We start from the raw sequence: 111,845 nt of genomic DNA on the forward strand, positions 1-111,845 counted from the left end.
AACGGCGCCCGTTGCCGGGGCCGTCCACCGACTCAGCCTTGATCCAGCGTGGCGCCGCCATCGACGCGCAGGTCGTGCAGCGTGATGTGGCTGGCCTGATCCGACAGCAGGAAGCGCACGGCGTCCGCGATTTCGTCGGGCGTGGCGATCTTGCCCAGGGGGATGCCCAGCCGCCACTGCGATGCATTGCCCTGGATGACGGTTTCACGCGAGCTGCCCAGCGCCCACATGGCTTGCTGCATGGCGGTGTCGGTCGAGCCGGGCGAGACGATGTTCACGCGGATGCCGTGCGGGGCCAGTTCCAGCCCCAGACAGCGGCTGAACTGCGTGACGGCGGCCTTCGAGGCGGCATAGGCGGCCATGCCGGCGCGCGGCGTGCTGGCGGCGTTCGAGCTGACGGTGACGATGGCGCCCGCGTGGCGTGCCCGCAGGCGGCGCGCCACGGCGCGACAGACGTGAAACACCCCGGTGGCGTTGACCGCAAAGCAGTGCGCCCACTGGGCATCGTCCAGATCGACGACTTCGCCCATTTCGAGCACGCCGGCCACGCTGGCCAGGCCGTCCAGCGGCCCCAGCACGGCTTCCGCCTGGGCGACGACGTGTTCCACCTGGGCGGCGTCGCGTACGTCCAGGGCGGCTGTCCAGAGCCGGCCTGCCAGCGGTGGCAGGTTGGCCTGGGTGCGGGCTGTCGGCGTGTGTGCGGCCTCGTGCGGTTCGGGCTGGATGCCCGGTGTTCCGGGTGTTGCCTGGGCCTCGGAGACGTGCGCAATCGACAGGTGCCGCAGACCTTCGGCGTTCAGGTCAACGGCGGAGACGCGCGCGCCGTGGGCCAGCAGTTGCCGCGCGACCGCCGCGCCGATGCCACTGGCAGCGCCTGTCACCAGGATGTGGCGGCCTTGAAAGTCGGCTGGCTGAGGCTGGGTCATCGGGGCGTGCGCGCCGACGGGGGAGGATGCGACGGAGGATGCCGTCATGGGGGATGGTGTGGCGGGGGTGTTCATGCGTGGATTTCCTGTGCCGCGGCCTGCTGACCGCTGTGTTCCAGCGCGGCGAGCGTTTCGGCGGTGGTCAGACTCATGCCGCAGCGCTGCGCCACGTGGCGGATGGCCATCTGGTGATCCGCCAGACTGAAGTCGGCGCAGGCGTCGATGAGCAGAAAAGGCTGCACGTCCTGCATGAAGGCGTCCAGCGCCGTGCTCAGGCAGCCGATGTGCGCGTAGACCCCGGTGATGAGCAGCTGGTCGCGCCCCAGGCCCGCCAGGCGGGCGCGCAGGTCGCTGCGCTGAAAGGCGCTGTAGCGCCATTTGGTCAGCACGGTGTCGTGCGGCCGGGGGCTGAGCGCCGCCACGATGCCCGCCTGCGCTTGCTGCCCGGGTGCGGTCAGGCCCGGCCCCCAGAAGTCGTTGAGCAGCGCGCGGTCGGCGGCGGGCTGCACGGGCGGCTGGGCGGTGTAGAACACCGGGATGCCCAGGGCGTCGCAGCGGGCGCGCAGGCGGGTGATGGCCGTGATCAGCGCGGGGATGGGGGCCTGGGCCACGTCGTACTTGCCCAGGAAGTAGTCCTGCATGTCGTGGATCAGCAGTGCGGCGCGGCGGGCGTCGGGCGCCCAGTGCGCGCGATTGTCGACCGGCGCGTCCGGCATGGTGTAGGTGGGCAGCGAGGGAATGCTCATGCGGCGGCCTCCAGGCCAAGGGCGTCGAGGATGGTGCGCAGCTTGTTGCCGGTTTCGGTGCGTTCCAGCGCGGGCACCGAGCCGGGCACGATGCCCGCGCCGGCGTACAGCGTCAGGCGGCGCGCGTGGGTGTGGGCGCAGCGGATGGCAACCGACCAGACGCCGTCGCCGTGGGCGTCGCACCAGCCGACGGCACCGGCGAAGTAGCCGCGTTCGAAGGGTTCGATGTCGGCGATGGCCTGTCGGGCCTGTGCGGTGGGCAGCCCGCAGACGGCGGGCGTGGGGTGCAGGGCGATGGCGAGATCCAGGGCCGTAAGGCTGGCGTCGGCCAGTTCGCCGTGGATGGGGGTGCCCAGGTGCCAGAGCCGGGCGGTGGACGTGAGGCTGGGTCGCGCGGGGATGTCCAGCGTGCGGCACAAAGGCCGCAGCACGGTCTCGATGGCCTCGACCACGACGGCGTGCTCGCGCAGATCTTTGGGTGAGTCGAGCAGGGCTTGCGCCTGGTGGGCGTCGCGCTCGGCCTCGGGGTGGCGCGCCGCCGTGCCCGCCAGGGGATGGATGTAAATCCGGCGGCCCCGGCGCTGCACCAGCAACTCGGGGCTGGCGCCGATGAAGTAGGCGCCGCCGTCGGTCCCCAGCGGCATGGCGTAGGTGTAGCCGTGAGGGTTGCCGCGCCACAGCCGGGCGAGCACGCCGGGCAGGTCGATGGGCTCGGCCAAATCCAGCCGCAGCGTGCGTGCCAGTACCAGCTTGCGCAGGCCCGGTTCGTGCGCCAGGCGCGCCAGGGCGGCGCGCACGCCTTCTTCGTAGCGGGCGCCCGAGGGCAGCTCGTGGCGCCGCAGCACCGCGGTCGGGCGCGGGGCCGTGGCGGGCGCCGCGGCATTGGGCGTGTGCAGCAGGGTTTCGGGGATCAGCAGCTGCGCCGGGTGCGCCGGGTCGTAGGGCAGCAACCCCAGCAGCCGGGGGGCCGCCTGCTGGCGGGCGGCCTCGGCCAGCAGACGCGCCGCCTGTGCGCCGACATCGCCCTGCGCTTCGGCGCGCAGCAGGCAGCCGCGCCCGTGCAGCACCTCGTCGGCAGTGGCAAACAGCGTGTCGCCGGGGCGGAAGTCAGCGTTTGCGCCGGGGGCGGCGCAAGCCGTGGTGCGAGTCAGCATGTCCATTTCAGCGGCGGGCCTCGATGCGTACCAGGCGATCCGCGCGCGGGTCGTCCTTGCTCTTTTTGACCAGCGCCCAGGCCGTGCCTTGCGCATCGAGGGCGATGTGGTTGGGCGCCGAACCGGTGGCGATCTGTGCCTGGACGACGCCCGCGTCGTCCAGCACCGTGACCGTGCCCGCCATCCGGTTGGCCACGTAGACCAGGCGGTGCAGGGGGTCGAAGGCCACGTTCAAGGCGCCCGCGCCTGTGGCGATATGTTGCAGCACTTGGCCGTTGCGGCTGTCCAGCACCGTGACGTCGCCCGACTTCTGTGCCGTCACGTAGAGGCGCTGCGCCTGGCTGTCGACCGCCAGCCCCGAGGCTCCCTGTGCACCGGGGACGTTGTAGCGGGTGACCTGGCGGCCCGTCATCGTGTCGATGCCGAAGACTTCCGCCGTGTTCAGGCTGACGGTATAGAGCCGCTGGTGGGCCGCGTCCAGCGCCAGGCTCATGGGCTTGGGCGCCTCGCCCGCGCCGCTGAGCGTGATGCCGGGCAGGGGTTGCAGCGTGTCGGTGTCAAAGACGTGGATCACGTTGCTGGCGGGCGACGACACGTAGGCGCGGCTGTGCGCGGCGTCGATCAGCACGTCGCGGGCATGTGGCGTGGCATCGTCGGGAAACTGCTTGACCAGGCTCAGGTCGTCCTGCCGGTAGACCGCGATCGAGCCGCTGCGGGTGTTGCTCGTCCAGACTTGCCCATGGGTGTCGTCCACGGCGATGCCGTAGGCGGCTTGCACCTGCCCGTCCTGGCGGCTGGCCTGCGGCGCGGGCGTGACCAGGGTTTCGATGCGCAGACGGGATGGGTCAAACTTCACGAGCTTCGATTCACGCACGGGTGGGCGGCCCACGGCGCTGGCGACGTACAGGCGCTGGCTGCGGGCGCTGTAAGCGCCTTGGTAGACGCCTGGCACGAGGTCGATGGCTTGTGCCTGGAAGGCCCATTGCGGGGCGACGGTGGCCGTGGCCGCAGTGTCGGCGGGCGCGCCGGCCTGGGTGGCGCAGCCTGCCGCCAGGCCCAGCAGCGCGCAGGCGAGGGCGGTCTTCAGGACGCGGTTCAGCGGGGTGCGTTGGGCAAAGTGCGGGGTCATGCGGTTTCCTTGTTCAATGGAAAAGCGAAAGAGGGGGCGTGCGGCGCCGGGTCGCGGGCGCACAGGTCGGCGTCCAGCCAGGGCGCCATGCGGCGGACGGCATCCGCGCCGGGCAGCGCTGCGTGCGTCGTGGCAATGGCATGGGTGTGCAGGTCGCCGACGTGCGGCAGCCAGGCCTGGGGGCGCAAGCCCGAGTCGCCGTGATCCAGCGCCGCCTGGACGTGCAGCACGGCGCCGTCGTAGGCGCTGTGCCGGTGGCTGCGCACGAGGCGGTTGGTGTGGTTGACCGTCTCGAAGATGGCTTCCAGCTGGGCGTCGGACAGCTCGCCCAACGGATGGCCCGCGGCGCGCAGAAAGGCGACCACGCCGGCGCGGTTCAACTGTTCGGATGGCAGCGCCTGCGGGTCGGCGCCGGCGATGTGCAGCAGGGCCTTGTACAGGTCGTCCGGGCCGGGGGCGGGATGGTCATGCCAGACTTCGCAGGGGTAGGCGTCCAGCAGGATGACGCTGCCGACGCGCTGGCCCCGCTGCCGCAGCCGGGTGGCCACGACCTGTGCCAGGATGCCGCCCACCGACCAGCCCAGCAGGTGATAGGGCCCCTGGGCCTGCAGGGATTCGATCCGCTCGACGTAGCCCTGGGCCATCTCGGCGAGGCTGGCGGCGGGCGGACGGCCTTGGGGTGAGAGCGTGGCTGCCTGAAGGCCATAGACCGTGCGAGGTGTCGCCAGGGCATGGGCCAGGGAGCGATAGCACCAGGACAGGCCGCCCGCCGGGTGGATGCAGAACAGGGCCGGGCGTCCGGGCGCTTCGCGCAGCGTGATCACGTCGCCAAAGCCGTCGTGGGCCGTGCTGGCCGGGTGCGCGTCCAGGTGATCCAGGTGAGCGGCCAGGCGCGCCACCGTCGGGTGCTGGAAGATGGTGCCCAGCGCGATGTCGTGCGCGCCGCGCAGCTGCAAGGCCAGGCGCGCGGCCAGCAGCGAGTGGCCGCCCAGGGCGAAGAAATCATCCTCGGCGCACGGGGTCTCGGGCAGGCCCAGCACCTGACGGAAGGCCTGGGCGACGCGTGCTTCGTTGGCGCCGCGCGGCGGGCGGCCCTGGGTCTGGGGGGTGTGGGCCGGGGCGGGCAGCGCCTTGCGGTCGAGCTTGCCGTTGGCGGTCACGGGCAGGTGCGGCAGGAACACCCAGGCCGTGGGCACCATGTAGTCGGGCAGCCGCGCCGCCAGGTCGGCGGCCAGGGCCGCGCGTTCGGGGGCCGTGCCTGGTTCGGCCACGACGTAGGCGGCCAGCAGCGCGTGGCCGGGCAGGTCTTCGCGCACCAGCACGACGGCCTGGGCGACGTCTGGCCGGGCCATGAGCACGGCCTCGATCTCGCCCAGTTCGAGGCGCTGGCCGCGCAGCTTCACCTGGTGGTCGATGCGTCCCAGATAGACGATGGCGCCGTCGTCGCGGCGTGTGGCGAGATCGCCCGTGGCGTACAGGCGCGGGCCGGGCAGCCCCGCAGGGGCCGGGATGAAGCGTTCGGCGGTCAGGTCGGGGCGGCCCAGATAGCCCGTGGCCAGCTGCCGCCCGCCCAAGTAGAGCTGGCCCGGCGTGCCGGGCGGCACGGGCCGCAGCAGGGTGTCGAGCACGTGCAGCTGGGTGTTCCACACCGGCCAGCCGATGGGGATGGGCTGGCTGTCGTCGCTGGCGCTGGCGGCCCACCAGGAGACATCGACGGCGGCTTCGGTGGGGCCGTACAGATTGTGCAGTTCGGCCTCGATGGTCTCGTGGAAGCGATCGCGCAGGGCGGCGGGCAGGGCCTCGCCGCTGCAGAACACCAGCCGTGGGCACAGGCCTCGCGCGTCGGGGTCTTCCAGCAGGGCCGCCAGCATGGACGGCACGAAGTGCAGCACGGTGACGGTGTGTGCGCGGATCAGGCGGCACAGCCAGGCCGGGTCGCGGTGCGCGTCGGGTGGGGCCACCAGCAAGCGTGCGCCGCTTAAAAAGGGCAAGAACAGTTCCCAGACGGAGACGTCGAAGGTGGCCGGGGTCTTTTGCAAAATGCGGTCGTCCGGGCCGATGGCGTAGTGCACCTGCATCCATTCGAGCCGGTTGACGATCGCCGCGTGCGGCACGATCACCCCCTTGGGGGCGCCCGTTGAGCCCGAGGTGTAGATGACGTAGGCCGGGTCGTCCGGCCCTGCCGCCGGGGCGGTGTCCGTCTCCGTCCCGGCGACGGGGCGTTCGAGGTCGTCGGGCGCCAGCGGCCGGGTGCTCAGCCCGTCGCAGAGGGCGGCGGGGCCCAGCAAGATGCCCGCCTGGGCATCGTCCAGAATCTGTCGCAGGCGGGCGGCTGGTTGTCCGGGGTCGAGCGGCAGGTAGGCGGCGCCACTGCGCAGGATGGCCAGCAGACACAGCACGCGCCGGGCCGAGCGTGGCAGGGCCACGGCCACGCGCGTACCGGGCCGCGCGCCCAGGGCGCGCAGGTGGCGGGCGGCGTTGGCCGTCCAGGCGTCGATCTCGGCGTACGTCCAGGCGTGCGCATCGGCAGCGGCGTCTTGCAGGCCCGGGTGCCGCGGCTGGGCCCGCAGCCGGGCGTGGATGCGCGACCACAGGGTGCCAGGGGGCAGCGGATGATCGCTGCGGTTGGGGGCGAGCGCCCAGCGTTCGTGCTCGTCGGGAGTGAGGGTGGCGACATCGGCCAGCCGCGCGGCGCCCAGGGCGGTGCCCAGGAAATGCGCCAGGCGTCGCAGGTGCGCCCGTATTTGTGCTTCGGTGTACAGGCGCGGGTTGGCTTCGATTTCGAGACGCAGCCCGCCACCGTCGGGCGCGGCGCGAAAGCTGAAGGTGAGGTCTTCGACCGGCCCGGTGCACAGCACCGCCTGTGCGGCGTCCAGGCCCGCTGCGGCGTAGGGGGCGTCAAAGGGCAGCACGTTCAAAATCGGGCCGTGCAGGCGCGGCAGCCCGCCGGGCAGCGTCAGGTCGCGGCGCAGCTGCTCGGCCCGATAGCGGCTGTGGCGCCGCAGGCCACGCAGGCCGCGGGCAGCCTGCGTCAACAGATCGGGCAGCGGGGCGGTTTCGTCCAGCGCGCACACCCAGGGCACGACGTTCATGACGGTGGCGACGGTGCGCGCGCTGCGGCTGCCCAGGCGGCCCATGGCGGGCACCCCGACCACGCAGGCCGTCGGCCCCAGGTGGCGCGCCACGTAGGCCGCGCCCAGTGTCGTGAGAATGTCGGGCCAGCTGACCTCGGTGGCGGCTTCCAGCGCCTGCAGGGCGGTGACGAGCGCGGGAGCGGCCGCCTGCTCGTGGCGCAGGCAGCGCGGTGCGCTCAGCGCGCTGCCGGTCGCCAGGCTGGCGGCGGGGACGTGTGCGGCGCAGTGCTCGCGCCAGAAGGCCTGCGCCCGCAGACGGGCCTCGCTGCCGCGCCAGGCCTGGTCTTCGTCCCAGACCGGCGCGAGCGGAGTGAGTGCGTTGTCCGGTGCGCCATCCGCCTGGCCGCCGGAAGCAGCGTACAGGCGGATGGCGCGGCCCTCGATGAGGGCCATGGCATAGCCGTCGGCGGCCAGGTGATGGACGCGCTGATACCAGAGGGCGAGGGCCGGGCCGCAGAGAAACAGCACCTGGCGGCAGAGCGGGTCGCGCAGCGGATCGACGGGGCGTTCGAGGTCGGCCCGGATCCAGGCCCAGGCCTGGTCGTGGGCTGGTTCAGGAGGCAGGTGGCGCAGGTCGCGCACATCCAGGCGTGGCTGGCGTGCGGGGTCGAGGCATTGCCGCGGGCCTTCGGGGCCCGTGGCAAAGCGCAGCGCCAGCGCCTGGGCTTCAGCCAGGGCCTGGTTGACGGCCTGCTCGAAGCGCGGCACGTCCAGCGGCGTGCGCACCGTGGTGCAGTGCGCCGGATTGAAGATGGGATTGCCCGGATCCAGCTGCTGGGCGTACCAGAGCCCTTCCTGTGCCTCGGTGAGCGGCACCCAGGCGGGGGCTGGCGACGCGGCGTTGGACGGCCGTGCGCCATCGGGGGAGGCCGGTGCCGTGGCGTTCATGGGTGGCTGGCTGGGGTCGGCGTGGCGGTGCGCGACACCAGCGCCCACCACTGCGCCAGCGTGGCTTCGAGCGCGAGGTCGGCGAATTCGACCTGGGCACCGGCTTCGCGCCAGAGCGAGGCGAGCTTCATGAGCCGCATCGAATCGAGGCCGAGATTCATCAGGTTGTCGTCGTCGAGAATGTCGGCGGGGGATTCATGCAGCAGGCGGGCGACGTCGGCGCGCATGCTTTCGAGGGTCAGGGTGGTCATGAGGTGGCGGTTGAGTCGTTGGCGGCGGTAGTGCCGGCGGCGCTGGCTTCCTGGGCCAGCAGTTGGGCCCGCAATTGGGCGCGCAGGGCCTTGCGGCTGATTTTCAGGGCGGCTGTGGCGGCGAATTGCGTGACGAAGACGATCTGGTCGGGCACTTTGAAGTCGGCGATGCCGCGCCCGCGTATCCACTTTTTGAGGTCGGCGGCACGCGGCTTGTCGCCCTTGGGGATGATGAAGGCGCAGCTGCGTTCGCCCAGGTATTCGTCGGGCACGGAGACGACGGCGGCATCGAAGACCTGGGGGTGCGAGAGCAGGTGGTCTTCGATTTCCTCGGCGGAGATTTTTTCGCCTGCCCGGTTGATGTGGTCGCCCGCGCGGCCCTGCACTTCGAGATAGCCCTCGGGCGTCATGCGCACGATGTCGCCCGTGCGGTAGTAGCCGTCTTCGGTGAACGAGCGGGCGTTGGCTGAGGGGTTGTCGTGGTAGGCGCGGATGGTGTAGGGGCCGCGGGTGAGCAGGTGCCCCGCCTGGCCGGGGGCCACCGGCTGGCCCGCGTCGTCCAGGATGAGGATTTCGTCGTCCGGGCTGATGGGGCAGCCCTGGGTGTGGATGATGCGTTCTTCGGGGTCGTCGAGCCGGGTGTAGTTGACCAGCCCTTCGGCCATGCCGAAGACCTGCTGCAGCGTGGCGCCCAGCACCGGGCGTACCCGGCGGGCGATCTCGGCCGACAGCTTGGCGCCGCCCACCTGGATCGTGCGCAGGCTGCTGAGATCGTGCGCGCTGCGCGGCGCCAGGTCGAGCCATTGCAGCAGCAGCGGCGGCACCAGGCTGGTGACGGTGACGTGTTCGCGCTCGATCAGCGCGAAGGCTGATTCCGGGTCGGGCGAGGGGCTGAGCACGACGCGCCCGCCCGCATACAGCGTGCCCAGAAAACCGGGCGAGCTCATGGGGAAGTTGTGCGCGATGGGCAGCGCGCCCAGAAAGACGGTGTCGGGCCCCAGGCCGCAGATGCGCGCCGATTCGCGCAGGGTGTAGATGTAGTCGTCGTGCGTGCGCGGGATGAGCTTGGACAGCCCCGTGCTGCCGCCCGAGATTTGCAGGAAAGCCACCTGCGAACCCTGCGAGACGCTGGAGGGCAGGGCGCTGCCGTCGATGGCGTAGAGCGCGTCCAGCGGTGTGAACGGCTCGGCGTCGCCGCTGATCCAGACGTGTTCGACGGAGGGGCAGCGGGCCTGCAGTTCGGTGGCGAGCGCGCGGTAATCGAAGCCGGCGTGCGTGGCGGCGGCGACGTAGGCCCGGGCGCCCGAGCCCTTGGCGAAGTGCTCGATCTCGGTGATGCGGTGGGCGGGCAAGGCGTAGACGGGGATCAGCCCCGCGCGAAACAGGCCCATGACCGTGCCGATGAAGTCGGGGATGTTGGGCAGGTGTACCACCACGCGATCGCCGCGCTGCAGGCCGGCCTGGGCGAAGCCCGCCGCCAGCGAGGAAGCCCGGCGGTCGAGTTCGGCGTACGTCCAGCGCTGTTGGCCGCCGACCACGGCCAGTCGGTCGGGGTGGGCGGTGGCGCGCTCGCGCAGCCAGGCGCCGAAGGTTTCGTTGCGCCAATGGCCGACGGCCCGGTAGCGTTTGGCGAATTCATCCGGCCAGTGCTGGGTCGGGAGCGGTGTGCTTGAGGTCACTTTGCACATGATAATGAGAATGAGAACGGTCTTAAGTATAGAAAATGTGCCGGACGTTGGTCTAGTGCCTCGTGGTTTTCGCCTGCGGGCCGACGCGCCTGGTTTCGCGGCGGTTCAGCGCGGCCCGTCCAGCCAGGCGTCCAGCGAGCACCGGGTCAGGCACCAGCTGGCCGTGGGCGTGGGCAGGCACAGCGCCGCGCAGTGGGCTGCCGAGTCCCAGAGCAGCCGGACGTGCCACCCGGCCACCTGGGTGGGGGCCAGCACGGCCTGCCAGCCTGGCCCTGGCGCGAAGCGCAGCTGCCCGGGTTCGAGCAGCAGGCCCAGCCCGCAGGCCTTGAGCGTGGCTTCGCGGCGCACCCACTCGGCACAGAATGCCTGTTCGCCGCTGACGTTGCTTTCTGCGCTGCCTTCTGGCTGATGGCGGTTCGGCGTGCCCGTGGCGTAGCGCCACAGCGCTGCGTTGACCGTGTCGGGACACCGCTCAACATCCACGCCCATGGGGTACGGGCCGACGGCCACCAGCACCTGGTCACCGCTGTGGGCGACATTGAAATGCCAGGCGGGATCCGCGCCCGACGTGGCGGCCAGTTGCGGCTTGCCGTGCGGGCCCGCCATCAGCGGCACCCGGGCGGGCGACAGGTTCAATCGCTGCGCCAGCAGACGGCGCGCCAGGGCGCGTCCCAGCAGGCTGCGCAACTGGTCGTGTGGCTGGCGCAAGCGGGTGATCCACCGCCACTCCGCGTCCGGCAGATCACACCGCAGGTGTTGTGCCTGCCGTGCGTCGGGCAAGCCGTGCAGCGCGACGACCCGCGTCAGAGATCCGTCGGCGGGGGCCGGGCTCATGAGCCTGGCTGCAGATCGACCAGATACGTGCCTTGCAGCGGCACCGCCAGGAATTGTGTGTTGATGGCGCGCAGCATCGCGGCGGGGTCGATGTCGGCGAAGCGCTGCGGGTGTATCCAGTGGGCCAGGGCTTCGATGAAGACGACGTGCAGCGGCGAATCGTTGAAGGCGTGCCAGATGCCGTGGCTGTTGCCCGTGCGCACGGCGGGCAGGGCTTCGAGGTGGTTGGCCTGGATGACCCGCTGCAGGCTGGCGCGTGCCTGCGCTTCGCCGACGCCCGCCCCGATGGCCAGGCCGGTGGACGCGCTCGACCCGGTGCCCGTCGCCACGTAGACCTGCGGCGCGCGGGCATTGATGTATTCAAAATTGAGCTTGCCGGTGGCGCTCTTCAGCGCGTCGGCACCGATGTTGTGCCCGCCCGCGTAGCGGATCATCTCATTGAAGGTGCCTACGCCCGGCGAATTGCAGCAGTCGGTGGTGCCCGCATGGGCATGCACGAAGACGGGCGGGCGCTGCGCCTCGGGCAGGTCGGCCAGCCGCTGCGCTACGGCCTGCATGTGCTGCTCGTAGAAGCGGATGAAGGCCTCGGTCTGGGCGACGTGGCCGATGGCCGTGCCCAGGGCGCGCAGGCTGGGCACCGTGTTTTCCAGCGGACGCATGAAGAAGTCGATGACGATGACCGGCACCTGGGCGGCTTCCAGGCGGCGGATGATGGGCGAGTCTTCAGCGCGCTGCCCCTGCGCCAGGCCGGCGAACGAGGCCGTCATCACTACCAAGTCGGGGCGCAGCGCCAGCGCGCTTTCCACCGAGAAGGAGTCTGCCGTGTGGCGGCCCACCACCGGCACCTTGGCCAGGCTGGGAAAGCGCTTCAGAGCGGCCTGGTAATCGGGGGCGAACGAGGTCTTGAATTCGTCCGACCAGCCCGCCAGAATGGCCGCCGGGTCGGGCGTGAGCAGCGACAGCACCTGGAAGTGCCGCGCCTGCGCCAGCACCACGCGGTGCGCGGGGCCTGGCAGGGTGACGGTGCGCCCCAGCACGTCCGTCACCTGGATGGGTGCGGCGCTGGCCGGGCCCGCCAGCAAGGCGGTGCAGGCAAGCAGCAGGGCCGCCAGCAGCCCGTGCGCGCGGCGCCACAGGCTTGGTTTGCAGCGCGGGCCAGGGTTGGATGGCGTCGTGGGCTGGCGCGCGTCGGTGCCGGGCAATGGGGCCAAACTGCGTCGTGAGGCCGGACGGCGTCGTGGGGCTGAAGGGTGAGCCTGGGTCGAAATCATGGTGAGGCCTTGCAAGGGATGGGGCGGTCAGACGGCCGGGGTGCACAGGCCGTCGATCAAGACGTGGCGCAGCCCGCGCGAGCAGGTTTCCACGCGCGCATTCACTTGATACACCTGCGCCAGTGACTGCGTGGTGATGACGGTCTCCGGGCTGCCGTGACCCACCAGCTCACCTGCGCGGATCAGCAGCGTGTCGTCGCTGTGCTGCAGAGCCATGTTCAGGTCGTGCAGCACGATCATGGTGGTCAGTCCCTGGGCCTGGGTTTCGTGGCGCAGCAAGTCCATCACGTGGCATTGGTAGTTCAAATCCAGCGCCGAGAGCGGTTCGTCCAGCAGCAACAGGCGCGGGGTGCGGATGAGCGCCTGGGCCAGGCCCACCAACTGCTTTTGCCCACCCGACAGCTCGTCCAGATAGCGCATCGACAGCTGTTCGATGCCCAGCCGGGATAAAACGTCGAGAATGCGCTCTGGGCTGACGGCCTGGGCTTGGGGACTGAGGTCGGAGGCGCGTGCGGCGACCAGCACGGATTCGAACACCCGCAGGTGCACCGAGGCGGGCAGCGATTGCGGCAGGTAGACCACCTGCTGGGCGCGGCGCTCGAACGATTGGCGGGTCAGATCTTGCCCGTCCAGCACGACCTGGCCGCCGCATTTCAGCAGCCCGGCAATGGCCTTGAGCAGGGTGGACTTGCCGCTGCCGTTGGGCCCCAGCAGCGAGACCACCCGGCCCGGGGCCAGCGGGCCGGCGTTCAGCCGGTGGATGATGGGGCGGCGGCCATAGGCCACGGAAAGATCCTGGATCTGCAGCATGGTCAGCGTGTGTCTGAAGTCATTTCACCTGCCGACGCAGGACGACGGACAAGAAGAAGGGCACGCCCACGAGCGAGGTGACGATACCTACGGGCACGATGATGCCCGGCACGATGTTCTTGGACGCGATCGAGGCGAGCGACAGGATGGTGCCGCCCACCAGGGCGCTGCCCGGCAGGTAGAAGCGGTGGTCTTCGCCAAACAGGCGCCGGGCGATGTGCGGGGCGATCAGGCCGACGAAGCCGATGATGCCCACGAACGACACGGCCAGCGCGGCCAGGATGCTGATGCGCACCAGCGCCGTGAGGCGCAGGCGCGGCACGTCGATGCCGAAGCTGGCCGCGCGGTCTTCGCCCAGGCGCAGGGCGGTGAGCTTCCAGGTGTCGCGCAGCGACAGCGGCAGCAGCACGACGATGGCCAGCAGCAGGATGCCCAGCTTGGGCCAGGACGAGCGCGCCAGGCTGCCCATCGTCCAGAAGACCAGGCCTTGCAGGGCCTCGGCGCTGGCGACGAACTGCACCAGCGACACGGCGGCGTTGAATGAGAACACCAGCGCGATGCCGAACAGGATCAGCCCCGAGGTGCTCATGGCGCCCCAGCGGGCGACCAGGTCGAGCATCAGGGCCGATACCAGCGCAAAGACAAAGGCGTTGGCGGCCACCATCCAGGATTGCGGCACGCCCGGCAGCGAGAGCCCCAGCACGATGGCCAACGAAGCGCCGAAGGCCGCCGCCGAGGATATCCCCAGGGTGAAGGGGCTGGCCAGCGGGTTGTTCAAAATGGTTTGCATCTCGCCGCCCGCCAGGCCCAGCGCCAGGCCCACCGACACCGCCATCAGGGCATAGGGCAGGCGGATGTCCCAGACGATGACGCGTGTGGTGGGGTCTGCGAGCGAGGGCTGGAACAGCGCGTGGCTGAGTTCGGCCCAACCCAGACCCGAGGGCCCCAGCATGAAGTCCGCCAGGATCGAGGTCAGGATGACGCATCCCAGCAAGCCCACCAGCAGCCAGCGGCGGCGCAGCAGCTGCTGGTAGTGCTGCAAGGGTGCGGGGGCGGCGGTTTGGGTGATGTCCATGAATGAGAAACGTTTACAATTCCGCCAGTATAGAGGATCGAGAGCTGCTGCGTCATGACGGCATTTTCCACCGAATTCACGCTTTCCCGGACGGATGGCCGCCCGTGCGTCGTGCGGCTGGCCGTGCCCGTCGGCCCCGTGCCGCCGGGGGGCTGGCCGGTGGCTTATGTGCTCGACCAAAGCCAGTTCGACACGATGTGCCTGACCGCAGGCCCGCACGGCTTGCCGGGCCTGCTGGTGGGCCTGGCGCCGCAGGTGCCCGCGCAGCGTGTCTGGGACTACGTGCCCTTGCGCTGGCCCGGGGCGGCGAGCCCGCCCGAGGAGGCGGCACTGGCGCCCGCCGCCCGCCCGCCCGGCTATGTGGCGCCGGGCCAGCCGCCCGCTGGCCTGTGTGCTGGCGCGGCCTGCTGGCTGCGGGTGCTCGATCGTGTCCGCGCCCGGCTGGCGGCCGATTTTCCTTTGCACCCGGCGCGCCAGGTGCTGGCGGGCCATTCGCTGGGGGCGCTGTTCGCGCTGTACGTGTTGCTGCATCGCCCTGGCACATTTGACGGTTATGTCCTGTCCAGCCCGTCGGTCTGGTGGGGCGGCGGCTATGCCCGCCGCCTGGTGCGCCGCCGCCTGGCCTGGCTGGTGCGCCAGGGCCTGCCGTCCCTGGGTCTGGCCCTGTCGGTGGGCGAGTTCGAGCAAAGCCTGAGCCCCGAAGAGGCCGATCTGGATCCCGAGGCGCGCGCGCAACAGCTGCTCAAGCGCCAGCGCCGTGCCATGGTGGACGGGGTGGGCGCATTGGCGGCGGACTTGGCCGTCGCCCCCGGCCTGCGGCTGCGTCACACAGTATTGCCGGGCCATGTCCACCGCACCGCGCCGCAGGATGCGCTGCTGCCGGGGTGGCGCTGGCTGCTGGCGGGTGATGCTGCGAGGTGATGCTGCGAGGCGCGTGGCCTGGTGGTGTTGCGTTGTGAAGCAGAATTGCGAATTAAGGTTGCGAATGAGAACAATTGTTATTTATATTCTTGTGAATCTTGATAGTTCTCATTCTCCAACCTCAATCCGCAACCGAAGGACGCTTCATGCCGCTTTCCAACCGACCCGCCCCGGCGCTGCCCACGCTGGGGCTTTGCCTTGCTCTAGGGGTGCTGGCTCCGGCCACCCAGGCGCAGTCCACCGATTCGACGGGTGCGGACGTCACCCAGCTGGATCGCGTGGTCGTCAAGGCCGAGCAAGAGCTCAAGCAGACCCCGGGCGCGTCCACCATCACCGCCGCCGACATCCAGAAGTCGCCGCCCGCCAATGACGTGTCGGAAATCATCCGCACCATGCCGGGGGTGAACCTCACCGGTAATTCGTCCAGCGGCCAGCGCGGCAACAACCGCCAGATCGACATCCGCGGCATGGGCCCGGAAAACACCCTGATCCTGATCGACGGCAAACCGGTGTCTTCGCGCGGGTCGGTGCGCTTTGGCTGGCGCGGCGAGCGCGACACACGCGGCGATACCAACTGGGTGCCACCCGAACAGATCGAACGCATCGAAGTGCTGCGCGGCCCGGCGGCGGCGCGCTACGGCAACGGCGCCGCCGGCGGCGTGGTGAACATCATCACCAAACCCGCCTCGGACAAGCTCACCGGCTCGGTGTCGGTGTATGCCAACGCCCCCGAGCACAGCGACGAGGGCTCGACCGCCCGCACCACCTTCAGCCTGGCTGGCCCACTGTCTGACAGCCTGGATTTTCGCCTCACCGGCAGCGCCGCCAATTTCCAGGGGGATGCGTACGACATCAATGAGGGGCATCAAACTCTCAGAAAAGGGGGCAATGAAGGCACTTTCCCTGCCGGTCGCGAGGGTTTCAAGAACCGCGACATTAACGGCGTATTGAGCTGGAAACCCGCCGCTGGTCATAAGATTGATTTCGAGGCCAGCTATGGTCGTGAAGGCAACATCTATGTTGGCGATACACAGAATACTAATACCGATAAGAAAACGGGCTATGTAAAGAGTTCTCTTGGTGGGGAAACAAACCGTATCTATCGACAGGCCTATTCCATCTCTCACAATGGTGACTGGAATGCGGATACCCATACCCTTAGCTACTTGCAGTACGAACAGACACGCAACACCCGTCTTCTAGAAGGCTTGGCTGGTGGTACGGAAGGGTTGTTTGCGGGGCAGGAGTTTGGTGATATCAATCTGCGCACGCTGACGGCTCACACCGAACTGAATCGCCGCCTGAATTGGGGCGGCATCGACCAGATGGGTACGTTTGGGCTGGAGTGGGTGCGTCAGGATCTGGAAGACTATGCCTCTGACCTGTCGAAGCGAAATTTGTCGGGTGTGCCTGCTTTCCCGATGGTTTATCAGCCTAAGGCGCATGCGAACATCTATTCAGTGTTCGCAGAGGACAACTTGTATGTCGGCGATCGGTGGACGGTGACACCAGGCCTGCGTTTTGACCATCATAGCCTCCAAGGTAACAATTGGAGCCCTTCGCTGAATCTGTCCTATCTAGTCAACGAACAATGGACGGTCAAGGCTGGTATCGCCCGGGCCTACAAGGCACCTAATCTTTACCAAAGTAATTCCGGCTATGTGCTCTATAGCGCAGGCAATGGCTGCTGGGGCAACCCGCCGGGAGGCCCTGATGGCTGCTTCCTGATGGGCAACTCCGATTTGAAGGCAGAGACCAGCATCAACAAGGAATTGGGGGTTGAATTTCGCAGCCCTGATGGCTTGGGTGCCAGCTTGACCTATTTTCACAATGATTATCGCGATAAGATCGAGGCGGGGCGTACGCCTGTAGGCTCTTTCATGGGGATCAGCGGTAATCCGCCTGCGTTGCATACGCAAAATATTTTCCAATGGGAAAACATCCCCCGTGCCGTCGTACAGGGCATCGAGGGCAACCTGACTTGGCCCTTCGCTCAAGACTGGCTGTGGTCGACCAACTTCACCTATATGATCGAGTCGAAGAACAAGGAGACCGGCGAACATCTGTCCACCATCCCCGAGTACACGATCAACAGCGCGCTGGATTGGTCTGTGACGTCGGCTTGGTCACTGCGCGCCAAGGCGACGGTCTATGGCGAACAGGAAGGGCCGAAGTATGACTACTACGGCCAGCCCTTGACGGGCAGCGCCACGGACAAAGTTCCGCCTTATGCCTTGTTCGGCCTGAGCACACAGTACAAGGTCAACAAGCATCTGCGTGTGACGGCGGGCGTCGATAACGTATTCGACAAGCGCATCTTCCGCCGGGGCAATGCGATTGGCGTCAATATCGGTACTGGTAATGATATCTACGGCGCGGGCGCCTACACCTACAACCAGCCCGGCCGCCTCTTCTTCATGGAAGTGACCAGCTCGTTCTGATTGATCTGTCGCTGTGAAAAGTTCGTCCCATGTCCCCTTTTCCCAAGAGGCATGGGACTTTTACCATGGGGCGTATCACGTGCGTGTCCAAGACGATCGTGGTCTTGCCAGGCACCCTGAATGTAATTACAATTTACATGAGTGCAGCGTCCTGTGGAAATCGAATATGATCCTGCCAAAAATATTCGGAACATCGCTGACCGCGGCTTGTCGTTCGAGCGTGTGCGAGACCTGGACTGGAATAAGACGCTGGTCATCCAGGATAGGTGCAAGGACTATGCGGAGCCGCGCTTCCAGGCGCTGGGGCCGATACAAGGGCGCCTGCATGTGGTGATTTTTACGGTCAGGGGCGTGGCATTGCGTGTCATCAGTTTGCGTAAAGCCAATGTGCGTGAGGTGGCTCAATATGAAAAAACCGGATCCCGAATTATCCGATGCCGACAACCCGGAATGGAGTGATGCGGATTTCGCGCGGGCGCGGCCTGCCGCCGAAGTGCTGCCGGTCGCCTTGCACGAGAAATTGGGCATACGCCGTCGAGGCCCGCAAAAGGCGCCCGTCAAAAAGCTGATCACGATCCGCTTGTCGCCTGAGGTCGTTGACGGCTTTCGAGCGTCGGGGCCGGGTTGGCAAGCGCGGGTGGATGCCGTGCTGAAGACTTGGCTGAAGACGCATCGCGCCTAGGTCGTTTTCCTTGGCCGTCCCCGAGGTGCCGGGCTGACGCGCCGCGACGCCAGGCGCCCCAGGTGCGATAGAAAAATCTTTTCCCCCAGGGCCCACTGACCGAGCAGGGCCGCTTCGATCTGCCGCCCTTGTGATTCGGGCAGGCCGTCGGTCAGGCGCTTGCGCCAGGCGGCCTGGCGCGCAAACGGCGTGTCGCCTTCGCGCCAGTAGTCGGGATGGTCGCGCAGCATGCCCGATGCCGCGTCGTGCCCGGACGGCGTCAGGCCCGTGTGTTCGTTGGCCGACGACCAGGGCCACTGGGTCGCCAGCGATACCTGGCCCGTAGCGACGGCCAGCGACTCGACCCAGATCATGGCGGGCAGCACCCAGCGGCCCGGTTCCAGCAGGGCATTGTGATAGCGGCCCGCGTACACCCGGGCGCGCAGCAGCCCTGAGCCCATGCGCCGCCCCAGGGCCTGCATCAGGCGGGGCAGGGCCTGGTCATCGCCGGGTGTGACCAGCAGGGTGATGCGGTCGGGCAAAACGGCCCAGGCGTGAACCGATACGGGCGCGCGCGCCGCTTCGGCCAGCCAGCCGGCGATCGTGTCCAGCGCTTCCGCGGGCGCGGGCGCGTCGGCGGGCGCCAGGGGCCGGGCAAGCCGGGCTTGCACCAGTTGTGGAACGCGGGGAGCATACAGGCGAGACAGACGGGCCATGGGGGTATCTTGCAGCCGCCTTGAGGCGGCACAGGCGTCAAGAACCTGAAATTATAGAGAACGAATAAAATTCAAACGATCGTTTGAATTTTGGCTGCAAATCAGCGACAATCAGAAGATCGGCTTTCGGTAAGGGATCGGAGGATGCCCGGAACCAGAGGATGCCTGGAGTACCCGGCTTCCGGGGCCGACACAGCAAGCCCCCATCCGGGATCTGCCATCATTGTGAGAGGACACCATATCATGCAAACCAGTCAGTCCGCCCCCCTGTTCATCCGCCGCGTGGCGGTGTGCGGCGCCGGGGTCATGGGCGCGCAGATTGCCGCCCATTGTGTCAACGCCGGCGTGCCGGTGGTACTGTTCGACTTGGCCAAAGACGACGGCAAGGGCGGCAAGAACGCCATCGTGCAGCGCGCCATCGCGCAGCTGAAGAAACTGAACCCCGCGCCGCTGGGCGTGACCAAGCTGGCCGAACTCATCACCCCGGCCAACTACGACGAAGACCTGCACCTGCTGGCCGATTGCGACGTGGTCATCGAAGCCATCGCCGAACGGCTGGACTGGAAGCGCGACCTCTATCACAAGCTGGCTCCGGCCCTGAACCCGCACGCCATTGTGGCCAGCAATACCTCGGGCCTGTCGATCACGTCCTTGTCCGAGGCCCTGCCCGAAACCCTGCGCCACCGCTTCTGCGGTGTGCACTTCTTCAACCCGCCGCGCTACATGCCGCTGGTGGAACTCATCCCCACCGCCGCCACCGAACCGGCCCTGCTCGATCACCTCGAAACCTTCCTGGTCTCGCAGCTGGGCAAGGGCGTCGTGCGCGCCAAAGACACCCCCAATTTCATCGGCAACCGCATCGGCGTGTTTGGCATTCTGTCGGTGTTCCACCATACGCAGGCTTTCGATCTGCCCTACGAACTGGTGGATGATCTCACCGGCACGCGCCTGGGCCGGGCCAAGTCGGGCACGTTTCGCACGGCCGACGTCGTGGGCCTGGACACCCTGGCGCACGTCATCAACACCATGCAGGAACAGCTGCCGGGCGACCCCTTCCACGCGCACTTCACCATCCCGCCCGTGCTGGCGGCCCTGATCGAAAAAGGCGCCCTGGGGCAAAAGACCAAGGCCGGCTTCTTCAAGAAGGAAGGCAAGAAGATTCTGCGCCTCGACCCCAAGGCGGGCGAGTACGTGCCCTCCGGCGAGAAGGCCGACGATGAAGTCAAGGACATCCTCAAAGAGCGCGATCCCGCCGCCCGCCTGCAGGCCTTGCACGATTCCGACCACCCGCAAGCCCAGTTTGTCTGGGCGGTGCTGCGCGATACCTTCCACTACAGCGCGGTGCACCTGGGTGAGATCGCCGACAGCGCCCGTGAACTGGATCAGGCCATGAAGTGGGGCTTTGGCCACAGCTTCGGGCCGTTTGAAATCTGGCAGGCCGCCGGCTGGCAGCGGGTGGCGGGCTGGATCAACGAAGACATTGCCGCGGGCAAGACGCTGTCGTCCGCGCCGTTACCCGCCTGGGTCACCAGCGGCCCGGTGTGGGACAAACAGGCGGTGCACACGCCCGAAGGCTCGTTCAGCCCGGCGCAAAACGCCTATGTGCCGCGCAGTACGCTGGCCGTCTATCAGCGCCAGATCGGCGCGCCGCGCCTGGTGGGCGAAGGCCCGGCCATCCAGCCCAAGGTCGTGTTCGAGAACGACGCCGTGCTGTGCTGGACGCTGCCCGCGCCGCACCCGCAGGATGTGCTCATCACGTCTTTCAAGACCAAGATGCACACACTCAGCCCGGACGTGGTGCGCGGTGTCTTGCACGCCGTCGATCTGGCCGAACAAGGTTACAAGGCCATGGTCATCGGCCAGCTCGAAGACCCGTTCTCGGCCGGGGCCGACCTCAAGGCCATGCTGCCCGCCTTCATGACGGGTGGCGTCAAGGCCGTCGAGCCCATCCAGAAAGAAATGCAGGACATGGTGCTGCGCCTGCGCTATGCCCAGGTGCCGGTGGTGGCCGCCGTGGCGGGCCTTGCGCTGGGCGGTGGCTGCGAGCTGTCGGTGCATTGCGCCCGTCGCGTCGCCCATCTCGAAACCTACATCGGCCTGGTCGAAGTAGGCATCGGCCTGGTGCCGGGTGCGGGCGGCATGACCTACAGCGCGCGCCGCGCCGCGGAAATCCAGGCGCAGTCGGCGCCGGACGCTCCGCTGCTGGCCTACGTGAAGAATTTCGTGCTGTCCGTGGCCACGGCCCGCGTGTCCAAGTCGGCGCTCGAAGCGCGTGAAATCGGCTACCTGCGCGATTCCGACCCCATCGTCATGAACCGTCACGAACTGCTGTACGTGGCCGTGCGCGAGGCCGCCAACCTGGCCGAGCAGGGCTACCGTCCACCGCTGGCGGCGCGTTTCCCGGTGGCCGGGCGCGACGCCATCGCCACCCTGCGCGCGCAGCTGGTGAACATGCTCGTGGGCGGCTACATCAGCGAGTACGACTTCCACATCGGCCTGGAAGTGGCCACGGCCATCTGCGGCGGGGACGTCGATCCCAACAGTCTGGTGGATGAAGCCTGGATGCTCAAGCTCGAGCGCCAGGCCTTCCTGAGCCTGCTCGCCAATCCCAAGACTCAAGAGCGTATTGCCGGGCTGCTGCAAACCGGCAAGCCCGTGCGCAATTAAGGAGACATTCGATGACTGCTCTGCAACAAGCTTATATCGTCGCGGCGACCCGCACGCCCATTGGCAAGGCCCCGCGCGGCATGTATTCCCACACCCGGCCCGACGACCTGCTGGCCAAGGCCATTCGTGGCGTGCTGGCCCAGGCGCCCACGCTCGACCCGGCGGCCATTGAAGACGCCATCGTCGGTTGCGCCATCCCCGAAGGCCCGCAGGGGCTGAACGTGGCACGCATCGGCGCGCTGCTGGCGGGGTTGCCGCAGTCCGTGGCCGGGGTCACGGTCAATCGCTTCTGCGCCTCGGGCCTTACTGCCGTGGCCATGGCCGCCGACCGCATTCGCGTGGGCGAGGCCGACGTCATGCTGGCCTGCGGCACCGAGTCCATGAGCCTGGTGCCCACCATGGGCATCAACACCTCGTTCAGCCCCGACGTGTACCTGAACGACGAAAACATCGGCATTGCCTACGGCATGGGGTCTACCGCCGAACAGGTGGCCAATCGCTGGGATATCTCCCGCGAAGACCAGGACGCCTTTGCCCTGCGCTCGCACCAGCGTGCGCTGGCCGCCCAGAAGTCGGGCGAATTCACCGACGAGATGCTGCCGGTGGAGATCGTGCGCCGCGTGCCTGACCTCGCCACGGGCGAAGTGCGCGAAACCCGTCATACCGTCGCCCTGGACGAAGGCCCGCGCGCCGATACCAGCCTGGAAGTGCTGTCGCGTCTGCGCCCCGTGTTCGCCGCCAAGGGCAGTGTGACGGCGGGCAACAGCTCGCAGACTTCGGACGGGGCGGGCGCCCTGCTGGTGGTGTCCGAGCGCGCCCTGAAAGCGCACAACCTCACGCCGCTGGCGCGCTTTGTGTCCTTTGCCGTGCGCGGCGTGCCGCCCGACATCATGGGGATCGGCCCGAAAGAGGCGATTCCGGCCGTGCTGAAGAAGGCGGGCCTGACGCTTGATCAGATGGGCTGGATCGAGCTGAACGAAGCCTTTGCCGCGCAGTCGCTGGCCGTCATCCGCGACCTGGGGCTGAACGAAGAGGTGGTCAACCCCATGGGCGGCGCCATTGCCCTGGGCCACCCCCTGGGGGCCACGGGCGCCATCCGCTCGGCCACCACTATCCACGCCATGCGCCGCCACAATCTGCAGTACGGCATGGTGACCATGTGCGTGGGCACCGGCATGGGGGCCGCGGGCATTTACGAGCGCTGCTGATACGCGGCGTATCCGGCCAGGGTCATCTGGCCGGATGCTTCTTCGCCTGATGACTGATTGAAATACGGCACCTTCGGGTGCCGTATTGCGTATCACAGTGGCGCCGCAGAAAATGGCGGCTCGCTTCCTCTTATACTTTCGCCATGTCCAATGCTCCTTCTCGTTTCCTGGTCACCGCGCGCGCGCCGCTGACTGAACTGCCTGCGTGGAAGCGCTTCGTGGTGGCGGCGCAAACCTGTGCGGCGCGCGCCGATGAGCTCGACCTCATCGAGGCGCCAGGGCTGGTGCTGGATGCCAGCGGCCAGCGACATGCGCCCGAGTTGCTCGCTGCCGGAGAGGCCCTGCTCGAAGCCCGGGGGTTTGCCGAGCAGCGCCAGCGCCTGCTGGCGGGCGACGAGGTCAACGTGACCGAGCATCGTGCCGCCTGGCATACGATTCTGCGCGCGCCCACGGCCCCGACTGACGTCCAGGCCGAACGCGAGCGCATGGATGCCTGGGTGCGCCGCGCCGACGCCGAGCGCCGCTGGCGCCACATCGTCCACGTCGGCATCGGTGGTTCCGATTGGGGTGTGCGGCTGGCCGTGTCCGCCTTTGGGTATGCGGGCACCTGGCGTGACGTGCGTTTCGTGGCCAACATCGATGGCCATGCCATCGAGGGCGGGCTCGCCGGGCTTGATCCGCGCGACACTCTCGTCGTGCTGGTCTCCAAGTCGTTCACCACGTCCGAAACCCTGGAAAACGGCGCCCGGGCACGCGAATGGCTGGTCGCGGCAGGGCTCGATCCCGCCGACCACCTGGTGGCCGTCACGGCGCGCCCTGAACGCGCGCGTGCCTGGGGCATTCCAGAGGCGCAGATCTTCCGTCTCTGGGACTGGGTGGGTGGACGTTTTTCCATCTGGTCGGCGGTCAGCCTCACCACGGCGCTGTCGGTGGGGTCGGACGTGCTGGCGGGGCTGCGCATGGGGGCGGCGGCCATGGATGCGCACTTTGCCCAGGCACCCCTGCTGGCCAACGCGCCCGTGCGCATGGCGCTGGCGGGCATCGTCAACCGCAGCATTCTGGGCCATGGCTCCCTGAACATTGCGCCCTACGATTCGCGCCTGGCCAATCTGGTGCCGTATGTGCAGCAGCTGGACATGGAATCCCTGGGCAAGTCAGTCGATCTGGCCGGGCGGCCCGTGGGCGTGCCCACCGGCCCCGCCGTCTGGGGCATGCCGGGCACGGATGCGCAACACACGTTTTTTCAGTGGATGCACCAAGGCAGCGATGGCGCGCCGGTGGATTTCATCCTCTGCAGCCAGGCGGATCATCACTGGGCTTCGCACCACCGGCAGCTGCTGGCCAATTGCCTGGCCCAGCGCGAGGCGCTGATGCGCGGCAAGACGCTGGCGCAGGCGCGCGCCGAATGCCTGGCCGAGGGCCTGACGCCCGAGCAGGCCGACTGGCTGGCGCCGCACCGCGTGCATCCGGGGGGGCGCCCCAATCATTTGATCGTACTGCCCCGCTTGTCACCGTATTCGCTGGGGGCCTTGCTGGCGCTCTATGAGCACCGGGTCTTCACCCAGGGTGTCATCTGGGGCATCGACCCCTTCGATCAGTGGGGGGTGGAATACGGCAAGGTGCTGGCGCGCGGCATCGCGCAGGCGCTGCAGCCGGTGGCCAGCGAAGCCCGTTGGGACAGCGCGCTGGATACGGTGGCGCAGACTGCCGCCACGCGTCCTGCCGATCGTCCGAGTGACCACGACGCCTCTACCTGTCACTGGATCGCGCAGCTGCGCGGTTGATGAATCAGCTGGATGTGGCGGTGGCGCGATCCGGTAAAGCGCGGGCTTGAAGTCATCCTGAAATGAAAAAGCCATCGTCTGGGCGTGACGATGGCTTTGCGCGCCCCTCGCCGATGCGGCGAGGGATTGGGGTGGCTTACTTGCCTTGCAGGCTCAGTTCACCGGCCTCGGCGCGGTTCTTGAAGTAGTCGCGTGTCAGCTTGACGATGACCGGGCTGAGCAGGATCAGGGACACCAGGTTGGGCAGGGCCATCAGGCCGTTGAGGGTGTCGGCCATGAGCCAGGCGAAGTCCAGTTGCGTGATGGCGCCAAAGGGGATGGCAATCACCCAGATGACGCGGTAGGGCACGGTGGACTTCGTGCCCAGCAGGAACTCCCAGCACTTCTCGCCGTAGTAGCTCCAGCCCAGGATGGTGGTGAAGGCGAAGATCACGAGCGCGATGGTGAGGATGATGCCGCCCATGCCGGGCATGGATACCTCAAAGGCCATGGCCGAGAGTTCGGCGCCGCTCTTGCCGCTGCTCCAGACCCCCGAGCAGACGATCGCCAGCCCGGTGATGCTGCAGATGATGAGGGTGTCGATGAACGTGCCCATCATGCCGATCAGGCCCGACTCAACCGCGTTGCTGGTCGTGCCGGCGGCCTGGGCGATCCCGGCCGAACCCAGGCCCGCCTCGTTCGAGAAGATGCCGCGGGCGACACCGAAGCGGATGGCGGCCATGACGGCGGCGCCGGCAAAGCCACCCGTGGCGGCGATGGGCGAGAAAGCGTGGGTGAAGATGAGGTCGAGCGCTTCGGGGATGCGATCGACGTTGACGGCCAGCACGACCAGGCCGGCCAGCACGTAGGCCACGCACATGAAGGGCACCAGCGAGGCGGCCACGACGCCGATGCGCTTGATGCCGCCGAGGATCACCAGGCCGATCAGGATCATGGTGACCACGCCAGTCACCCAGCCGGGCACGTGGAAGGTGGCTTCCAGCGCCTGGGCCATGCTGTTGACCTGCACCATGTTGCCGATGCCAAAGCCGGCCAGGCCGCCGAAGATGGCGAAGGCGAAGCCCAGCCACAGCCACTTGCGGCCCAGGCCGTTCTTGATGGCGTACATGGGGCCGCCGGCGTGTTCGCCGCGCTTGTCTTTTTCGCGGAAATGAACGGCAACGACCACTTCGCAGTATTTGGTGGCCATGCCGACCAGCGCCGTGCACCACATCCAGAACAGGGCGCCCGGGCCGCCGACGGCGATGGCGGTGGCGACCCCGGCAATATTGCCGGTGCCGACGGTGGCGGCCAGGCAGGTCATCAGGGCTTCAAAGGGGCTGATTTCCCCGGTGGCGGCGTCGCCGCGGTGGCGCCCGCGCCAGATCATGGCAAAGCCGGTGCCGATGCGGCGCAGCGGCATGAACCGCAGCAGCAGCATCAGGAAAAATCCTGTGCCCAGAATCAGCACCAGCATGGGTGGGCCCCAGACCAGGCCGTTGACGTCGTTGACGAGTGTGGTGAGGAATTCCAAAGGGTGTCTCCCGCTTCCTGATATAAATTGGCCGCCATGCTACCACCATGGTTTCAGCTGAAATCCCTGAAATTTGGAAGAAACCAGCAATAATTTCCAAAAAACACACGATCAGACCGTAAGCAAGGGTAATCCCTAGCGTAATTTTGCGACTACCGCGCGGCGTGCGGCCTTCGTATCCTGCTGCCTGACAGACGAATTCATAACCGGACGCGTCGACCGCCCTGTTGTCCAGGGCGTGTCGCGTCAACCACAGGAGAACCGAGATGCGGGAACGAATCGATTGTGCCTTGCTGGCACCGGGGCATGCCGATTGGGCCATGGCGCTGGATGGCCGCTATCTGGGTGGGCGCCTGCAGCTGCATGGCGTGCAGACCGCGGGGGCGCCGCCAGAGCGCGTGCTGGATGACCCGGCCTTGGCCCGCGGGCGCTACGATGCGGCGCTGGCGTATGCCGACGGTGCCACGCTGTCGGCTTGGCGGCGGGCGCTCGCCGCCCGTGCGGGCACGCTGCCTGCGGTGCTGCTGATCTATGCCGTGGGCCTCAAGGCGCAGGCGATCCACGACCTCATCTCGCTGGGTGCCACCGATTTCGTCCAGGCGCCGTTTTGTCCCGAAGAACTGCGCGCGCGGCTGGAACACGCGCTCGACCGCCTGGCTCCCGTCAGCCTGGCCGAGCCCGCGCCCCGCTACGGCGCCGGGGGCGCGTGCGCGGCGCCCGGCATGCCCGTCCTGCCCGCCGAGGCCGCGTTGTGCGCATCCATTCTCAGCCGCTCCGGGGGCGAACTCGAGGCCTATGCCGTGGCCGTGGCCTTGCAGCGGGCCACCTCGCGCGATTCTTTCCGCGCCGCCAAGAGCCAGGTGGTGGCGCGCTTTGAACAAGCCTACATCCGCGCGGCGCTGGGGCGCCATGGCGGCAACATCACCTTGGCGGCCCGCACGGCACAGAAGCACCGTCGGGCTTTCTGGGCGCTGATGCGCAAGCACGATATCGACCCGGGCCCGTATCGGGTCGATCCGGGCGATGCCGGGTAAAATCCAGGGTCACTCTCTTGATAAGCCGATGCCCGCCCCGAAACGGCTGGGCATCCTACGGGATAATCCGACGTGACTCAGCTGAAAAACGATGTGTTCCTGCGCGCCCTGATGCGTGAGCCTGTTCCCTACACGCCCATCTGGATGATGCGCCAGGCAGGCCGCTACTTGCCCGAATACAACCAGACGCGGGCGCAGGCCGGGTCGTTTCTCGGCCTTGCGCAAAACCCCGAATACGCCTGCGAGGTCACCTTGCAGCCCCTGCGCCGTTTTGCCCTGGATGCCGCCATCCTGTTCTCCGATATTCTCACCGTACCCGACGCCATGGGCCTGGGGCTGCAGTTCGTGACGGGCGAAGGGCCGCGCTTCGAGCGGCCCCTGCGCGACGAAGCCGCGATCGCCGCCCTGCGGGCACCCGATCTCGACCGCTTGCGCTACGTCTTCGACGCCGTGTCGCTCGTCCGCCGCGAGCTCGACGGCAGCGTGCCGCTCATCGGCTTTTCGGGCAGCCCCTGGACACTGGCCTGCTACATGGTCGAAGGGCAGGGCAGCAGCGACTACCGGCAGATCAAGACGCTGCTGTATCAACGCCCCGACCTGCTGCACCGCATTCTCGGCCTCAACGCGCAGGCCGTGGCGGCTTATCTCAATGCCCAGATTCAGGCGGGCGCCCAGGCCGTCATGGTGTTCGACAGCTGGGGCGGTGTCCTCGCCGACGGCCTGTTCCAGCAGTTTTCTCTGGATTACACGCGGCAGGTCGTGGCCGGCCTGCAGCGTGAGCACGAAGGGCGGCGCGTGCCCGTCATCGTCTTCACCAAGGGCGGCGGGCAGTGGGTCGAAGCCATCGCCCAAAGCGGTTGCGACGCGGTGGGCCTCGACTGGACGGCCAACCTTGCCGCCGCGCGCCAGCGCGTGAACGACCGGGTGGCTTTGCAGGGCAATCTCGACCCCATGGCCTTGTTTGGCGGAGACGCCGCCATCCGGGCCGAAGCGCGCCGCGTCCTGGCTGATTTCGGGCCGGTGGGCCAGGGGGGGCACGTTTTCAACCTGGGGCATGGCATCTCGCAATTCACGCCACCCGAGGCCGTGGTTTCCCTGGTCGATGAAGTGCATACCGCCAGCCGGGCGTATCACGGCTGAGACAGCGCCCCGCCTGCCTTGCCGGGCGGGGCGTTTGAATGTTGTGCTTATGCACAATCGCGTGAACAGGCCGGTTTCGGGCGATGTCTTCTGAACAAATCTTGAATGACAACATAAATCATTGATTTATATAGAAAATACATCGTATTTTGAAGTTGTCCCCAGTGCTGGAGGCGCCCCGGCTGTATACGGCCCTCCTTTGTACCTTCCTTCTCCACAAAGTTATCCACAGGTTGCGCCATTGCCTCATGTCTGACCCTGTCTATCTGGCCGTTGCGCTGGATGTTCCCCTGCCTGGTCTGTTCGACTACGCGCATGACGTGCCTGTGGCGCCAGGCGTGCGCGTGCGGGTCATGTTTGGCCGCCGGGCCATGATCGGCATGGTGTGGGCGGTGCGCCAGCAGCCCCAGGTGGCGCCTGACAAGGTGCGCGCGATCGAATCGGTGCTCGACGACTTGCCGCCCCTGCCGGACGACTGGCTGCGGCTGGCCGGATTCGCGGCGCGCTACTATCACCACCCGCTGGGCGAAGTGGTGCTGCCGGCCCTGCCGCCTTCGTTGCGCAAGCCCTCGGCCTACACGGGGGCGCGCTCGGCGGGCGGCCCCGTCTGCCGGGCGGACAGGCGGCCCGGCGGCAGGCAGCCCCGGCACGCCGCCTCGGCACCCGGGACAGTAGCGGGCGCCGAGGCGGCGGTTGGCTCGCCAGACGCGGCGCGCGGCCAGGCGCCCCAGCTCACCGCGCATCAGCAGGCCGCCCTGGCCCGCCTGCAGACCCTGCTGTCAGGCGGGCATGGCGTGGCCTTGCTGCATGGCGTCACGGGCAGCGGCAAGACCGAGCTGTATCTGCGGCTGGCGCAGCAGGTGCTGGCCCAGGGGCGGCAAGTGCTGCTGCTGGTGCCCGAGATCAACCTCACGCCGCAGCTCGAGCAGGTGGTGCGAGACCGCCTCATGCCGGATGCGGCGGCGGGCGCACCTGGCCTGGCCATCATGCACAGCCGCCTCTCCGAGGGCGACCGGCTGCGCGCCTGGCTGCGCGTCAGCCGGGGCGAGGCCAGCCTCTTGCTGGGCACCCGCCTGGCCCTCATGACGCCCATGCCCCGCCTGGGGCTCATCGTGGTCGATGAAGAGCACGACGCGTCCTATAAACAGCAGGATGGTCTGCGCTATTCGGCGCGCGACCTCGCCATCTGGCGCGGGCACGATCTGGGCATCCCCGTGGTGCTCGGGTCGGCTACCCCCTCGCTGGAAACCTGGCGTCACGCCCAGGAAGGCGACTATCAGTACGTCAGCCTGCCCGAGCGGGCCCAGACCCAGCCGCTGCCCGACATCCGCCTGGTCGATACCCGCCGCGCGCAGCTCGAACAAGGCTTCACGCCCCAGTTGCTGCAGGCGCTTGAAGCGCGCCTGCGGCAGGGTGAACAAAGCCTGGTCTTCATCAACCGCCGCGGCTATGCGCCCGTGCTGCGCTGTCCGTCCTGCGGCTGGGTCAGCCAGTGCCGACAGTGCACGGCGCATACCGTCGTGCACCGCGCGTCGGGCCGTCGGGCCGTGCTGCAATGCCACCACTGCGGCGACACCCAGCCGGTGCCGCGCGCCTGTCCCGATTGCGGCGATCAAGACCTTCAGCCCATGGGGCGTGGCACGCAGCGGGTCGAAGAATTCCTGGCCGAACATTTTCCCCAGGCGCGCATCGTGCGCATCGATGCGGACGCAACGCGGCGCAAGGGCAGCGCCGAAGCCTTGTTCGCCCAGGTGCATGCGGGCGAGGCCGACATTCTGGTCGGCACGCAGATGGTTTCCAAGGGGCACGACTTCGCGGGGCTGGGCCTGGTGGGGGTGCTCAATGCCGACGCGGCCCTGTTCGCCCAGGATTTCCGCGCGCCCGAGCGCCTGTTTGCTCAACTGATGCAGGTGGCCGGACGGGCCGGGCGGCGGGCCGCGGGTGCCCAGGTGCTGGTGCAGACCGATTATCCCGACCAGGCGGTCTATCAGGCTTTGTGCCGCCATGATTATTCGGGCTTTGCGCAGGCCTCCCTGGCCGAGCGACAGGATCTGGGCCTGCCGCCGTTTTCCAGCCAGGCGCTGCTGACGGCGCAGGCGCCGCGCCTGGCCGACGCCCTCGATTTTCTGCTCGCGGTGCGGGACTGCGCCGCGTCCCTGCCCGAGGCGGCGGGCGTGCGGCTGTATGATGCCGTACCCCTGCGCGTGGTGCGGGTGGCCCGGGTCGAACGGGCCCAGCTGCTGCTCGAGTCCACCCGTCGCCCGGCCCTGCACCGGCTGCTGAACGCCCTGCTGCCCCGGCTCGACGCGCTGGCGGGCAGCGCGGCGCTACGCTGGGGCATCGAGGTCGATCCCCAGGATATCTGATTCATGAACACGCCTTTCGCCGCCGGCTTGCCGCCCGGTTCCACCTTGCCCGCCGGCTTGAACGCCCGCCAGCGCGAGGCGGTACTGTATCTCGATGGGCCATGCCTCGTGCTGGCAGGGGCGGGCAGCGGCAAGACGCGCGTCATCACGCAAAAAATGGCCTACCTGCTGCGCGAGTGTGGCTACCAGGCACGCCACGTGGTGGCGCTGACCTTCACCAACAAGGCGGCGCGCGAGATGAACGAGCGCGTGCGCACCCTGGTCGATCCGCGCCTGCTGCGCGGCCTGACCGTGGGCACTTTTCACTCGTTGGGTCTGCGCTTTCTGCGTGAGGAATATGCGCGGCTGGGCCTGAAGCGCGGCTTTTCCATCCTGGACGCGACCGATGCGCAAGGCATCGTCCAGGAACTGCTCGCCACGACCGACCGGGCCCGCCTGCGGGCGGTGCAGCAAACCATCTCTTTGTGGAAAAATGCCCTGCTCGATCCGGACGCCGCCGCGCGCGTGGCCCTGGGGCCGGACGAATCCGAAGCCGTGCGGGTGTACCGCAGCTACGAGGCCACCCTGCGGGCCTATCAGTCGGTCGATTTCGATGACCTCATCCGCCTGCCGGCCCAGCTGTTGGCCCGCGACGAGGAAACCCGCGCCCGCTGGCAGGCCCGCGTGCAATATCTGCTGGTGGACGAATACCAGGACACCAACGCCTGCCAGTACCAGCTGGTGCGCATGCTGTGCGGCGAACGCGCCCAGCTGACGGCGGTGGGTGACGACGATCAGGCCATCTACGCCTGGCGTGGGGCCACGGTGGAAAACCTGGCCCAGCTCGAACACGATTACCCAGCCCTGCGTCTCATCAAGCTGGAACAGAACTACCGCTCGGTGCAGCGCATCTTGCAGGCGGCCAACCAGGTCATCAGCCACAATCCGAAGACCTTCGACAAGACTCTGTGGTCCGAGCTGGGCGTGGGCGAACCCATCGGCGTGATGGCGATGGATTCCGACCTGATCGAGGCCGAATCCATCGCCATGCGGCTGTCGGCGGCGCGCTTCGAGCGCCAGGCGCAGTGGAAGGATTTTGCCGTGCTGTACCGTGGCAACCACCAGGCGCGGGTGATGGAGCAGGCGCTGCGTACCTTGCGCATCCCATACACCGTGTCGGGCGGGCAAAGTTTTTTCGACAAGGCCGAGGTGCGCGATGTGCTGGCCTGGCTGCGCCTGATCGCCAACGAGGACGAAGACCCGGCCTTCATCCGGGCGGCCACGACGCCGCGCCGAGGGATCGGCCAGGGCACTTTGCAGGCCCTCGGGGCCGAGGCCGCGCGGCGTAACGTCTCTTTGTATGCGGTCGCCGCCGAGGTCACCGAGGCCGTTTTGCCCGCGGCGCGCCAGCGCGAAATCCTGCGCGATTTCGTGCGCCTGATCCAGCACTTCCAGGTGCGTGCGGCGCAGCGCAACGGGGCGGCGGTGCTGCCGCTGCCCACGGCCCAGGTGCAGGGCGATTTGCTGGGCTTCGACCCCGATCCGCCCGCGCCGGGGACGGATCCGGCGCACGAGCTGGGCGCGCTGCGGGCTGCGTTGGCCGACGCGGGCGGCGCAACGCCTGCCGCACCGCCGGGGGCGGCCGCCGGGCCGGTGGGCGCCGATGGCCTGCAGCACGATCACGCGGGCCGGGTGCTCGACGATCTGTTGTCCGTCGTGGACTACGAACGCTATCTGTACGACCAGTTCGACGAGCGCCAAGCCCAGGCGCGCTGGGGCAACGTGCTGGAACTCATCGACTGGCTCAAGCGCAAGGCCGATGAGGACGACCTCACCGTGCTCGAGCTGGTGCAGCACGTGGCGCTGGTCACCATGCTCGAACGCTCGGACGACGAAGAACCCGACGCCGTCAAGCTGTCCACGCTGCACGCTTCCAAGGGGCTGGAGTTTCCCCACGTCTACCTGATCGGGGTGGAAGAAGGCCTGCTGCCGCACCGGGGGGGCGACGAGGACGGCGACGTGAGCGAGGCCGCCGTGGCGGCGCGCGTGCGGCGCATCCAGGAAGAGCGCCGCCTGATGTACGTGGGGATCACGCGCGCCCAGCGCACCTTGCAGATCAGCTGGTGCCGCAAGCGCCGACGGGGCCGCGAGGACACGGTGTGCGAGCCCTCGCGCTTCATCGCCGAGATGGGCCTGCAGGCCGAGGCTCCGCGATCCACCGAAGCGGCGGATCACGATCCCGACCGCACCCTCAGCCGCTTGAAAGATCTCCTCGGACGCTGAGCGCGTCGGGTGCAATATAGTGCTGCCGCACCGCACCGCACCGCACCGCACCGCACCGCACCGCACCGCACCGCACCGTGTTGTGTTGCGTTGTGATGTGCGCTGCCACGTGTCGTCGCAGTCAGCTTGCGCCTGGCCGGACAAAAGAAAGGGCCTTGCCGCGTTTGCGGCAAGGCCCTGAGCGCGCGCCCCGGCCCAGAGGCCGGGAGCTTTTGCACCGATTACCAGTACAGGCGCTTGTACAGCATGTTGCGGGCGCGCACCTCGACTTGGGCGTTGATGGTGCTGGCGATACCGCGGCCCACTGCCTTGGCGGCGCGACGCAGGCCATGCCCGATCTTCTTCAAGCCCTTGCCGATCGACAAAGGTTGCGATTCGTTCAGAATCGAATGGGCATAAGCGCGTTCAAGCGCATCAGACAGCAGGTTGGGTGTTTGTACGTAGTTCACGACTGACTCCTGTTTCAGAAGCTGCAGATTTCAACAAGGTCAGTATAGGGTAAACCCTAGAATAAAGATAGGGGTAAACCCTAATATCCCATGGGGGTGCCGTTTTATTGGAAAAACGGGCTGAAAGTGTGGTGAAAAGGCCCACAGGGCGGTCGGGCGAGGGGATGATGCCATGCCCATGCCCATGCCCATGCCCATGCCCATGCCCATGCCCATGCCCATGGCCGGGCGCGGTGCCCGATGTGGGACTTGCCGTGTGGCTGGTTTTGCCAGATCGGGGGCGGGACGCCGCACCGCCCCCGGCCTGGATCAGGCGCTCTTGCGGGCGAAGAACTGGCGAAAGGCCGCCTGCGCCTCGGCGGACTTCAGGCGCTCGAAGAACGCCTGGGCCTCGGTGTCGAGCACCTGGTGGATGGTGTCGCGCTCGGGGGCCCGCAGCAAGGTCTTGCTGGCCCGGACGGCCTGGATGGGCTGGGCGGCCAGGGCCTGGGCGCAGGCGCGGGCGGCGGCCAGCGGGTCGTCGGTGATCTCGCTGAGCAGCTGGCCGGCCAGGGCCTCGTCGGCGTCGAAGGGCTGGGCCTGCAGCAGCCAGCGGGCCGCGCGGCGCGCACCCGCCAGGCGCGGCAGCAGGTAGCTGGAGGCGCCTTCCGGGCACAGCCCGAGCGACACGAACGGCAGGCGGAAAACGGCGCTGCGGTCGGCGTAGACGAAGTCGCAGTGCGCCAGCAGGGTGACGCCCACGCCCACGGCCTGGCCTTGCACGGCGGCGATCACCGGGACGTTCACCGAGGCCAGGGTGTGCAGAAAGGCGATCGAGCCCACGTCCTGGGTGCTTTGCGGCATCTGGAACTCGGCCAGGTCGTTGCCCGCCGTGAAATGCCCGCCCGCGCCCGAGAGGATCACCGCCGCGCAGCCGACGTCGGCGTCCGCCGCCCGCAAGGCCTGCTCGATGTCCCGGTACATGGCGTCGGTCAGGGCGTTGCGGCGCTCGGGGCGGTCGATGAGGATTTCGAGGATGGGGCCGTGCTGTTCGAGGCGGATCATGCGCAGGTCTCCGTGGCGAAGTGGTCGCGCACCGCAAGCAGCGCCTGTTGATATTCGTCGCGCAGGCGCGCCACGATGGCGGCGGTGGGCAGCACGCCGTCGATGTTGCCGACGCCCTGGCCGGCCCCCCAGATGTCGCGCCAGGCCTTCTTGCTGTCGCTGCCGAAGTTTGTGCCGTGGGCGCTGGGCAGGTTGTCTGGATCCAGGCCGATGTTGCGCACGCAGGGTTTCAGATAATTGCCCGGGATGCCGGTGAAATAGGGCGTGTAGACGATGTCGGCAGCGGCGGTATCGACGATCATCTGCTTGTATTCAGGCTGGGCATTGGCCTCGGTGCTGGCAATGAAGCGCGTGCCCACGTAGGCGAAATCGGCGCCCATGGCGCGGGCGGCCAGCACGTCCTGGCCACGGCTGATGGCACCCGACAGGCAGATGGGGCCGTCGAAGATGCGCCGCACTTCGCCCAGCAGGGCAAAGGGCGAGAGCGTGCCCGCGTGGCCGCCGGCCCCGGCGCACACCAGGATCAGGCCGTCCACGCCGGCTTCGATGGCTTTTTGCGCGTGGCGCAGGGTGGTGACGTCGTGAAACACCTTGCCGCCCCAGCCGTGCACGGCATCCACCACCTGATTGGGCGCCCGCAGGCTGGTGATGATGAGCGGCACCCGGTGCCGGGCGCAGACTTCGAGGTCGTGCTGCAGCCGGTCGTTGGACTGGTGGATGATGTGGTTGATGGCGTAGGGGGGAACCGGGCGATCCGGCTCGGCGGCGCGCAGGGCGGCGAGGCCGTCTTCGATCTGGCTGAGCCATGCGTCGAGTTTTTCCTGCGGGCGGGCGTTGAGCGCCGGCATCGAGCCGATGATGCCGCTGGCGCATTGCGCCACGACCAGCTCGGGGTTGGATACGATGAACATCGGGGCTGCCATGACGGGCAGGCTCATGGACTGATGCAGTTCAGTCACTAAAGGGTGGGGCATAGGGTGTCTCCCGCAAGTGGTGGTTGCCTTGTGTGGCAGCCGGAGCAGTCCGGGCGCGCCAGGCAATCTCGTCATTCTAAATCAAACGATCGTTTGAATCAGCATGAAAAAAAGCCCCTCGAACGCTTGAGCGTTGAGGGGCCCTGGATGCTGCCGATTATTTGGCGGCACTGACCATGTATTCGATGGCGGCCTTCAGTTCGGCGTCGGTGGCTTGCGAGCCGCCACGCGGCGGCATGGCGCCCACGCCCGAGATGGCTTTTTTCAGCATGGTATCGAGCCCGGTCTTGATGAAGGGATCCCAGGAGGCCTTGTCGCCGAACTTGGGCGCGCCCGCCACACCGACGGAGTGGCAGGTGATGCAGACGGATTCGTACAGTTTTTTGCCCACGGCGTTGTCAGCCGAGTTGCCGGCGGCAGCGGGGGCGGTTTCGGCCTTGGCAACCTTTTGTTCAGCGGGCTTTTCAGCGGCCTTGGCGGCGGGCTGGGCCGTCGGCTTTTGTTCTGCCGACTTGGCGGCGGGCGCAGCTGCGGCAGGCGCTGCCTGGGCTGCGGCACCGCCGGCGGGTTCTTTGGGCTCGGGGAAGTTGGCGCCCGAGTGGTTGGTCATGTAGGCCACGGCGCGCGCGACTTCAAAGTCGTCGAGCGAGGCATTGCCCCCCTTGGGCGGCATGGCGCCGATGCCGTGAATGGCGTTCTTGAGCAGGTCGTCGAAGCCCTGCTTGATGAACGGCGCCCAGGCTTCTTTGCTGCCGAACTTGGGCGCACCGGCCACGCCCGTGCCGTGACAGGCGGAACAGGTGGACTGGAAGACTTGTTCGCCCGTCTTGAAGACCTTGGGCGCGTTGGCGTCTTCGATCTTGAACCCGGCCACGGGCTGGATGCGCTTGGCGATGGCTTCTTCGGTCTGGCTGTCCGAGCCATACCCCGTGCGGATGGACGAGCCCACCAGGTTGACCAGCAGGATGATGACCGCGATGGGAATCAGGAAGGCCAGGACGACAGTGAGCAGCAGCTGCTTGGGGGTCTTGATGGGGCTTTCGTGCCCGTGCGCGGTGTCGTCGGGTTCGGGGAGACTCATGATGGTTTCCTGGGAGAATGGTATTCGGCAATAGGCCCGTGGCCGGTGTTTTGGGCGCCCGGCTGACGTGTGTTACAGGCCTCAACGTTTCAATTATAGCGACAGGCCCCAGGCACTGCAGGGCTGGGATAAACCCGCTACAATGACGGGCCCGCGTATTGCAACGATATGCGGCGTACGTCGGCTGCCAGGCCGACCAGCAAAGCGCCTGTAGTTCAATGGATAGAATAGGAGTTTCCGAAGCTTCTGATACAGGTTCGATTCCTGTCGGGCGCGCCATCTGGCATGAGACATAGGCCGGGTTCATACTGACCATCAGGCACATCGTGGCGTAGGTGTGGCGGGTTTGCCGGGCATCCCGGTGCCGGATGCCCAGAGCTTTCAGCGTCGGGCGCCACACGATATCCATGGGTGCCGATGTGTCAGTGAAACGCTCCTCCGTGACTGGGTTCAGAAAAACGTGCCCACCAGCCAGGAATGAGTGCGCCTTCTGCCTGGTGATGGCCTGTTGCGCCCGCGTCAGCAAGCTGATGTCGCGGACGGTGTGCGTCTTGGTGTCCTTGTCGGTGGCGCGCACGCGGGCGCGCTCGATCACTCCTCGTGAGATCCCCAGCGTTTGCCTTGCAGGCTGCATAACGGGTCTTATGTCATCTTGATAAGACTCGCAGCAAAAGCCTTCTTAATATTTACCTAGTAATTATCTGATAAGCTATAACTATCCATCGGACATATCCAGGAGGGTATCTCACCATGAACCAGACCATCGACACGGCCACGGCACGGCGCATGGCCGAAGCGGGAACCATCCGGGGCGTCTCCATCATCGGTCAGCCTGGAGGCTGGAGTGTGATGCTGAAAACGGGCCTGCTGGAAAAGCCCCTGGGCTCGCAGAAGCAGGACAAGCCGCGCACCTGGCGCAGCCTAGACACCCTCACCGAATACCTGCGCAAGGATCTGTCCATCGTGCGCATTGACGGGATCGACGCCACGCACCACAGCAACGCTGACGTGAACCGGCCAGGTCGGCCTGATGCGGCCGCACGGATGAAACGCGCCCATGAAGCCGCTGCCTATGATGCGTGGTTCCGTGCCCAGGTGGACGCCGGCATCAAGGAGGCCGACGACCCGGCCACGCAATGGGTCAGCCATGAAGAATCCATGGCCCGCATGCACAAGCATTTGGATCAGTTGGAAGCCCGCGCCAAGGGCAAGCATTGAGAATCGAATGGCTGCCCCTGGCCGATGCCACGCGGGACGCTCAACTGACCTACATAGCACAGGACAGCATCCAAGCGGCGCGGGATGTCGCCGCACAGATCGAGCGCCAGACCGGCCAGCTTGCGCAGTTTCCAGAGCTGGGGCGGCCAGGACGGCGGCGCGGCACCCGTGAGCTGGTGGTCAGCCGCACGTCGCTGGTAGTGGTCTACCGAGTGCGGCCCAGGCTGGCCAGGATCGAAGTTATCCGCGTGCTGCACTCGTCGCAGCAGTGGCCACCAAGCGATGTTGTGTCGGGAAATGAATGACATGAGTGTGACACCATCGGAATCAATCGGCCAGCCGCCGCGCGGCAAGTTCGGGCATGTGATCCGCGTGGGCGATGAGGTGGTCGTCACCGCAAAATCGCATGGCCGATGCGGCCAGATCGGAGAGTATGCCGGCCTCGCGGACTCCCCGGTCGTCCAAAAGTACAGGATCTGCGTGGATGACGATATCTTCACGGTTCATCAGCCCCCGTCAACCGGGTCAAGGACGAGCGCGAGCGCATCCTGGCCCAAATGACAGAAGCACACCGTGAAACGCCGTCGGCCCGGCATGTGGTTCCGAAGCAGGTAGCCTTCGCCTGCGACCGTATGCAGGCCATGCTGATGGATCGCGACAAGGGCTATGGCAAGCAGTTATTGCGCTTGCTCGTGAAAAAGATTCGGGTCAAGGCCTGTGGCATCAAGATCACCGGCAGAACTGGCGACCTAGAGGGTGTCATCGAGGAACTGAATGCGGGCGGTGGGCTGAAAGTGCCCCCCTTGCCCTACCTGGCGCACCAGTTGTCATGTGGACGCAGCGAGCCGCAGAGCCGCTTTCCGTGCTGCGATTGCTTCCCGTTGCCGCGCTTCTGCTAGCCAATCCTCTTGGGTGTAAACGTAGCCTGGAAATTCAGCTGCCAGGGTCGTTTTGCGCAGCATCAATTGCTTGCAGAGCGTCAGGACGTTGGAGAGTTCGGCTTCGCTGCGAATTTCCATTGGTACTGTCAGCGTCACCCCCATGGCCCACCACAGACGTTCTATTTTGAATACTGGGCGTACATTGAAGTCGATGCCTTGCTCTACCAAATGCTTTCTGGCTGCTTCGAGCTTGTCGTAGTAGGCTCGCTGTTCCGCCGAGGGCGCACGGCTCGTTGTGCTGACAAGGCGCTTTCTGGATCGGCCCACCTTTTTGTAATTTTTTGTCCCGCCTTCGAGCAACCAGTTATCGTCTGGAGAGTCTCCGGCGGTTTCCCGCGCCCGATCCTCGATTTCGTCTTGGTATTGCATCCGTGGGTGTGTCCACCAGACGATAACGCGGCGTCCATTCAAGATGAAACCTCCATCATCCCACCAGGATAGGTCATCGACCTCCATATCGGTGTAGGCGTGCGGGATGAAGAGGCCACGGCAACCAAGTCTCCATTGGTGGTTGCGATGATATTGCCGTTGGTGGCGAGTCATCCGCTCAAGACGTTCGTTTTTCATCTTCGGGCTCGGGTCTATTCGATACTCAACACCAGGCGCTTTCCCAGAACCCGTGCCGCCCGGTCCAGCGTTTTCAGGCTTGGCCAGTGACGGGCGTCTTCCAGGCGCTTTGCCTGGGGCCAACTGGTTTCCAGTGCCCTGGCGAGATCTGCCACGCTGCGATCACCACGCGCGGCACGCAAGAGCAGTGCTCCCTGCGTTTTTGCGTCTGGGGCGATGTAATGGGCGTCTGCCACGTCGTGGCTGGGCTCTGGTACGTCCTGTCCTTCGGCCAGGCGCCCGTCCAACGTGAGCGTGAGTACTTCTGCCGCGTTGAAAAGTGCCTCCTCCAGTGAGTCACCTTCGGTGAAGGCCTCGTCGAGATCCACGAATTGCACGCAGAACCCGCCGGTATCAAAAGCAGTAAGTGCGTTGCGCAGCCTGCCGGGTGCGTCAAGGAGGCCGACGGCCCGGCGGCGCGAGATGTCGCCGCGCAGCGGTGGCCACTACGCAGCGCTGTCTCTGAAAACGGCTGACCTCCGGCTTACCGGACGAGCTGCAGCAGCCGGGTGATGGGGATTCCCGGTGTCCGGTGACCGTTGCGGCCGATCATGTCTTCATTGGCGACCAGCGAGTTCAGCACGGCCTCTTCGACCGCCTGGGCCACGGCCGTGAAGAATGGATCCATGTGCGACCATGGAATGAACGTGAGCTGTTCGTATCCAGGGGCCGTCCCCATTCGACTGCTCAGGGCGCCTTCGTTGGCAGTGGAGAACGCAATGAAGAGGTCGCCCGAAAAGTGCGATCCCGATGTACCCGTACGGGCCAGTCCGACGGGAATGCGTTTTGCGAGGGATCGGCACTGCAGGGGCAGCAGGGGGGCATCGGTGGCAACGACAGCAATGACTGAACCCGCGCCTTCCGTGAGCCAGTCGGTGTCTCTCATCGGGTTGTCGTCGAGCATTTGGCGGCCCACCGGGTGGCCCGCGACGACCAGTTCTTCACGACCGCCGAAATTCGACTGCAGAAAGACCCCTACGGTATATGTCCTGTCGCCGTATGGTACGAGGCGTGAACTGGTGCCCGAGCCCCCTTTGTAGCCGTAGCAGTTCATGCCCGTGCCACCCCCCACCGAGCCCTCAGCCAGAGAGCCGGATCGAGCTGCCTCGATGGCCTGAACCGCGTGCTCCGGACGTACGTGCAGGCCATTCATGTCGTTCAAATAGCCGTCCCAGGTCTCGCCGACGATCGGCAGCAACCAGTCGCGGGCAATCGCCGGGTGATGCTCACAAGCGTAGCGGATGACGCCCTCGTGCACGGCGCCTACTGCGTGTGTGTTGGTAATCATGATGGGCATGTTCACCGAGCCGGATTCGTCCACCCAGGCGCGTCCCGTCATTTCGCCATTGCCGTTGAAGACGTAGCTGGCGGCGGCGCAAGGTACGCCGATCTTGGCCGCGCCACGGGGCAGGATTGCGGTGACGCCGGTGCGGATGTGATCCCCTTCGAACAAAGTGGTGTAACCCACGTCCACACCCGACACATCGGTGATGGCATTGAAGGGGCCGGGTTGACCGTCGAGCGGGATGCCCAGGGTGCGGGCGCGTGGGCGGGTGTTTTCGGTAGTCATGTCGTTCTCCTGTCTCTGAGGGTCAGTCAATTTCGATTTCGGCCAGCTTGCGGTATTTGTCTGGCGCGAACCACTTGATCATGTAGCCCGCAATCAGCCCACCGAAGAAAAACAGTGGTGTGGCGCCGATGAATATCCAGTTCACGGCGCCTTCCAGCCCCGAGACGATAGAGAAGTTGGAGATGATCAGGTAGACGCCGATGAACAGGCCCAGTGCGCCCAGCGCCGGGGCGACGATGACGCGCCACTTGCTGAAATGGTGAGAGACGCGCGTGAAGTATCCCACGGAGGCGAGCGATGCTACCCCCTGTGCGAAGACGACGCCGACGACCCCGCACGAATAGGCCCAGATGGACGTCTGGGTAAAGGGGTCGAGCCCAAAGACCAGGCTGATCACGGTAGCAATGCCAGCGATGGCGGTGATCAGCAGGGAAGCGTGGTGCGGCGATTGCATTTCATGGTGCGTATGGCTCAGGATTCTGGGCAACAGCCCTTCGCGTCCCATGGCGTAGAAGTAGCGTGCGCAAGCGTTGTGAAAGGAGAAAGCGCAGGCGAACCAGCTGGTGACAATCAGAATGTGCATGATGACCACGGCGGTACGACCCAGGTACTGGTGGGCGGCGTCGAAGGCCAGGTCGGCACCGAAGTCGCTGCCGTTGACGATCTTCAGCAGGCCGTCCGCGCCGAAAGCGACGACCAGAATCCACATCAGAAAGGCATACAGCACGGCCAAAAAGGCGACTGCCAGGAAGGTGGCGCGTGCGACGCTCTTATCGGGGTCTTTGGCTTCTTCCGCGTAGATGACGGTGCCCTCGAAGCCCACGTAGGATCCAAAACCCACGATGAACAGGCTGCCTGCGCCGTGGGCGAAGAACACGTGTTCGGGGGCAAATGGCGTCCAAATGACCTGTGCCGGGCCGACTTGAATGAGCACGGCGATTGCCAGCACCACCATGAGCGTGATTTCGCAGGTCAGCAGCACGGCAATGACCTTGGCGCCGATGTCCACGTTGCGGTAGCCCAATGCGCCGGCGATGGCGATGCCCACCAAAGCGTAGACGCCCCAAGAGATGTCCACGCCAAGAAGATCGCGGCCCGACTGTGCGGCGTAGAAGCCCAGCCAGGTGAAGAAGGCGATCGTGAGGACGGCATACGAGAAGGTGGCGACGGATGCGATACCTACGCCGATGGGCTTGCCCAGGCCTTTTGCGGCGTAGGCATAAAACGCGCCCGCATTCTTGACGTGGTGGGACATCGCGGTGAGGCCCAGCGAGAAGAGGATCAGTGTGATGCCGGCAAACAGCATCGCGCCGGGTGCGCCGATGCCGCCGAAGTGGTAGAAGATGCCGCTATTGACGATGACGGTCAGCGGTGCCGCGGCCGAGACGACAAGAAAGAAGATGGCGAAAGTGCCCAGCCGGTTGCGTGCCAGTTTGGTGGACGGGGCGGGCGTCGTTGCGGCGCGCGTGACGATAGTTTGAGATGTCATTTCCGGGTGCTCCGACGTGCGCGGGAAACCCGCGCTCTGTGAGTTTCACGATTGACGGACGAGTCGGTGCCAACGCGTGGCGTGCCGCCTTGCATTTGCTTGTTTGGTTCGAGCCAGGGTGGTCAGTGGCAATCGTGGGTTCAGGCAGGCTGGCGGAAAGATGCCTGGCGATGCCTGGAGCGCACCATGCGTCGAGGACGGACATCCGAGGGCGTCCTGACTTATCTTGTGGGGCTGCTGCAAATAGCCCGATATGGGCCGTCGGGCTTTTATCGCAGCAATCGTGATGACATTGTGGCTGCCTTTCTGTGAAGGCGTAGACCGGCAATTCGAGTGATAGAACATCTCCTGTCTCCGGTGGGATGACGGTGCCAGGCCTTCGAGGGTTCGCAGGCATGGTTCGTCGGGAATGTGTCGCGTATGTCTGGTGTGTTTCAAGGACTCCCGGTGGTCTGAATTCAGGCAGCCACGCCAGGCCGCCTGATGTGGCTGCCTCAGCTGTTGGTGGGGAACATGAATTCGGCCCCCTTGGCGGTACTGTCCGGCCAGCGTTGCATGATCGATTTCTGGTGTGTGTAGAAGCGCACACCTTCTTCTCCGTAGACATGCATGTCGCCAAAGAGGCTTTGCTTCCAGCCGCCGAAGCCGTGGAAGGCCATGGGCACGGGAATGGGTACGTTGATGCCGATCATGCCGATTTGCGTGCGTCGCGCGAATTCACGGGCCGCATGGCCGTCGCGGGTGAAGCAGGCGGCGGCATTGCCGAAGGGATGTTCGCTGATGATGCGAATGGCTGTTTCGATGTCTTTTGCGCGCACGCAGGAAAGTACCGGGCCGAAGATTTCTTCTTCGTAGATGCGCATGCCTGGTTCGACATGGTCGAATAGGCATCCGCCCAGGAAGAACCCTTCTTCGTAGCCCCGCACCTTCAGGCCGCGTCCGTCAACGACCAGTTGGGCGCCTTCTTGTACGCCGATATCCAGATAGTTCTGAATGCGTTCGAGGGCCTCGCGGGTGACGATGGGGCCCATTTCGGCGGATGCATCCATCCCGTGCGAGATTTTGAGGGATTTCGCGTGCTGGGCGAGGACAGGCATCAATTTTTCGGCGGCATCTCCTACCAGGACGCCGACCGAGACGGCCATGCAGCGCTCGCCCGCCGATCCGTAGGCTGAACCGATCAGCGCATTGGCGGCTTGTTCCATGTCGGCGTCGGGCATGACGACCATGTGGTTCTTGGCCCCGCCCAGCGCCTGTACACGCTTGCCATGCTTGGCGGCGCCTTCGTAGATGGCGCGCGCGATGGGCGTGGAGCCCACGAAGCTGATGGCGCTGACGTCGGGATGGACCACCAGGGCATCGACGGCTGTCTTGTCGCCCTGTACGACATTGAAGACCCCGTCGGGCAGGCCTGCCTCTTTGAGGAGTTCGGCCATGCGCAGCGTGACCGACGGGTCGCGCGGGCTGGGCTTGAGGATGAAACAGTTGCCAGTAGCCAGCGCGATGGGGAACATCCAGCATGGCACCATGGCGGGGAAGTTGAACGGCGTGATGCCCGCCACGACGCCGAGCGGCTGGCGTACCGTCCAGTTGTCCATGCCCGTGGCGATCTCTTCGGTGTAGTCGCCCTTGAGCAACTGCGGGATGCCGCAGGCAAATTCGACGACCTCGATGCCGCGAAAGAGTTCACCCTTGGCGTCGCTGAACACTTTGCCATGTTCCGCCGTGATCATGGCGGCCAGCTCGTCCTGGTGCGCGTTGAGCAATTCGAGGAAACGAAACAGCACCCGCGCCCGTTTGGGGCTGGGTGTGTTGGCCCAGCCCGGGAAAGCTTTGCGGGCGGATTGCACTGCGGCGTCCACGTCGGCAGCTTCAGCCAACCGCAGCTGACGGGCCGCTTTGCCTAGCGCCGGGTCATAGACTGCCTGCGTGTGCGTGCCGACACCCGCAGTGCGTTGTCCGTGGATGAAATGAACGACCTCGGCTGTATCGGTAAATGCCTGAATCATAGAGAAGTGTCCTGTTGAAATCGGCGAAGTGGATGGGTCAATCGACGGTGCCCAGTACCTCGGCGATCGTTTCGAAGATTTGTGCGATCTGATTCTCTGTGATGATGAGCGGCGGCGAGATGGCGATGGTGTCGCCCGTGTAGCGTACAAGCACTCCTTTGTCGAAGCACTTGTTGAAGACCTCCGCGGCCCGTGCGCCCGGTTTACCTGTTCTCGGGCTGAGTTCGATGCCGCCCACCAAGCCCAGATTGCGAACGTCGATGACGTGCGGCTTGCCCTTGAGGGCGTGTGCGGCGTCTTCAAAGGCCTTGGACAGTTCTTTGGCGCGGTTGAACAGGTCTTCGTCGTGGTAGACGCCCAGTGTTGAAAGGATGGCTGCCGTCGCCATCGGATGTGCGGAGAACGTGTAGCCGTGGAAGAATTCGATGCCGCCGGGGCTGGCATCGACGATGGCGTCGTAGATTTCGCGGCGTACGGCCACGCCGCCCGCGGGCACCGCAGCGTTGCATACGCCTTTGGCGAAGGTGATGATATCGGGCCTGACCCCGAAATATTCGCTGGCGGTCGCTGCGCCCAGCCGCCCAAAGCCGGTAATCACTTCATCGAAGATCAGCAAAATGCCGTGTTTCTCGGTGATGGCGCGCAGCCGCTCGAGATAGCCCTTGGGTGGCAGCAGAACGCCGGTGGAGCCGGCCAGCGGTTCGACGATGACGGCGGCAATGTTGGAGGCGTCGTGCAGCGCGATGATGCCTTCCAGCGCGTTGGCGAAATGCTCGCCACCCCAGGCTGGCTGGCCGTGCGAGAAGGCGTTGTGTTCGATGTCGTGGGTATGCGGCAGGTGATCGACGCCGGGCAGTAGTACCGGCGAGAAGACGGTGCGATTGTGTGAAATACCACCCACCGAGATGCCCCCGAAACCGACGCCGTGGTAGCCCCGTTCGCGGCCGATCAGGCGTGTGCGCTGGCCTTCGCCGCGGGCACGGTGGTAGGCCAGTGCGATCTTGAGCGCCGTGTCCACAGATTCCGATCCGGAATTCGTGAAGAAGATGCGATCCATGCCCTGGGGCATCAGTGCGGCAACGGCGCTGGCGGCGCGGAAGGAGTCTTCGTGGCCGATGTTGAAGCTGGACGCATAGTCCAGTTTCTCGACCTGACGGCGGAGTGCGTCAACAATGGGCTTGCGCGCGTGCCCGGCGTTGACGCACCACAGGCCGGCCGTGCCGTCGAGAATCTGGTGGCCATCGGTGGCGGTGTAATACATGTCTTTGGCCGAAGCCAGCAGTCGAGGGTGTGCCTTGAACTGGCGGTTGGCCGTGAAAGGCATCCACAGGTGGGATAAATCCAGTGTGGTTGCAGAATCAGAACCCATGATGTGACCTCACGAAGAAAGAACCAGATGGTGATGTTTATTCTGGTTTTTTGATTCCGCAAAAGACATACACGGTGCCAGGATGGGGCCATCACTGTATTGGCTGCATCGAACCAACTGTATTGGTTGGTGTGGCTTGACATTCGCCCGGCTGGCTGCTGTGCTGGTACAGATTCCCCTCGGGCCCGAAACTCATGATTCTATTTTCTCCCGTTCGCCATTCGCCGGATGGCCTTACTTTGGCGGATCAGGCCGTCAATGCCATCGAGCAGGCCATCGAGGCGCGTGTTCTACGTCCTGGGATGACGATGCCCTCGATTCGTCGGTTTGCCCGCGACCATCAGCTATCCACCTTTACGGTTCAGGTTGCCTACAGCCGACTGGTGGCGCGTGGGTTCTTGCAGGCTCGTCCCGGTGCCGAGTATCGGGTGGTACGCCCGGGTTCCGGGCCGGAACGGCCTGTGTCAACGGTCTGGGAAGCCCCTCGGGTGGGGCCTGCGTGGCTGCTGTCCGATGTCTTTGCCGATCATTCCATTGCCATCAAAGCGGGCTGCGGATGGTTGCCGCCCGATTGGCACAATGAAACCGGGCTGCAGCATGCCTTGCGTCAACTGGCGCGTGTACCGGTGGGGCAGATGGCGTCCTACGGACACCCCCTGGGGTATCGTCCGCTGCGCGAGGATGTGGTGCGCTATCTGAACGGTTATGGCGTGGAGGCCGATGTCGAACAGGTCCTGTTGACACACGGGGCCACGCAGGCGCTGGACATCGTCACTCGAACCGTACTCAGGCCCGGGGAGCACGTGGCGGTGGAGGTGCCCTGCTATGCCAACTTGTTGCAGATCCTGGTACTTAACGGGATCGTGGTACACGGTGTGCCGCGGATGGCCGATGGCTTGCACGAGGCGACGCTTCAGCAGTTGGCGGCGGCATATCCTTTGCGCGCGGTCTTTGTCACGTCGGTGCTGCAAAATCCCACGGGTACAAGTTTCTCCATGGCGGGCGCCTTCCGCCTGTTGCAGTGGGCTGAACGCCACGATCTGATCGTTGTCGAGGACGATGTTTCGCGCGAACTGCTGCTCGAACCCGCCCCGCTGCTGACGGCGTTGGCCAGCACGCGGCGCGTGGTTTATGTATCGGGGTTTGCCAAGAGTGTCATGCCATCCCTGCGGGTAGGCTATTTGGTGGGCGATGAAGATCTGGTACGCCGCTGTGCGCAAACGAAGATGTCACTCGGCCTGACGTCGGCTGAAATCATGGAACGTACCGTGCATCAGGTGCTGCGTGATGGGCGGCAGGGCGCCTATCTGCGCGATGTGCGTGCGCGGCTTGGCCGGGCGCACGACCAGGTCTGCCAGCAGCTGCACGAGGCTCGTTTCGAGGTGAGTCACGAGCCGGGGGCGGGGCTTTTTCTGTGGGCGCGCCCAGGCGTGCCCATCCGTACCCCGGGCGGTGCGGTAGGCCTGGCCGCCGAGGCGCTGCAGCGGAGTATCTGGCTGGCACCGGGGGCGTATTTTTACCCTGATGGGCGTGATGAGGGCTGGTTCAGATTCAACGTGGCGTATTCGGCCAGCCCTACGCTCTGGAAATTCTTTGCCGATGCCGGGCTGACGTAGCCGACTGGCTGAGCTTTTGCCAAGGTACGGGGCGTGGTCTGGACGGAGCGTTTGCTTTACTTTAAAGCCGCATGAAAGCGTGCCACATAGTCTTCAAAGCTTTCGGTGTCGGAGGCCTCGAGTGCTGCTTGTTCGGCCAGCGAGGCGTGTGCCGCCTGGTCGAAGGCGGCCAGCGTGTCGGCGGGCAGGCCGCGGGCCTGCAAGGCCGCCCAGTGGGCCTGGCTCTGGGCGAGCGTCCAGTCGTGAAATTCTTGGCCGCTGTCGCGCAGGGCGGCCAGCAGACGGGCCGACGGGGTTGCGGCGGGGTCGGCCACCTTGGCGCGCTGGGCGTCCAGGGCCGCTCTGTGGTGCGGGTCGTCCGTGTGCTGGTCGAGCAGGGCGGCGTAGGGGGCAATGTCCGCCAAAATTTGCCCGGCCCAGTCGCTCAGGCTGACGGGCTGGCCGTCGTGGCTGAGCATCAGGCCCGGCTTGCGCCCTTCGCGCGCCACCAGGGCAAAGTTGCCCTGGCTTTCTTGACAGGTGCCGGGGGCCGGGAACAGGGGGCTGTCTTCCAGCGCGCAGTACAGCAGGAAGGCGTCCAGGAAACGGCTGGTGTCCACGGCGATGCCGGCGGGTTCCCAGGGGTCGATGTCCATGCAGCGCACTTCGATGTACTGGATGCCGCGCTGGTGCAAGATGGTGTTGGGCCGCTCGCAGCGCTTGGCCGTCTGTTTGGGACGGATGGTGGCGTAGTACTCGTTTTCGATCTGCAGGATGTTGGTGTTGAGCTGGATGCGCTGGCCGTCGCGGTGGGTGCCGATGGTTTCGTAGGCGGGCCAGGGGGTGGTGACGGCGGCGTGGATGCGGGCCGTGAAGGTGTCCAGGTCGTTGTAGCAGAGATGCAGCTCGGATTGCGTGGGGTTCTTGTAGCCCAGATCGCTCATGCGCAGGCTGGTGGCCCAGGGCAGGCAGTAGGTGTCCGGGCTCAGGCGGGTGAGCTGGGCCTCGAAGCCGACGTGCTGCAAAAAGCTGCGCGATACCGCGGGCGAGGCACCAAACAGGTACATCAGCAGCCACGAATGGCGCATGAAGTTGCGGATGAGCCCCATATAGCCCGTGTTGCGCCGCTCTTTTTCGGTTTCTCCGGCGGCGAGGAAATCCCAGGCGGCGTCGGGCAGCGAGAAGTTGTAATGCACCCCCGCGATGCACTGCATGACCTTGCCGTAGCGCCAGGCCAGGCCCAGGCGGTAGACGTGCTTGAGCATGCCGCTGTTCGACGTGCCGTACCAGGCCACGGGGATGTCCGCTTCGGCGGGCAGGTGGGCGGGCATGGACTGGTTCCAGACGGCTTCGCCGGGGTTGCGCAGGGCGACGAAGGTGTGGATGTCCGTCAGCTGGCGGATGAGCGCATCGGGCGAGCCCAGCGGGCTGGTGATGAGTTCGAGCAGCGATTCGGAATAATCGGTGGTGATGTGCGGGTTGGTGAGCGCCGCCCCCAGGCTGGCGGGGTGGGGTGTATGCACCAGCGTGCCGCCGCTATCGACCCTCAGCCCCTCTTTTTCGATGCCGCGCTGGATGCTGCGCAGCAGCTCGGGGTGCGCGGCCAATTGGGCGCGCCGGTCGGAGGCCAGGGTCATGATAATCGGTACTGAGTTGGTCTGAATACGCCGATTTTAGCCGAGGCGCGCCTGCCGTACGTCCGCTGATGTCAGGCTGGTGCGCGGGATTTGACTCAGGTTGAGAATGTTGCGCTGCAGGGCCGCCATGATGGCCGCCTGGCGGTTGTGCACGCCGAGCTTGCCGCAGAGGTTGGCAATGTGGAAATTGGCGGTGCGCTCGGTGATGCCCAGAATACGGCCCATCTCCCAGCTGGTTTTCCCCTGCGATGCCCAGTACAGGCACTCTTTCTCGCGAGCGGTCAGGTTCGGCATGATTGTCTTCCCCATTGAGACGTTATTGTTGGTTACTGCGCGCTTTTGTGATCGAATGTATCACAAGGTCTGTAAATGCATACGCGCTGGGCAGGATGCTTTTGTCCACTTCTCTTGACTTGCCTCAAGCCTCGGGCCCGCCACGGCCAGGACTTCTGTCAGCTTGGCCGCGGGCTTTGTTTCCGCTATGGCGGTGGCCTCGCGGCCAAGGCGTGGCGGCGGTGTTCGATGCGGGAATCACGGTGCTAGAATGACTGCAGAAATCGCGCCGATTTGCCTGATCCGCTTGCGGGCGCGCCATAAATCCAGCTAAAGAGGTTCCATGACCCCCGTTGCCTTTTCTTCGCCTTCCGTTTCCGATGTCACGCCCGCTCAGTCGGCGCGCCCGCCCGTGCCCACGGGCAGCGTGGGTTACGTGACGCCCCAATTTCTCGCTTTCGACGAGCCGCTCACCTTGTCCAGCGGCCAGGTGCTGTCGTCCTATACGCTGGCGGTCGAAACCTACGGCACGCTCAATGCCCAGTGCAGCAATGCCGTGCTGGTGTGCCATGCTCTCAATGCCTCGCATCACGTGGCGGGCATGGACGCCGACGATCCCGACCAGATCGGCTGGTGGGACAACATGGTGGGCCCGGGCAAGGCCGTGGACACCGACCGCTTCTTCGTCATCGGGGTGAACAACCTGGGCTCGTGTTTTGGTTCCACCGGGCCCACGACGCTCAATCCGGCCACCGGCGAGCCTTGGGGGGCGGCGTTTCCGCTGCTCACTGTCGAAGACTGGGTGCATGCCCAGGCGCGGGTGGCCGACCACTTTGGCATCCAGCGCTTTGCCGCCGTCATGGGCGGTTCGCTGGGCGGCATGCAGGCGCTCAGCTGGGCCATCACCTGCCCCGAGCGGGTGGGTGACTGCATCGTCGTCGCCAGCACGGCGCGGCTGACGGCGCAGAACATCGCCTTCAACGAAGTGGCGCGGCGCGCCATTCTCACCGACCCCGATTTCCACGACGGCGATTACTACGCGCACGGCGTCGTGCCGACGCACGGCCTGTCGGTGGCGCGCATGGTGGGCCACATCACCTATCAGTCCGACGAGGTGATGGCTTCTAAATTTGGCCGAGCCCAGCGGGCGCCCAACGCCAACGGCGACTACCGCTACAACTACGACGTCGAATTCGAGGTCGAGTCCTATCTGCGCTATCAGGGCGAGAAGTTCTCGCGCTATTTCGATGCCAACACCTATCTGCTGCTGACGCGCGCGCTGGATTACTTCGATCCGGCGCGGGCCACGGGGGGCGATCTGGCGCGCGCCCTGGCGCCAACGCAGGCGCGGTTCTTATTGGTGTCATTTTCCACCGACTGGCGCTTCGCCCCCGAACACTCGCGGGAGATCGTCCAGGCGCTGCTCAAGAACCAACGCGAAGTCACCTACGCCGAGATCGACGCGCCGCACGGGCACGACGCTTTTCTGCTGGGCGACCCGCGCTACCACGCCATCGTCCAGGGCTACTACGACCAGATCGCCAGCCGCCTGGGCCTGGGCGCGCGGCAAAGCACCACAGGAGTCCTCGCATGAATCAGACAGTCGCCAGCGGGCGTGTGCTGATGCAGCCGCCCGGTACGGCCGAGCAGACCGAGGCCTCACCGCGCATCGACTTGCTGCGTATCGCCCAGTGGATCAAGCCTGGCAGCCGCGTGCTCGATCTTGGCTGCGCGGACGGCTATCTGCTGTCGTACCTGCAGCGCACGCGTCAGGTGCAGGGGGCCGGGGTCGAACTCAACGACGATCAGGTCATTGCCGCCGTGCGCCGCGGGGTGCGGGTGATCCAGCAAAACCTCGAAGAAGGTCTGGCGCTGTTCGACGACCAGCAGTTCGATACCGTGGTGCTGTCGCAGACGTTGCAGTCCATGCACCACACCGAACACATCCTGCAAGAGATGGCCCGGGTGGCGCGCTATGGCATCGTGTCGTTTCCCAATTTCGGCTACTGGCCGCATGGCTGGTCGATCCTGCGTGGGCGCATGCCGGTCAACGACCAGATGCCGTATCAGTGGTACGACACCCCCAACATTCACTTGTGCACGCTGACCGATTTTCAGCGGCTGGCCGCCCAGCTGCGGCTGCGCATCACCGATCTGGCCACGTTTCGCGGCAGCCACGAAATCAAGTATCTGCGCAGTTGGCGCAGCATGCTGGCGCTGTATCGCTTTGAATCCCCGGTGGGTCGGCATCCGTGAACGACGGCTGGCGCGTCTATGGGCGCCGACGGGTGGCTCCGTTGCTGGTGCTGGGGTTTGCCAGCGGCTTGCCGCTGGCGCTCACCTCGGGCACCTTGCAGGCCTGGGCCACGGTCGAGCAAGTCTCGCTGCAAAGCATCGGCTTTCTCACGCTGGCGGGCACCGCCTATACGCTCAAGTTCCTGTGGGCGCCGCTCATCGACCGCTTCACGCCCCCGCTGCTGGGGCGCCGCCGCGGCTGGATGCTGCTCACCCAATTGCTGCTGGCGTTGTCCATCGCCGCCATGGGGCTGTTTTCACCGGGCACGCAGCTGCAGACCCTGGCCTTGCTGGCCGTTTGGGTGGCTTTCCTGTCGGCCACCCAGGACATCGCGTTCGACGCCTACAGCACCGATGTGCTGCGCCATGAAGAACGCGCCGCCGGGGCCGCCCTGAAAGTGATGGGCTACCGTCTGGCGATGGTGGTGTCGGGCGGGCTCGCGCTCATCATCGCCGACCAGTGGCTGGGCTGGGGAGGCATGTACCTGCTGATGGGCGGGCTCATGGCCCTGGCGGCGCTGGCCACCTTCTGGGCCCCCGAGCCCGAACACAGCGTGCAGGCGCCGCGCAGCCTGCAGCTGGCCGTGGTCGAGCCGCTCAAAGAATTCTTTGGCCGACCCGGTGCCTGGACGATTCTGCTGCTGATCGTGCTCTACAAGCTGGGAGACGCCTTTGCCGGGGCGCTGTCCACCACATTTTTGCTGCGCGGGGCGGGCTTTGACGTGACCGAGGTCGGCATGGTCAACAAGGTGTTCGGCTTGGTGGCCACGATCCTTGGCGCGCTGGCGGGCGGCGGCCTGATGACGCGCCTGGGCTTGTATCGCGCCCTGATGCTGTTTGGCGTCTGCCAGGCGGTTTCCAACCTGGGCTACTGGATGCTGGCGGTCACGCCGCCCCATCTGGCTTCGATGGCGGCGGTGGTCGCCGTCGAAAACCTCTGCGGCGGGCTGGGGACGGCCGCCTTCGTGGCGCTGTTGATGGCCTTGTGCCGCCAGCAGTTTTCCGCCACGCAGTTCGCGCTGCTGTCGGCGCTGTCGGCGGTGGGGCGAACCTACCTGGCCGGGCCGCTCACCCCGGTCTTGGTCGAGCATTTCGACTGGTCGGTGTTTTTCCTCATGACGGTGCTGATTGCCCTGCCGGGCCTGGTGCTGCTGTGGCTCAAGCGCGGCCTCATCCGCGCGCTGGACGTATAGCAATCCCGGCGCAAAGCCGCCGCGTCCGCTTGTCGCCAGCGTATTCAGAGGTTCCATAGGGCCTATGGCAATCGCGTGATTGCCGGCATTCCCCCGAGTGCGCTATGGTTTAGGGCTGCCCGGCGGGGCGTCTGCCGCGCCTGGAAACATAAGGTTTTGCGTTCATGATCTCCAAGTTGCGTTTGTTGCTCGACCGTTTCACCCTGATCCTGGTTGCCGTGGTGGCGGCGGCGACGCTGCTGCCCGCGCATGGCGTCGGGGCTGTTTTCTTCAAGAACCTGACGACGGCGGCCATTGCACTGCTGTTCTTCCTGCATGGCGCCAAGCTGTCGCGCGAGGCGATCATCGCCGGGGCTACGCACTGGCGCCTGCACGGGGTCATCTTCATCTGGACGTTTGTCATCTTCCCCCTCATTGGCTGGGCGCTGCGGCCTGTCCTGGTGCCGCTGCTGGGCGAGCACCTGTACGTGGGGGTGATGTATCTGTGCGTGCTGCCGGGCACCGTGCAGTCCGCCATTGCTTTTACCTCGATCGGGCGGGGCAATGTGCCTGCCGCCGTGTGTGCCGCCTCGGCGTCCAGCATCATCGGCATCGTCGTCACGCCCCTGCTGCTGCAGCTCCTGCTGGAGACCGACACGTCCGCGCTCGACAGCAGTTCGCTGCTGCAATCCATCGTGCACATTGGCGAGCAGATTTTCCTGCCCTTCGTGGCGGGCCACCTGATGCGTCCCCTCGTCGGGCGCTGGATGGACGGCCACCGCACCCTGGTGCGGGCCGTGGATCAAAGCTCGATTCTGTTGGTGGTGTACACGGCGTTCAGCGAGTCGGTGATCGCCGGGCTCTGGAACCAGGTGGATCCCCTGTCGCTGGGCCTGCTCGTCGTCACCTGCTGCGTGCTGTTGGCGATCGTGCTGGTGCTCAACACCTGGTCTACCCGCAAGCTGGGCTTTTCACGGGCCGACGAGGTGACCATCGTATTCTGCGGCTCGAAAAAGAGCATGGCCACCGGCGTGCCGATGGCTGGCGTGCTGTTCAGCGCCGGGGCCATCGGGCCGGTGCTCTTGCCGCTGATGATCTTTCACCAGATTCAGTTGATGGTGTGCGCGGTACTGGCGCAAAACTACCAGCGCCATGCGCCGCCCGAGCCCGGGCATCGGCATGCCCATGAAAAAGGCCGCCTTCCTGCTTGAAAGCGGCCTTGTTGCTTCTTGCCGACGAGGACGTCGGCGCAAGCCTGCCTGACACGTGCCGACTGCGCCATTTGGGCGCGCCGTTTTATGCCGTGGTATGCAGCTGCGTGCCCACCATGCCGCTGGTGGCCAGCTGAGGCACGCTGGGCACCGAGTTGACCAGGCTGAGGATGGTGTTGGATTGGCCATCCAGCACCTTGCGCAGCAGCGTGTTTTGACCTTCTTGCATTTGCGCGTAGTTTTGCAGACCCGTGGCGGCGCCAACCAGGCTTTCAACGGAATCGGACATGTGGGCTCCGGTGTGGTGAATGGATGTCAGTATGACGATATTGTTTGATTGTAGGACAAATCATGTCTTGTGCGCATGAAAGTGTCAATGCCGCCCGCCGTTTGTGCTGCGGGTTCTGGTTCTGTTGCTCTATCGCGGCCCGGCGTATTCGTAGTCGATCGTCAGTGGCGCGTGGTCGCTGAAGCGCTCGTCTTTGTAGATGGCGGCGGCGCGGGCCAGGGCGGCGATGCCGGGGGTGGCCACGTGGTAGTCGATGCGCCAGCCGACGTTCTTCGCCCAGGCCTGCCCACGGTTGCTCCACCAGGTGTAGGCCTCGCCGGTGGTGTCGGGGTGCAGACGGCGGTAGACGTCCACCCAGCCGTGTTCGTCGAATATCTTCGTCATCCAGGCGCGCTCTTCGGGCAAAAAGCCGCTGTTCTTCAGGTTGCCCTTCCAGTTTTTCAGGTCGATTTCGTGGTGTGCGATGTTCCAGTCGCCGCAGATGACGAACTCGCGGCCTGTTGCCTTGTGCTCTTGCATGAGCCCGTCGAGCCAGCTTTCGTAGTGATCCAGGAAGCGGTACTTGGCCGTCTGCCGTTCGTCGCCGCTCGACCCCGAGGGCAGGTAGGCGCTGATGACGGTCAGGCCCGGCCAGTCGGCTCGCAGGATGCGGCCTTCGGCGTCGAACTCGGGGCAGCCCATGCCGCTCGTGATCTGGTCGGCGGGGTGGCGCAGGTACAGCCCCACGCCGCTATAGCCCTTTTTCTCGGCGTGATGAAAGTGCCCGGTATAGCCGTCGGGATGGCGCATTTCGTCGCTCAGATCCGAATCCTGGATTTTGATTTCCTGCATGCAGACGACATCGGGGGCTTGTGCCTTCAACCAGTCTGCCAGACCCTTGCGAAAGGCCGCGCGGATGCCATTGACGTTCAGTGAGGTAATGCGTAACACGGTGACTCCAAGAGGTTCGGTGGGTGCTGGTCGGGCGCGGCCGATGCACGCGTCAGACAGCCAGGTCGAGCGGCAGATCGGAGATGTCCTTGAGCCGCTTGCCCTCCACCATGATGGCGAGCAGCTCTGCGGCATCGTCCATGCCCAGGGTGGTGACGGCATCTTGCAGTTCGTGCAACGCGAAGTGGTAGACGCAATCGATGTCGCCGGTGCCCAGGGCGATGGAAGCCAGACGGTTGGGTGTGGGTTCTGCCGTGACGACGGCAATGTGCGGCAGATGCCCTTTGCGGTTGCGGATCAGGTTCAGCGCCTCTGAGCGCGAGTTTTGCGCGCGGTCGCTGCGAATCGTCCATTTGCAGGAAATGCTGGCGTGCAGCAACGGCTTGCCGCCGCTGCGCGCCCGCAAGCTGGCATGGCGTGCCGTGCTGTCATCCACCAGCATATAGGGCGTGTTGATCCGGTTGTCGGGCTCGGGGCTGCGAACGACGACGATGTCGGGGGTAATGGTGTAGTCGCTGCCCAGCGCAGCAGCGAGCTCCGCGTCCGCCTTGGCCGCCCGGTCGAGAGCGACCAGGTGGGCATATTGTTCATAGCGGGCGATCTCCAGGCGGTTGCGCCCGGATACTTGGTGGATGTCCCAGGTGCCTGGGCGCAAGTGCCCCAGGAGAGGGAAAGTGTCTTGTACGAAGCGGGCGCAAATGCTTTCGAATTGATCCCCGGCGGTCTGCCCCGCGCTGCGTTCGCCAATGGTTTCGGCCTTGAGCCGTTCGGCAATGCCCAGGGCGATGGCTTTGCTGGCCTTGCTGCTGCTGTCGGCGTTGCTGACGACCCCCATTTGATTGATGGTCAGGATGGAGTCCAGCAGCCGACTGTGAAAAGCCTGGCGCGCGGTCAGGAAGTGGGCTCTGTCTGACATCAGGCCACCTTGAAGATGCGCTTTGCCGCCAGTGCCGTCGCGATTTGCCGGGCGACCGCCGTCGCCACCGGCGGGGGGAAGGCATTGCCGATCTGGCGGTAGGCTGCCGTCTTGCGCCCGAAAATCTGCCAGTCATCCGGAAAGCCCTGGATGCGGGCCGTCATGCGGGGCGTCAGGCGCGGCATGCCGACGAAGTCCGGCGGGGGGGCCTCGTCCCACAAACCCATGCCATCGACGCCCAGCGCCGCCCAGGCGCGCTTGGCACGCGTGGGGCCGAGATCAGGGCCACCGTGCTTTTTCGAGCCGCCCACCAGCGTAGGGGCGATCGCGGCCGCTTGTTCGCGCCAGCGGTCGGCGCCCCGCCAGCCGCGTGCCGCCATCAGATCGTGCAGTAGCGCACCCACGGTAGGTGGTTCGGTGCCCAGCGGGTCGGGCCAGTGGAAGTGGTCGGCCAGGTCTTTGCGGATGCCCACGAAAATGACGCGTGGCCGCAGTTGCGAGACGCCGTAGTCAGAGGCGTTGTGCAGGCGCCAGCCGGGGACGTAGCCCAGCTTTTTGAGCTGCTTTTCAACCTTTTCCCGGTAATCCACGAAGACCGCGTCAAGCAGGCCCCGCACGTTTTCGAGCATGACGGCCTGGGGGCGGATTTCGTCGACCAGCCGGACAGCTTCTGGAAACAGGTCACGTTCGTCTTCCGCCCCCAACTGCTTGCCGGCCTTGGAGAAGGGGGGGCAGGGGACGCCGCCTGCGACCAGATCGACGCCCTTGTAGGCGCGCCCATCAAATGCCTTGACATCGCCTTCGATGACGTTCCAGTCGGGGCGGTTGAGCCGCAGGGTTTTGCAGGCGGGGGGTTCGATCTCGACCAGTGCCGAGTGACCGAACCCGCCACGTTCAAGCCCCAACGCCTGTCCGCCCGCGCCGGCGCAGATCTCGATGGACGTGAATCGGGTGGCGGGGGCGTGGTTCATGGTCTGTGGTCTTGCTGTCAGGCTGGGCGGGTAGTGAGTGTGCCAACAGCACACCAGGGACGGCGGCGCTTGGCGTGCGGCCCGCTGTCATGATACGCGATCCCGGGGGTGGGGCGGCATCAGCCAAATTTGAAACTGGAGATGGTGAGCCCGCCCGAGCCTTCGGTTTCGTGGTGGAAACAGGTGGCGGTGTCGCCGCCGGCGGCCCCGGCGGCAATGAACAGGGGCACCAGGTGATCTTCCATGGGGTGCGCCGCGCGGGATGCCGGGGCGTCTTCCCAGTATTTCAGGCGCCGCTGGCGTTCGTCCGCGGCGGTGCCGACCAGGGTTTCCTGCAGCCAGGCGTCGAACTGCGCCGATGGGGCGCGGCCTGCCGGGCCGAACATCCGCAGGTTGTGGTAGCTGAGGCCGCTGCCGATGATGAGGATGTTCTCGTCGCGCAGCGGCTGCAGCGCCGCGCCCAGCGCGTGGTGCCAGGCGGGGTCGAAACCGGCTTCGATGGAAAGCTGCACCATGGGCACCTGGGCCAGCGGATACATGACGAAGGCGGGCACGAAGGCGCCGTGGTCATAGCCGCGCCGGGTGTCTTCCGCCACCGGGATGCTTTTGGCGTCCAGCAGGGCCTGTACGCGGGCGGCCAGGCGCGGCGAGCCGGGGGCCGTGTAGTGGATGTCGTAGGTGTCGGCGGGAAAGCCGTGGTAGTCGTACACCATGCCGGGCTGTGGATGGCCGGATACCTTGACCTGGCCGCGCGTGATCCAGTGCGCCGAAATCATCAGGATGGCGCGCGGGGCTTGCGGCAGCGCGGCCGGGATGCCCTGCAGGGCGGCGCTCAGCGCGGCGTAATTGGTTTTGGCCGTCGGCATCCAGGGCCAGGGGCCGCCGCCATGGGAAACGAAATAAACAGGTTGGCGCATGTGGTGGGTCAAGAAGAAAAGTTGATCTGATGCTTGTGGAATGATAGACGGCTGTGTGCTGAAATGCACGGCGCCAGATAAGGGCAGGATGTCGGCCCTGGGGTCTGTGCGCGGGTGGGGCTCGCGGGACGCCGGAACGTCACTGCCGGGGGGCGGCCGTCGCCCTGGACGCTGGACGCGGGTACTGTCCGTGGATATGCCCGATAATGTCGGTTTTCCAGATTTCGAGACATGACCATGCCCGGCAGCCACGCCCAGTCCTTCGTCCGTTTCGCCCTCGAACAGGGCGTCTTGCGGTTCGGCGAGTTCAAGACCAAGTCTGGCCGCCTGAGCCCTTACTTCTTCAACGCCGGTCTATTCAACGACGGTGCCAGCGTGGGCCGCCTGGGGCACTTCTACGCCCAGGCCCTGGTGGACGCCGGCCTGTCCTTCGACATGCTGTTTGGCCCGGCCTACAAGGGTATTCCCCTGGCCACGGCCACCGCCGTGTCGCTCGCCGTCGAGCCCGCCCTGTCCGGCCGCCTGGTGCCCTTTGCCTTCAACCGCAAAGAAGCCAAGGATCACGGCGAGGGCGGCGTGCTGGTGGGGGCGCCGCTGCAGGGGCGCGTGGTCATCATCGATGATGTGATCACTGCGGGCACGTCGGTGCGCGAATCGGTGTCGCTGATTCGCGCCGCCGGGGCGCAGCCCGCCGCCGTGCTGATCGCGCTCGACCGCATGGAGCGCGCGGGTGCCGAAGGCGCGCTGTCCGCGCACTCGGCGGTGCAGGATGTCGAACAGACGTACGGCATTCCGGTCATCAGCATCGCATCGCTGACGGACATCATGGCGCTGCTGGCAGGCGACGCCGCCCTGGCCGACTATCGTGACGCCGTGGCGGCATACCGCGCCCGGTACGGGATCTGACGCGGTTGCCTGAGAACGATCAGCCGTCCAGCTTTTGCTTGAGAACGGTGTTCACCTGTTGCGGGTTGGCTTTGCCGCGGGCCGCCTTCATCACCTGGCCCACCAGCGAATTGAACGCCTTCTGCTTGCCTGCCCGGTATTCTTCGACGATGGCCGGGTTGGCCGCCAGCACGGTGTCGATCATCGTTTCGATTGCCCCTGTGTCGCTGATCTGGCGCAGGCCCTTGGCCTCGATGATGGCGTCCGCATCGCCGCCGGATTCGCCCGCCCACATCGCCGCGAACACGTCGCGCGCGATCTTCGTCGAAATCGTGCCGTCCAGGATGCGGGCGATCAGCGCCGCCAGCTGCGCGGGCGACACGGGCGAGCGATCGATTTCCAGCCCGTCGCGGTTCAGGGCCGCCGACAGCTCGCCCAGAATCCAGTTGGCCGCCTGCTTGGCCTGATCGGCGGGCAAGGCGGCGGCTGCTTCCTCGAAGTAAGCCGCGACACCGCGATGCAGCGTCAGCTGCGCGGCGTCGTATGCCGACAAGCCCATGGCGGACTCGAAGCGTGCGCGCTTGGCCGCCGGTAGTTCGGGCATGGCCGCGCGCACCTGCTCGATCCATTCGGGCGACACCACGAGCGGTGGCAGGTCGGGGTCGGGGAAATACCGATAATCGTCCGAGTCTTCTTTGGTGCGCATGGCGCGGGTTTCGTCTTTGTCCGGGTCGTAGAGCCGCGTTTGCTGCACGACCTTGCCGCCATCTTCGATGAGCTCGATCTGGCGCCGGATTTCGTACTGAATGGCGCGTTCCATGAAGCGGAAAGAGTTGAGGTTCTTGATCTCGCAGCGCGTGCCGAATTCGGCCTGGCCGCGCGGGCGCACCGACACGTTGGCGTCGCAGCGGAAAGAACCTTCTTGCATGTTGCCGTCGCAGATGCCCAGCCAGACCACCAGGCCGTGCAGCGTGCGGGCGTAGGCCACCGCCTCGGCGGCCGAGCGCATTTCGGGCTCGGTGACGATTTCGAGCAGCGGCGTGCCTGCGCGGTTGAGGTCGATGCCGCTGGACGATTCGCCGTGCGGCCCGGTGTAGTGCTCGTGCAGCGACTTGCCCGCGTCTTCTTCCAGGTGCGCGCGTGTGAGGTTGATGGTGTGTTCTTCCTCGCCCACGAAAAACGTCAGCTGGCCGCCCACCACGATGGGCAGTTCGAACTGGCTGATCTGGTAGTTTTTGGGCAGATCGGGATAGAAGTAGTTTTTGCGCGCGAACACCGAGCGCTGGGCCACGGTTGCGCCGATGGCCAGGCCGAACTGGATGGCGCGCTCGACGGCGCCTTTGTTCATCGCCGGCAGCGAGCCCGGCAGCGCCATGTCCACGGCATTGGCCTGCGTGTTGGGTTCGGCGCCGAAACGTGTGCTGCTGCGCGAAAAAATCTTTGACTGTGTAGACAGCTGGGCGTGGGTTTCCAGCCCGATGACGACTTCCCAATCCATTATGCGTGTTCCGGTGTGCGTTGATGCCAGTCGGTGACCTGCTGGTAACGGTCGGCCAGGGCCAGCAGGCGGCCCTCGTCGAAATAGCGCCCGACGATCTGCAGGCCGATGGGCAGGTGTCCCGATTCGCCGCCAAAGCCGCAGGGAATCGACATGCCGGGCAGCCCCGCCAGGCTGACGCCCAGCGTGTAGATGTCGCCCAGCCAGTCGGCGATGGGGTCGTGGCGGTTGTCGCCGATGCGCCGCGCCACCGTGGGCGTGACCGGCCCCATGATGACGTCGCAATCTTGCGCGAGTGCGCGTTGAAAGTCATCGACGATCATGCGCCGCACGCGCTGCGCCTGCAGATAGTAGGCGTCGTAATAGCCGTGCGACAGCACGTAGGTGCCCACCAGGATGCGGCGGCGGACTTCGTCGCCAAAGCCCTCGGCGCGCGAGCGGCTGGTCATGTCGGCGAGGTCGGTGTAGTGCTCGGCCCGGTGGCCGTAGCGCACCCCGTCGTAGCGCGACAGGTTGCTGGAGGCCTCGGCGGGCGCGATGACGTAATAGGCCGGGATGGCGAGCCGGGTGCGCGGCAGCGAGATATCGACGCGCGTGGCACCCAGCGCCACGAAGGCCTGGATGGCGGCCTCGACTGCCGTGCCGACGTCGGGGGCCAGGCCCTCGTTGAAGAATTCGCGCGGTACGCCGATGCGCAGCCCCTTGAGCGGCTGCTGGCCTGCCGCCGCAAAGGCGCCCTGGGCCGCGGCGTAGTCGCCCTGGATGCGCCCGGCGGCATTGGGCCGCCCGTCGCAGGATTCGAGGCTGGTGGAGTCTTGCGGATCGAAGCCGCTCATGGCGTCGAGCAGTGGCACCAGGTCTTGCGCGCTGCGCGCCAGCGGGCCGGCCTGATCGAGGCTGGAGGCGTAGGCGATGATGCCGTAGCGCGAGATCGTGCCATAGGTGGGCTTGATGCCGCTGACGCCGCAATAGGCGGCGGGCTGGCGCACCGAGCCGCCAGTGTCGGTGCCCGTGGCGCCCAGCACCAGGCCGGCGGCGACGGCCGCGGCGGAGCCGCCCGACGAGCCGCCGGGAATGCGTTCGGCGTCCCAGGGGTTGCTGACCGGGCCGAAGGCCGAGTTTTCATTGCCCGAGCCCATGGCGAATTCGTCGCAGCTGAGCTTGCCCAGCGACACCGTGCCCGCCGCTCGCAGGTGGCTGACCACCGTGGCATCGAATGGGCTGACGTAGTTGGCCAGCATGCGGCTGGCCGCCGTGGTGCGCCAGCCCTGGGTGACGAAAAGGTCTTTGTGGGCGATGGGGATGCCCGTCAGCGGCCCCGCCTGACCGCTGGCCAGGGCCGCATCGGCCGCCTGGGCCTGGGCCAGGGTGAGCGCGTCGTCGATGTGCAGGAAGACGTGGGGGTCGCGGTACTGGCGCGCGGCTTGCAGCGCGTCGCGGGCCAGTTCGGTGGCGCTCAGCCGACGTTCGCGCAGGGCGTCGCCCAGAGCCTGGATGCTGTGGAATTCTGAAAGCTGGGTCATGGGTGTCATTCGATGACGGTGGGCACGAGAAACAGCCCCTGGTGGGGCGCCGGGGCATTGCGCAGGCAGGCGTCGCGCTGTTCGGGCGACTGGGCCGGGTCGGCGACGTCGTCGCGCAGGCGCAGGGCGATGGCCTGGTGCGCGGCCAGCGGGTGCGCCATGGGTTCGATACCCGTGGTATCGACCGCCTGCAACTCTTCGATGAGGTCGAGGATGCGGTCGAGCTCTTGCTGCGCGCGGGATTGGTCGGTGGAATCGAGCCGCAGGCCCGAAAGCCGTGCGAGCCGGGTGATGTCCTGTTCGGTGAGTGCCATGTTGCTGTGCCGAAGGGGTTGCCATCGTCTGGCAGCCAGATGAGTGTGTGCGGATGTGTCCGCAGGCGTTGAAAGCGGGGGATTTGCAAAACTTTACCCCGTATTTCGCGCCTGTCCTCTGGGGATTATAAGTTATCATTACCGATTCCATGCGGCTTTCCCGGCTTGTGCCGCTGTGCTGGTGGTCTCTCGTAGACGGCACCTGGCCTTTCGCGCGGAATCATCCCATCCCCTTTTATTAGTGCGCCCATGTTCGGATTCCTACGCAGCTATTTTTCCAGCGATATGGCAATCGACCTCGGCACGGCAAATACGCTGATCTATGTCCGCAGCAAGGGCATTGTGCTCGACGAGCCGTCCGTTGTTGCCATCCGCCACGACGGCGGGCCCAATGGCAAGAAAATCATTCAGGCCGTCGGCCACGAAGCCAAGCAGATGCTGGGCCGCGTGCCCGGCAACATCGAAGCCATCCGCCCCATGAAAGACGGCGTCATCGCCGATTTCACCGTCACCGAGCAGATGCTCAAGCAGTTCATCCGCATGGTGCATCCGCGCAGCATGCTGGCCCCCAGTCCGCGCATCATCGTCTGCGTACCCTGCGGCTCCACCCAGGTCGAACGCCGCGCCATCCGCGAATCCGCCCTGGGTGCGGGTGCCAGCCAGGTGTATCTCATCGAAGAACCCATGGCCGCCGCCATCGGCGCCGGCCTGGCCGTGTCCGACGCCAGCGGCTCGATGGTGGTGGACATTGGCGGCGGCACCACCGAGGTGGCCGTCATCTCGCTGGGCGGCATGGTCTACAAGGGCTCGGTGCGCGTGGGCGGCGACAAGTTCGACGAAGCCATCATCAACTACATCCGCCGCAATTACGGCATGCTCATTGGCGAGCCCACCGCCGAACTCATCAAGAAAGAAATCGGTTCGGCCTTTCCGGGTTCCGAAATCCGCGAAATCGAAGTCAAGGGGCGCAACCTGTCCGAAGGCGTGCCGCGCAGCTTCACGGTGTCGTCCAACGAAATCCTCGAATCACTCACCGATCCGCTCAACCAGATCGTCTCGGCCGTCAAGACGGCACTCGAACAGACGCCGCCCGAACTGGGCGCCGACATCACCGACAAGGGTATCGCGCTTACTGGTGGTGGCGCCCTGCTGCACGATCTCGATCGTCTGCTGCAAGAAGAAACCGGCCTGCCGGTGGTCGTGGCCGAAGACCCCCTCACCTGCGTGGTGCGCGGCTGCGGCGAGGCGCTCGAGCACCTCGAACGCCTGGGCGGCGTCTTCATCTACGACTGATCGGGTGGGCTTGGCCGCTGTCCGTCATGCGTGAACCCGAAACGCTCAGGCTGTTCAAGCGCGGGCCCAGCGTCGAGGTGCGCCTGGTGCTGCTGCTGGCCCTGTGTCTGGCGCTGATCGTGACGGACGCGCACTGGCCGGTGCTCACACCCGTGCGCCAGTCGCTGTCGCTGGCCATCTACCCCTTCCAGCGCGTGGTGCTGGCGCCGCGCGACGCGCTGGAATACATGGACAGCTGGTCGCATGCCGCCACCCTGGCGCGCGAAGAACAAGACGCCCTGCGCCGCCAGCAAATCGAGATGGCTCAGCTGGTCACCCATTCGGCGCAGCTCACCACCGAAAACGAACAGCTGCGGCGGCTGCTCAACGTGTCCGAATCCATTTCGCAGCAGTCCGTCGCGGTCGAGGTCTTTTACGTCCCGCCCAATGCCTTCAGTCACCGCCTGGTGTTCAACAAGGGGTCGCGGGCGGGCATCGAGGCGGGCATGCCGGTGATCGACGAAGGCGGGGTGGTCGGGCAGATCATCCACGTCACGCCCTTCACCTCCGAGGCGGCGCTGCTCATCGACGACCAGGTGTCCATCCCGGTGCAGGTGCTGCGCAACGGCCTGCGTCTGATCGCCTTTGGCAGCGACGAGGTGGGCAAGCTCGAAGTGCGCTATCTCACGGCCAACATGGACGTGCGGGCGGGCGACACGCTGGTCACCAGCGGTATCGGCGGCCTGTTTCCGGCGGGCCTGTCGGTGGGGCGGGTCGAGAAGGTCGATCGCGACCCGGGCACCGGCTTTGCCATGGCCGTGGCCGAACCCTTGTCGCACCCCGAACGCTACCGCCATTTCCTGGTGCTGAAGGTCGATGTGTCCAAGGTGCCCAAACCCGAGGAGATCGAGCATGCCCTTGGTGACAACTAGGCGGCCCGCCGGGGGCTCTTCGCTGATGTCCCTGCAGCCCGTGGACGCCAGCCCTTTCCAGCGGCCTTCGTCGGCCTGGCTGGTGTGGGGCTCGCTCATCCTGGTGTGGATGGCGTCCCTGCTGCCCTGGCGACTCTGGAGCCCGGTGCCTGACGTGCTGCTGCTGGTGCTGTGCTTCTGGTGCCTGCACGAATCCGATCGCGTCGGCCTGCTCACCGCCTTCATCTTCGGCCTGCTGATGGACGTGCACGATTCCGGCCTGCTGGGCCTGCATGCCCTGTGCTACGTGCTCAGCACCTACGGGGTCTTGCGCCTGCAGCGGCGCCTGGAGCACTTCAACGTCTGGGTGCAGACCTTTCACGTGGTGCCCGTGCTGGTGTTCGCCGCCCTGGTGTCACGCCTGTTCGGCGCCTGGCTCAATGGCGAGTGGGTGGGCTGGGACTGGCTCTGGTCGGCCCTCATCACCGGGGTGCTCTGGCCGCTGGCCGACATCCTTTTGCTGCTGCCCCAGCGTCGGCTCGATGGCGACGACGTGGGCGTCGTCTGACAGCCCGCCATGTTCGAGTTTCGCAAGACCAGCCAGCGCCAGCGCCAGACGGTATCCCTGCGCGCCTGGGTGGCGGGGCTGTTCGCCCTGGTCTGCCTGCTGCTGCTGGTGGGGCGCCTGTGGTATCTGCAGGTGGTGCGCTACGACAATCTGTCGGCGCGCGCCGACCAGAACCGCATCACCATCGTGCCGATTCCGCCGCGACGTGGCCAGATCACCGACCGCCACGGGCGGGTGCTGGCCACCAATCAGCGCGATTACACGCTGCTGGTCACGCGCGCCCAGGTGCAGGGCAAGGTCGAGGACATGCTCGATCGCCTGCGCGAGCTGGTCTACATCAGCGAGGCCGATCAGCGCAAATTCTTGCGGCTCTACCAGCAAAGCGGGCGCTACGCCCCGGTGCTGCTGCGCAACAACCTCAACGACATCGAGGCGTCGTGGTTTGCCGTGCACGCCTTCGAGTTTCCCGGCGTCAGCCTGCAGGCCCGCTGGGTGCGTGCGTACCCGGAACGCGAGTCGGCGGCCCACGTCCTGGGCTTCGTGGGGCGCATCTCCGAATCCGACGAGCAGCACCTCGAAGACACGGGGCAGGAAGGCAATTACCGTGGCACCCTGGTCATGGGCAAGAAGGGCATCGAAAAGACCTGGGAGAAGGCGCTGCATGGCCGCACGGGGGTCGAAGAGCTGGAAGTCACCGCCACCGGGCGCCCGGTGCGCGAACTCAGCCGCACCGACCCGATTCCGGGCTCCAACCTCGAACTGTCTCTTGACGAAGGACTGCAGCAGCTGGCCGAGGCCCAGTTCGCCGGGCGCCGGGGGGCCTTGGTGGCGATTGCGCCGCACACCGGCGAGGTGCTGGCCTTCGTCTCCTCGCCCTCCTTCGATCCCAACCTGTTCGTCGATGGCATCGACGTCGAGAACTGGCGCAAGCTGAACGACTCGCCCGACCATCCGCTCATCAACCGCCCCTTGTACGGCACGTACCCGATCGGCTCCACCTACAAGCCCTTCGTTGCCCTGGCAGCGCTGGAAATGGGGTTGCGCGGGCCGCAGGACATGATTCCCGATCCGGGGTATTTCGAGCTGGCGGGGCAGAAGTTCCGCAACGCGGGTGGGGCGGTCTACGGGCCCACCAATCTGCACAAGGCGCTGATGGTCTCGTCGGACACCTACTTTTTTTCGCTGGGGGCGATCATGGACGTGGACGCCCTGCACGACTTCAGCAAGCAGTTCGGCTTCGGGCAGATCACCGGCATCGACCTGGACGGCGAGCGCCGCGGCGTACTGCCTTCGCGCGAATGGAAGCGCCAGGCCTATAAAAAGCCCTCGCAGCAGCACTGGTTTCGCGGCGAGACCGTCTCGGTGACGGTGGGCCAGGGCTACAACGCCTTCACCCTGCTGCAGCTGGCGCAGGCCACCGCCGTGCTGGCCAATGACGGCGTGTACATGAAGCCGCACCTGGTGCGGCGCATCATCGACCCCTTGACAGGACGCTTCACGTACCCGGTGGTGGGCCCGCAGTACACCATTCCGCTCAAGCCGGCCAACCTGAAAGTGGTGCAGGACGCCATGGTGGATGTGATCCGCAAGGGCACTGCGCGGCGGGCCTTCGAGGGGGCGGCCTACCAGGCGGCGGGCAAGACGGGCACCGCCCAGGTCTACAGCTTGCGTGGTGCCAAGTACAAGGCGCATGCCGTGGACGAGCGACTGCGCGATCACGCCCTGTTCATGGCCTATGCGCCAGTGGACGACCCGCAGATCGCCGTGGCGCTGATCGTGGAGAACGGCGGCTGGGGCGCCTCGGTGGCCGCCCCGATTGCGCGGACAGTCTTTGATTACTGGCTGGCCCCGGCGCGGGTGGCCGAGCGCAGGCAACGGCTGCAGTCCGAGCACGAGTCGCGCCGGGTGGCGAATCCCGTCCCCAGCCCCGGCGCGGGGAACCCCCCGGTGGTCAATCCGGCGCTGCGTGAAGGGCCGGACGCCGCGCCGGCCCCCGAGGACGAGGGCGTGCCCGAACCCGCTCCCTTGCCGGATGCCGAGACGCCGCCCGAAGACGGCGCCCAGGAGGAATCGCAATGAAAATCCTTGTGCTGGTGGCCCGCCGGATGCTGGCGGTGCTCGATTGGCCGCTGCTGATCCTGCTGGTCGTGATGGCGCTGGTGGGCATGGCCACCATGCATTCGGCGGTGGGCAACACCGACTGGCGCTTTGCCGACCAGCTGCGCAATTTCCTCATCGCCTTCGCCGTGATGTGGGCCGTGGCGCTGATGCGCCCGGGCCTGATCATGAAGTCGGCGCCTTACTTCTACGTGGGCGGCGTGGCCTTGCTGCTGGCCGTGACGCTGTTCGGCGTCACCAGCAAGGGCGCCACGCGCTGGCTCGATCTCGGTTTTGGCCGCATTCAGCCTTCGGAAATGATGAAGATCGCGGTGCCGCTGATGCTGGCCTGGTATTTCCAGCGCCAGGCCAGCACCCGCTTTCGCCTGCGCGACTTCCTGCTGGCCAGCGCGCTGCTGCTGGTGCCCGCGGGGCTCATCATCGAGCAGCCCGACCTCGGTACGGCCCTGCTGGTGCTGGCCTCGGGCTTTTGCGTCATCTACTTTGCCGGTTTCCCCTTCAAGCTGCTGGTGCCCGTGGTGCTGGTGGCCGCCGTCAGTCTGGGGACTCTGGTGTCCTACGAAGACCAGATCTGCCAGCCGGACGTGGACTGGGTGGTACTGCACGACTACCAGAAGTACCGCGTCTGTGTGCTGCTCAATCCGGGCTCCGACCCCCTGGGCAAGGGCTTCCATACCATCCAGTCGATGATCGCCGTGGGCTCGGGCGGGGTCTACGGCAAGGGCTACATGCAGGGTACGCAGACGCACCTGGACTTCATTCCCGAACGCACCACCGACTTCATTTTCGCGGTGTTCGCCGAGGAATTCGGACTCTATGGCGGGGTGACTTTGCTGTTCCTGTACGCCCTGATCGTCCTGCGCGGGTTGACCATCACCGTGCGGGCGCCCACGCAGTTCGGCCGCCTGCTGGGCGGGGCCATGTCCATGATGATGTTCGTCTATGTGTTCGTGAACATCGGCATGGTCACGGGCGTGCTGCCCGTGGTCGGGGTGCCGCTGCCCTTCATGAGCTATGGCGGCACGGCTCTCATGACGCTGGGCATCGCCTGCGGGCTGCTGATGAGTATCGGGGCGCACCAGCCCAAGACGCGCAGCGGCTGAGGCTGGCCGCGACGGCGGTGTTTTCAGGCAGGCGGGTGCGGGTAGAGCCCGTCCAGCAGCCGCGCCACCGGCGCTGGCATGCCCAGCCCGGACAAGGCGTCCAGGGCCGTCCAGGCCGATTGCCCCACCGATGGCGGCAGCAACGCCGGATTGGGCTTGGCGCGGCGGGCAGCGCCGCTTTCGGCCACGGTTGCGTGCGGCGCGGGCAGCAGGTTCGCGGCCTGGCGCGACAGGCCCGGCAATGTCACGCGCAGGGGCTGGATGAGCAGGCGAAAGTGTGTGAAGACGTGTTCGAACGCGGCCAGCGTCTCGATGGCCGCCGCGTGCGGTGCGGCCAGTTCGCGGCAGGCGGCTTCCAGGGCGGCGCGGTCGGCGAAAACCGGCAGTGCCCACAGCCCGCCCCAGATGCCCTGTGCCGGGCGGCGCTGCAGCCACAGCCGACCGTCGGATTCCAGAATCAGCAAACAGCAGCTGTGGCGCGGCTGGCTAGGGCGGCTTCTAGGCGTGGGCAGGCTGTCTTGCAGGCCCAGGCGCCGCGCCGCGCAGTCGTGGCGCAGCGGGCAGTGTTCGCAGTCGGGGTGGCTGCGCGTGCAGATCGTGGCACCCAGATCCATTTGCCCTTGGGTGTAGGCCCGCATATCCAGATCGGCGGGCGCCGCGTCCAGCCAGGCCTGTGCGTGCCGCCACAGCGTCTGCATCAGGCGTGTCGAACCGGTGTCGCCCTCCAGCGCCAGGTAGCGCGCCAGCACCCGACGCACATTGCCGTCGAGGATGGGCGCGCGCTCGCCGAAGGCAAAGGCGGCGATGGCGGCGGCGGTCGAGCGCCCAATGCCGGGCAGCTCGGCCAGGGCGGTGCTGCCGCGCGGAAAGCGGCCCTGCCAGGTGTCGCGGATCACCTGGGCGCAGCGGTGCAGGTTGCGCGCCCGGGCGTAATAGCCCAGTCCGGCCCAGGCCTGCAGCACGTCGTCGGCGGGGGCGTCGGCCAAGGCGAGGACGTCGGGAAAGCGCGCCAGGAAGCGTTCGTAGTAGGGAATGACGGTACTGGCCTGCGTCTGTTGCAGCATGATCTCCGAAAGCCAGATTCGGTAGGGGTCGGTGCTGCCCTGCCAGGGAAGATCGTGCCGCCCGGCCTGTTTCTGCCAGACGGCGATGCGGGATGCGGGGTCGGGCAGGGACATCAGAACTGGGTGTGGTGCGTGACGGAGAGCCGCGCCGCGACCGCCCCCAGGATGATGACGAGCAGGCCGGACAGCAGCAGGTCGGGCGTGGCGGGCAGCTGCATGGCCCATTCGATGCCGTAGCTTTGGGCAAAGCGCCCCAGCAGCGTGTTCAGCGGTGCCATCGCCAGCCAGGCCAGCAGCAGGGCCAGCAGGCTGGCGGCGAGGCCGGTGAGCGCCCCCAGGTACAGAAAGGGTCGGCGCACGAACGACTCGGTGGCCCCCACGAGGCGCGCCACGGCGATCTCGTCGCGCTGGGTGAGCGCCTGCAGGCGCACGGTATTGAAGACCGTGGCCAGCACGACGACGATCACCGCGACGGCCAGCAGGCCCAGGCCCACCCGGACGAAGGAAAGCAGCGATTCGAGGCGCCGCACCCATTCGCTGTCCAGCTGCACGTGATCGACGCCGGGCCACGTGCGCCAGGTCTCGGCCAGGGACTGCGCGACCTGCGCCGGGGTGTCGGAATCGTGCAGCGTGACGATGATGGCGTCGGGCAGGGGGTTGTCGGCGAGGGCGTCCAGGGCCTGGGCCCAGGCCGGGTCGGCGCGCAGTTGCCGCAGGGCCTGGTCGCGCGGGAGCAGGTGTGCGTCGGCCAGTTTGTCGCCTGCTTGCGCGCGCAGTTTTCCGATCAGCGCCTGTTGTTGGGGAGCTGTGGTGCCGGGGGTGAGAAACAGGGTGAGTTCCGGGGCAACCGCCAGCTGGCGTGCCAGCGGCTGGCTGGACTGCAGCACGGCGGCCCCGAGAATGGGCACGGCCAGCATCAGCGCGATGACCACGATGTTGGCCAGGGACGAAAAAGGGTGCAGGCGCAGGCGGCGCAGGGCCACACGCAGGGCATAACGGTGGTGGCGCAGCCAGGTTCTCATGCCGCAACCCCCTTGAAATCGGTGAAGCGTCCGGCGTCGATGTGCAGGGTGCGCTGGGCGTAGCGGGCCATGAGCGCCGTGTCGTGCGAGGCGATGAGGGTGGTGACGCCCACCTGGTTGAAGTCGCGGAAGACGTCCATGATGTGCGTGGCGCTGTCGTGGTCGAGGTTGGCGGTGGGCTCGTCGGCAATCAGGATGGCCGGACGCCCGACGATGGCCCGGGCGATGGCCAGGCGCTGCTGTTCGCCGCCCGACAGTTCGATGGGCCAGAGGGTTTCCTTGCCGCGCAGGCCGACTTTCTCGAGCGCCGCGCGGGCGCGCGTGCCGGCGATGGCCGGGTCGAGGCCCTGCACGGCCAGGGGCAGCAGCACGTTGTCCAGGGCGTGGCGGTCGAACAGCAGGTGGGCGTCTTGCAAAATGAGGCCGACGGTGCGGCGCAGGTAGGGCAGGGTGCGCGGCGACAGGCGGTCGATACGGTGCTTGTTGACGGTGACCGAGCCGCGGCTGGCGGGTTCGAGCCCGCCGACGAGCTTGAGCAGGGTGGATTTCCCGGCCCCCGAGGGGCCGGAGACGAAGATGAACTCGCCCGGGTCGATATGGAAATTGACGTCGGCCAGGATGTTGCGGCCGCGTCCGTACGATTTGAAGACGTGCTGAAATTCAATCATGGGATGCCTGCGGGTCGATCCGGGTGTGTGTCCCTCTGGTGCTCCGCTCGGTTGATGCTCGTGCTTGAATTCGATGGCTGCACAGCCCCTGCTGCGTTGCAACCGAACGGGACACCAGGTGCCAAGATTGTATGCCGAGCCCGGTGCGTGGGGCGAGCCGGGAGGCGCTGTCGGGGCATCCAGGGACTGGCTGGGCCCCGAGGGCGCTGCCGGGGCGTGGGCGGCCCCTGGTTCGGCTACAAGGGTTTACATTTTTACCGCGCCATCCTGCTACGCTATTCTTCCTTTTGCTTGTTGATGCTTCAAGTTTAAGCAAACGGTTCACCAGGCAGGTTTTGCCGAATTCAGGAGAACAATCATGATAGCTACTCGGGGTCTTGTTCGCAGCGTGACGGTGGTCAGCTGCCTGGCTTTGTTGTCGGCGTGCGCCAATATGTCTCCGCAGGGACAGCATACTGCCGTGGGGGCGGGGGCCGGCGCGGCACTTGGCGCGGGGCTGGGGGCGCTCATCGGCGACAGCAGCCAGTCGGCCCTGATCGGCGCGGGGATCGGCTCGGTGGTGGGCGGCGTGGTGGGCTACAACTGGAAGGGGATCAAGCAGGACGTGGAAAAATCCGGCGCATCCGATCTGGGGGTGGCGGTGATCGAAATGCCGGACGGCACGCTGAAGGTGAACATCCCCAGCAATGTGTCGTTCGATACGAACAAATCGGCGCTCAAACCAGCGCTGCTGCCGGTGCTCGACAGTGTGGCGCGGGCTCTGAACCAGCATCCCGAGCTGCGGGCGAAGGCTATCGGTTATACCGATTCCACGGGCACGGATGCCATCAATATTCCGCTGTCGCAACGGCGCGCGGCGGCGGTCACGCAGTACCTGGCGGGCCAGGGGGTGGCAGCCACGCGGCTGACCTCCGAAGGCCAGGGGGCGGCCAATCCGGTGGGTGACAACAGCACGACCGAGGGTCGGGCGCTGAACCGCCGGGTTGAATTGTTTCTGTATGCGGTGAAGCAGTAGAAGGTTCCGTCTCTGTTTATGGGCAGCGGCTCTCGAACTCTCGCAGCTGGGTTCTTGAGGCGCCCTGGGCAGGCACGCTCCCTCTGCCGACCGTGACTGGCGGCCCTTCGGGCTTCCCGCATCTTCCTCGTCCGGCCGGGCGTCGCCCTATATCGTCCCTGCGGGCCGATCGAGGGCGCCGACTGCCCCCGGCCTCCCTTCGGAAGCCTGCGGCGCCAGTCAATGTCGGCGCCGGGAGCATGCCAACCCAGGGCTTGGCGTATCTTGGCGCATTCTTATGTTGAGACAGAGACAGCGTCGAGGCGGGTGCTGAAGCAGGTGTCGGCATCGAAGCGGGCTTGGTGCCGAGCGGTGGTGCCGAGCGCGTTTGGCGTCGAAGCAGATTCGGCACAAAGGCGAACCCAGCACAAAGGTGATCCCAACGCAAAGGTGATCCCAACACAGAGTCAGCCCCCACACAAGGGCAGCCTCCACACAAAGGCAGCCACAGCACCCAAGCGGGCTCGACGGCTGCCTTGGCATGTTGCAGGCCCCGGCGGGGTTGTGTCAGGTGGCGCAGCGACCATCCGACTGGCGCCGGATGCTACCGAAGGGAGGGTGGGGGCAGTCGGCGCCCTCGATCGGCCCGCAGGGACGATATAGGGCGACGCCCACCCGGACGAGGTAGATCCGGGAAGCCCGAAGGGCCGCCAGGAGTGTGTCGCTGCGCCACCTGACACAACCCCGTCGGCGCACCAAGACAACCCTCTCAGCGCACCAAGACACCCCCCCTCAGCGCAGCAAACGACACCGATGTTCCCGGAGAATCGTTCAAGCCTGGGAGTAAATCTCCCCTCCTTGCGCAATGAATTCCGCCGACTTCGCCGCCATCCCCTGGGCCAGAGCCGTGGCGTCGTCCAGCCCGTTTTCCTTGGCATAATCCCGCACGTCCTGCGAAATCTTCATGCTGCAGAACTTCGGCCCGCACATCGAGCAGAAGTGCGCCACCTTCATCGAATCCTTGGGCAGCGTCTCGTCGTGGAACGCCCGTGCCGTATCCGGATCCAGCCCCAGATTGAACTGATCGTCCCAGCGGAACTCGAAGCGTGCCTTCGACAGCGCATTGTCGCGGATCGCGGCGCCCGGGTGACCCTTGGCCAGGTCAGCGGCATGGGCGGCAATCTTGTAGGTGATGATGCCGTCCTTCACGTCCTTCTTGTTGGGCAGCCCCAGGTGTTCCTTCGGCGTCACGTAGCACAGCATCGCCGTACCGTACCAGCCGATCAGCGCCGCGCCGATGCCTGACGTAATGTGATCGTAGCCGGGGGCGATGTCCGTCGTCAGCGGGCCCAGCGTATAGAAAGGCGCCTCGTGGCAGTGCTTCAATTGCAAGTCCATGTTCTCGCGGATGAGCTGCATCGGCACGTGGCCTGGGCCTTCGATCATCACCTGCACAGCGTGCTTCCAGGCCACCTGCGTCAGCTCGCCCAGCGTGCGCAGCTCGGCAAACTGCGCCTCGTCGTTGGCGTCGTAGCCCGAACCGGGGCGCAGGCCATCGCCCAGCGAGAAGCTGACGTCGTAGGCCTTCATGATCGCGCAGATGTCTTCAAAATGCGTATACAGAAAGCTTTCCTGGTGGTGTGCCAGGCACCATTTGGCCATGATCGAACCGCCGCGCGAGACGATGCCCGTCATGCGGCTGGCCGTCATCGGCACGAAGGGCAGACGCACGCCCGCGTGGATGGTGAAGTAGTCCACCCCCTGCTCGGCCTGCTCGATCAGCGTGTCGCGGAAGATTTCCCAGTTGAGTTCCTCGGCCACGCCCCCCACCTTTTCCAGCGCCTGGTAGATCGGCACGGTGCCGATCGGCACGGGCGAGTTGCGGATGATCCACTCGCGGGTCTCGTGGATGTGCTTGCCGGTGGACAGATCCATCACGGTATCGCCGCCCCAGCGGATCGCCCAGGTCATTTTCTCCACTTCCTCGCTGATGTCCGAACGGATGGCCGAGTTGCCGATGTTCGCGTTCACCTTCACCAGAAAGTTGCGCCCGATCGCCATAGGCTCGACTTCCGGGTGGTTGATGTTGGCGGGGATGATCGCGCGGCCCCGGGCCACCTCGTCGCGCACGAATTCCGGCGTGATCTGGCCGGGAATCGACGCGCCGAACGATTGCCCTGGGTGCTGGCGGCTCAGGCGTTCGGCCAGGCGGCTACCCTCGGGGCCCGTTTGGCGCAGGCTCTCCAGGTATTGTTCGCGGCGCAGGTTTTCGCGGATGGCGACGTATTCCATTTCGGGTGTGACGATGCCCTGGCGCGCATAGTGCATCTGCGTCACGTTGGCGCCAGGGCGGGCGCGGCGCGGGGCGCGGGTGCGCGTGAAGCGCAGCGCTTCCAACTCGGGGTCGGCCTGGCGTGCCCGGCCATACTGGCTGCTCAAGCCGGACAGCGCTTCGGTGTCGCCGCGCTCCAGAATCCAGGGCAGGCGCGGCGTGCTCAGGCCCTGGCGCAGGTCGATGACCGCCTCGGGGTCGGTGTACGGGCCGCTGGTGTCATACACCGTGAGGGGCGGATTCTGCTCGCCGCCAAAGAGCGAGGGCGTGTCGTCCTGGCGGATTTCCCGGAAGGGCACACGAATATCGGCGCGTGAACCGCTGGCATAGGCCTTGCGTGAAGCGGGCAGTGGCGCGACGGCGGCCGCGTCCACAGTGGCGTGGGCGGAGAAGGATTGAGTTTGGGTGTTCAAGAGAAAGCTCCAGGTTCGAAAAGGTTTCGGAAATGGAGCCGAGTCGGGGAGGATTGGACGCGCGGCCCGAGGACAGACTGATGCCGCGCACGCTCCCAGCATCGGCATTATCCGTACTGGTACGAAGGGTTTTTCTCAACCCGCCGGTCTTCGGCGAGTACCCCTGCGTGGGGCTCAGTATACGGGATGCGCGCAAACAGCGGCCTGTGGCGGCGCGAATACCCCGGATCAGGAATGAGACTGCAAGCTGTCGATGAGGGCCGCGAGGGTGGATTCGACCGCCTGGCGATCCTTGGTGCTCAGCGCCCAGAAGCGATGTGGTTCGATCGAGGCGAAGGGCCAGGCAAAAGCGGTTTCCTGCAGCGAACCCGGCGGCGTCTGCCGGGCTTGGTCGGCGCTGCCCTCGCCGCGGCTGAGCCAGACCAGGCTGACGTTCAGCGCCAGTGCCAGGCGGGCAGCCTGCTTGGGCAGCCGACTGCCGTTTTCATAGGCCGAGATGGCACTTTGTGATAGATCGCAGGCGCGTGCCAGTTGAGCCTGCGAGAGGCCGCGCCGGATTCGGGTTGTTCTTAAGCGATCGCCAAATGTGTCCACCACGCCATTGGACTAAAAATGCCAATGACGTTGGTGGTAGATAAATATCACAAATGTAATAATAGATCAGCTGTTCATCAGCCATTTAAAACGATGTGAATCAATCTGTCCTGGTTGACGGGCGCGGGGCGCCTGGCAGGGGGGAATCATGGATCAACGAGCGGTCTGGGTATTGGCACGCGAGGACGATGCCTATCAGTTGCATATGCGGGCGCGTGGCTGGCGCCTGAACTGTTTTGCCCAGCCAGAAGCGCTGCGGGCGGCACTGGCCCCCATGGCCGCGCGGCAGCTGGCGGCCCGCATGCGGCCCGTGGCATTCATCCTGCTGGCGGATACGGGCACTAATTGTCGGCTGGCCCAGTTCATTCGCGGCCTGGTGCCCGGTGCCTTGCTGGTGGCGCTGGCGCGTACCCATTCCAGCCACGAAATGACCGCCCTGCTGCGAGTCGGAGTGCACTGGGTGCTGCGCTATGGCGATGCGCCGACCTTGCTGGCGGCTACGGTGCGGGCGCTGCTGGTGCAGCGCGGGGCGCTCAAGGTGCGGGCCGACCAGATCGATGGTTGGGCGCTGGCCGATCTGGGCTGGTCTTTGCGCCACCGTGACAGCGCCAGCATCCGGCTGTCGGTGTCAGAGCGGGCCCTGCTGCTGTGTCTTTTCGAGGCGCCGGGGCACCTGGCCAGCCATGCATGTATTGCTGAATCTGTGGCCCAGGCCTGGCGCGACGTGCCGGGGCGCAACCCCCGCACGCCGCGCATGCGCAGCGTCGTGCATGGCTTGCGCAAGCGCATGGCATCGCACGGTCTGCCCGAGCTGCCCATCGAACCCCTGCATAATTTTGGCTACATCTGGGCGGTCGCCTAGTGTGCTGTACGGATTGACCGAACAGCGCGCCAGCTGCCTGGCCGGTTGGCGCCGCTGGACGGCGCTGGCCAGGCTCCGGGCCGTCCGACGGCGCGCTCCCGGTGTTGCGGTCAGTGCCGGTAGCGCTGCACGCCCAGGTCGTCGCTGCGGATCGCCGTCGCCTGGCCCGACACGATGTCGGCGATCAGGCGGCCGCTGCCGCAGGACATCGTCCAGCCCAGGGTGCCGTGGCCGGTGTTCAGGTACAGGTTGCCCAGGCGCGTGCGGCCCACGATCGGTGTACTGTCCGGCGTCTTGGGGCGCAGGCCTGTCCAGAAGTGCACGTCGCCGGGCTGGTAGCTGCCCGGGAACAGGTCGTTGACCACCATTTCCAGGGTGCGCTGGCGGCGCGGGTCGAGATGTGTGTCGTAGCCCACGACCTCGGCCATGCCGCCCACCCGGATGCGCTGGTCAAAGCGCGTGACGGCGATCTTGTAGGTTTCGTCGAGCAGGGTGGAGACAGGCGCGCGGCTTTCGTCCGTGATGTCGACGGTGATCGAATAGCCCTTCATGGGGTAGATGGGCAGATCGACGATGCCGCGCAGCAGCAGCGGCGAGTACGAACCCAGGGCGACCACGTAGGCGTCGGCCTGCAGCAGGCCCGAGGCGCACTGGACGCCCGAGACCTGGCCGCCGGCCTGGTGCACGGCCTGGATGGTTTCGCCGTATTGAAATTTGACCCCCAGACCCTCGGCCAGGCGGGTGAGTTCGTGGGTGAACAGGCGGCAGTCGCCGGTTTCGTCGTCGGGCGTGCGCAGGCCGCCCACCAGCTTGTGGCGCACTTGGTGCAAGGCGGGCTCGTAGTCTACCAGGTGGTCACCATCCACCAGCTCGTAGGCCACGCCCGCGTCGCTGAGGGCCTGTACGTCCAGCTGGGCGGCATCCATCTGCTTTTGCGTGCGGAAGACCTGCAGCGTGCCCTGGCGGCGGCCTTCAAACTGGATGTCGGTGTCGGCCTGCAGTTCGTGCAGGCACTGGCGGCTGTAGGCCGACAGGCGCAGCATGCGGTCTTTGTTGGTGGCGTAGCGCTCGGGCGTGCAGTTGCGCCACATGTCGTACATCCAGCGCAGCTGGAACAGACTGCCGTCGGGACGGATGGTGAGCGGCGCGTGCTGGGTGAACAGCCACTTCAGGGCTTTCATGGGGATGCCGGGCGCCGCCCACGGCGACGAATAACCGAAGGACAGCTGGCCGGCGTTGCCGAAGCTGGTTTCTTCGGCGGTGCCGGATTCGCGGTCGATGACCGTGACCTCGTGCCCTTGGCGGGCCAGGTAATAGGCGCTGGTGACCCCCACCACGCCGGCTCCTAGAACCAGAACCTTCATAGTAAACCTCAGATGGATTAATTTTTAATGATGATAGGCAATATCTGTAGGTTATTTTTCATGAAAAAATCTACTTTTCATGAAATTTCATTTGCGCGATCTGGACAAATATCGACCAACAGGACAAAATGCTGGTTCATCACCAGGCCCCTGTCCGCGATCGGAATTATCTGGTCTTTTGCCTGCAAATCGTTGCTGATTCCAGTCACGGAGGCCCCTCATGCGTATCCAGAAAGAATCCGTCCATACCCTGGACAAGATTGACCGCCGCATCCTCGATCTGCTGCAGCAAAACGGGCGGCTGTCCATGACCGAGCTGGCCGATGCCGTCGGCTTGACGGTCACGCCCTGCATCGAGCGGGTGCGCCGCCTCGAGCGCGACGGCGTCATCACCGGCTATCACGCCCGGGTGTCGCCCGCCGCGCTCGACGCCGGGCTGCTGGTGTTCGTCGAAATCAGCATGTCCAGCAAGTCCGAGCGCACGTTCGAAGAGTTTCGCCGCGAGATTCTCTGCGTGCCCCAGGTGCTCGAATGCCATCTGGTGTCCGGCGAATTCGATTACCTCATCAAGGCGCGCATCAAAGAAATCAGCCAGTACCGCAACCTGCTGGGCAACATCCTGCTGCGCCTGCCGGGGGTGACGCAGACCAAGAGCTGTGTGGTCATGGAAGAGGTCAAAGAATCACTCTTCATTCCCGCCCAGAAGTAATCGCGCCATCACATCATCGCGCCCATGCCCGCTGGCGGGCGTCGGCCGGGCGCTGATGGGCTGTGTCGGCGGCAATTGGCCCGCGAAGGGGCAGTGGCGCCGAGCGGGCACGTCGGGCGCGGATAAGCGGGGTTTACTGCGGGGTGCCGCGCCCCCGGGCCATGACCAGATTGTCGCGGTGGATGAGCTCGGGGTCGGACAGATGCCCCAGGATGTCGGCGATGCGGCTGCTGGGCTGGCGCAGAATGCGCGCCGTATCGGCGGACGAATAATTGATCAGGCCGCGCCCGCACTCGACCCCGTGTTCGTCCACGCAGGCCACGACATCGCCGCGTTCGAAGTCGCCCTCGACGTCGATGACGCCGATGGGCAGCAGGCTGCGGTGGCCCTGGGTCAGGGCCTTGACCGCCCCGGCGTCGAGCGTGACGCGCCCGCGCAGGCGCAGGTGGTTCACCAGCCAGCGCTGGCGCGCCGAGCGCACGGGCAGCACGGCGCGCAGTTCGGTGCCGATGGCTTCGCCCGAGGTCAGGCGCTGCAGCACGGCGGGTTCGCGCCCCGAGGCAATGATGGTGTGCCCGCCGCTGTTGGCGGCGCGGCGTGCCGCCAGCACTTTCGTCAGCATGCCGCCCGTGCCGATGGCGCTGCCCGAGCCGCCCGCCATGGCCTCGAGCGCGGGGTCGCCGGCCTGGGCCTGGTGGATGAAGGTGGCTTCGGGGTGTTTGCGCGGGTCGGCGCTGTACAGCCCGGCCTGGTCGGTGAGGATGATGAGCACGTGGGCTTCGATCAGGTTGGTGACCAACGCCCCCAGGGTGTCGTTGTCGCCCACGCGGATTTCGTCCGTGACCACGGTGTCGTTTTCATTGACGATGGGCACCACGCCCAGGTTGAGCAGGGTGACCAGCGTGCTGCGGGCGTTGAGATAACGGCGCCGGTCGGCCAGGTCTTCGTGCGTGAGCAGAATCTGGGCGGTGCGGATACCGTGGCGGGCAAAGGCGGTTTCGTATGCCTGGATGAGGCCCATCTGGCCCACGGCGGCGGCGGCCTGCAGCTCGGGCATCGTCTTGGGGCGTCGTGGCCAGCCCAGACGCGCCATGCCTTCGGCAATCGCCCCGCTGGATACCAGCACGATCTGGCGCCCGGCTGCGTGCAGGGCGGCGATCTGCTCGGCCCATTGTTCGACGGCGGGCAGGTCGATGCCGCGCCCCTCGTTGGTGACCAGGGAAGAACCCACTTTCAGGACGAGCCGGTGCGCGTCTTGGGCAATGGACGAGGGCAGGGATGAGGCGGTCATGCTGGGCGGAAGGGCGATAGAAGCAGTGGCTGAAATGTATCCGGGTCGGTTGCACGTGGCCCATGGGCGGCCGAAGCGTGCGTCGTTGGCGCTTTGTGCCGGTTGGCCACAGCCAGTGTAGCGCGCTGCGGATGACATAGCGGAGCCGGCCTGACGTGGCCCGCGTCGGCGGCCCTGGCGGGCTGGACACCCGTCGCGGGGTCGGCTCAGGCGGGGTCGGCGTCGGGGTTGTTGTCCCTGGTGAAGCGCGGATCGTCGTCGTGTGCGTGCTCGGCGCGCAGCTGCTCGTCGAGCCAGGCCTGCAGCGCGCCTGTGAGGGCTTGCGTGCCTTCGCCAGTCAGCGCCGAAATGCCGAATACAGGGCCATCCCAGTTCAGCTCGCGGCAGATGCGCGCCTGCACGGCGGCGGCGTCTTCGACCATGTCGAGCTTGTTGAGCACCAGCCAGCGCGGCTTGGCGGCGAGTTCGGGGCTGTAGCGCCCCAGTTCGCGCACGATGGCCTGGGCATCGAGGATGGCCTGGGCGCAGGCATCGACATCGGGGTCGGGCGAGTGCACGTCCAGCAGGTGCAGCAAGACCCGGGTGCGGCTGAGGTGGCGCAAGAATTGATGACCCAGCCCGGCGCCTTCCGAGGCGCCTTCGATGAGCCCGGGGATGTCGGCGATGACGAAGCTGTGCGCGGGCGAGGTGCGCACCACGCCCAGATTGGGATGCAGCGTGGTGAAGGGGTAGTCGGCGATCTTGGGCTTGGCGTTGGAGACGCGTGTGATGAGCGTGGACTTGCCCGCGTTGGGCATGCCCAGCAGGCCCACGTCGGCCAGCACTTTCAGTTCGAGCCGCAGGCGCCGTTGTTCGCCCTCGCGCCCCGGGGTGAACTGGCGCGGTGCCCGGTTGGTGCTGGACTTGAAGTGCAGATTGCCCAGGCCGCCTGAACCGCCCGCCGCGAGGGTGACCTTGTCGCCATGCTTGTCGAGGTCGAACAGCTGCACGCCGGTATCGGCGTCGTGTACCACGGTGCCCACGGGCACGCGCAGGACGATGTCGGGTGCGCCCGCCCCGTATTGGTCGGAGCCGCGGCCGTTTTCGCCGTTTTTGGCGCGGTGCAGGCGGGCGTAGCGGTAGTCGATGAGGGTGTTGATGTTGCGGTCGGCCACGGCGATGATGGAACCCCCCCGGCCGCCATCGCCGCCGTCGGGCCCGCCCATGGGGATGAATTTTTCCCGGCGGAAGCTGGCGACGCCATTGCCGCCCTTGCCTGCAACGACTTCAATGGTGGCTTCGTCTACGAATTTCATGATGGTGGTTCCGGTGTGGCGGGCCGCTGTGCAACACGCCTGCCTGATGGCCAGGCCTGGGATTTCGGGCCAGATGGCCAGAAAGCGTCATTCTAGAGAAAAACACAAACAAAAAGACCCCGCCAAAGCAGGGCCTTTCGTCAATCAAGCGGTGGTCAGCTGACAGCGTTGACCGAGACCGTGCGCTTGTTGAGCGCGCCCTTGATCGAGAACTGCACCGTGCCATCGACCAGCGAGAACAGGGTGTGGTCTTTGCCGATACCGACGTTCACGCCGGGGTGAAACTGGGTCCCGCGCTGGCGGACGATGATGCCGCCTGCCAGGATGGCCTGGCCGCCGTAGACTTTCACGCCCAGTCGTTTCGATTCGGAGTCGCGGCCGTTACGCGTTGAGCCGCCGCCCTTTTTGTGTGCCATGATTGTGCTCCTTGACTGACTTAGGCCGCAACGGCGTCGATGCGGATTTCAGTGTAGTTCTGACGATGACCTTGGTGCTTCTGGTAGTGCTTGCGCCGGCGCATCTTGAAGATTTTGACCTTGTCGTGACGACCTTGCGCAAGAACGGTGGCTTTGACGGCAGCACCAGCGACGAAGGGCGTGCCGATCTTCAGCGTGTCGCCTTCGCCAACCGAGAGAACCTGGTCAAGCGAGATTTCTTGCCCAATGTCAGCCGGTATCTGTTCGATTTTCAGTTTCTGGCCAGCGCAAACACGATACTGTTTGCCGCCGGTTTTTATGACCGCGTACATGGGGTTTTCCTGTGAAAATTCCGGGTGCCAGGGCCGCGCCAGAAGGTGGCGCAAGCCGTTTTGCAAAGACACCAGGGATGCCAAAAATGGCCTACATGCCGTATGCACCTAGGCCAAGCTTTGAATTTTCGCAGAATTATGCTTGTAAATCAAGAAGGTCTTGGCGCTTTGTTGGTGCGGCGTGACAATGCCCGATCTGAAGGTGCGCACGAAAAGTCGGACGTCTTTGGCGGTCATCCATGATCCATGTATTCGTACGCAGGGTGCCTGAGCACCGTGCAGCCATACACCAAGCCTGGCAAGCGCGCAGGCTTCGCCATCAGACCTTCATCCACTGCGAATGGGCGATGAACTCGTCCGCCGTCTTGGTGGGCGCTTTTGTGCACAGGCTGACGCCAACAAAGAGCACGATCGACACGGGCAGCACCCACACCCCCGCCGACAGGCCCAGGGGATGCAGGCCGCTGGCAAACAGCAGCAGTACAGCGGCGCTGCCGCCCAGGATACTGGCCAGCGCCCCGGCGGCCGTGCCCCGGCGCCAGTAGAAGGCGCCGACGATGGCGGGCACTGTCACGGCCAGCCCGGTGGAGGCGGCCACCGACAGCACGGCAATCAGGTTCAGCTGCAGTTCGGCGAAGATCAGCGCCAGCACGGCAATGACGGCCAGCACCCACTTGCCAAAGCGCACCTGGCGGGCGTCGTCCCGGTGGCCTGCCGCATGCGCGTAGACGTCGCGCGACAACATCGACGACAGCGTCAGCATGATCGAGTCGATGGTGGAAATGGCGGCGGCCAGGATGCCGATCATGACGACCTCGGCCAGCACGGGCGGCACGACGTTCGAAGCCAGCAGCCGGGGCGTGGCCAGGTCGGCCTTGGGCAGGCCGGGCAGCGTCAGCAGGGCGCCGAACCCCCAGGTGACCGACACCAGGGTGTACACCAGGCCAAAGCAGAGAAAGCCGATCAGCATCAGGCGCAGGGCGGGCAGCGACTTGGGCATGAACAGCCGCTGGCTGACCTGCGGGTTGGACAGGCTGAAGAAGAACCAAGGCAGCGTCAGGCCCAGAAAGGTGGCAAACGAGAAAAAGCCCGGCCCGGGCACCGTGAGCACCTGGCCCTTGACCTGGGCCAGCTGCCCAAACATGGCCGACAGCCCGCCCAGGTGGTGCACGACCAGCAAGGCGACGGCAAACGCCGACACCAGCATGAAGGCGGCCTGCAGGGCGTCCGTCCACATCACCGAGCGCATGCCGGCGATGTAGGAAAACACCAGGGCCACGATGGTGGCGAACACGGTGCCCGTGGTGAAGCTGATGGCGCCGTCGCTCATGCCTGCCAGCAGGTAGCCCACGCCCGCCAGCTGCACGGCGGCGTAGGGGATGAGGAACAGGCAATTGGTGAGTGCCGTCGAGACCGCCACCGGCTTGCTTTGGTAGCGGTGCCCCAGCATTTCGCTGGGGGTGATGAAATCGTACGCCTTGCCCACGCGCCAGAAGCGCGGGCCAAAGACCGCCACCAGCGACACCCCGACAAAGTAGACGATCTCGAAACCAAAGGCGCCCACCCCGGCGGTGTAGGTCAGGCCCGCCAGCCCCACCATCATGAAGGCGCTGTATGTGGTGGCGCTGTAGCTGAGCGCCGAGACGAAGCCGCCAAAGCGCCGTGCCCCGAGAAAATAGCCCGACATGCTGACGCTGCGGCCATTGGTGGATTCGTCGCGCGACAGCCAGGCCACGCTTACCGAGACGACGAGGTAAATGAGCACCCCGATCCAGATTGCCGTCGCGCTCATTGGTCTTGCTCCGTGAAGCCGCGCGTGGCGATCAGGTTGCAGATGATCACCAGCACCCCCGTCAGCGTCCAGAACAGGAAGCTGCCATACCAGGCGTTGGTGTCGTCGAGCACCCAATAGGGGATGACATAGCACAGGATCGCGAGGATCCAGACGCAAGCAAGACTGAGCTTTCTAGCCATGATGGTGCAACAAAGGGAAGCGGGCCATCATCCTAGCAGCTTCGCCGCAGCAGAGCTTGAAAGCCCATGTCGCGAAGGGGATGGATGCTGACACAGCGTTGGTGGAGGTATTTGTCCTTATTTTGGTTGGGCTGGCCGATCAGTGCCCCTATGATCTTCAGGTAATCCAGCGTCTAATAGGGTAACGGGATGCCGACGATCAGCATGTTTGATGGCATCTTGATTCAGATGTTCTGGGATGATCATGCCCCTCCACACTTCCATGCCTTGTATGCAGGGTATGAAGTGTTGATCGATATTCGAACGATGCAAGTACTTCAGGGCGAAATGCCTGGTCGTACGCTGAGCTTGATCCAGAAATGGGGGCGATTACATCAAGCCGGTCTATCAGAGAATTGGAAGCTATGTCAGAGCAATCAGCCACTCAAGAAGATTCGAGCCTTCTGGTAAGCCTCCCGATACGTTTACGTCAACCCTGGCGCGTCGAGGCTGTCCAGGCCTTGCCGGGGTTTCGCCTTTGGGTGCGTTTTCTGGATGGCACCGAAGGTATCGTGTCTCTGGCAGCCAAGGTTCATAGTCCGGGCGCGGGGGTTTTCTCTGTTCTTGCTGATCCCGCTGTGTTTGCTCGGGCGCATGTCGTACTGGGGGCCGTCACTTGGTTTGATGACCTTGACCTGGCTCCGGATGCCTTATATGACGAGATTCGGGCGCAGCAGGCGCATGGCTGATTTTGGATCGCCTGCGTGCGCCTGGACTGCTTACTGAGGCTGCTGGATATGCAACAGGCCGTCCAGCGCTTGCGCCAAGAGGGGATAGACGCGCATGGCTCCTGTGATGCTGAGGTGGTCGTCGTCGAAATATAAAGATTTTCCGTCCGTGAACCAGGGGCACTGGCTGGCATTGCACAGGGCGGCATCTGAGTTCAGCAGCCGTACGTTGGGGTATTGCCTGGCAATGGCTTCGAGCAGGCGGTTGGCGGGCCCCTGGTTGCGCGCGTGTTCGGCAAGTGTTACTGAGGCGCGGTTGAGGGCTGCCAGGTTGATCGTGTTTCCAAAGCGGACAATCCAGGAGGGGAATTCAGCGGGTTGCTGGGGGTTATCTTTCAGCAGAAGCACGGGAATCCCTAACCGATAATAGCGGGTGACCGTTGTCTTCAGCCCGTATGCTACTGCTTGGGCCGCGAAAGAAGATGAGAAATTGCCGCCATCGTCATGGGCCTGGATCTTTGTTTGGACGCGTATGTGTTCGTCTGGTTTGGTAGTGCCGCCCAAGTAATATGACCAGCGCTGTACCAGAACTACGCCCGCTGCGTGGTTTTCATCCGCCAGTGCCGCCGCACGCCGTGCCAGTTCTAGACAGGCAGGGCCTTCTACCTTATCGCGCCCGTCGAGAATGGAAATGCCCAGCAGAGCAGGGCAGCCGCTGATGCCCGAGAACACCACGCGGATGTGCTGCTGGCGGCCGTAGGTGTCCAGGGCCGGGATGAGGCTGCGGGCGTGACTGTCGCCATATGCCATGATCCACCGTTTTGCCTGTGGGTCGCCCAGTTCGCACGACCAAGTTTTGGCCAGGGTCGCCCCCTTTATCAGATTGAAACATTTGGGGGCCTTGGCATCTTCGTCCATGGAGGCCAGCAGCTGCTTGGCATGGGGATTGATCAGGCTCAATGGTCGTTGGGCCAGCCCACCTGTTAGGTTGATTGTCAGTCCGCCCAGTCCCAGTGCAGTCACGGCGATGACCAGCCCTTTGCTCGTCTTGAGCCCGCCGTGCGTGCGGATGGGCTGTTCCAGATACCGGTAGGTGACCCAGGCTAGGGCCAGGGAAAGCGGGAACGCCACCAGTTTGATGATGCGTAGGACGAACAGATCGGCACCTGCGGTGACCATGGCCGCCAGCGACCACAAAACCCAATGCCAGAGGTATAGCGGGTAGCTGATCAGGCCCATCCAGACCACGGGTTTGAGCGACAAGGCCCGCTGGTTGATGAACGCAGTAGGGCCGGCGTAAATCAGCAAAACGGCCCCTGTGACCGGCAGCAAGCCCCAGAGCCCAGGGAAGCCCCGATCCGGACGTGTGAAAATGAACCCCAGCACGATCAACGCCAGACCGAGGATGGAGCTACTGTGCGACATGGGGGTGTTGTCGCGTCGGCCATGCGGATGGTGCCAGGCGGCCAGGGCGGCGCCTGCCATCAGTTCCCAGGCGCGCGTGACTGGCAGGTAGAAGGTAGGGATGGTGTGATCGGAGGCAACCCCCCACAGATTCAGGGCAAACGAGAGCCCGGCAAACACCAGTATTGAAACGGTCACGTGCCAGCGCCAGCGTAAAACCAGCCACAGTGTCAGCGGCCAGACGATATAGAACTGCTCTTCGACCGCCAGGCTCCAGAGGTGCAGCAGGGGTTTGTGCAAAGCGGAGACATCAAAGTACCCGGCCTCGCGCCAGAGCACCAGATTTTGTACGAATCCGGCCCCGGCTGCCATGTGCTTGCCCAGTGCCGCGAATTCGGATGCAAAGAGCAGCAGCCAGCCAGCGATCAGGCAGAACAGCAAAATGGCCGCCAGCGCAGGAAAAATCCGCTTGATGCGGCGCTGGTAGAAGTCCAGCAGACTGAAGCTGTGCGTCTCGAACGCTTTTAGCAAGATGCCCGTGATCAGGTAGCCGCTGATGACGAAAAAGAGATCAACCCCGATGAACCCGCCCGGAAACTTGCCCGGAGCATAGTGATAGATGACGACCGCCAGCACGGCCAGGGCGCGCAGCCCGTCGATATCTGGACGATATTTCAGCCCTAGGTGCTTGACTTTATGTGCGGGGTTCTGTAAGAGGGGGGGGCTGATTTCACGTTATGAAATGTCACAATAAATCAGCCGGAATTGTACTCTTTCCCCCTGTTACTCGATCTCAAGGAGGGACAGAGAATGCGTCAGCCGTTGTCTCATGATTTCGGCCAGTTCTGGGGTGAGCAGTCGCTGGATTTTTGTGTAGGAAGTGACAAACTTGTGCGCCAGGGCGTGCAGATGAGCACTGGCCTGCTGTGGGCTGTCAAAACCAAATCGCGTGGCCTGGGCCAGGATGTTCTGTCGTGAGATCGCGTTGCTGTCCCGGCTCAGTCGCATCGATAAGTCAATGGGTGCGAAGGTAGTCTCGGGGACTACATCAAAGGCCGGGGACAGGCGCCAGCCACTGTTCTCGGCGTCATAGTAGATGGCGTGATTTCTTGGGTGATCGTCGTTATTGCCAATGATGGCATTGAAGGCCATGCGATCAAATAGTTCGATTCGGTCTTGTACTGGCGCTCCTACTTGGACGAGGGCATCGGCCAGCCGTGGGTAACTCCATCGGCGGGTCTGTTCGGGCGTGGAATTTGGATATTCAGCCTGCAGCATGGAGGCTGCACTCAGTGTCATCCGACGATGCCCGGCATGGCGGTCGAAGCGCTGGGACAGGAGTACAGAAAGCCCTGTTCCTCTGGCCTTGGAAAAAGAGGTGTACTGGGTCGGCGCAAAATACAGGCCTGCTTCGCTAGCCCATTGCTGCATGGCGTGCTCAAGCAGGGGCGTATCGATGACATCGCTTGGCAGGACTGGTTTTGCAAGCCAAAAAAAGCGGTCGTCTCGCACGGTGGCTTTGGGCCGCGCTCCGCCCAGGCTGGGAGTAGCCAGGATTTGTCGGCGTAATCGGGCGTCGACCGCGGGTAATCGGTCGCTGATGGCAATCAGCTCGCGGGTCAACTTTTCGAGGTCAGGCAGCCTGGGGCTATTGAGGTGTGCAATCGCCGGTTTGCGTGAGGTTCCAACGGCCAGGCTTCCCCATCGATCTGCGTTGCTTGCCTTGAGCAAATAAGCAATATGGGTCGCGTTCTCGGACAGGCCAAATTGCCGCTTGAGCAGTGTTCTTCCCCATGAGTCGGGGCAGGCGTCTCGAAGCGCATCATGTACCCCGTCATAGCGTAATGCGGGAATAGGCGCATGGCCCAGGGGCAGGTTGATCGGGTCAATAGGGACGGGGAGTGGGGCGTCGAGGTAGCTTGAGGCGTACTGAAAGTAGCCGATTCCTTCGCTGGACATCCCATATCGGCCGACCGTCACCCATTCTTGGGTGTGGGGGTGCTCCAGGTAGATGTAGCAGCGGTCAGAAATCATCGTCGAACCCCGTTGGCAGGCGTGCCCGTATGGCTTGGTTGCCCTGGTAGAGCGCGGGGTCGATGTCCGGCGCTGCGACATTGAGGAGACCCAGCACGTTCAGCGCAGCCAGGTATGTTGTCGCGGACACCCCTGGATCACCTTGCTCCAGGCGCCTGAGCGTTGGGCGCGAGACGAAGATGCGACGGCAGAAGTCGTCTGCCAGGATGCGTTGCTTGACTCGCTGGATTCGGACGCACTTGCCCCACATCGCGACTTTGTCGAGGACGTCGAGGTTGATGATCTGTGCAGTGGCGGTTCTTTTGGGCATATCGACACCAAACATAGATGTTTCATTATATGGAGCAAAGGAACATCTATGTTATTTATTTGGTCTGATCAGTATCTCGGCGCTTCGTTGCTGTAGGCATGCCCAAGGCGGACAGGATAGCGTCCGTCCAGCTGCTGGATCGAATGCGGGCGTAGCCACAGCGAGAAGCCCGAGTACGTTCAGCGCCGCCAGAGAGCTTGCCACGGATGCCCTCTGGCTGCCCGGGCGCCTTATTTCAGCATGAAGGCGTCAAAGAACCGGCTCAGTTCGCCATAGGCGTCCAGCGGCAGGATGGTGGCGATGTGCTGATCCGGGCGCACCACCACCATGCAGCCCGTTGGGCGTTGGATGCCGCGCTGGTCGAAGATGTCGTGTGCCGCGCTGGTCTGGAAGACCTTTTCATAATCGCGCAGGCCGTATTTCCCCTTGGCGGGCCAGAGGAAGTCGGGCATGTCTTCAATGGCCAGGTCTTGCTGCTGGAACACCGCGCAGACGTCGATGAGCGCATCGACATCGGCACCTGTCGGCGTGTATTGCCGCACCGGAGAAGCCTCTGCGTCGGCCAGGAAGCGTACGAGGCCGCGCGCCCTGGAGTCCGCCTCCAGTGGGCTTTTCGCATCACCGAAGATGAAAATGCGCCAGCGGCCATCCGCTTTGTTCAGGTGTCCCAGCTGTACCGGGCGGCCGTCCGCCACTCGCACGGCGACGGCGGAATGAAAGCGCTGCCCGATGAGAAGCCCGCTGGCCAGCGCCTGGTGCTCGTGCCCCGTGCACAGCCAGGATGCGTCGTAGCCGATCGAGGTGCCAGCGATGAAACCGTTTTGCCGGGCGATGAATTTTTCGATGTCGGCGGTGCTGGTTCTGGCCGTGGCGGCGTGCTTTTCGGCCTTTGGGCGGGTGGCGACCAGGGCCGACATTTCGCGGTCGGCGTTGATCAGCATGAAAGCCACCTTGCGGCGTTCTGTCTCGTACGTTTGCAGCAGTTTCGGGTGCGCCTTGCCCTGCAGTACCGCCGCCAGCTTCCAGCCCAGGTTGAAGGTGTCCGGCAGCGACGTGTTCAGGCCCCAGCCCCCTTTCGGGCTGTGGGTGTGGCAGGCATCGCCTGCCACGAAGGCGCGGGGAATCCGCGGGGCCGGTTTGTCGGTCGGCGTGTCGTCGAAGCGGTCGGCGACACGCTGCCCCACTTCATAGATCGACCACCAAGCCACCTCTTTGATGTCCAATTGGTACGGATTGAAGATCTGTTTGGCCCGGGCAATGATGTGATCGGCGTTCAGGTGCAGCTGCGAGGCGCGCTGATCCTTGTCCAGCAGGTCGAGCTCGACGTACAGGCGCACCAGGTAGCCGCCTTCGCGCGGCACCAGCATGACCGCGCCCTTGTCTTTCGACTGGATGAAACTCTTGACCCGGATGTCCGGGAAGTTTGTCACCGGCAGCACGTCCATCACGCCCCAGGCCTTGTTGGCCGAGTCGCCTTGCAGCTGGATGCCCAGGCTCTTGCGCACCGCGCTGTGGGCGCCGTCGCAGCCCACCACGTAGCGGGCCTTGATGGTTTCGGTCTTGCCCGATTGCCCGGCGTCGGCGCGCTCGAAGCGGGCCGTGATCGGGTGGGCACCCAGGTCTTGCGCCAGGGTCTCGTCCACCGCCAGCCCCAGCAGGCGGCGGTTGTAATGCGGGGCCAGGTGCGTGACCGACTGCGCCATTCCGTCGAGCAAAATGTCGTGCAGGCGTGCCTGGTTGACGACCCCATGGGTGAATTCGGACAGCCCCAGCCGTGCGTCCGCCACCTTGTGCGTGCGCTTGATCTCTTGCGGATTGTGCGTGTCGGGTTCCCAGAAGGCGTTCTGGTGCAACTGGTAGGCTTCTTTCACCAGCAGCTCGCTGCTGTTGAAGGCTTCCATGATTTCCATGGTGCGGCAGGAAATGCCGTCGGCCTGGCCAAACAGCATCGGCCCGGGTTTCTGTTCGACGATGCAGGTCTTGATGTCGGCAAAATCCGCCAGCTGTCGCGCCAGCGCCAGGCCTGCCGGGCCGCAGCCGACGATCAGCACATCGACTTCAGCGGGCAGATCGATCGTGGACGGCAAGGGCGCGGGCTCGCGCGCAACATCGGGGATTTCGTAATTGCCGGGCTTGAAGCCGTTCAGGTGGTATTGCATGCGATGGCTCCTTTCAGGCAGTGACTGCCGCCATGGGCGTGCAAGGGGGGCGAGTGGGGGGCTCGAAGGGCATGGTGTCTCCACGGTCATTCATTGTTGGAGTCACTATGATAGAAGTGATCTGGCGGGATATTGAATGCAGCTTTCGTCGTTAAACTTGGATTTTTCGTAAGGCTATCTGCCCTGTGCATGCTGTGATGCGTAGTCGCGAGGCGGGATGCCGACGTGATGCCGAAAGAAGCGCGAGAAGTAAGCTGGGTCGCGGAAACCCAGGGCAAAGCAGATCTGGCTGACGGGTTGGCCGCTGTGCAGCAGCAGACGCTTGGCTTCTTGCAGCTGGCGCTCGAAGATCAATTGTTTGGACGGCATGCTCGCCAGTCGGCGGCAGATCAGGTTGAGCCGCGCGGTGGTCAGGCCCAGCGTGTCGGCGTAGCGCTGCAGTGACCAGTGCTGGGTGTAGTGGGCCTCTATCAGCTGGTTGAAACGGTGAAATTGCATCAGATCCTGGGCTGGCACGGGGCTGTCGTGCTGTGGCCGCTCGATCAGTGACAGCAGGTTGGCCAGAATCAGGCGCAGCAGGGCCAGCAGATTGTCTGCGCGGCCGTCGCGCCGACCGACGAACTCGTCAGCCACCTGTTGAAACAATGGTGCCAGGTGAGCCGCGCTGCGGGCCGCGTCGCCCCGCTGCTCGCTCAGGCCGACGCACAACGGCTGGTTCAGCCGAAGCGACAGGGCTGCTTCGTTTTCGAACAGCTGCCATACCAGCTGCTGGCGCGCGGTGATGACCTGGCCCTCGCTGGCCGCGTCGGTGACGAAGGCGTGGGGAACGCCAGGCGGGGTGAAAAAGCACAGGGGGCCATCCAGGCGGTATTGAAGATCGTCCAGGTACAGATGGACGTGGCCGTTGTGGATGTAGTGGATCTGGAAGAAGCGGTCGTGGCGGTGTGCCGCCACGCTGCGACCGAAGAATTCAGAGAGACGATCGTGGCCGTCGTAGTGAAAGTCGGCGTCGGCGTAGCGCTGGTCGTAGACCTGGCCAAGATCAAGGATCGGGATGCTGGCGAGGTGCTGTCTGGGGTTCATGCCTGGCCCTCATTGTCTGGTCTGAACAATCAGCAGCAGCGCCCCTGCGGGTTGCGGTCTTCCCAGTCGTAGCGCTCGCGCCAGAACTGGCGTTCTGACACGGGCGTCTGTTCGGGGTGGGTGCGCGCCATGTGTTCCAGGTATTTCTGGTACGCATCGGCGCGCAGGATGCCCTTGAAGAACTGGCCCAGCCCGCCAAGGCGGCGGCGCTGGCCGGGCTGGACAGTATTCAGCATCTCAGTGTCCCATCACCGCGGGCATGGCCGAGGCGGGCACGGTGTCCCAGCGGGCCAGCAGGGCCTTTTCGGACGCCGTGGGCAGCAGCCCCGCAGGGGCAAACAGGCGCGACTCCACGTGCGGGTCTTCGGTGTTCGAGCCTTCGTGCGTGCGCTGCCAGGCGCGCCAGGCGGCCAGCACCGCTGTGCCCATGACAATCATGGCCAGCAGCACGAAGACCACCGACAGCGAGCCCTGCACGAAGGTGTTGCGCACCACGGCCTGCATGGCTTCGACCGTCTTGGCTGTGCCGAAGCTGGTCTTGCCCGACGCCAGCGCGTTCTTGAAGGCTTCGTGCTGTGCCCAGTAGCTCACCGCCGGGATCTTGGAGAAGATCTTTTCCCACGACGCCCAGATGGTGATGATGGCGATGAACACCAGCGGCCCCGCCACCACCCACAGGTAGCGGAAGTTGCCGCGCTTGGCCACGATGGCCAGCACCACGGCCAGCGCGATGGCGGCCAGCAGCTGGTTGGCGATGCCGAACAGCGGGAAGAAGGTGTTGATGCCGCCCAGTGGGTCGGTCACGCCCAGGATCAGGATGTAGCCCCAACCCACCACCATGATGGCGGTGCACAGCCAGGCGCCGGGACGCCAGGACATGTCCTTGAATTTCGGGAAGAAATTGCCGATGGTGTCTTGCAGCATGAAACGCGCCACGCGGGTGCCGGCATCGACGGCGGTCAGAATGAACAGCGCCTCGAACATGATGGCGAAGTGATACCAGAAGCCCATCATGGCGGTGCCGCCAAACCATTGGTGCATGATGTGCGCGATGCCCACCGACAGCGTGGGGGCGCCGCCCGTGCGGGAAATAATGCTGGTTTCACCCACGTTGTGCGCCAGCTCGGTGAGCATGCCGGGGGTCAGGTTGACCCCGGCCAGCCCGAGGCTGTTGACGAAGGCTACCGCCGTGTCCACCGTGCCGCCCGTGGCCGCCATCGAGGTATTCATGGCGAAGTAGATACCGCGGTCGATCGAGATGGCCGCCACCAGCGCCATGATGGCCACCAGCGATTCCATCAGCATGCCGCCGTATCCCAGGAAGCGGGTCTGTTTTTCCTTTTCCACCAGCTTGGGCGTGGTGCCCGAAGAAATCAGCGCGTGAAAGCCCGACAAGGCCCCGCAGGCGATGGTGACGAAGAGGAAGGGGAACAACGATCCGGCCACGACCGGGCCGTCGGCGCGGCTGGCGTATTCCGAGAGGGCGGGCACGGTGATTTCCGGACGCACGATCAGGATGGCGAGGGCCAGCAGGCCGATCACGCCGATCTTCATGAAGGTGGACAGGTAGTCGCGTGGCGCCAGCAGCAGCCACACCGGCAAGATGGCGGCGATGAAGCCGTAGACGATGATGGCCCAGGCCAGGGTAAGGCGGTCGAAGTGGAACAGCGCGCTGCCCCAGTCGGATTCGGCCACCCAGCGGCCCGAGATGATGGCGAACATCAGCAGCGCCAGGCCGATGAGCGAGACTTCCAGTACCTTGCCCGGCCGGATGTAGCGCAGATAGCAGCCCATGAACAGCGCGATGGGGATGGTGAGCGACACCGAATACACGCCCCAGGGCGATTCGCCCAGCGCGTTGACCACGACCAGGGCCAGGATGGCCACGATGATGATCATGATGGCCAGGGTGGCGACCAGCGCCGCCGTGCCGCCCACCACGCCCAGCTCTTCGCGCGCCATCTGGCCGAGCGAACGGCCGCCGCGGCGCATCGAGAAGAACATCACCAGGTAGTCTTGCACGCAGCCCGCCAGTACGGCGCCCACGATGATCCACAGGGTGCCGGGCAGATAGCCCATCTGCGCAGCCAGCACGGGGCCCACCAGGGGGCCGGCGCCGGCGATGGCGGCAAAGTGGTGGCCAAACAGCACGACCCGGTCGGTCGGCACGAAATCGCGGCCGTTGGAGTTGTACTCGGCGGGGGTTGCCCGGCTGTCGTCGGGCTGGGCCACCCGGCGCTCGATCATCTTCGCGTAGAAGCGGTAGCCGACGAGGTAGGTGCAGACCGCGGCCAGCACGAACCAGATGGCGTTGATGGTTTCACCGCGCGAGATGGCCAGCACAGCCCAGGCGATACCACCCAGCAGGGAGATGGCGGCCCAGAGGGCAATCTTGCCCGGGGTCCAGCGGTTGTCGTCGGCCTCTTGAGCCGCGCTGAGTGCGTTGGGCGGCAGCTGGATGGCTGCCGCCGATGATGAGGATGTCATGTGAGGTTCCTGCCCAGAGATCCATAATGGCGATGCCCTCGAGCAGGGTAGGGCCTGAGGGCATCGCCGGGCAGTATAGTCCCGCAACTCGCCGGATATGACGCGTACCACGGCCAAAATCGGCTAATTAAGGGTTAACCCTTATGCGAATCGTCGTGCCGATCACGACCGGTAGTCGGCGTTGATACTGACGTATTCGTGCGAGAAGTCGCAGGTATAGACCGTGTCGGCAACCGCGCCGCGGCCCAGTGCCACGCGCACCAGGATTTCGGGCTCGGCCATCACGCGCTGGCCGTCTTCTTCACGGTAATCGGGGTCGCGCCCGCCTTGGGTAGCCACTTGCACGTCGCCCAGCCACAAGGTGAGCTTGCTGACGTCCAGGTCGTCGATGCCGGCGTAGCCGATGGCCGCCAGGATGCGGCCCAGGTTGGGGTCGGAAGCGTAAAACGCCGTTTTCACCAGCGGTGAATGGGCGATGGCGTAGGCGACCTTGAGGGCTTCTTCGGTGCTGGCGGCTTGTTCGACCCGGATGGTCATGAATTTCGTCGCGCCTTCGGCATCGCGCACGATTTTCTGGGCGAGTTCGCGGGCGGCCTCGGTGAGTGCCTGGGCCAGCGGGGCGTAACGCGGGTCTTGCGCGGATTCGATCTGCACGCCGCTGGCCCCGGTGGCCAGGATGATGAAGGAATCGTTGGTGGAGGTGTCGCCATCGACCGTGATGCGGTTGAACGACTGGTCGGCGATGGCGCGTGTCAGATTCTGCAGCAACGCGGGCGCCAGCCCCGCATCGGTGCCCAGAAAGCCGAGCATCGTGGCCATGTTGGGGCGGATCATCCCGGCCCCCTTGCTGATGCCGGTGATGGTGACCTGCGCGCCGCCCAGCGTGATGCGCTGCGAGTGGATCTTGGGCTGGGTGTCGGTCGTCATGATGCTGTGGGCCGCCTCGAACCAGTGATCGGCCTGGGCATCGGCCAGTGCGGCGGGCAGACCGGCGATCAGGCGGTCGACGGGCAGGGGTTCGAGGATGACGCCGGTGGAAAAGGGCAGAACTTGTTCTGCCTGCACGTGCAGCAGGTCGGCCAGGGCGGTGCAGGTGTCGTGGCTGGCCTGCAGGCCGGGCGCGCCGGTGCCCGCGTTGGCGTTGCCCGTGTTGACCACCAGCGCGCGGATGCCTTTGCCCGCGGCCAGGTGCGCTTCGCAGACCTGCACGGGCGCGGCGCGGAAGCGGTTGCGGGTGAAGACCCCGGCGACCGCGGCGCCTTCGTCCAGCAGGAAGACGGTAATGTCGCGCCGCCCCGCCTTGCGGATACCGGCTTCGGCGGTGCCGATGCGGATGCCGGAGACCGGGTAGATGGCGTCACGCGCCGGAATGTGCAGATTGATGGCCATGATGATGTCGAAGGTGAGCCTGCCGCCCTGTTGCCGCGTAGTCGCATGACCGTGGCTGCCAAAGCGGCCGCCAGCCGTCGGCGCCCCAGGGAAATCAGCGCTGGACGTGAAAGAAGCCCCCATTCTATGACGAATGGGAGCCTGTGATGGCGCGACGTGCGCGCCGGTGCTTGTGGTTGCCGCGTCGTGGCGTTTGCCGGGGTGCGTGCTTGCGGTTGTGCAAGCGAGGGTGCCCAGGGTAACCGGCAAACGCCCGTGCCGGGCCGCTGCCGTGCGAGGGCACCCTAGAGCGCGGGCAGGCGCGAATAGGTGGCCTGTTTGAGGTCGCCCAGCAGCTCGAACAGCGTGCCGCGTGCCGCGGGGGCCATGCCGCCCAGCAGGGATTGAATCCAGGATTCGTGGGCGCGCTGCATGCGGCGGTGGTAGCGGCGCCCCTTGGGCGTGAGGCGGATGAGCGAACTGCGGCGGTCGGCGTCGTCTTTGGTGCGTTCGACCAGACCGTCTTTTTCGAGCTGGTCGGTAATGCCGGTGATGTTGCCGTTGGTGACCATCATCAGCCGGGAGAGTTCGCTCATTTTGAGGCCCTTGGGGGCGTGCGTGAGCTGGGACATGAGGTCGAAGCGCGGCAGCGTGGTCTGGAATTCGCTGCGCAGGCGGCTGCGCAATTCGTTTTCGATGAGCGTGCAGCAGCTGAGCATGCGCAGCCACAGGCGCGTGTCGGCGGGTTCCTGGCCGGTGGCGCGGGTTTCGAGGTCGGGGAAGTCGGGCGTGACGGCGGGGTGGTGCGTCGCGGCGTAGTGGGTGTAGTCGGTCATGGCACGCCTGCGGGCCACCGGGGTGGCCCTGAACTGAGTCGAGGATGATTCAGTGTAGGAGCGAGACCGTGGCGTGTCCTTGTCTTAGGTCAAGAAATTTGAAGTTCATATCATCTGCCCAAGCCCAAGCCCAAGCCCAAGCCCAAGCCCGCAGGCGTGGCGCGGCGGCCCCAAGCGGCTCAAAGGCTGGCGAAGACCTTGTCGGCGATCTCCAGCGTGCGGTCGATCACCGCGTCGTCGTGCGTGATCGACACGAAGCCGGCCTCGAAAGCCGACGGCGCAAAGTGCACGCCGCCATCCAGCATGCCGTGAAAGAAGCGCTTGAATGCGTCCTGGTCGCTGTCGGAGACCTCGGCCAGGCTGGTGGGTGCCGTCTTGCGGAAATAAATGCCGAACAGGCCCCCTTGCCAGTCGCCGCAGAATGGCACCCCGTGGTTGCGCGCACGCCCCACCAGGCCGATGATGAGTCGGCCCGTCTGGGTGTGCAGGCGATCGTAGAAGCCGGGCTCGGCCAGGCGGCGCAGGGTGGTCAGCCCGGCGGCGACCGCGACCGGGTTGCCCGACAGCGTGCCTGCCTGGTACACCGCGCCCAGCGGGGCGATCTCGGCCATGATGTCGGCGCGCCCGCCAAAGGCGCCCACCGGCATGCCGCCGCCGATGATCTTCGCCAGGGTGGTGAGGTCGGGCTTGACGCCGCACAGGCCCTGCATGCCTTGCGGGCCCACGCGCAGGCCCGTCATGACTTCGTCGAAGATGAGCACGCTGCCGTGCTGGTCGCACAGCGTGCGCAGGCCTTCGAGAAAGCCGGGCGCCGGGCGCACCATGTTCATATTGCCCGCGATGGGCTCGACGATGATGCAGGCGATGTCGTCGGGGTATTGGGCGAACGCGGCTTTCACGTCGGCCAGGTTGTTGTAGCGCAGCACCACTGTGTGCTGCACGAATTCGGACGGCACACCGGCCGACGAGGGGTTGCCGAAGGTGAGCATGCCTGATCCGGCCTTGACCAGCAGGCTGTCGGAGTGCCCGTGGTAGCAGCCCTCGAACTTGATGATCTTGTTGCGCCCGGTGTAGCCGCGCGCCAGGCGGATGGCCGACATGGTGGCCTCGGTGCCCGAGCTGACCAGGCGCACCTGCTCGATAGAAGGAATGCGTTCGATGATGGCCTCGGCGATCTCGACTTCGGCGGCCGTGGGGGCGCCAAACGAGAGCCCGCCTTCGGCGGCGGCCTGCACGGCACGCACGACTTCGGGGTCGGCGTGACCCAGGATGGCGGGGCCCCACGAGCCGACGTAGTCGATGTACTGCTTGTCTTCGGCATCCCAGAGGTAGGGGCCGCGGGCGCGGGCGATGAAGGGCGGGGTGCCGCCCACCGAGCGGAAGGCCCGTACGGGGGAGTTCACCCCGCCGGGAATGGCGCGACAGGCGCGGTCGAAGAGTTCTGCGTTACGGGACATGGTGGATTCGGGCGTTGAGGGTCAGTCGAAGAGGGCGCTGCACTGTTGCGCGGCGCGGCGGATGTCGGGGGCGTCGAAGACGGCGCTGATGATGGCCAGGCTGTCGGCCCCCGCCTGCAGCACGGGCGGGGCGTTGTCGGCGGTCAGGCCGCCGATGGCCACCACCGCGGGGCGCGGGCTGAAGGGTTCGACCAGGGCGCGTCCGGCGCGGATGTGGTCGAGCGTGGCGTGTTCGGCCTCGGGCTTCACCCGCGACGGATACAGTGCGCCGAAGGCGATGTAATCGACGTCGTCTTGCAGGTGGCGGCGGGCGAGCTCGGGTTGGTCGTAGCACGAGCAGCCGATCCATTTGCCCGGGCCCAATGCCCGGCGCGCCTCGGCGAGCGCGGGGTCGTCGCGCCCCAGGTGCACGCCTTCGGCGTCCAGTTCGGCGGCCAGGCGCCAGTCGTCGTTGATGATGAGCGGCAGGCCCAGTGTCTTGCACAGGGCGCGCACGGCCACGGCCTGGGCGTGCCTGTCGGCGGGGGTGCCTTGCTTGCGGCGCCACTGCAGTACCCGCATGCCGCCCGCGTGGGCCTGTTCGATGGCCGCCAGCAGGCGGGGCGTGTCGGCCCAGTCGGGGGTGATGCCGTAAAGGCCGCGGGGAAAGCGTAGCGTGGTCATGGCGTGGTTTGTAGCAGTAGACGTTGGCCCATGCCGGGGTGGAACGTGCGATCGAGCATGGGCGTGACCAGCAGCACGGCCTGTTGTGTGGCCGAGATGGGATCCAGCCCCCCGGCCAGCAGGCTGGCCAGCACCGTGGCGAGCAGGCTTTCGCGGTCGTGGGCGCGCACGGTGGAAGCCGGCCAGGCCCAGCGCTGGCTGGCCTGTTCGTGGCTGTAGAGTATCAGGCCCTTGAGGTCGGCGCTCAGGGGAGCGTTGCAGCACAGCACATGGGGCACGCCCATTTCGTGCAGGGCCGCGATGGGGTCGTCCGCCCCCGCGCCGGACAACAGCCCCTGGCTGGCCCACTGCTCGGGCAGGCCCGCGTCCAGCACGGCGAGGTCGGTTTGCGGCAGCAGCAGTTCGAGCAGGGCGCTGAGCGTGTCTTCGGGGTCGATGTCTTCCACGTCGGGGAGGGTCGGCGGGAGGCTCAGGTGCAGCACCAGTGGCAGCGCGTTGTAGTCGGCGGCGATCTGGGCCAGCGTGGCGATGGTTTCGGGGTCGTACTGCGGCCCCACTTTGATAGCCCCGATGGGCATGTCTTCGAGCAGGCAGCGGGCCTGGTCGTCGATGAGTTCGGGCGCCAGGCGCTGGATGGCCTCCGTCCCCGCGGTGTCCTGGGTGTGGATGGCGGTGGCGACGGCCCCCGCGTGGGCGCCCAGCCGCGCGCAGATGACCGTGTCGATTGGCAGGTTACTGGCGCCACTGGGGTCGAAGGGGCCGAAAATCAGGGGAAGGGGTGGTGTGGGTGTCACGATGAGAGGCATGCGTATGCAGCGCGCCAGCACATGGGCTGGCTGATTGGGTACTATGCGTCCATTCTAATGGATGCGGCTGGCGGATAGGGATGTCCGGGTGCGGATGCCCCGGGGTTCGGCGGCCTGGATGTGAGAGGCTTGAGCATGATGCGAACCTGGATGTGTCTGATTTGCGGCTGGATTTACGACGAGGCCGCCGGGTTTCCCGAAGATGGCATTGCGCCCGGCACGCGCTGGGAAGACGTGCCGCCCAACTGGGTGTGCCCCGAGTGCGGCGCCCGCAAAGAAGACTTCGAACTCATCGAGATCTGAGCGGATCTGAATCTGATACTCTAGTCATATGGGCCGGGAGGCCGGTCTTCAGGAGATTGCCATGACGACAGCAACGCATGCTTCCGACACCCGTTCGCAGATCGATCTTTCCCGGCAGTTCCTGTTGGCCATGCCGGGCATGGTTTCGGGCGAACTCGCCAATACCGTCATCTACGTGTGCGAGCACACCGAACACGGTGCCCTGGGCCTGGTCATCAACCGGCCCACCGACCTCACCATCGGCGATCTGCTGCAGCGCATCGACCTGCCCCTGTCCCTCGAAATCGGCCCGGTCAGCAAGGCCCCCGTGTTTTTCGGCGGGCCGGTGCAAACCGACCGCGGCTTCGTGCTGCACGTGCCGCGGGGCGAATACAGCTCCAGCATCGCCCTGGGCGCCGACGTCGCGCTCACCACCTCGCGCGACGTGCTGCAAGACGTCGCGGCCGGGCATGGCCCGGCGCACCTGCTGGTCACGCTCGGGTACGCGGGCTGGGGCGCGGGGCAGCTCGAAGACGAACTCGCACGCAACGCCTGGCTCAACGTGCTGGCCTCCAACGAAATCCTCTTCGACACGCCCGCCGAAGAACGCTACGACGCCGCCCTGGCCCAGCTGGGCATCCGTTCGTCCATGCTCACCACCGACGCCGGGCATGCCTGAAGAAGTCTTGCTGGCCTTTGATTTTGGCCTGAAGAAAATCGGCGTGGCGCTGGGCAATACCCTGACAGGGCAGGCCCGGCCCCTGGTCATTCTCACGCCCGCCACGCGCCAGCTGCGCTTTGCGCAGGTGGCGGCCCTGTTGGCCGAATGGCAGCCCGACCGCATCATCGTGGGCTTGCCGCTCACCCTCGACGGCGGCGAACAGCCCGCCTCGCAGCACAGCCGCCGGTTTGCGCGCCAGCTCGAAGGCCGCTTTCATCTGCCGGTCGAACTGGTGGACGAGCGCGGCTCCAGCCTCGAGGCCCAGCGCATCCTCGGCACGCACGCCGCCGACGATGCGGTCGCGGCGGCCGTCATCCTGCAGCGCTATCTCGACCAGCGGCCCGGGGCACAGCCCCAGCGGCAGAACCTCTCGCAGGTGCCCGTTCGCGGCTGAGCCGACCGCTACGCCGGTGGCTTTTCATCCGCCCGTCGCGGTGGCGTCTCTTGCGGCGCGCGCCGTCGGCGCCTGGCCTGCGCCCCAGGCCCACACGGTATGATGTGCAGCATTTCCCGGCTGTCCGGGGCAAGGGTCTTGCGTGGCGCCGCTGTTGTTCCTCATTCGTTTTCTGCTGGTCTCCGCCTGGATCGTGCTGGGCCTGTTGACCGAGCTGCTGGTGTTCCCGCTGCTTCGCCGCCGCGGGCGCCAGCGCGTGGTGGGGGGCTGGTCGCGCGGCCTGTTGCGGCTGTGCGGCGTGCGCGTGCGCCCGCTAGGCCAACCGCTGATGCGCGAGGCGGCCCTGTGGGTGGCCAACCACGTGTCCTGGGTGGACATCTTCGTGCTCAACAGCGTGCGCCCCACCTCGTTCGTTGCCAAGAGCGACATCCGGCGCTGGCCCGTCATCGGCCTGCTGGTGGCCTGGGCCGGCACGCTGTTCATCGATCGCGGCCACCGGCAGGCCCTGCGCGAGGCCGGACGCCAGATGGGTGCCTGTTTTGAACAGGGCGATGTGGTGGGGCTGTTTCCCGAGGGCACGACCAGCATTGGCCTGGACGTTCTGCCCTTTCACGCGGGCCTGTTCGAGGCGGCGGTGCAGGCTCGCGTGCCGGTGCAGCCGGTGGCGTTACGCTTCCTGCGACGTGGGCGGCGTGCCCCGGAACTGGCTTTTGTGGGCGAGCAGACGCTGGTGGCCAACCTCTGGTTTCTGCTGGGGGCCTGGGGGGTGTCGGTGGAGTGTGAGTTCCTGCCGCCCATCGGCCCGGCAGAGACCCTGGATCGGGGGCAGATCGCGCATCGCGCGCATGCTGTGGTGCGCGAGGCCGTGCGCCGTGTCGAGCCGGACGCGGACGCCGCAGCACGCACTCCGGGCGCGCCCGCCGGATCGCCGTAGCGTGCGACGGGCCGCCTTTGCCGGGTGGGCGGTCGCGGTATCCGGGCTGCGCGGGCTTACGCGCAGTGTGCGCAGCTGTGCTGGATGATGCGGTGATCGCGCAGCCGCAGGGCCGTCAGGGCGCGGCCCCAGACGCAGCCAGTGTCCAGGCAGATGGTGTCGGCGCGGATGTTCAGGCCCAGGGCCGACCAGTGGCCGAAGACCACCGGCTCGGCGTGCGAGCGGCGCCCGGGCAGCTCGAACCAGGGCAGCAGGCCCGGTGCGTCGCGTGGCCCGCCCTTGTGATGAAAATCCATGCGGCCATCTTCGGCGTGGCAGACCCGCATGCGGGTGAGTGCGTTGACGATGACCCGCATGCGCGCGGGCCCTTGCAGATCGTCGTGCCACTGCAGGGGTTCTTCGCCGTAAAAGTCGTGCACGGCCTGCTGCCAGGCGGGGCCTTGCAGGGCGGTTTCGATTTCGTGGGCCAGGGCCTGCGCCTGGTCGAGCGTCCAGGCGGGCAGGATGCCCGCGTGCACCATCACGTGTCCGCGGTCGCGCACCAGCAGGGGCTGGCGGCGCAGCCAGTCGATGAGCGCATCGCGGTCGGGGGCGTCGAGAATGTCCTGGAGCGTATCGGATTTGCCCTGCTTGCGCACCCCGGCCACCACCGCCAGCAGGTGCAGGTCATGGTTGCCCAGGATGACCCGCGCCCGGTGACCCAGGCCGCGGATCAGGCGCAGGGCGCCCAGCGAGTCGGGGCCACGGTTGACGAGGTCGCCGGCAAACCAGATTTCGGTGGCCGGGTCGGCCAGGTCGGGATGGGCCAGCAGGCCGCGCAAGGCGCCTGCGCAGCCCTGTACGTCGCCGATGACCCAGACGTCGGAAGCGGGGGCGGACACCGTATTCATGCGGCGCGCCGTTCGAGGCGCCGCTGCCGCCACCACAGGGACAGCGGGTGGCGGTGCTCCATCGCCAACAGGGCCACCAGCGCCAGCAACAGGCCCAGCAGGTTGGGCACGAGCGCCGTGGCCCAGGGGGCCCAGTCGCCCAGCATGCCGGCGTTGAGCGCCAGCTGGTTGAGCATGAAGAAGCCCACGCCCAGGATGATGCCGAGGAACACTTTGGGGCCGATGCCGCCCCGGCGGGTCTGCATGAAACCGATGGGCGCCGCGATCGTCATCATCACCAGCAGCGTGAAGGGGTAGGCGATCTTGCGCCACAGGGCGACCTCTTGCCGATCGGTCTGCAGGTGGTTCTTTTGCAGGTACTGGATGTAGTCGAGCAGGTCGGTGATCGCCATGCGCTCGGGCGTGAGGATGCGCGCGATCAGCCGCTCGGGCGTGAGCGATGTGGGGATGCTGCGCGTCTCCAGACGGATGACTTCGCCAACCGGGGCGCTGGGCACGCGACCATCGGCCAGGGCGCTGGTGGCCTGCGAGCGGATGCGCGTTTCGGTGATGCCGCGCAGCGTGAGGTGCCCCTGCTCGAACTGGCCGCTGTCGGCCTGCACATAGGCCCTCAGCGTGTCATCCGGACGGAACTCGTACAGCACGACGCCCTCGACCTGGCCGTGACCGCCCAGCTTGTGGATGTTGATGATGCGGGTGCCGTCTTGCGTATCGCCTTCTTTGAACCAATAGCCGCTGGACAGTCGCCCGCCGTCGGTGCGCCCCATGAGGGCCAGCCGGGATTCGCTGCCGCGCAGTTCGGCGGCCGGGGTGATGTATTCAGACAGGATGTAGGCGCCCAGCACCAGCGGGATGGTGATGAGCCAGAGCGTGCCCAGCAGCTTCAGGCCGCTGACCCCGGAGGCGCGCAGGATGGTGAGTTCGTTGCGCTGGGCGAGGCTGGCCAGGGCCAGCACGGCGCCGATCAGCAGGCCGATGGGCAAAAGCTCGTACAGGTGGTTGGGCAGGTCGAGCGCCTGCAGATAGAAGAGGTTGAGCAGGGTGAGGTGATCGCCCACCTTGTCCAGGCCCTCGATGAGGGCGAAGAACATGAACAGGCCCACGAGTGCCACCAGCACGACCGTGGTCGAGCGGTAGATTTCCCGGGCAATGTAGCGTCGAGCCGTGCGCATGGATCAAACTGCGGTGAAAACTTCAATAGTACTCTGATCTGCCCGACGGCCCTGGTCGGACGGGCTTGATCGGCGCGTTTCCCGGGGCGGGCGGCCTCATGGCACCTCGACCAGGCGCATGCGTGCCCGCACGGTGGCGGCGTGCGCGCGCAGGTACGCGGTCATGCCGTGCTGGTCGTAGTACGCCGGGTTGGGCAGCATCGAGGCGAGTTCCGCCGCCTGGGTGGCACTCAGGCGCGCGGCGCTGCTGCGGTAATAGTGGGCTGCCGCCGCTTGCGCGCCGAAGGTGGCCTTGCCCCATTGCGCCACGTTCAGGTAGAGCTCCAGGATGCGGCGCTTGTCCATCACCAGCTCGATCATGTAGGTGAGAATCAACTCCTGCCCCTTGCGCAGATAATTGCGCGAGTTGGACAGGAACAGATTCTTGGCCAGCTGCTGGGTGATGGTCGAGCCGCCTCGGCGCTTGCCGCGCCCGCGTGCCTCCTGGCGCTGGTTGTAGCGCCAGGCTTTGCGGATGGCGTCCCATTCCACCCCGTCGTGCTCGACGAAACCCGAGTCTTCGGACGCAATGACGGCGCGCTTGAGCTGGGGGCTGATCTGGGCGTAGGGCACCCATTGATGGCTCAGCCGCGCCTTGGGGTCGTCCATGCGCAGCGCCTGCAGGGTGTCCTGCATGACGGGCGTGAAACCCGGATTGCGGTACTTGAACCAGACCACCATGCCGAACAGGCCCACCTGGTACAGGAATACGGCGCAAAGCGCGACGAGCAGCGCGGCGGTCAGCACGCGGCGCCCGCGCATCAGGGGGTCTCCGTGCTCAGGCCGCCACGGGTGAAGTGCCAGGTTCGGGTGATGGCCAGGACGTCGGTCTGCCGGGCCAGCTGTGTCGGCAGCGGCGGAAACGGCGCCGCCAGCTCGACGATGCGCCGCGCCGCGCTGTTGAGCACCGCGTGGCTGGATGGGCGGTCGAATTCCAGGTGGTCGAGCTGGCCGTCGCGGCGGATATAGACCGTGAGCTGCAGCTCGCCATAGATTTTGCCGCGCGCCTCGGGTGGATAGTGTTCGGTGCCGATGAGTTCGATGCGTCGGCGCCAGGCCTCGACGTAGGCGGCATAGTCCACCGCGCGGGTGGCGGGGGCAACAAAGGTTTGCCGCGGTTGGGCGTTGTAGCGCTCGATGCGTTCCTTGAGCGCCGCGATGCGGGCGCTGAGCACCAGGCTTTCCTGCTGGCGGTCGTCTTCGCCCGGATCCGCGCTTTGTCCCAGCAGCTGCGGGCTGGGGCGCGAGGCCGCCACCTGGTCGTGCGCTTCGAGTTGGGCCAGCAGCTGGCGCTGTTCGGCTTCGAGTTCGGCCTGGCGCCGACGCAAGGCTTCGAGCACGGTTTCATCGGCGCTGTCCGCGCTGGTGCGCGGCAGGGGCGACGCTGCCAGGCCCGCCGCCTGTTCGCCACCGCCATCCAGGTTGTTTTGTGCCAGCGCCTGCGCCTGCAGCGGCGCCTGGTCGCTGCGGCTGTTGACGAGGGTGATGTCCAGCGTGGGCAGCGGCGCGGGGGCCGGGGGGCTGACGCCCTGCCAGAGCAGCAGCAAGCCATGCAGGCAGGCGGAGATCAGCAAGGCCGTGGCCATGCGGCTGCGCCCCTCGCGCGGCGCTTGCAGCAGCTGCAGGGGCAGCGGATCGGCCGTCGGCTGTGTCATGGTGCGGGCCTTGCCTCAAAGTGCCTCGTGCAGCCGGCACTCGATTTCCAGCCCCAGCTCGTCGAAGCCCAGGATGTCGAGCACGATTTCCTGGCCGCGCTCGAAGGTGGGCAGGCCGTTGATGCGCGTGACCAGCGGGGCGCAGGCCAGGCGTACCAGGTTTTCGCGCAGCACGTGGGCGCGCACTTCTTTCAGGCCCTGCTGCTGCAGCCAGCGGATGCACCAGTAGCGTTCCATGGCCGACTGGAAATCGCCCCACAGCGTGTACTGCGAATCGAAGGCGCCGATCAGCGCGTACAGGTCGGCATCCTTGGGCTTGAAGGGCGCGGCCAGCCGGGCCGAGACGCCGTGTTCGGCGGCGGCGATGATCTGACCCTGGTTGACCAGATCGACGTAGCGGCGCAGTGGCGAGGTGGACCAGATGTACTGCGGCACGGCGATCGATTCGTGCGGCAGGGCCTGCGTGGACATGCGCGTGCGCCCCATCTGCTGCGAACGGTAGATGCCCGGCACGCCATGCTGGGCGAGCAGAGCCCCCCACTGCGTGTTGGTGAGGATCATGTATTCGGCCACCAGGCGCTCCAGCGGGGCATTGCGCTGGCGCGGGATGAGGTGGATGACGGAGTCCGGATCGTTGGCCGGGCCTTCGAGCTCGAAGCTGTATTCGATGCGGTCGTTGTTCTCGGGTTTGCCGCGGGCGCGGTCGCGCGCGGCGCTCAGGTGCTGGGCAAACTGCCACAGCGGGCGCAGCCAGTGGGCGTAGGGCACCTCGGCGGCGGGGTCGGCCAGGGCGGTTTCGCTGATCTGCTCGCTGAGCAGGTCGTGACGCAGGTTCTTGCGCACCTGGATGCGTTCCAGCCGGGTTTCCGTGGCCAGCACTTCGCCGTCGTGCAGCCGCCCGGTGACGTACAGCGACAGGGCGGGCCGCCACTGGCCCTCGTCCAGGGAAAAGGCCGTGATCAGCTCGCGCGGCAGCATGGGGATCTTGTCGCCCGGCATGTACACCGTGGACATGCGGCTGCGCGCCATGTCGTCAAAGGCGCTGCCGCGCGTGATGGCCAGCGCCGGGGCGGCGATGTGGATGCCCACGCGGATCGTGTCCGCGTCGGGCAGCGAGACCGACAGCGCGTCGTCGATCTCGATCGTGCTGGAATCATCGACCGAATAGGCCTCGATGTCCGTCTGCGGCAGGTGATCTCCCCAGTTTTCGACCGCGACGGGTGGCCACTCGGTGCCCTTGGGAAAGTGCGTGGCGAGAAAGCGCTCGCGCATCATGGCCAGGGGGTTGGGCCAGACGCCCAGCGAGAGCAGCAGCTTTTCCGGACTGATGGCCAGCTGCTGGACGGCGGCGTCGAAGGCCTTCCATTCGAGGGTGTTCTTGTCGGGGCGGTCGAGAAAACCCGCCGCGACCGCCTGCAGGGCTTCGGGCAGCCTGCCCGCCACCAGTTCGTCCGTCCAGTGTTGCTGTTGTTCGGCCTGCAGGCGTTTTTTCTCGATGGCGGCCAGTGCCGCCTGCAGGATGTCGGGCGGCGCCGGGCGAAAGAGCCCGCGGCCACGTCGATGGAAATAGGCTGGCGCCGCCGACAGGGCCAGGATGAGGGCGGTCTTTTCGACCGCGTCGGGCGCGTGGCCAAAGTAGTCTTGCGCCAGCGCCGCGGCTTCAAACTCTTGCTGCGGCGCGAACTCCCAGAGGAAATCGGGTTCGAGCGTGGCGGCCAGCGTATCGGCGGCGGGCAGCAGGGCCTCGGGAGCCGGCTGTTCGAAGGTGAACAGGACGTTGTTGCGCTTGATCTTGCTGCGCTTGCCCGAAGCCGACTCGACCTGCAAGGAGGTGTCGGCTTCGGAGAAGATGGTTTCGGCCTTGAGCTTGCCGGCGTCTTCGTAGAGAACGTGCATGTGAGAAGGGGATGTGGGGGGTCAGTGGGACGTGGTGTTCCCGGGAGAGCGGGGGACGGCGCGCAGGGCGAGCGCGTCGAGCAGCTTCTGGTGGATGCCGCCAAAGCCGCCGTTGCTCATGATGAGGATATGGTCGCCGGGCCGGGCCTGGGCCGACAGGGTTGCGATGAGCGGGTCGAGCGTATCGCCTGTCCAGGCGAGGCGGGTGTCCAGCGGGGCCAGTACGTCGGCGGGGTTCCAGCCCAGCGCCTGCTTGCCGTGCGTCTGGCCGTAGCAGAAGACGAGGTCGGCCTGCGCCAGCGCGCCGGGCAACTGCTGCGCCATGGTGCCCAGCTTCATGGTGTTGGAGCGGGGTTCGATGACGGCGAGAATGCGGCTTCGCGGGCCGACCCGGCGGCGCAGGCCGTCGATGGTGGTGGCGATGGCGCTGGGGTGGTGGGCGAAATCGTCGTAGACGGCGATGCCGTCTACCGTGCCGCGCAGTTCGAGACGGCGGCGCACGCCCTGAAAGGCGTTCAGCGCCGCGATGCCCGCCTGCGCCGGGATGCCGGCGTGATGGGCGGCGGCCAGGGCGGCCAGGGCATTGGCCTGGTTGTGGCGCCCCGTGAGCGACCAGTCGAGCCAGCCCTGGGACTGGCCCTGGAAGACGATTTCGCAGCGTCGGTCGTCTTGTGCGTCGGGCCGCGCCTGCCAGTCGCCGTCGGCGCCGAAGGTGGCGATCGGGCTCCAGCAGCCCTGCGCCAGCACGCGGTCGAGCGCCGCGCTGTGGCGCGGGCGGATGATCCGGCCGCTGGCCGGAATCGTGCGCACCAGGTGGTGAAACTGGCGCTCGATGGCCGCCAGGTCGGGGAAAATGTCGGCGTGGTCGAATTCCAGGTTGTTCAAGATGGCCGTGCGCGGGCGGTAATGCACGAATTTCGAGCGCTTGTCGAAGAAGGCCGTGTCGTATTCGTCGGCCTCGATGACGAAGCGCGTGCGCGCGGCGTCGTAGCGCGCCGAGACTTTCAGGTCGGGAGCGACGCCGCCAATGAGAAAATTGGCCGGCTGGCCCGCGTGTTCGAAAATCCAGGCCAGCATCGAGCTGGTGGTGGTCTTGCCGTGGGTGCCCGCGACGGCCAGCACGTGCTGGCCCGCCAGGATGTGGTCGGCCAGCCATTGCGGGCCGGAGACGTAGCGCAGCCCCTGGTCGAGGATGGCTTCCATCAGCGGGTTGCCGCGGCTGACCACGTTGCCGATGATGTACAGGTCGGCGCCCAGCTTGACCTGGCTGGCGTCGAAGCCTTCGACCAGCGTGATGCCCTGCTCGCGCAGCTGCGTGCTCATGGGCGGGTAGACCCCCGCGTCGCAGCCTGTGACCTGATGGCCCGCCGAGCGGGCGATCAGGGCCAGGCCGCCCATGAATGTGCCGCAGATTCCCAGTATGTGTACGTGCATTGCAACCTCCGGCCTGTATTGTAGGGTAGGCCCCAGTGCTATGATGGCCTCGCAACAGGTTTTACAGGTGGTGAAAGGATGGACAGGCGGACATTCCTGCGCGGGGCCGTGTGCTGCGGTCTGACAGTTGGTGCCGGGCGGGCCGGGGCGTCGCTGCTGCCCGCCAGCCCCGTGTTCGGGCGCGCATTCGACGCGCTCGACGGCGCCAGCCAGCCCTTGGCCCAGTACCTGGGGCGCCCCATTTTGATGAACTTCTGGGCCAGCTGGTGTGCGCCCTGCGTGCGTGAAATGCCCCTGCTCGAATCCGTGCACCACCAGCACCCGGGTCTTCTGGTATTGGGTCTGGCGGTCGATACGCGGGCCAATGTCGTGCGCTTCCTCGACAAGATCAAGGTTTCGTACCCGCTGCTGCTCACCGGCACGCAGGGCATCCCCCTGATGCGCGAACTGGGCAACAAGGGCGGCGGCCTGCCGTTCACCGTGCTGTTCGACCGCCAGGGACATGCCGCTTCCTTCGTCATCGGCGAACTCAAGGAAGCCGATTTGCAGCAGCGTTTGCAGCAGATACTTTAAGTTTCAATTTTGCTGGGGCAGCGGCTGGAGTGCCCATTTTTAATGGACAAATCGCTGTTTTTAGCGTAAAAAGGCGGTTTGAAGGGCTGATGCGTTCGGGTTGTGGCTGTCTGTCGGCCCCCGATCGCCGGGCATCAGGTGGCCGTCGTAGATTCTTCCCCTCGTCTGGGGCAGACCGACGGCAAATTTGTTTGTGCCGCCCGCATCCAATCATCTTGGGCCTGCCATGTCGCGGCCTGCACACAGGAATCATTTCTCATGGATCTCAGAAAACTGAAAACGCTGATCGACCTGGTGGCCGATTCGGGTATCGCCGAGCTGGAAATCACCGAAGGCGAAGGTAAGGTCCGCATTGTCAAGTTTTCCCAGACTCCGGTGGTGGCGGCCGCGCCCGTGGCCGTCCCCGCGCAACAAGTCGTCGCCGCCGCCCCGGCGGGTGCCGCGGCCCCTGCGGCGGCCGCGCCCGTGGTACAGGGCCATCAGGTCAAGGCGCCCATGGTGGGCACCTTCTACCGCGCGCCCAACCCCAATTCTCCGGCCTTTGTCGAAGTGGGCCAGACGGTGAAAGAAGGCGACCCGCTGTGCATCATCGAAGCCATGAAACTGCTCAACGAGATCGAGGCCGACAAGTCGGGCGTCATCAAAGAAATCCTGGTTGAAAACGGCGAGCCCGTCGAGTACGGCCAACCTCTGTTCATCATCGGCTAAGCCATGTTCGAGAAGATTCTCATTGCCAATCGTGGGGAAATCGCCCTGCGGATTCAACGCGCCTGCCGCGAACTGGGCATCAAGACCGTCGTGGTGCACTCCGAGGCCGACCGCGAGGCCAAGTACGTGCGCCTGGCCGATGAATCCGTCTGCATCGGGCCGGCTTCGCCGCGCGACAGCTACCTGAACATGCCTGCGCTCATTTCGGCCGCCGAAGTCACCGACGCCGAGGCCATCCACCCGGGCTATGGCTTTCTGTCGGAAAACGCCGACTTCGCCGAACGCGTCGAGAAAAGCGGCTTCGTCTTCATCGGTCCGCGTCCGGAAAGCATCCGCGTCATGGGCGACAAGGTGTGCGCCAAGCAGGCCATGATCGACGCCGGCGTGCCGGTGGTGCCCGGCTCGGGCGGCGCGCTGCCCGACGACCCCGAAGAAATCCGGCGCATCGCCGCCCAGGTCGGCTATCCGGTCATCATCAAGGCCGCGGGCGGCGGCGGCGGGCGCGGCATGCGCACGGTCTACGACGAAGCCTCGCTCATCAACGCCGTGGCCATGACGCGCACCGAAGCCGGGGTGGCCTTCAACAACCCCGAGGTCTACCTCGAAAAATTCCTCGAAAACCCGCGCCACATCGAGATCCAGATTCTCGCCGACGGCGCGGGCAAGGCCGTCTGGCTGGGCGAGCGCGATTGCTCCATGCAGCGCCGCCACCAGAAAATCATCGAAGAGGCACCGGCCCCCGGCATCGAGCGTGCGCTCATCGAAAAGATTGGCGAACGCTGCGCCGAGGCCTGCCGCAAGATGCGCTACCGGGGCGCGGGCACCTTTGAATTCCTGTACGAAAACGGCGAATTCTTCTTCATCGAGATGAACACCCGCATCCAGGTCGAGCACACGATCACCGAAATGATCACCGGGCTCGATCTCGTGCAGTGGCAGATCCGCATCGCCGCGGGCGAGAAGTTCACGCTGCGCCAGCGCGACATCCACCTGCATGGCCACGCCATCGAGTGCCGCATCAACGCCGAAGACCCGCACAAGTTCACGCCCAGCCCTGGCAAGATCACCAACTGGCACGTGCCGGGCGGCCCCGGGGTGCGCATGGATTCGCACGTGTTCACCGGCTATACCGTGCCGCCCTATTACGATTCCATGATCGCCAAGCTCATCGCGTATGGCGACGATCGCCACCAGGCGATCATGCGCATGGATATCGCGCTGTCCGAGATGATTGTCGAAGGGGTGCGCACCAACATTCCGCTGCACCGCGAGCTGCTGCAAGACCCCCATTTCATCCAGGGCGGCACCAGCATCCACTATCTCGAACACATGCTCGCGCAGCGCAACAGCTGAGGCCGTCCCATGCGTGAACTGGTGCTCCATTGCACAGAAGCCCAGGCCGAGGCCTGGTCGGATGCCCTGCTCGAAGCGGGGGCCCTGTCGGTCTCCGTCGAAGACGCCGATGGCGACACCGAGCGCGAACAGGCGCTGTTCGGCGAGCCGGGCTCCGAGCCCGAAACCCTTGCCTGGCAGCGCAACCGTCTGGTGGCCTTGCTCGCCGATGGCGACGACCCGGCGCAGCTGCTGGCCGCGCTCGATGCCCTGGGCGGCACGCCCGATGCGTCCGCCTGGCGCGTGCGCGAAGTGCCCGACGCCGACTGGGTGCGCCTGACGCAATCGCAGTTCGGGCCCATCACGGTGGGCGAGCGCATCTGGATCGTGCCCAGCTGGCACCGCGAAGACGCCGGTCTGCCCGCGGCCGGACAGCACGACGGCATCGTACGCATCGAGCTCGATCCGGGCCTGGCCTTCGGCACGGGCAGCCATCCCACCACGCACTTGTGTCTCGAATGGCTGGCGGCGCATCTGCGGCCAGGCCAGACGGTGCTCGACTACGGCTGCGGCTCGGGCATCCTGGCGATTGCCGCCAAGCTGCTGGGGGCGGGCGAGGTGCGCGGTGTGGACATCGACGAGCAGGCCGTGCAGGCCACCCGGCAAAACGCCGCCGTCAATCGCGCCCAGGTTCAGGCCAGCCTTCCGGACGGCCTCTCGGCGGGCACCAGCGAGGTCGTGGTAGCCAATATCCTGTCCAATCCCCTCAAGGTGCTGGCGCCGATGCTGGCGGCACGGGTGGCGCCCGGCGGGGCGCTGGTGCTCTCCGGCGTGCTCGAGCGCCAGGCCGACGAAGTCGCCCAGGCCTATGCGCCCTGGCTGCCGCTGTCCGTCTGGGCCGCCCGTGATGGCTGGGTGTGCCTGGCGGGCCGTTGCGCCTGATCGGTGAGGGCAGGGGCATGGATCTCACCACGCGCTGCCCGAAGTGCGGCACCGTTTTTCAGGCCAGCCTGTCCGACCTGCAGCTGCGCAAGGGATACATCCGCTGCATCCAGTGCGCCCATATTTTCGATGGCTATGCCGAAGTCGTCTCGGATGCGCCGGGCGCGCCATCGGCCCGCGCCATGCCCAACCAGGCCGCCGGCCTGACGCGCGTGCCCTCGGGCCCGGTCGTGAGCGTGGCCGACGAGCCCCTGCCTGAAGAAGACGCCTGGGTGCCGGTCGGGCCTGGCGCGGCCCCGGGGCCGACGTCGGCCCCTTTGCCCCAGGTGTTCCGCTCGGGGCGCGAGGCTACGGAGCCGCACGAGGCGCCCATCCTGGCCGAGGACGAACCTTCGATCTCCTGGGATGCGCCCGCCGCCGACGCCTGGCGGGAGCCCACGGTTTCCCTGCCGTCCGAGCGGC

103 protein-coding genes, 1 tRNA gene and 1 riboswitch (1 of these 105 only partly in view) are annotated in these 111,845 nt (G+C 65.9%); of the genes, 40 read left to right on the plus strand and 64 right to left on the minus strand.

Features of this window, described 5'->3' with window-relative positions:
• Positions 1-32: 32 nt before the first annotated feature.
• The 11 genes from dhbA to CCA01S_RS04765 all read right to left on the minus strand — a co-directional run bounded on the left by dhbA (position 33) and on the right by CCA01S_RS04765 (position 13,906).
• On the minus strand, positions 33-1,001 hold the full coding sequence (gene dhbA / locus CCA01S_RS04715) for a 2,3-dihydro-2,3-dihydroxybenzoate dehydrogenase (RefSeq protein WP_269747418.1): 969 nt from the start codon (positions 999-1,001) through the stop codon (positions 33-35).
• Positions 998-1,672, minus strand: a complete 675-nt coding sequence (locus CCA01S_RS04720) for an isochorismatase family protein (protein WP_066454799.1) — start codon at positions 1,670-1,672, stop codon at positions 998-1,000. The genes dhbA and CCA01S_RS04720 overlap by 4 nt, the downstream gene beginning before the upstream one ends.
• A complete protein-coding gene (locus CCA01S_RS04725; RefSeq protein ID WP_146030572.1) occupies positions 1,669-2,826 on the minus strand; it encodes an isochorismate synthase in 1,158 nt (385 codons plus the stop codon). The genes CCA01S_RS04720 and CCA01S_RS04725 overlap by 4 nt, the downstream gene beginning before the upstream one ends.
• Before the next feature lie 7 nt (positions 2,827-2,833).
• Positions 2,834-3,955 carry a YncE family protein gene (locus CCA01S_RS04730; protein ID WP_066454804.1) on the minus strand — a complete coding sequence of 374 codons (1,122 nt, stop codon included), beginning with the start codon at positions 3,953-3,955 and terminating at the stop codon, positions 2,834-2,836.
• On the minus strand, positions 3,952-8,025 hold the full coding sequence (locus tag CCA01S_RS04735) for a non-ribosomal peptide synthetase (protein WP_232304969.1): 4,074 nt from the start codon (positions 8,023-8,025) through the stop codon (positions 3,952-3,954). The genes CCA01S_RS04730 and CCA01S_RS04735 overlap by 4 nt, the downstream gene beginning before the upstream one ends.
• A complete protein-coding gene (locus CCA01S_RS04740) occupies positions 7,974-8,228 on the minus strand; it encodes a phosphopantetheine-binding protein (RefSeq protein WP_066454807.1) in 255 nt (84 codons plus the stop codon). The genes CCA01S_RS04735 and CCA01S_RS04740 overlap by 52 nt, the downstream gene beginning before the upstream one ends.
• Positions 8,225-9,907 carry a (2,3-dihydroxybenzoyl)adenylate synthase gene (locus CCA01S_RS04745; protein WP_232304970.1) on the minus strand — a complete coding sequence of 561 codons (1,683 nt, stop codon included), beginning with the start codon at positions 9,905-9,907 and terminating at the stop codon, positions 8,225-8,227. The genes CCA01S_RS04740 and CCA01S_RS04745 overlap by 4 nt, the downstream gene beginning before the upstream one ends.
• A 114-nt stretch (positions 9,908-10,021) precedes the next feature.
• Entirely contained in the window at positions 10,022-10,750 is a 729-nt protein-coding gene (locus CCA01S_RS04750) for a 4'-phosphopantetheinyl transferase family protein (RefSeq protein WP_066454813.1), read from the minus strand.
• Positions 10,747-11,961: an ABC transporter substrate-binding protein gene (locus tag CCA01S_RS04755; RefSeq protein WP_232304971.1), complete on the minus strand. Its 1,215-nt coding sequence runs from the start codon at positions 11,959-11,961 to the stop codon at positions 10,747-10,749. The genes CCA01S_RS04750 and CCA01S_RS04755 overlap by 4 nt, the downstream gene beginning before the upstream one ends.
• An 87-nt stretch (positions 11,962-12,048) precedes the next feature.
• The gene (locus CCA01S_RS04760; protein WP_066454816.1) at positions 12,049-12,831 is read right to left on the minus strand and encodes an ABC transporter ATP-binding protein; all 783 of its coding nucleotides are present in this window, start codon (positions 12,829-12,831) and stop codon (positions 12,049-12,051) included.
• Between the two features lie 19 nt (positions 12,832-12,850).
• Positions 12,851-13,906 (minus strand): FecCD family ABC transporter permease, encoded by a 1,056-nt coding sequence (locus tag CCA01S_RS04765; RefSeq protein ID WP_066454819.1) that lies wholly within the window; start codon positions 13,904-13,906, stop codon positions 12,851-12,853.
• A 54-nt stretch (positions 13,907-13,960) separates the two neighbouring features.
• Here CCA01S_RS04765 and CCA01S_RS04770 point away from each other — a divergent pair, with 54 nt between their 5' ends.
• From CCA01S_RS04770 to CCA01S_RS04780, 4 genes are all read left to right on the plus strand, one after another.
• A complete protein-coding gene (locus CCA01S_RS04770) occupies positions 13,961-14,827 on the plus strand; it encodes an alpha/beta hydrolase (protein WP_066454821.1) in 867 nt (288 codons plus the stop codon).
• Between the two features lie 146 nt (positions 14,828-14,973).
• A complete protein-coding gene (locus tag CCA01S_RS04775; RefSeq protein WP_066454823.1) occupies positions 14,974-17,268 on the plus strand; it encodes a TonB-dependent siderophore receptor in 2,295 nt (764 codons plus the stop codon).
• A 153-nt stretch (positions 17,269-17,421) separates the two neighbouring features.
• Entirely contained in the window at positions 17,422-17,727 is a 306-nt protein-coding gene (locus CCA01S_RS15195; protein WP_084386488.1) for a BrnT family toxin, read from the plus strand.
• Positions 17,675-17,950, plus strand: coding sequence for a BrnA antitoxin family protein (locus tag CCA01S_RS04780; RefSeq protein ID WP_066454825.1), 276 nt, complete (start codon positions 17,675-17,677; stop codon positions 17,948-17,950). Before CCA01S_RS15195 ends, CCA01S_RS04780 begins: the two co-directional genes overlap by 53 nt.
• Here CCA01S_RS04780 and CCA01S_RS04785 read toward each other — a convergent pair.
• On the minus strand, positions 17,947-18,645 hold the full coding sequence (locus CCA01S_RS04785; protein ID WP_066454827.1) for a hypothetical protein: 699 nt from the start codon (positions 18,643-18,645) through the stop codon (positions 17,947-17,949). The two genes, CCA01S_RS04780 and CCA01S_RS04785, sit on opposite strands and share 4 nt — an antisense overlap.
• Positions 18,646-18,888: 243 nt before the next feature.
• Between CCA01S_RS04785 and CCA01S_RS04790 the strand changes: the two genes are divergently transcribed.
• The 3 genes from CCA01S_RS04790 to pgi all read left to right on the plus strand — a co-directional run bounded on the left by CCA01S_RS04790 (position 18,889) and on the right by pgi (position 24,304).
• The gene (locus CCA01S_RS04790) at positions 18,889-21,312 is read left to right on the plus strand and encodes a 3-hydroxyacyl-CoA dehydrogenase/enoyl-CoA hydratase family protein (RefSeq protein WP_066454830.1); all 2,424 of its coding nucleotides are present in this window, start codon (positions 18,889-18,891) and stop codon (positions 21,310-21,312) included.
• 11 nt (positions 21,313-21,323) lie between these two features.
• Positions 21,324-22,520 carry an acetyl-CoA C-acyltransferase gene (locus CCA01S_RS04795; protein WP_066454832.1) on the plus strand — a complete coding sequence of 399 codons (1,197 nt, stop codon included), beginning with the start codon at positions 21,324-21,326 and terminating at the stop codon, positions 22,518-22,520.
• Positions 22,521-22,663: 143 nt separating this feature from the next.
• Complete coding sequence (pgi, locus tag CCA01S_RS04800) at positions 22,664-24,304, plus strand: glucose-6-phosphate isomerase (RefSeq protein WP_084386490.1); 1,641 nt, start codon at positions 22,664-22,666, stop codon at positions 24,302-24,304.
• A gap of 136 nt (positions 24,305-24,440) precedes the next feature.
• On the opposite strand, the gene CCA01S_RS04805 is transcribed toward pgi, so the two are convergent.
• Complete coding sequence (locus tag CCA01S_RS04805) at positions 24,441-25,817, minus strand: alanine/glycine:cation symporter family protein (protein WP_066454833.1); 1,377 nt, start codon at positions 25,815-25,817, stop codon at positions 24,441-24,443.
• Between the two features lie 266 nt (positions 25,818-26,083).
• Here CCA01S_RS04805 and CCA01S_RS04810 point away from each other — a divergent pair, with 266 nt between their 5' ends.
• From CCA01S_RS04810 to CCA01S_RS04825, 4 genes are all read left to right on the plus strand, one after another.
• Positions 26,084-26,851 carry a helix-turn-helix domain-containing protein gene (locus tag CCA01S_RS04810; protein ID WP_103035243.1) on the plus strand — a complete coding sequence of 256 codons (768 nt, stop codon included), beginning with the start codon at positions 26,084-26,086 and terminating at the stop codon, positions 26,849-26,851.
• Positions 26,852-26,923: 72 nt separating this feature from the next.
• Complete coding sequence (hemE, locus tag CCA01S_RS04815; protein WP_258005616.1) at positions 26,924-27,991, plus strand: uroporphyrinogen decarboxylase; 1,068 nt, start codon at positions 26,924-26,926, stop codon at positions 27,989-27,991.
• A gap of 248 nt (positions 27,992-28,239) precedes the next feature.
• Complete coding sequence (locus CCA01S_RS04820; protein ID WP_066454835.1) at positions 28,240-30,357, plus strand: primosomal protein N'; 2,118 nt, start codon at positions 28,240-28,242, stop codon at positions 30,355-30,357.
• 3 nt (positions 30,358-30,360) lie between these two features.
• Positions 30,361-32,619: a UvrD-helicase domain-containing protein gene (locus CCA01S_RS04825; RefSeq protein ID WP_066454838.1), complete on the plus strand. Its 2,259-nt coding sequence runs from the start codon at positions 30,361-30,363 to the stop codon at positions 32,617-32,619.
• Between the two features lie 221 nt (positions 32,620-32,840).
• Here the strand turns inward: CCA01S_RS04825 and CCA01S_RS04830 are convergent, their stop codons facing one another.
• The 4 genes from CCA01S_RS04830 to CCA01S_RS04845 all read right to left on the minus strand — a co-directional run bounded on the left by CCA01S_RS04830 (position 32,841) and on the right by CCA01S_RS04845 (position 36,167).
• Positions 32,841-33,068 (minus strand): hypothetical protein, encoded by a 228-nt coding sequence (locus CCA01S_RS04830; RefSeq protein WP_066454847.1) that lies wholly within the window; start codon positions 33,066-33,068, stop codon positions 32,841-32,843.
• Between the two features lie 309 nt (positions 33,069-33,377).
• Positions 33,378-34,118 (minus strand): enoyl-CoA hydratase/isomerase family protein, encoded by a 741-nt coding sequence (locus CCA01S_RS04835; protein ID WP_373278617.1) that lies wholly within the window; start codon positions 34,116-34,118, stop codon positions 33,378-33,380.
• Entirely contained in the window at positions 34,109-35,086 is a 978-nt protein-coding gene (locus CCA01S_RS04840) for an NAD(P)H-dependent flavin oxidoreductase (protein ID WP_066454851.1), read from the minus strand. The genes CCA01S_RS04835 and CCA01S_RS04840 overlap by 10 nt, the downstream gene beginning before the upstream one ends.
• A 157-nt stretch (positions 35,087-35,243) precedes the next feature.
• A complete protein-coding gene (locus tag CCA01S_RS04845) occupies positions 35,244-36,167 on the minus strand; it encodes a c-type cytochrome (protein WP_066454853.1) in 924 nt (307 codons plus the stop codon).
• Between the two features lie 204 nt (positions 36,168-36,371).
• Here CCA01S_RS04845 and CCA01S_RS04850 point away from each other — a divergent pair.
• From CCA01S_RS04850 to CCA01S_RS04860, 3 genes are all read left to right on the plus strand, one after another.
• Positions 36,372-36,446 (plus strand) — tRNA-Arg (locus tag CCA01S_RS04850).
• A 471-nt stretch (positions 36,447-36,917) separates the two neighbouring features.
• The gene (locus CCA01S_RS04855; protein ID WP_066454856.1) at positions 36,918-37,385 is read left to right on the plus strand and encodes a hypothetical protein; all 468 of its coding nucleotides are present in this window, start codon (positions 36,918-36,920) and stop codon (positions 37,383-37,385) included.
• Positions 37,382-37,690, plus strand: a complete 309-nt coding sequence (locus CCA01S_RS04860) for a type II toxin-antitoxin system RelE/ParE family toxin (protein ID WP_066454857.1) — start codon at positions 37,382-37,384, stop codon at positions 37,688-37,690. The genes CCA01S_RS04855 and CCA01S_RS04860 overlap by 4 nt, the downstream gene beginning before the upstream one ends.
• A gap of 22 nt (positions 37,691-37,712) precedes the next feature.
• Here the strand turns inward: CCA01S_RS04860 and CCA01S_RS04865 are convergent, their stop codons facing one another.
• A complete protein-coding gene (locus CCA01S_RS04865) occupies positions 37,713-37,892 on the minus strand; it encodes a hypothetical protein (RefSeq protein ID WP_066454859.1) in 180 nt (59 codons plus the stop codon).
• Positions 37,893-37,942: 50 nt separating this feature from the next.
• On the opposite strand from CCA01S_RS04865, the gene CCA01S_RS15605 reads away from it, so the two are divergent.
• Entirely contained in the window at positions 37,943-38,284 is a 342-nt protein-coding gene (locus CCA01S_RS15605) for a hypothetical protein (RefSeq protein ID WP_146030582.1), read from the plus strand.
• On the opposite strand, the gene CCA01S_RS15200 is transcribed toward CCA01S_RS15605, so the two are convergent.
• The 6 genes from CCA01S_RS15200 to aptA form a co-directional block, all read right to left on the minus strand.
• Complete coding sequence (locus CCA01S_RS15200) at positions 38,213-38,893, minus strand: hypothetical protein (protein WP_084386492.1); 681 nt, start codon at positions 38,891-38,893, stop codon at positions 38,213-38,215. The genes CCA01S_RS15605 and CCA01S_RS15200 overlap by 72 nt on opposite strands.
• A 14-nt stretch (positions 38,894-38,907) precedes the next feature.
• Complete coding sequence (locus CCA01S_RS04875; protein WP_066454863.1) at positions 38,908-39,312, minus strand: type II toxin-antitoxin system HicB family antitoxin; 405 nt, start codon at positions 39,310-39,312, stop codon at positions 38,908-38,910.
• Positions 39,313-39,416: 104 nt separating this feature from the next.
• Positions 39,417-40,502: a DmpA family aminopeptidase gene (locus tag CCA01S_RS04880; protein ID WP_066454866.1), complete on the minus strand. Its 1,086-nt coding sequence runs from the start codon at positions 40,500-40,502 to the stop codon at positions 39,417-39,419.
• A gap of 22 nt (positions 40,503-40,524) precedes the next feature.
• On the minus strand, positions 40,525-41,991 hold the full coding sequence (locus tag CCA01S_RS04885; protein ID WP_066454875.1) for an APC family permease: 1,467 nt from the start codon (positions 41,989-41,991) through the stop codon (positions 40,525-40,527).
• A gap of 494 nt (positions 41,992-42,485) precedes the next feature.
• On the minus strand, positions 42,486-44,000 hold the full coding sequence (locus tag CCA01S_RS04890) for a CoA-acylating methylmalonate-semialdehyde dehydrogenase (RefSeq protein ID WP_373278615.1): 1,515 nt from the start codon (positions 43,998-44,000) through the stop codon (positions 42,486-42,488).
• Between the two features lie 37 nt (positions 44,001-44,037).
• Positions 44,038-45,369, minus strand: a complete 1,332-nt coding sequence (gene aptA, locus CCA01S_RS04895) for an omega-aminotransferase AptA (protein ID WP_066454878.1) — start codon at positions 45,367-45,369, stop codon at positions 44,038-44,040.
• 194 nt (positions 45,370-45,563) lie between these two features.
• Here aptA and CCA01S_RS04900 point away from each other — a divergent pair, with 194 nt between their 5' ends.
• On the plus strand, positions 45,564-46,985 hold the full coding sequence (locus CCA01S_RS04900; protein WP_066454881.1) for an aminotransferase-like domain-containing protein: 1,422 nt from the start codon (positions 45,564-45,566) through the stop codon (positions 46,983-46,985).
• A gap of 56 nt (positions 46,986-47,041) precedes the next feature.
• Here the strand turns inward: CCA01S_RS04900 and gshA are convergent, their stop codons facing one another.
• Complete coding sequence (gene gshA, locus CCA01S_RS04905) at positions 47,042-48,604, minus strand: glutamate--cysteine ligase (protein WP_103035244.1); 1,563 nt, start codon at positions 48,602-48,604, stop codon at positions 47,042-47,044.
• A 33-nt stretch (positions 48,605-48,637) separates the two neighbouring features.
• Entirely contained in the window at positions 48,638-48,895 is a 258-nt protein-coding gene (locus CCA01S_RS04910; RefSeq protein WP_084386496.1) for a helix-turn-helix domain-containing protein, read from the minus strand.
• 255 nt (positions 48,896-49,150) lie between these two features.
• Positions 49,151-49,229, plus strand: a riboswitch (SAM riboswitch).
• Between CCA01S_RS04910 and metX the strand changes: the two genes are divergently transcribed.
• From metX to CCA01S_RS04930, 4 genes are all read left to right on the plus strand, one after another.
• A complete protein-coding gene (gene metX / locus CCA01S_RS04915) occupies positions 49,218-50,468 on the plus strand; it encodes a homoserine O-succinyltransferase MetX (RefSeq protein WP_084386498.1) in 1,251 nt (416 codons plus the stop codon). Its footprint overlaps the riboswitch before it by 12 nt.
• Before the next feature lie 29 nt (positions 50,469-50,497).
• A complete protein-coding gene (metW, locus tag CCA01S_RS04920) occupies positions 50,498-51,130 on the plus strand; it encodes a methionine biosynthesis protein MetW (RefSeq protein WP_066455165.1) in 633 nt (210 codons plus the stop codon).
• Positions 51,127-52,362 (plus strand): muropeptide transporter, encoded by a 1,236-nt coding sequence (locus CCA01S_RS04925; protein WP_103035245.1) that lies wholly within the window; start codon positions 51,127-51,129, stop codon positions 52,360-52,362. The genes metW and CCA01S_RS04925 overlap by 4 nt, the downstream gene beginning before the upstream one ends.
• Before the next feature lie 167 nt (positions 52,363-52,529).
• Positions 52,530-53,552, plus strand: coding sequence for a bile acid:sodium symporter family protein (locus CCA01S_RS04930; protein WP_066455166.1), 1,023 nt, complete (start codon positions 52,530-52,532; stop codon positions 53,550-53,552).
• Between the two features lie 85 nt (positions 53,553-53,637).
• Here CCA01S_RS04930 and CCA01S_RS04935 read toward each other — a convergent pair whose 3' ends face one another.
• The 5 genes from CCA01S_RS04935 to CCA01S_RS04955 form a co-directional block, all read right to left on the minus strand.
• The gene (locus CCA01S_RS04935) at positions 53,638-53,841 is read right to left on the minus strand and encodes a hypothetical protein (protein WP_066454885.1); all 204 of its coding nucleotides are present in this window, start codon (positions 53,839-53,841) and stop codon (positions 53,638-53,640) included.
• Between the two features lie 129 nt (positions 53,842-53,970).
• The gene (locus CCA01S_RS04940; RefSeq protein ID WP_066454886.1) at positions 53,971-54,771 is read right to left on the minus strand and encodes an exodeoxyribonuclease III; all 801 of its coding nucleotides are present in this window, start codon (positions 54,769-54,771) and stop codon (positions 53,971-53,973) included.
• Between the two features lie 52 nt (positions 54,772-54,823).
• Entirely contained in the window at positions 54,824-55,687 is an 864-nt protein-coding gene (locus CCA01S_RS04945) for an NgoMIV family type II restriction endonuclease (protein ID WP_066454888.1), read from the minus strand.
• On the minus strand, positions 55,687-56,658 hold the full coding sequence (locus CCA01S_RS04950; protein ID WP_066454891.1) for a DNA cytosine methyltransferase: 972 nt from the start codon (positions 56,656-56,658) through the stop codon (positions 55,687-55,689). The genes CCA01S_RS04945 and CCA01S_RS04950 overlap by 1 nt, the downstream gene beginning before the upstream one ends.
• A 119-nt stretch (positions 56,659-56,777) precedes the next feature.
• A complete protein-coding gene (locus CCA01S_RS04955; protein ID WP_066454893.1) occupies positions 56,778-57,575 on the minus strand; it encodes a DODA-type extradiol aromatic ring-opening family dioxygenase in 798 nt (265 codons plus the stop codon).
• Positions 57,576-57,806: 231 nt separating this feature from the next.
• Between CCA01S_RS04955 and pyrE the strand changes: the two genes are divergently transcribed.
• Positions 57,807-58,481, plus strand: coding sequence for an orotate phosphoribosyltransferase (gene pyrE / locus CCA01S_RS04960; RefSeq protein ID WP_066454896.1), 675 nt, complete (start codon positions 57,807-57,809; stop codon positions 58,479-58,481).
• A gap of 19 nt (positions 58,482-58,500) precedes the next feature.
• On the opposite strand, the gene gatB is transcribed toward pyrE, so the two are convergent.
• Genes gatB through gatC form a run of 3 tightly spaced genes read right to left on the minus strand, consistent with a single transcriptional unit; the run spans position 58,501 to position 61,795 of the window.
• Positions 58,501-59,958, minus strand: coding sequence for an Asp-tRNA(Asn)/Glu-tRNA(Gln) amidotransferase subunit GatB (gene gatB / locus CCA01S_RS04965; RefSeq protein ID WP_066454899.1), 1,458 nt, complete (start codon positions 59,956-59,958; stop codon positions 58,501-58,503).
• The gene (gene gatA / locus CCA01S_RS04970; protein ID WP_232304973.1) at positions 59,958-61,481 is read right to left on the minus strand and encodes an Asp-tRNA(Asn)/Glu-tRNA(Gln) amidotransferase subunit GatA; all 1,524 of its coding nucleotides are present in this window, start codon (positions 61,479-61,481) and stop codon (positions 59,958-59,960) included. Before gatA ends, gatB begins: the two co-directional genes overlap by 1 nt.
• A 5-nt stretch (positions 61,482-61,486) precedes the next feature.
• A complete protein-coding gene (gatC, locus tag CCA01S_RS04975) occupies positions 61,487-61,795 on the minus strand; it encodes an Asp-tRNA(Asn)/Glu-tRNA(Gln) amidotransferase subunit GatC (protein ID WP_066454905.1) in 309 nt (102 codons plus the stop codon).
• A gap of 249 nt (positions 61,796-62,044) precedes the next feature.
• On the opposite strand from gatC, the gene CCA01S_RS04980 reads away from it, so the two are divergent.
• Genes CCA01S_RS04980 through rodA form a run of 5 tightly spaced genes read left to right on the plus strand, consistent with a single transcriptional unit; the run spans position 62,045 to position 67,767 of the window.
• On the plus strand, positions 62,045-63,088 hold the full coding sequence (locus CCA01S_RS04980) for a rod shape-determining protein (RefSeq protein ID WP_043685149.1): 1,044 nt from the start codon (positions 62,045-62,047) through the stop codon (positions 63,086-63,088).
• A 26-nt stretch (positions 63,089-63,114) separates the two neighbouring features.
• Positions 63,115-63,999, plus strand: coding sequence for a rod shape-determining protein MreC (gene mreC / locus CCA01S_RS04985; RefSeq protein WP_066454908.1), 885 nt, complete (start codon positions 63,115-63,117; stop codon positions 63,997-63,999).
• Complete coding sequence (mreD, locus tag CCA01S_RS04990) at positions 63,980-64,546, plus strand: rod shape-determining protein MreD (protein WP_180984146.1); 567 nt, start codon at positions 63,980-63,982, stop codon at positions 64,544-64,546. Before mreC ends, mreD begins: the two co-directional genes overlap by 20 nt.
• Positions 64,547-64,555: 9 nt before the next feature.
• Complete coding sequence (mrdA, locus tag CCA01S_RS04995) at positions 64,556-66,625, plus strand: penicillin-binding protein 2 (RefSeq protein WP_084386500.1); 2,070 nt, start codon at positions 64,556-64,558, stop codon at positions 66,623-66,625.
• The gene (gene rodA / locus CCA01S_RS05000; RefSeq protein ID WP_066454922.1) at positions 66,622-67,767 is read left to right on the plus strand and encodes a rod shape-determining protein RodA; all 1,146 of its coding nucleotides are present in this window, start codon (positions 66,622-66,624) and stop codon (positions 67,765-67,767) included. The genes mrdA and rodA overlap by 4 nt, the downstream gene beginning before the upstream one ends.
• Before the next feature lie 23 nt (positions 67,768-67,790).
• Here rodA and mutY read toward each other — a convergent pair whose 3' ends face one another.
• The 3 genes from mutY to CCA01S_RS05015 are packed head-to-tail and all read right to left on the minus strand — an operon-like array spanning position 67,791 to position 70,521.
• Positions 67,791-68,945, minus strand: coding sequence for an A/G-specific adenine glycosylase (mutY, locus tag CCA01S_RS05005; RefSeq protein ID WP_066454926.1), 1,155 nt, complete (start codon positions 68,943-68,945; stop codon positions 67,791-67,793).
• Entirely contained in the window at positions 68,945-69,853 is a 909-nt protein-coding gene (locus CCA01S_RS05010; protein ID WP_066454928.1) for a cell division protein FtsX, read from the minus strand. The genes mutY and CCA01S_RS05010 overlap by 1 nt, the downstream gene beginning before the upstream one ends.
• Positions 69,850-70,521, minus strand: a complete 672-nt coding sequence (locus tag CCA01S_RS05015) for a cell division ATP-binding protein FtsE (protein WP_066454931.1) — start codon at positions 70,519-70,521, stop codon at positions 69,850-69,852. Before CCA01S_RS05015 ends, CCA01S_RS05010 begins: the two co-directional genes overlap by 4 nt.
• 358 nt (positions 70,522-70,879) lie before the next feature.
• Between CCA01S_RS05015 and CCA01S_RS05020 the strand changes: the two genes are divergently transcribed.
• On the plus strand, positions 70,880-71,536 hold the full coding sequence (locus tag CCA01S_RS05020) for a YiaD family glycine zipper/OmpA-like lipoprotein (protein WP_066454934.1): 657 nt from the start codon (positions 70,880-70,882) through the stop codon (positions 71,534-71,536).
• 810 nt (positions 71,537-72,346) lie between these two features.
• On the opposite strand, the gene thiC is transcribed toward CCA01S_RS05020, so the two are convergent.
• Positions 72,347-74,260: a phosphomethylpyrimidine synthase ThiC gene (thiC, locus tag CCA01S_RS05025; RefSeq protein ID WP_066454936.1), complete on the minus strand. Its 1,914-nt coding sequence runs from the start codon at positions 74,258-74,260 to the stop codon at positions 72,347-72,349.
• Positions 74,261-74,488: 228 nt separating this feature from the next.
• A complete protein-coding gene (locus CCA01S_RS05030; RefSeq protein WP_103035506.1) occupies positions 74,489-74,857 on the minus strand; it encodes a helix-turn-helix domain-containing protein in 369 nt (122 codons plus the stop codon).
• A 145-nt stretch (positions 74,858-75,002) separates the two neighbouring features.
• On the opposite strand from CCA01S_RS05030, the gene CCA01S_RS05035 reads away from it, so the two are divergent.
• Positions 75,003-75,716: a helix-turn-helix domain-containing protein gene (locus tag CCA01S_RS05035; RefSeq protein ID WP_157076514.1), complete on the plus strand. Its 714-nt coding sequence runs from the start codon at positions 75,003-75,005 to the stop codon at positions 75,714-75,716.
• A gap of 110 nt (positions 75,717-75,826) precedes the next feature.
• Here the strand turns inward: CCA01S_RS05035 and CCA01S_RS05040 are convergent, their stop codons facing one another.
• Positions 75,827-77,080 carry a D-amino acid dehydrogenase gene (locus CCA01S_RS05040; protein WP_066454945.1) on the minus strand — a complete coding sequence of 418 codons (1,254 nt, stop codon included), beginning with the start codon at positions 77,078-77,080 and terminating at the stop codon, positions 75,827-75,829.
• Between the two features lie 220 nt (positions 77,081-77,300).
• On the opposite strand from CCA01S_RS05040, the gene CCA01S_RS05045 reads away from it, so the two are divergent.
• Positions 77,301-77,789 carry an Lrp/AsnC ligand binding domain-containing protein gene (locus tag CCA01S_RS05045; RefSeq protein WP_066454948.1) on the plus strand — a complete coding sequence of 163 codons (489 nt, stop codon included), beginning with the start codon at positions 77,301-77,303 and terminating at the stop codon, positions 77,787-77,789.
• A gap of 133 nt (positions 77,790-77,922) precedes the next feature.
• Here the strand turns inward: CCA01S_RS05045 and proB are convergent, their stop codons facing one another.
• From proB to CCA01S_RS05075, 6 genes are all read right to left on the minus strand, one after another.
• Positions 77,923-79,080, minus strand: coding sequence for a glutamate 5-kinase (gene proB / locus CCA01S_RS05050; RefSeq protein ID WP_066454951.1), 1,158 nt, complete (start codon positions 79,078-79,080; stop codon positions 77,923-77,925).
• Positions 79,081-79,286: 206 nt separating this feature from the next.
• On the minus strand, positions 79,287-80,375 hold the full coding sequence (gene obgE / locus CCA01S_RS05055) for a GTPase ObgE (RefSeq protein WP_066454953.1): 1,089 nt from the start codon (positions 80,373-80,375) through the stop codon (positions 79,287-79,289).
• 155 nt (positions 80,376-80,530) lie between these two features.
• Positions 80,531-80,791: a 50S ribosomal protein L27 gene (rpmA, locus tag CCA01S_RS05060; RefSeq protein WP_066454955.1), complete on the minus strand. Its 261-nt coding sequence runs from the start codon at positions 80,789-80,791 to the stop codon at positions 80,531-80,533.
• Between the two features lie 20 nt (positions 80,792-80,811).
• Positions 80,812-81,123 carry a 50S ribosomal protein L21 gene (rplU, locus tag CCA01S_RS05065; protein WP_066454957.1) on the minus strand — a complete coding sequence of 104 codons (312 nt, stop codon included), beginning with the start codon at positions 81,121-81,123 and terminating at the stop codon, positions 80,812-80,814.
• 319 nt (positions 81,124-81,442) lie between these two features.
• Entirely contained in the window at positions 81,443-82,915 is a 1,473-nt protein-coding gene (locus tag CCA01S_RS05070; protein ID WP_066454962.1) for a sodium:solute symporter family protein, read from the minus strand.
• Positions 82,912-83,097 carry a hypothetical protein gene (locus CCA01S_RS05075; RefSeq protein ID WP_066454964.1) on the minus strand — a complete coding sequence of 62 codons (186 nt, stop codon included), beginning with the start codon at positions 83,095-83,097 and terminating at the stop codon, positions 82,912-82,914. Before CCA01S_RS05075 ends, CCA01S_RS05070 begins: the two co-directional genes overlap by 4 nt.
• Before the next feature lie 189 nt (positions 83,098-83,286).
• Between CCA01S_RS05075 and CCA01S_RS05080 the strand changes: the two genes are divergently transcribed.
• The gene (locus CCA01S_RS05080) at positions 83,287-83,547 is read left to right on the plus strand and encodes a DUF4160 domain-containing protein (RefSeq protein WP_066454970.1); all 261 of its coding nucleotides are present in this window, start codon (positions 83,287-83,289) and stop codon (positions 83,545-83,547) included.
• Positions 83,502-83,825: a DUF2442 domain-containing protein gene (locus CCA01S_RS15205; protein ID WP_084386502.1), complete on the plus strand. Its 324-nt coding sequence runs from the start codon at positions 83,502-83,504 to the stop codon at positions 83,823-83,825. The genes CCA01S_RS05080 and CCA01S_RS15205 overlap by 46 nt, the downstream gene beginning before the upstream one ends.
• Positions 83,826-83,855: 30 nt before the next feature.
• Here CCA01S_RS15205 and CCA01S_RS05085 read toward each other — a convergent pair whose 3' ends face one another.
• The 12 genes from CCA01S_RS05085 to CCA01S_RS05140 all read right to left on the minus strand — a co-directional run bounded on the left by CCA01S_RS05085 (position 83,856) and on the right by CCA01S_RS05140 (position 98,411).
• Complete coding sequence (locus tag CCA01S_RS05085) at positions 83,856-85,937, minus strand: acyltransferase family protein (RefSeq protein WP_084386504.1); 2,082 nt, start codon at positions 85,935-85,937, stop codon at positions 83,856-83,858.
• 54 nt (positions 85,938-85,991) lie between these two features.
• On the minus strand, positions 85,992-87,242 hold the full coding sequence (locus CCA01S_RS05090; protein WP_066454976.1) for a type II toxin-antitoxin system HipA family toxin: 1,251 nt from the start codon (positions 87,240-87,242) through the stop codon (positions 85,992-85,994).
• On the minus strand, positions 87,232-87,567 hold the full coding sequence (locus CCA01S_RS05095) for a helix-turn-helix domain-containing protein (RefSeq protein ID WP_066454978.1): 336 nt from the start codon (positions 87,565-87,567) through the stop codon (positions 87,232-87,234). The genes CCA01S_RS05090 and CCA01S_RS05095 overlap by 11 nt, the downstream gene beginning before the upstream one ends.
• A gap of 215 nt (positions 87,568-87,782) precedes the next feature.
• Positions 87,783-89,711 (minus strand): FAD-dependent monooxygenase, encoded by a 1,929-nt coding sequence (locus CCA01S_RS05100; RefSeq protein WP_066454980.1) that lies wholly within the window; start codon positions 89,709-89,711, stop codon positions 87,783-87,785.
• Between the two features lie 174 nt (positions 89,712-89,885).
• Positions 89,886-90,794 carry a 4-hydroxyphenylacetate catabolism regulatory protein HpaA gene (gene hpaA / locus CCA01S_RS05105; RefSeq protein WP_066454982.1) on the minus strand — a complete coding sequence of 303 codons (909 nt, stop codon included), beginning with the start codon at positions 90,792-90,794 and terminating at the stop codon, positions 89,886-89,888.
• Positions 90,795-90,823: 29 nt separating this feature from the next.
• The gene (locus tag CCA01S_RS05110; protein WP_066454985.1) at positions 90,824-91,030 is read right to left on the minus strand and encodes a YbdD/YjiX family protein; all 207 of its coding nucleotides are present in this window, start codon (positions 91,028-91,030) and stop codon (positions 90,824-90,826) included.
• A 1-nt stretch (position 91,031) separates the two neighbouring features.
• Entirely contained in the window at positions 91,032-93,281 is a 2,250-nt protein-coding gene (locus tag CCA01S_RS05115; RefSeq protein WP_066454988.1) for a carbon starvation CstA family protein, read from the minus strand.
• A 162-nt stretch (positions 93,282-93,443) separates the two neighbouring features.
• A complete protein-coding gene (gene argJ, locus CCA01S_RS05120; RefSeq protein WP_066455168.1) occupies positions 93,444-94,670 on the minus strand; it encodes a bifunctional glutamate N-acetyltransferase/amino-acid acetyltransferase ArgJ in 1,227 nt (408 codons plus the stop codon).
• Positions 94,671-94,954: 284 nt separating this feature from the next.
• A complete protein-coding gene (locus CCA01S_RS05125; RefSeq protein ID WP_066454991.1) occupies positions 94,955-95,485 on the minus strand; it encodes a MarR family winged helix-turn-helix transcriptional regulator in 531 nt (176 codons plus the stop codon).
• A 179-nt stretch (positions 95,486-95,664) separates the two neighbouring features.
• A complete protein-coding gene (gene hemL, locus CCA01S_RS05130; protein ID WP_066454994.1) occupies positions 95,665-96,942 on the minus strand; it encodes a glutamate-1-semialdehyde 2,1-aminomutase in 1,278 nt (425 codons plus the stop codon).
• Positions 96,943-96,963: 21 nt separating this feature from the next.
• Entirely contained in the window at positions 96,964-97,605 is a 642-nt protein-coding gene (thiE, locus tag CCA01S_RS05135; RefSeq protein ID WP_066454997.1) for a thiamine phosphate synthase, read from the minus strand.
• Positions 97,602-98,411: a bifunctional hydroxymethylpyrimidine kinase/phosphomethylpyrimidine kinase gene (locus CCA01S_RS05140; RefSeq protein ID WP_066455170.1), complete on the minus strand. Its 810-nt coding sequence runs from the start codon at positions 98,409-98,411 to the stop codon at positions 97,602-97,604. Before CCA01S_RS05140 ends, thiE begins: the two co-directional genes overlap by 4 nt.
• Positions 98,412-98,549: 138 nt before the next feature.
• On the opposite strand from CCA01S_RS05140, the gene CCA01S_RS05145 reads away from it, so the two are divergent.
• The 4 genes from CCA01S_RS05145 (at position 98,550) to CCA01S_RS05160 (ending at position 100,742) form a co-directional block, all read left to right on the plus strand.
• Positions 98,550-98,714 carry a rubredoxin gene (locus tag CCA01S_RS05145; protein WP_043685094.1) on the plus strand — a complete coding sequence of 55 codons (165 nt, stop codon included), beginning with the start codon at positions 98,550-98,552 and terminating at the stop codon, positions 98,712-98,714.
• A gap of 61 nt (positions 98,715-98,775) precedes the next feature.
• The gene (locus CCA01S_RS05150; protein ID WP_066455000.1) at positions 98,776-99,372 is read left to right on the plus strand and encodes a YqgE/AlgH family protein; all 597 of its coding nucleotides are present in this window, start codon (positions 98,776-98,778) and stop codon (positions 99,370-99,372) included.
• Positions 99,365-99,808, plus strand: a complete 444-nt coding sequence (gene ruvX / locus CCA01S_RS05155; protein ID WP_066455003.1) for a Holliday junction resolvase RuvX — start codon at positions 99,365-99,367, stop codon at positions 99,806-99,808. The genes CCA01S_RS05150 and ruvX overlap by 8 nt, the downstream gene beginning before the upstream one ends.
• 154 nt (positions 99,809-99,962) lie before the next feature.
• Complete coding sequence (locus CCA01S_RS05160; protein ID WP_232304974.1) at positions 99,963-100,742, plus strand: lysophospholipid acyltransferase family protein; 780 nt, start codon at positions 99,963-99,965, stop codon at positions 100,740-100,742.
• A gap of 56 nt (positions 100,743-100,798) precedes the next feature.
• Here the strand turns inward: CCA01S_RS05160 and CCA01S_RS05165 are convergent, their stop codons facing one another.
• From CCA01S_RS05165 to mpl, 6 genes are all read right to left on the minus strand, one after another.
• A complete protein-coding gene (locus tag CCA01S_RS05165; protein WP_066455006.1) occupies positions 100,799-101,632 on the minus strand; it encodes a symmetrical bis(5'-nucleosyl)-tetraphosphatase in 834 nt (277 codons plus the stop codon).
• Positions 101,629-102,804 carry an LPS export ABC transporter permease LptG gene (gene lptG / locus CCA01S_RS05170; protein WP_066455009.1) on the minus strand — a complete coding sequence of 392 codons (1,176 nt, stop codon included), beginning with the start codon at positions 102,802-102,804 and terminating at the stop codon, positions 101,629-101,631. The genes CCA01S_RS05165 and lptG overlap by 4 nt, the downstream gene beginning before the upstream one ends.
• A gap of 96 nt (positions 102,805-102,900) precedes the next feature.
• Positions 102,901-103,605, minus strand: coding sequence for a monofunctional biosynthetic peptidoglycan transglycosylase (mtgA, locus tag CCA01S_RS05175; RefSeq protein WP_066455014.1), 705 nt, complete (start codon positions 103,603-103,605; stop codon positions 102,901-102,903).
• Complete coding sequence (locus tag CCA01S_RS05180; RefSeq protein WP_084386506.1) at positions 103,605-104,498, minus strand: energy transducer TonB; 894 nt, start codon at positions 104,496-104,498, stop codon at positions 103,605-103,607. Before CCA01S_RS05180 ends, mtgA begins: the two co-directional genes overlap by 1 nt.
• A 15-nt stretch (positions 104,499-104,513) precedes the next feature.
• The gene (locus tag CCA01S_RS05185) at positions 104,514-106,394 is read right to left on the minus strand and encodes a ribonuclease catalytic domain-containing protein (protein WP_066455015.1); all 1,881 of its coding nucleotides are present in this window, start codon (positions 106,392-106,394) and stop codon (positions 104,514-104,516) included.
• Between the two features lie 21 nt (positions 106,395-106,415).
• On the minus strand, positions 106,416-107,828 hold the full coding sequence (mpl, locus tag CCA01S_RS05190; RefSeq protein WP_066455017.1) for a UDP-N-acetylmuramate:L-alanyl-gamma-D-glutamyl-meso-diaminopimelate ligase: 1,413 nt from the start codon (positions 107,826-107,828) through the stop codon (positions 106,416-106,418).
• 78 nt (positions 107,829-107,906) lie between these two features.
• Between mpl and CCA01S_RS05195 the strand changes: the two genes are divergently transcribed.
• From CCA01S_RS05195 to CCA01S_RS05215, 5 genes are all read left to right on the plus strand, one after another.
• On the plus strand, positions 107,907-108,401 hold the full coding sequence (locus tag CCA01S_RS05195; protein WP_084386508.1) for a TlpA family protein disulfide reductase: 495 nt from the start codon (positions 107,907-107,909) through the stop codon (positions 108,399-108,401).
• Between the two features lie 258 nt (positions 108,402-108,659).
• Positions 108,660-109,109 carry an acetyl-CoA carboxylase biotin carboxyl carrier protein gene (gene accB, locus CCA01S_RS05200; protein WP_066455027.1) on the plus strand — a complete coding sequence of 150 codons (450 nt, stop codon included), beginning with the start codon at positions 108,660-108,662 and terminating at the stop codon, positions 109,107-109,109.
• Positions 109,110-109,112: 3 nt separating this feature from the next.
• The gene (gene accC, locus CCA01S_RS05205) at positions 109,113-110,462 is read left to right on the plus strand and encodes an acetyl-CoA carboxylase biotin carboxylase subunit (protein ID WP_066455028.1); all 1,350 of its coding nucleotides are present in this window, start codon (positions 109,113-109,115) and stop codon (positions 110,460-110,462) included.
• 9 nt (positions 110,463-110,471) lie between these two features.
• Positions 110,472-111,383, plus strand: a complete 912-nt coding sequence (gene prmA, locus CCA01S_RS05210) for a 50S ribosomal protein L11 methyltransferase (RefSeq protein WP_066455039.1) — start codon at positions 110,472-110,474, stop codon at positions 111,381-111,383.
• 17 nt (positions 111,384-111,400) lie between these two features.
• Positions 111,401-111,845 carry the start of a zinc-ribbon and DUF3426 domain-containing protein gene (locus tag CCA01S_RS05215; RefSeq protein WP_066455041.1) on the plus strand. 647 nt of this gene lie beyond the right edge of the window, so the window shows 445 of its 1,092 coding nt (coding positions 1-445); the start codon lies at positions 111,401-111,403; the stop codon falls past the right edge of the window.

The organism is Castellaniella caeni NBRC 101664 (assembly GCF_001592225.1).
In the GTDB taxonomy this organism is placed as follows: domain Bacteria; phylum Pseudomonadota; class Gammaproteobacteria; order Burkholderiales; family Burkholderiaceae_B; genus Castellaniella; species Castellaniella caeni.

What these genes read in the sequence shown, in the direction of transcription:
- dhbA (WP_269747418.1), bottom strand. Translation starts at nt 1,001, where the DNA reads ATGAACACCCCCGCCACACCATCCCCCATGACGGCATCCTCCGTCGCA.
- CCA01S_RS04720 (WP_066454799.1), bottom strand. Translation starts at nt 1,672, where the DNA reads ATGAGCATTCCCTCGCTGCCCACCTACACCATGCCGGACGCGCCGGTC.
- CCA01S_RS04725 (WP_146030572.1), bottom strand. Translation starts at nt 2,826, where the DNA reads ATGCTGACTCGCACCACGGCTTGCGCCGCCCCCGGCGCAAACGCTGAC.
- CCA01S_RS04730 (WP_066454804.1), bottom strand. Translation starts at nt 3,955, where the DNA reads ATGACCCCGCACTTTGCCCAACGCACCCCGCTGAACCGCGTCCTGAAG.
- CCA01S_RS04740 (WP_066454807.1), bottom strand. Translation starts at nt 8,228, where the DNA reads ATGACCACCCTGACCCTCGAAAGCATGCGCGCCGACGTCGCCCGCCTG.
- CCA01S_RS04750 (WP_066454813.1), bottom strand. Translation starts at nt 10,750, where the DNA reads ATGAGCCCGGCCCCCGCCGACGGATCTCTGACGCGGGTCGTCGCGCTG.
- CCA01S_RS04760 (WP_066454816.1), bottom strand. Translation starts at nt 12,831, where the DNA reads ATGCTGCAGATCCAGGATCTTTCCGTGGCCTATGGCCGCCGCCCCATC.
- CCA01S_RS04765 (WP_066454819.1), bottom strand. Translation starts at nt 13,906, where the DNA reads ATGGACATCACCCAAACCGCCGCCCCCGCACCCTTGCAGCACTACCAG.
- CCA01S_RS04770 (WP_066454821.1), top strand. Translation starts at nt 13,961, where the DNA reads ATGACGGCATTTTCCACCGAATTCACGCTTTCCCGGACGGATGGCCGC.
- CCA01S_RS04775 (WP_066454823.1), top strand. Translation starts at nt 14,974, where the DNA reads ATGCCGCTTTCCAACCGACCCGCCCCGGCGCTGCCCACGCTGGGGCTT.
- CCA01S_RS04780 (WP_066454825.1), top strand. Translation starts at nt 17,675, where the DNA reads ATGAAAAAACCGGATCCCGAATTATCCGATGCCGACAACCCGGAATGG.
- CCA01S_RS04785 (WP_066454827.1), bottom strand. Translation starts at nt 18,645, where the DNA reads ATGGCCCGTCTGTCTCGCCTGTATGCTCCCCGCGTTCCACAACTGGTG.
- CCA01S_RS04790 (WP_066454830.1), top strand. Translation starts at nt 18,889, where the DNA reads ATGCAAACCAGTCAGTCCGCCCCCCTGTTCATCCGCCGCGTGGCGGTG.
- CCA01S_RS04795 (WP_066454832.1), top strand. Translation starts at nt 21,324, where the DNA reads ATGACTGCTCTGCAACAAGCTTATATCGTCGCGGCGACCCGCACGCCC.
- pgi (WP_084386490.1), top strand. Translation starts at nt 22,664, where the DNA reads ATGTCCAATGCTCCTTCTCGTTTCCTGGTCACCGCGCGCGCGCCGCTG.
- CCA01S_RS04810 (WP_103035243.1), top strand. Translation starts at nt 26,084, where the DNA reads ATGCGGGAACGAATCGATTGTGCCTTGCTGGCACCGGGGCATGCCGAT.
- CCA01S_RS04820 (WP_066454835.1), top strand. Translation starts at nt 28,240, where the DNA reads ATGTCTGACCCTGTCTATCTGGCCGTTGCGCTGGATGTTCCCCTGCCT.
- CCA01S_RS04825 (WP_066454838.1), top strand. Translation starts at nt 30,361, where the DNA reads ATGAACACGCCTTTCGCCGCCGGCTTGCCGCCCGGTTCCACCTTGCCC.
- CCA01S_RS04840 (WP_066454851.1), bottom strand. Translation starts at nt 35,086, where the DNA reads ATGCCCCACCCTTTAGTGACTGAACTGCATCAGTCCATGAGCCTGCCC.
- CCA01S_RS04845 (WP_066454853.1), bottom strand. Translation starts at nt 36,167, where the DNA reads ATGAGTCTCCCCGAACCCGACGACACCGCGCACGGGCACGAAAGCCCC.
- CCA01S_RS04855 (WP_066454856.1), top strand. Translation starts at nt 36,918, where the DNA reads ATGAACCAGACCATCGACACGGCCACGGCACGGCGCATGGCCGAAGCG.
- CCA01S_RS04865 (WP_066454859.1), bottom strand. Translation starts at nt 37,892, where the DNA reads ATGAACCGTGAAGATATCGTCATCCACGCAGATCCTGTACTTTTGGAC.
- CCA01S_RS15605 (WP_146030582.1), top strand. Translation starts at nt 37,943, where the DNA reads ATGACAGAAGCACACCGTGAAACGCCGTCGGCCCGGCATGTGGTTCCG.
- CCA01S_RS15200 (WP_084386492.1), bottom strand. Translation starts at nt 38,893, where the DNA reads ATGAAAAACGAACGTCTTGAGCGGATGACTCGCCACCAACGGCAATAT.
- CCA01S_RS04880 (WP_066454866.1), bottom strand. Translation starts at nt 40,502, where the DNA reads ATGACTACCGAAAACACCCGCCCACGCGCCCGCACCCTGGGCATCCCG.
- CCA01S_RS04885 (WP_066454875.1), bottom strand. Translation starts at nt 41,991, where the DNA reads ATGACATCTCAAACTATCGTCACGCGCGCCGCAACGACGCCCGCCCCG.
- CCA01S_RS04890 (WP_373278615.1), bottom strand. Translation starts at nt 44,000, where the DNA reads ATGATTCAGGCATTTACCGATACAGCCGAGGTCGTTCATTTCATCCAC.
- aptA (WP_066454878.1), bottom strand. Translation starts at nt 45,369, where the DNA reads ATGGGTTCTGATTCTGCAACCACACTGGATTTATCCCACCTGTGGATG.
- CCA01S_RS04900 (WP_066454881.1), top strand. Translation starts at nt 45,564, where the DNA reads ATGATTCTATTTTCTCCCGTTCGCCATTCGCCGGATGGCCTTACTTTG.
- CCA01S_RS04910 (WP_084386496.1), bottom strand. Translation starts at nt 48,895, where the DNA reads ATGCCGAACCTGACCGCTCGCGAGAAAGAGTGCCTGTACTGGGCATCG.
- metX (WP_084386498.1), top strand. Translation starts at nt 49,218, where the DNA reads ATGACCCCCGTTGCCTTTTCTTCGCCTTCCGTTTCCGATGTCACGCCC.
- metW (WP_066455165.1), top strand. Translation starts at nt 50,498, where the DNA reads ATGCAGCCGCCCGGTACGGCCGAGCAGACCGAGGCCTCACCGCGCATC.
- CCA01S_RS04935 (WP_066454885.1), bottom strand. Translation starts at nt 53,841, where the DNA reads ATGTCCGATTCCGTTGAAAGCCTGGTTGGCGCCGCCACGGGTCTGCAA.
- CCA01S_RS04945 (WP_066454888.1), bottom strand. Translation starts at nt 55,687, where the DNA reads ATGTCAGACAGAGCCCACTTCCTGACCGCGCGCCAGGCTTTTCACAGT.
- CCA01S_RS04950 (WP_066454891.1), bottom strand. Translation starts at nt 56,658, where the DNA reads ATGAACCACGCCCCCGCCACCCGATTCACGTCCATCGAGATCTGCGCC.
- CCA01S_RS04955 (WP_066454893.1), bottom strand. Translation starts at nt 57,575, where the DNA reads ATGCGCCAACCTGTTTATTTCGTTTCCCATGGCGGCGGCCCCTGGCCC.
- pyrE (WP_066454896.1), top strand. Translation starts at nt 57,807, where the DNA reads ATGACCATGCCCGGCAGCCACGCCCAGTCCTTCGTCCGTTTCGCCCTC.
- gatB (WP_066454899.1), bottom strand. Translation starts at nt 59,958, where the DNA reads ATGGATTGGGAAGTCGTCATCGGGCTGGAAACCCACGCCCAGCTGTCT.
- gatA (WP_232304973.1), bottom strand. Translation starts at nt 61,481, where the DNA reads ATGACCCAGCTTTCAGAATTCCACAGCATCCAGGCTCTGGGCGACGCC.
- gatC (WP_066454905.1), bottom strand. Translation starts at nt 61,795, where the DNA reads ATGGCACTCACCGAACAGGACATCACCCGGCTCGCACGGCTTTCGGGC.
- CCA01S_RS04980 (WP_043685149.1), top strand. Translation starts at nt 62,045, where the DNA reads ATGTTCGGATTCCTACGCAGCTATTTTTCCAGCGATATGGCAATCGAC.
- mreC (WP_066454908.1), top strand. Translation starts at nt 63,115, where the DNA reads ATGCGTGAACCCGAAACGCTCAGGCTGTTCAAGCGCGGGCCCAGCGTC.
- mreD (WP_180984146.1), top strand. Translation starts at nt 63,980, where the DNA reads ATGCCCTTGGTGACAACTAGGCGGCCCGCCGGGGGCTCTTCGCTGATG.
- mrdA (WP_084386500.1), top strand. Translation starts at nt 64,556, where the DNA reads ATGTTCGAGTTTCGCAAGACCAGCCAGCGCCAGCGCCAGACGGTATCC.
- rodA (WP_066454922.1), top strand. Translation starts at nt 66,622, where the DNA reads ATGAAAATCCTTGTGCTGGTGGCCCGCCGGATGCTGGCGGTGCTCGAT.
- mutY (WP_066454926.1), bottom strand. Translation starts at nt 68,945, where the DNA reads ATGTCCCTGCCCGACCCCGCATCCCGCATCGCCGTCTGGCAGAAACAG.
- CCA01S_RS05010 (WP_066454928.1), bottom strand. Translation starts at nt 69,853, where the DNA reads ATGAGAACCTGGCTGCGCCACCACCGTTATGCCCTGCGTGTGGCCCTG.
- CCA01S_RS05015 (WP_066454931.1), bottom strand. Translation starts at nt 70,521, where the DNA reads ATGATTGAATTTCAGCACGTCTTCAAATCGTACGGACGCGGCCGCAAC.
- CCA01S_RS05020 (WP_066454934.1), top strand. Translation starts at nt 70,880, where the DNA reads ATGATAGCTACTCGGGGTCTTGTTCGCAGCGTGACGGTGGTCAGCTGC.
- CCA01S_RS05035 (WP_157076514.1), top strand. Translation starts at nt 75,003, where the DNA reads ATGGATCAACGAGCGGTCTGGGTATTGGCACGCGAGGACGATGCCTAT.
- CCA01S_RS05040 (WP_066454945.1), bottom strand. Translation starts at nt 77,080, where the DNA reads ATGAAGGTTCTGGTTCTAGGAGCCGGCGTGGTGGGGGTCACCAGCGCC.
- CCA01S_RS05045 (WP_066454948.1), top strand. Translation starts at nt 77,301, where the DNA reads ATGCGTATCCAGAAAGAATCCGTCCATACCCTGGACAAGATTGACCGC.
- proB (WP_066454951.1), bottom strand. Translation starts at nt 79,080, where the DNA reads ATGACCGCCTCATCCCTGCCCTCGTCCATTGCCCAAGACGCGCACCGG.
- obgE (WP_066454953.1), bottom strand. Translation starts at nt 80,375, where the DNA reads ATGAAATTCGTAGACGAAGCCACCATTGAAGTCGTTGCAGGCAAGGGC.
- rpmA (WP_066454955.1), bottom strand. Translation starts at nt 80,791, where the DNA reads ATGGCACACAAAAAGGGCGGCGGCTCAACGCGTAACGGCCGCGACTCC.
- rplU (WP_066454957.1), bottom strand. Translation starts at nt 81,123, where the DNA reads ATGTACGCGGTCATAAAAACCGGCGGCAAACAGTATCGTGTTTGCGCT.
- CCA01S_RS05070 (WP_066454962.1), bottom strand. Translation starts at nt 82,915, where the DNA reads ATGAGCGCGACGGCAATCTGGATCGGGGTGCTCATTTACCTCGTCGTC.
- CCA01S_RS05075 (WP_066454964.1), bottom strand. Translation starts at nt 83,097, where the DNA reads ATGGCTAGAAAGCTCAGTCTTGCTTGCGTCTGGATCCTCGCGATCCTG.
- CCA01S_RS05080 (WP_066454970.1), top strand. Translation starts at nt 83,287, where the DNA reads ATGCCGACGATCAGCATGTTTGATGGCATCTTGATTCAGATGTTCTGG.
- CCA01S_RS15205 (WP_084386502.1), top strand. Translation starts at nt 83,502, where the DNA reads ATGTCAGAGCAATCAGCCACTCAAGAAGATTCGAGCCTTCTGGTAAGC.
- CCA01S_RS05090 (WP_066454976.1), bottom strand. Translation starts at nt 87,242, where the DNA reads ATGATTTCTGACCGCTGCTACATCTACCTGGAGCACCCCCACACCCAA.
- CCA01S_RS05095 (WP_066454978.1), bottom strand. Translation starts at nt 87,567, where the DNA reads ATGTTTGGTGTCGATATGCCCAAAAGAACCGCCACTGCACAGATCATC.
- CCA01S_RS05100 (WP_066454980.1), bottom strand. Translation starts at nt 89,711, where the DNA reads ATGCAATACCACCTGAACGGCTTCAAGCCCGGCAATTACGAAATCCCC.
- hpaA (WP_066454982.1), bottom strand. Translation starts at nt 90,794, where the DNA reads ATGAACCCCAGACAGCACCTCGCCAGCATCCCGATCCTTGATCTTGGC.
- CCA01S_RS05110 (WP_066454985.1), bottom strand. Translation starts at nt 91,030, where the DNA reads ATGCTGAATACTGTCCAGCCCGGCCAGCGCCGCCGCCTTGGCGGGCTG.
- CCA01S_RS05115 (WP_066454988.1), bottom strand. Translation starts at nt 93,281, where the DNA reads ATGACATCCTCATCATCGGCGGCAGCCATCCAGCTGCCGCCCAACGCA.
- argJ (WP_066455168.1), bottom strand. Translation starts at nt 94,670, where the DNA reads ATGGCCATCAATCTGCACATTCCGGCGCGTGACGCCATCTACCCGGTC.
- CCA01S_RS05125 (WP_066454991.1), bottom strand. Translation starts at nt 95,485, where the DNA reads ATGACCGACTACACCCACTACGCCGCGACGCACCACCCCGCCGTCACG.
- hemL (WP_066454994.1), bottom strand. Translation starts at nt 96,942, where the DNA reads ATGTCCCGTAACGCAGAACTCTTCGACCGCGCCTGTCGCGCCATTCCC.
- thiE (WP_066454997.1), bottom strand. Translation starts at nt 97,605, where the DNA reads ATGACCACGCTACGCTTTCCCCGCGGCCTTTACGGCATCACCCCCGAC.
- CCA01S_RS05140 (WP_066455170.1), bottom strand. Translation starts at nt 98,411, where the DNA reads ATGCCTCTCATCGTGACACCCACACCACCCCTTCCCCTGATTTTCGGC.
- CCA01S_RS05145 (WP_043685094.1), top strand. Translation starts at nt 98,550, where the DNA reads ATGCGAACCTGGATGTGTCTGATTTGCGGCTGGATTTACGACGAGGCC.
- CCA01S_RS05150 (WP_066455000.1), top strand. Translation starts at nt 98,776, where the DNA reads ATGACGACAGCAACGCATGCTTCCGACACCCGTTCGCAGATCGATCTT.
- ruvX (WP_066455003.1), top strand. Translation starts at nt 99,365, where the DNA reads ATGCCTGAAGAAGTCTTGCTGGCCTTTGATTTTGGCCTGAAGAAAATC.
- CCA01S_RS05165 (WP_066455006.1), bottom strand. Translation starts at nt 101,632, where the DNA reads ATGAATACGGTGTCCGCCCCCGCTTCCGACGTCTGGGTCATCGGCGAC.
- lptG (WP_066455009.1), bottom strand. Translation starts at nt 102,804, where the DNA reads ATGCGCACGGCTCGACGCTACATTGCCCGGGAAATCTACCGCTCGACC.
- mtgA (WP_066455014.1), bottom strand. Translation starts at nt 103,605, where the DNA reads ATGCGCGGGCGCCGCGTGCTGACCGCCGCGCTGCTCGTCGCGCTTTGC.
- CCA01S_RS05180 (WP_084386506.1), bottom strand. Translation starts at nt 104,498, where the DNA reads ATGACACAGCCGACGGCCGATCCGCTGCCCCTGCAGCTGCTGCAAGCG.
- CCA01S_RS05185 (WP_066455015.1), bottom strand. Translation starts at nt 106,394, where the DNA reads ATGCACGTTCTCTACGAAGACGCCGGCAAGCTCAAGGCCGAAACCATC.
- mpl (WP_066455017.1), bottom strand. Translation starts at nt 107,828, where the DNA reads ATGCACGTACACATACTGGGAATCTGCGGCACATTCATGGGCGGCCTG.
- CCA01S_RS05195 (WP_084386508.1), top strand. Translation starts at nt 107,907, where the DNA reads ATGGACAGGCGGACATTCCTGCGCGGGGCCGTGTGCTGCGGTCTGACA.
- accB (WP_066455027.1), top strand. Translation starts at nt 108,660, where the DNA reads ATGGATCTCAGAAAACTGAAAACGCTGATCGACCTGGTGGCCGATTCG.
- accC (WP_066455028.1), top strand. Translation starts at nt 109,113, where the DNA reads ATGTTCGAGAAGATTCTCATTGCCAATCGTGGGGAAATCGCCCTGCGG.
- prmA (WP_066455039.1), top strand. Translation starts at nt 110,472, where the DNA reads ATGCGTGAACTGGTGCTCCATTGCACAGAAGCCCAGGCCGAGGCCTGG.